Here is a 115,343-nt window from a genome sequence, read left to right on the forward strand (position 1 = left end):
AAGGCATTAAAATCGAGCATGCCTGTGATATGTCATGTGCCTGTACCACATGCCATGTGATTGTTCGTAAAGGTTTTGACAGCCTTGAGGAAATGAATGACGTTGAAGCAGACTTGCTTGACCGCGCATGGGGTCTGGAACCCGATTCCCGCCTGTCTTGTCAGGTTAAGATTGTTGATGAAGATTTAGAGATCGAAATCCCTAAATACACCATCAACCATGCTTCAGAAAATCATTAAACCTAAATAGTTTCCCGAAAATATGAAAAGCTAGAGTTGATCTCTAGCTTTTTTATTTAACCGAAAATTAGGGATCGATGCGCGGCTGCGCCCGCCATGGTGCCATCACCAACCGCCAAAGGCACTGAACTGCCTAAACGTGCAACATCACCACAGGCAAAAATACCTGCCACTGATGTTTCTTTCATTGTATTGGTTTTAATCGCCTCACCCATTGCATTCTGCTCAATTTCACAGCCGAGCTTGAATATCCAGTCTTGAGCAATCGTGCATTTTGTTGTTGCAAATATACCGTCCAATTGAATAACTGAGCCATCTGCCAACACAACATCACTCCGCCCTGTAATTTCTTGAATTGCTCTGTTTTCAATATGAACCCCTCTTGCCTTGAGTTGAACAAGCAACTCATCTGGTACGGGATAATCATTGATAAAGATGGTCGTCTTACCCCAATCTGGAAGCATCATTGCCATATGGGCTGAATGTTCTGAACTTGCGATAATCCCGATTTTACCCTGATTAAGTTCATAACCATGACAGTAAGGACAATGGAAAATGGTTTTTCCCCAGCGTTCAGCCAAACCCGAAATCTCAGGCAGTTGATCAGTAATTCCAGCCGCAATGATCAATCGCCTTGCCGTGACTGAACGAGTGGCATCAATACACACAGCAAAACCATCATTGACCCTTTCTATACGCTTTACACTTCCATCTTCCCACTGAACTGTTTTATAAGCCAATACCTGCTCTTTTGCGATTTGAGCAATTTCACTGGCTTTTGTACCATCCCGTGTTAAGAAACCATGTGAATATTCAGCAAAACGATTTCGTCTTTGTCCTGCATCAATAATAACCACATTTCTACGAGCCCTTGCCAATGGCATTGCCGCAGCCAGTCCTGCATAACTACCACCAATAATTGCAACATCGTACTGCATGAGAATCACCTATATGTAACTTTTAAAGTTACATTAATACTTTTCATTTTAATTTGCAACTTTTGATGTTACATTAAGGGTTACTTTTTACCATTTCACTTATTGATTTCATGCGCACCGACAGTAAACTTTCCCGAATGCTTCATGTGCTGTTACACATGGCCAGACAGAAAAAAACCTTTACCTCCGATGAAATTGCACAGATGCTTTCAACTAATCCAGTGGTGGTTAGACGTACCATGTCAGGTTTAAAAAAGGCAGGTTTTGTACACTCAGAAAAAGGTGCAGGTGGAGGTTGGCAATTGACAGCTGATCTGGAGAAAATTACCTTATGGGACATTTATCAGGCTGTGGGTGAACCTACGATTTTCGCCATTGGAAATGAAAGAGAGAATCCAGAATGTCTGGTTGAACAAGTGGTTAATGCGGCACTGGATCATGCAATTCAGGATGCTCAGAACATCCTGATTCGACAATTGAAAGCAACAACCCTCGCGTCTCTGGCTGCACAATTTGATCATTTATGTGAAATGCATTCACACTAGATAAGTGAATAACATATCACTTTTGGGAGGTTTATTATCTTACTTCATCATCCAGGGTCAGTTTTGGAATTCCCTGTGCATTGGTAATCTTCTGCTGCTTTTTAATTCGGTCTATCATTTTTTCTAAAATTTCAACCAATTCAGGATATTCATAATTTTGTACTTCCTCTAAATTAAGTACCAAATGAAAACCCTTATATTCAAAATCAAACCATTTTTGGGTATCTGATTTCTTGCCAGTGAATTTTTCCATCACCTGCCAGGTTTTTACAGGTCCCTGAATTCCTTTTAAGTAAATTGGTACTTTAGGCACACAAAGAAATTCATTTTTAATCAGCTGATGTGTGTCATCCGCAATCAGGATTTCATCCACTTCCGCAGCAGACTGTAAACGTGCCGCCAGGTTTACATCACGTCCCACAATGGTATAGGCCATACGATGCGAAGCACCATAGTTCCCAACGTGGCAATAACCTGTACTAATCCCCATGCGGATATGCAAGGCTGGATAGCCCATTTTCTTCCAGCGTTCACGCAAAAGTTTCATTTGCTGGCGCATGGAAATTGCCATTTCCAGACAGGATTTCGCATCCTGCTCCACACCCTGTGAGTTTGGATCACCAAAGAAAATGAGGATTGCATCTCCCATAAACTTATCCACAGTTGCCTCATACTGCTTGGCAATTTCAGTCATGTGGCTGAGATAATCATTGAGCAGGAAAGCTAGATCATCTGGAATAAGTGTTTCTGAGAGTTCAGTGAAACCTTGAATGTCTGAGAAGAAAACCGTTAATTTTTTACGTTTATATTCAATTTTTGCCTCAGCCTCACCCCGCATAATCGATTGCCATAACTGGAGTGGCGCATAACGACTAAGCTGGTTGGCAAATGCAATATAGCGTGTCATTTGATTATGGTAATGCTGGCGTTGCTGTCCCAGAATATTGAGACGACGATGCTGATAGTAGTTACCAATCACAATGAACATCATCAGGCCAAGCAAGCTCACAACGGTCAGTTCGGGATTGGTTGGCTCAAAGTATTCTTCCGCATCAAAGATAAAAAAAGTACAGAAATAAAAGACCAGCACACCAATCAGCCCAATCAGGCAACCAATTGGCAGGGAAATCTTGTTATTTAGGCCAACATACAATAAGGCAAATAAAATGGTAAACGTAGGGACAAGACTTAAATGTAGACCCGCAAGAACAATGGCAACAATAATGGCTTCACAGGCAAAGAGAACATTCTTTTCGGTGACTTTGTCATATTTATATTGCAGCCACTTTTCCAGTTTAGGACAGAACAGGAAATAGACCAATAATAAAGGGAGGATATAGAGTTGAAAGCTAGCACTGGTAGAGGTAAATGTATAGATGACCAAAATCAGCGACAAGATCGAATATCCCATCAATCGATGAAAGTAAGCGAACTGTCTAGGCTCTTTATCAATTAACCTATCTAGTGGCACTCCGTCCTCCTTTTCTTATTATAGAATACGGCTTTTATTCTATTTTCTTTCTGGCTCAGTCCATGCGCCAGTCAAATGGCATATCACCCTGACCGCGTAATGCAAGCATTAGGGTCTGGCGCATATGTGCCAATACATCATTGCTATAAGGCACAGCTGGTGTACCCCAAACAGGTTTAGGCCATGCCACATCATTCTGATAGCGCACGACATGGTGAAAATGCAGTTGTGGAACCACATTCCCCAGAGCGGCAACATTCATCTTATCCGCACGGAATACACGGGCGAGTTGGCTGGATAACCAGCTTGACTCACGTAGAAACTGTTCCTGATCTGCCTGGCTGAGTTCATATAGTTCTGTAATACCTGGTACACGTGGTACAAGGATCAACCAGGGAAATTGCATATCATTCATTAAACGACATGTTGAAAGCGGGAAGTCGCCTACAAAAAATGTATCTTGAGCAAGTTGTGGATGCAAACTAAACATATCTTTATAAATGATGCAGAATAATGATGATCAATACTATCACATCAGTTTTGATGTGAATATTATTAGTAACCTGTTTGATTACAAATAACAATGATTTTCCTCATTTATTGGCACAACATCCGATCAAAAAATGGTTATTTTTCACCGACAAACCTATATTCGCTTAATTAAACATCAATCTATTTTTCAACTAACTATGCAACTCACCCAGCAATTTATTCAGTAGCTCAACGATAAACTGGATACGTTTGTCATATTCAGCCAACTGCACCATGACTTTCAGGCGCTGACCACCTTCCATACGGTAATAGGTCGGGTTCTTCTGCATCAGTTGAATAATACTGATCGCCTGCACAGGCGTATCAGGCGCAAACTCAATGTAGCCGCCATTACTATTGATATCAATTTTGGTAATGCCCAACTGTTCTGCCCTCAAACGTATTTGATGAACGCTGAATAGTTGCTTGACAGGTTGCGGTGGAATCCCAAAACGGTCTATCAATTCCATGCGGATGTTATCGAGTTTCTCCTGGGTATCGGTATTACTGATACGTTTATAAAATAATAAACGTTGATGTACATCCCCCAGATAATCATCTGGAATCAGGGCTGGCATGTGCAGGTTGATTTCAGCCGTCAATGACAATGGCGCATCGAAGTTCGGTGTCTTGCCTTTCTGAATGGCTTTGGTGGCTTTTTCCAGCATTTCCATATACAGGCTATAACCAATCGCCTGCATCGAGCCACTTTGTTGCTCACCCAGTAATTCACCTGCGCCACGGATTTCCAGATCTTCGGTTGCCAACATAAAGCCAGCACCTAAAGTCGATGCACGTTGAATGGCATCAAGACGTTTTTCCGCATCACCTTTAAGATGTTTAATGGAAGGCACTAACAAATAAGCATAGGCCTGATGGTGTGAACGTCCGACACGGCCACGCAATTGATGCAACTGCGCTAAACCCAGTTTGTCTGCACGTTCAATAATAATGGTATTGGCATTTGGAACATCAATCCCTGTCTCAATAATGGTTGAACACACCAGAACGTTGTAATCTTTATGATAGAACTGCTGCATCACCTGTTCCAGCTCACGTTCACGCATTTGCCCATGTGCCACTCCCACTCGTGCTTCTGGCACTAAATGACGAATGCTTTCAGCTGCCCTTTCAATGGTTTCCACTTCATTATGCAGCAAATAGACCTGACCCCCACGCAGCAATTCACGCAGAATTGCTTCCTTGATGGAGTCATCCGTATGTTCCTGTACAAAGGTTTTAACAGCCAAACGACGCGCTGGTGGCGTTGCGATAATCGAGAGATCACGCATTCCAGAGAATGCCATATTTAAGGTACGTGGAATCGGTGTCGCAGTTAAGGTCAGCATATCCACATCGGCACGCAATGCCTTGATTCGTTCCTTATCCCGCACGCCAAAACGATGTTCTTCATCGACAATCATCAGTCCAAGGTTTTTAAATTGCACATTCTCTTGTAGGATTTTATGTGTACCAACGACGATATCGACTTTACCCTCGGCCAAATCCTCAATGGTTTTCAGATGCGCCTTATTACTGCCAAAACGGGACAATACTTCAATACGCACCGCAGTATCGGCAAAGCGATCTTTAAAGGATTCATAATGCTGCTGCGCCAATAAGGTGGTGGGCACCAGCACCGCCACCTGTTTACCATTTTGCACAGCGACAAAAGCAGCACGCATGGCAACTTCGGTTTTGCCAAAGCCCACATCACCACAGACCAGACGATCCATCGGTTTGGCGAGTTGCATATCATGTAAAGTCGCTTCAATCGCATTGGCTTGGTCTAGGGTTTCTTCATAAGCAAAGCCACTGGCAAATTGCATATAGCCTGTATGATCCATTTCAAATGCAAAGCCTGGCTTGGACTGACGACGTGCCTGAATATGCAGCAACTCAGCCGCAACATCATGGATTTGTTCCAGTGCTTTACGCTTGGCCTTGCTCCATGTATCTGTACCTAATTTATGTAGCGGTGCAAGGTCAGGATCACCACCGCTATAACGACTGATAAGGTGTAAATTGGTCACAGGCACATAAACTTTTGCACCATCGGCATAATCAAGCTGTAAAAACTCATGATCCTGCTGATCAATTTCCAGCGTCATCAAGCCTGCATAACGTCCAACACCGTGATCAATATGCACCACAGGCGCACCAATGCTCAACTCAGTTAAGCTACGGATTAAAAATTCTTCGGAAACTTCCTGTTGGCGTTTACGGCGGCGTTGTACCACACGATGTTCATACAACTGATTTTCAGAAATCACCGAAAGTTGATTCGTTAGCAACAAGCCCCGATCTAAAGGCGCGCTGGTAATGGCAACCTGTAACTGATCTTTCTGGAACTGGGCAAAACTGTCTACGGTTTGAATTTCACCTAATACCGCCCTCAAAGCATCTTTTAAAGTTTCACGGCGGCCTGCACTTTCCGCAACCAATAAAACTGGATGTCTAGCTTGATCAACATAATGTTTCACTGCCTCAAAAGGCTGTTGCTTTTTAGGATCAACTGCAAGTTTGGGTGGTTGTTCAGCAGCTAGATTGAGCACACCTGCTTTGGCTTCAAATGCTTCTGCTGAGGCTAAGATTCGTGGAAATTGATTTAATGCCTTTAACACATGATTTGGCATTAAAAATAATTCCTCAGGAGGAAGAATCGGTTGATCAATGTTATGACGACGATCCTCATAACGACGAACCACTTCTTTCCAGAAGTTGATGAGTTCATCTTCAACTTCATTATTTGTAATGACAACGCAATGCTTTGGTAAGTAGGTTGTGAGGATACTTTGCGCCTCCATTAGCTTTTTATCAAAGAATAATGGTAGGTAAAATTCCAGACCTGGGGTCGCAATGCCCTCTAGCACATCCTGATAAATGGGATTTTTCTTGGGATTGGCTGTCGGAAAACTTTCCGCATAACGATTTCTAAAAGTCGAACGCCCCTCTTTTAATGGAAACTCTTTGGCTGGTAAAACCGTAAAGTTTTTTAAGGATTCAGTGGTGCGCTGCGTTTCTGGATCAAAGAATTTCAGACTCTCAATTTCATCATCAAATAAGTCAATACGAATCGGTTGTTCTTGACCAGAGGCATAAATATCCATGATGCTGCCACGAACCGCAAATTCGCCGTGATCATAAACTGTATCGACCAAACGATAACCCGCTTGCACCAACTGTTTTTTCTGTGTCTCTAAATCAAGCTTTTGCCCCACTTTAATATCAAAGTGTTCGCCCACAACCCATGAATATGGTGCAACCCGTTGCGCCAGTGTACTTGCTGAAATCAGTAAAATGCCCTTTTGTGGCATATTGGAAAGAATTGCTAAACGCTCTGACACAATATCCTGATGTGGAGACAAACGATCATAGGGCAAAATTTCCCAATCAGGGAAAATGGTGGGCTTGATGCCATAAAATTCCAGTTCACTTTCCAGTTGGGCAAGATGCTGGTTATTCCTTGCCACAATCACATAGAGATTTGAGCTTTGCGTCGCAATTTCTTTAAATAATAATGCAGCAGATGACCCCAGCAATGAACCGATCCAGCGTTTTTCGCCTGCTTTGAATTGTTGTAGGTTTAATTGAGAGATTTCTTGTTGAAACATAGAGAAAATCGTGCAATTTAAAGGACAATTGACCTAGTTTAGCATGATGCTTTTTGTGTGGATATGAATCCAGAAAGAAGACTAACTGGATTTATCCTTTAATTTTTTCTCTAACTGTTGATCCATCAAACGAAATAAGGGGCGGGTTAAATTCATAACCGTAGTAGGTGCGGTATTCAGCAAGGTATTAGCAATTGCACCACTGGTACTGGTAATACGATAGGACTTTTGCTGTACTGCCTTGACGATCCATCCTGCCGCAGTAGACGTATCCAGCATTCGCATATGTTTATAAATCGTTGTTTTAGATGACATCGGTGTGCGTACCATTGGGAAATAGACAATACTCACATCCACTCCCTGATCACCTAATTCCATTTTTAAGGAACGGGAAAATGATTCCAGTGCCGATTTACTGGCTAAATACGCTGAAAATAACGGAATGGGAACTTGGGTGGACATGGTCGAGATATTAATCACATGCCCTCCACCATTTTCTAGAAAATGTGGCAATAAACCCAATGTCATACGGACGGCAGCAAAATAATTGATTTGCATGGTACGCTCAAAATCATGTAGCCGATCCAGTGCCTGAATAATTGGACGGCGTATCGAGCGAGCCGCATTATTTACCAGAACATCAACCCTTGTATGATCATTTAATATCTGCTCAATACAACTTTTTGCATCATCCTCCTGAGTAATATCCACAGGATAAATCCATGCTTGACCACCTTGTTGCTGAATTAGCTGCTGCACTCGTTCCAATTCATCTTTACGACGGGCGATTAAACACATTTTGGCACCCAATGCAGCCAGTTGAATGGCAGCCTGTTCGCCAATCCCACCCGACGCACCTGTCAGTACAATGGTTTTTCCCTGTAAATTTTTCATACTTTTTCCTATTCTCTATACTGTCCATATATAACCTATCTTGGTCTCATTGGTTTGACCTAAAATTATTTTCTATTTGCCACTTTGATCAATTTTAATTAAATACGCCTAAATCTCATAGCTCGTTTTTTGATGAACTTATTGAATTTTCCAGTTTTATATATTGTAATTTTAGTTCTTACTTAAGCTTTATAAATACAGAAAAGCATTCCTTGGAAAATCTAAGGAATGCTTTTCTTAATAGTTAGGATGCGAATTTGGCATCAGGAAAGAAACGTTCTTCAATCAGGTCATAACACCACTGGAAGATAAATGTATAAACCAGAATACACATGGTCAAACCAAAATCCAGAATCAGGGCATCAAGAAAGCTCATCTGCATCATATAGGCAATGATCGGAATGGTCACAAGCATCAAACCACCCTCAAAACCAACCGCATGCAAAATACGGACTGGAATAGTTCTTTGCCACTGATATTTATATTCTATTTTCTCGAAATAATGGTTAAAAATCATGTTCCAGACTACGGAAATAGCCGCCATAATCACACCTAGAATACCAGTCACTTCTAAAGGCATATTAAAAATAAAACTTAACGCAATTGCGATGATGACCAATAAAATCACTTCATAGCTCATCGCATGAACGAGTCTTCTCTTGGAGATCAACATTTCTATAACACTCTGTTGTTTGGATAATGTGCATTTTATTTTTATAATTTTGATTAATCCAATCAGGTTCTTTCACTTTCTTTGATAGATTAGTTTTGACAGATGAATATTAATCAAGAACAACTTCTCATGTTTCAAACCGTCATTGAAACGGGTTCATTTTCTGCCGCTGCCCGTAAACTCGGTAAGGTTCCCTCTGCGGTGAGTATGTCGATTGCCAATCTGGAAATCGACCTGAACCTGAATTTATTTGAACGGGTTGGACGTGAACCAGTGCCTACGGCCGAGGCAATGGTGCTGTATGAAAAAACCCAGCAACTGTTGATTGAAATGAATCAATGGAAACAACATGCCCATGCACTCAGTACTGGACTGGAATCCACATTAAATATTGTGGTGGTTTCTGAGCTACTGCACACCAACTGGACAGATTACATCACCCTGCTTGAGCAACACTTTCCCAGCCTCGTCCTGAATATTGTGTCTGCGCCACAGGAAGATGCCCTACAAATGCTGCTTGATCAGACTGCCCAGTTGGCACTGATGTTTGAACGGGAGCATTTAGATAGTCGTGAACAGTTTGTTGAATTAAAAAGAGAGGCTTTGGTTCCTGTTATTGCAAAAAATCACCCTCTTGCTCAACTTAAACAAGTTTCATTTGAGCAAATGGTGCAAACCCGACAGATTGTGGTGGCCAGCCGAGACCATACCATTAAACCTGAGTTGCTATTTTCCAAAGATTACTGGCGTACTGATAACCATCACTCTGCCTGTATGATGATTGTGCGGAACTTGGGTTGGGGGGTTTTACCACTGGAAATGTTTAATGAAAATCCTGAATTAAAGAAAAAGTTAAAAATCATGGAACTGTATGATTTCACCCCAAAATTTGAATATTATGTGGATTTGGTCTGGAGTCGTGAAAGCGACTTGGGTGCAGCAGCACGCTTCTTAATTGAGCATATTCGGACACAACGCCAACTCGAAAATAAATAATGAATGTATGAATCTTAATCTGAGATTAAAGCGATGCTTTGTTTTCACGAAGATTGTGCTATAACAGAAGTTACCAATAATACTGTTTAGCAAGAAATCTATAGCAATGACTGAATCTGCATTACATCAATTAAAGAATTTAACCACTGTTGTTGCTGATAGTAGTGATCTGGAAGCAATTGAAAAATTTCGCCCTTTGGATGCCACCACCAATCCATCACTGATCACGGCTGCTGCTGAACAACCAGAAAGTAAAGAACTGATTGAAGATGCCTATGCACAGGCAAAACAGGAAAATTATCAGGGTGATGAACTGATTGAACGCACCATTGATATTTTAACGGTGAAATTTGGTGTTGAAATTTTAAAGCTGATTGATGGCCGTGTATCAACTGAGGTGGATGCCTCTCTGTCTTATGATACCCAAGCCACCATTGCCAAAGCCCGTGAACTGTCCAGACTTTATCAGGGCTATGGTATTGAGCAGTCTCGTATCCTCATTAAAATTGCATCAACATGGGAAGGGATTCAGGCGGCTAAGGTTTTAGAAGCTGAGGGAATCCCATGTAACCTCACCTTGTTGTTTGGCCTACATCAAGCCCAAGCCTGTGCTGATGCCAAAGTCACGCTGATTTCCCCTTTTGTGGGCCGTATTCTGGATTGGTATAAAAAGGCTGAGGGCGTTGATCAATATCCAATTGAAAAAGACCCAGGCGTATTATCGGTTAAGAAAATCTATAACTACTACAAGCAACACGGCATTCCAACACAGGTGATGGGGGCAAGCTTCCGCAGTACCGCACAGGTTTTAGGTTTGGCAGGTTGTGATTTATTGACCATTGCGCCAAATTTATTGGCACAACTGGATCAGGATCAACAAACAGTTGCTGCCCAACTGAGCAGCGAAGCCGCACAACAGGCGGAAAAAATTGAACGCCCTACCCAGACCAAGGAAAGCTTTAAGGCTGAACTTGAGCAGGATTTAATGGCTTTCCAGTTACTGCAAAGCGGTATTGATGGCTTTATCAAGGCGCGTGACCAGCTCAGCCTACTATTGCGCCAATCATTTGGAATTGATGCTGAAATCAAGCCATAATTAGTCGATTTTTCACCTATAAAAAACCGATTTTTGTTACTATAGCAAAAATCGGTTTTTTAATGAGTTTATTGTGTTTGGTATAACAGATTTAACCACTTACATCATTGGTACAGTGTTGATCATCTTATTACCTGGCCCCAACTCATTATATGTCATGTCGATTGCATCACGTTATGGTATCCAAACAGGCTTTTGGGGAGCATTAGGCGTATTAACAGGTGATTCTATTTTAATTCTGCTCACTATTTTTGGAGCAGCTTCGCTTTTAAAAACCTTTCCTATTTTATTTGTCATTCTAAAAATAATTGGTGGTGCCTACTTGGCTTATTTAGGGTTTAAGCTGTTACAGGGTGCCTATCAAACATGGAACAAACCACAACAGCATACAGAAATGGCTGATTTACCTCAATTAGATCAAGTCCACCCCTACCGTACTGCACTGAGTATCAGTTTGCTTAATCCCAAAGCCATCCTGTTTTTTCTGTCTTTCTTTGTGCAGTTCGTCAAGCCAGACTATGCCTATCCTGCATTAAGTTTTTTAATTCTGGCGATTATTCTGCAATTGATTAGCTTTAGTTATTTAACCGCCTTGATCTTTTCGGGTATTAAATTGGCAGCTTTCTTTAAACATAACCTTAAACTGGCAGCAAGTGGTATTTTTCTGGTTGGCATCCTATTTTTTGGTTTTGGTCTTAAACTCGCAACTTCAACGCTGACTTAATGCCACGTTGGGTCGAATGATCAATTTATCCAATCATTTTAGAACTACGATTTAGCTGATATTAACGATATACTTTTCAACAAATTTTAATCAAGTATAGATGCATAGATGCAACGCCTTATTCAAGATTTTTCCATTCCTGCCGTATTTGCTGGTTTTATCACCTTTCTAATCGGGATTAGCGTTTCTGCTGTCTTGGTGATACAGGGTGCTCAATCTCTAGGGGCAAGTACTGCTCAAATCGGTTCATGGTTTTGGGCATTGGGGCTGGCAATTGGTCTATCAGGCTCAATCTTGTCATGGAAATATAAATATCCTGTGGCGACTGCATGGTCGACCCCTGGGATTGCACTGATTATCGCTTCTACAGGCCATTATGATCTTTATGAAGCCATTGGCGCTTTTCTGATTTGTGGGATTGCGATTGCAGTAGTCGGATTTTCAGGCATTTTTCAAAAATTATTGGCGCATATTCCGCAAAGCCTGACCTGTGCCATGCTGGCAGGTATCTTGCTAAAATTTGGCATCCAGATTTTTAGCAGTATGCAAACTCATCTGGGCTTTATCCTGAGTATGCTGCTGATTTATCTGGTCGCAAAAAGGCTGTTTCCGCGTTACAGCATCGTCCTCACCGTAATTTTAGGGGCGATCATTTGCCCCTTATTTGTTGAATTTCAATTTCACTCCATCACATGGTCTTTGGCACAACCTGTCTGGATGCAACCTGCATTTTCATGGTCTGCCTTACTTGGCCTGGCTTTACCGCTGTTTGTAATTAATATGACCTCACAGAACTTGCCAGGCATTGCCATGATCAAGAGTTATGGCTATCAACCGCATGTCAATCAACTGATCGGCTGGACGGGCATTGCGCATACCATCTTTGCACCGTTTGGCTGTTTTTCGATAAATCTGGCGGCGATTAGTGCGGCTGTCAGTCTGGATGATCAGGTTCACCCCGACCCAGACAAACGTTATATTGCAGGCATCAGTTGCGGTGTGTTCTATATTTTAATGGGCTTGTTTGCAGCAACACTGGTCAGTTTACTGATGTCATTTCCACAAATTTTTATTGTAGCACTGGCTGGAATTGCCTTGTTTGCAACCATTAGCCACAACGTTGCAATTGCCTTTGCAAATGTCGAAGAACGTGAAGCCGCCTTACTGACTTTTTTATGCAGTGCTTCTGGAGTGCAGTTCTGGGGGATTGGTTCAGCTTTTTGGGGATTGATCTTAGGTATTTTTGTTTTGATCCTATTCAGGTTGAAACTCAAAAATAAGCCTTAGTTTCCTAAGGCTTATTTAAGAAATGAATTGGTTAACCGCTATTTTTCCTCTAACTCTTTCTGCGCCTCTTCATCGTTTAAAATTCGCCCAGCCTGCTTAGGTCGGATTAATGGCGCAGTCGGACGTGGATGTGCATGGGTATATTGCAGACCAACACCTGCATAAACATCATCCGCAGCAATTTCTGTTTCAAAACGCTCATCATCACGCTCACGAATTTCATCAGTAATACGCTGTACCTCATCTTCATCGGCACCCAATTGTTGCAAAATCACGCCACCAAACTTGATTGCTGATTCAAAGGTTTCACGAATCATATAATCAACTTTTTGCTTGACTAGATAAAGTGAGTGTTCACGGTCATAAGAACGTACCAGCAGCTTGGCCAGTGGAAATTCATGCGTCACCAGCTCCACAATTCGATTGGTGGTTTCTTTACTATCGACACACACCACGATAGCCTGTGCCGTAGCCGCCCCCGATGCATGCAGAATATCCAGACGGCAACCATCACCATAATAGATTTTAAAACCAAATTTTTCCGCGTTTTGAATCATGTCAATGTCATTATCAATAATGGTGACATCGACACCTCTTGCCAGCAGCAATTGACTGGTCACCTGCCCAAAACGGCCAAAGCCGATCATCAGAATACTGCCACTGAGTCCATCGGCAACATTAACATTGTCTAAATTAACTTCATCCTTGGTTTGAGTAAATCGCTTGAATACAATCCCCAGAATAGGTGTCAACACCATTGAAAGTACGATAATTGCGGTCAAGTTCGACTTGATTGTACTATCAATCACCTGGGCACTGACAGCCGCAGCAAACAACACAAATGCAAATTCACCACCCTGCGCCATCAGCAATGCACGATCCAGCGCTTCGGTATGTGAGCTTTTGCTGACACGGGCAACGATATAAATCATCAATGCCTTGGCAAACATCATCGCCAACACACCACTTAGAATAAGCTGCCAGTTTTGGGCAACCACGGACAAGTCAAGCGACATGCCGACACCGAGGAAAAATAGGCCCAGTAATAGCCCACGAAACGGTTCAATATCCGCTTCAATCTGATGCCTAAATGTTGACTCAGACAACAAGACCCCTGCAAGAAAAGCACCCATCGCCATAGATAAACCACTGACCTGCATCAGCAATGCAGCACCCAGCACAACCAGTAATGCTGCTGCGGTCATGACTTCCCGCGCCTTTGCAGCCGCCAGCAATCGAAACAGAGGATTCAGCAACCAGTAACCTGCTGCAATCAATCCTGCAATTGCAATCAGGCCAATGCCGATATTTTGCAAACGTGCGGAGGTGGTTTCCACCACATGGTTGGGCGCCATAAATGCTACGATAGCCAATAAAGGTACAATCAATAAATCTTCAAACAATAAAATGGCAACAATCTTCTGTCCCTGTGGCTGGGCAATATCACCCCGATCTCCCAGTAACTGCATCACAATTGCTGTTGAAGTGAGTACAAAACCAGCCGCACCAATAAACGCCACCTGCCATGTGAAGCCAAATAATAGTCCCACACCTGTCAGTGCTGTCGCACAGGCTACAATCTGCAATGTCCCTAGGCCAAAGATTTCGCGTCTGAGTCCCCATAAATGTGAAGGCTGCATTTCCAGACCAATCACAAACAGGTACATGACAATCCCTAATTCTGCGATATGTAAAATTGATGCAGAATCGTGGAAAAAAGCAAAGCCAAATGGTCCAATGATCAAGCCTGCAATTAAGTAACCCAGTACCGAACCCAAACCTATTCGTTTAAAAATAGGGACTGCTATCACAGCCGCGGCCAATAAAACCACGGGTGCAATTAAGCTGATTGAATGTGCCTCTGAACTCATGTTGTTCTCATTTTTATCAATGCGATTTTATTCTATGTGAAAGCTTAAAAGACTTATATATCATTTATGAGACATAGCCTCTCAATTCATTTATTTTCATGCAGATAGAAACAAAAAAGCCGTCAACCATGACGACTTTTTTGTGTTCATCTTGAAAATCTAAAGTTATAGCTCACGGACAACTACACTTTTTGCGATTTTGTCATGCCAGCCTTGTTTTTTGCTATCGAATGCAATCCAGATAAAACCAAGAAAGAAAACAAGCGTAGATGGGAAATAACCAATATAACGAAGAACGGCTTGCCCAACCGTCAAGTTTTCGCCTGTTTTTTCATCCAGTACCTTTAAACGTAATAAACGTTTTCCAGGTGTTCCTGCAAATTTTACCCAACATACAATATAAAAAACTGCACCAATAATTTGACCAAGCCAATCTGACCATGTCCAGCCTGTAAAACCACTTGAAGCATTTGGTGCGATAATCATCATAATCGGAATTAAAGCAACGATCAGGATAATCGAGTCAATAATTGAAGCTAATAGACGTATCCAAAAACCTGCATATTCGTATGTATGTGACATTTTCCCCTCTCATTTTATTTCTATAAGAATCAATATGTATAAATGATATGCGCCTAAGCATATCATTTATACAGTATTTTGTTTTAATTCACGATCAAAAAATTCAACTGTACGTTGCCAAACCACCTTTGCTTCAGGTAAACCACGACTGACGCTGCGGAATCCGTGTGGCATGTTATAGGTATAGGCTTCAACCCGATCACCCAGTTCCTGAATCAATTTGTTGCGCTTGGTTGCTGGACAGAATGGATCAACGTTTGACCAATGCCCCTGCAAAATGCGAATGTCATCCAGAGATTCTTTTTTAGGTACACCTGCACCTTGAATTCCCAGTGAATGATGATAAACCACAGGTGCCAGCATATCCTCACGCTTTGCCATTTGAATAACATAACCACCCGTTAGGCATTGTCCCAACATACCCAGGCGACCATTCGAACGTGGATCAGCTTTTAATGCATCAAGTAACACATGAATTTCTTTATTCATATCACTATCGGCAGCATTGATTCGCCCAGCCTTACTGACCATTGCCCGAATACAATACTTGACTGCACCACCACTAAATAAATTGGGTACATAAACCAGATAGCCACGATTTGCCAAGTCCTGCGCATCTTCCCGATACACATCCAGTACGCCAAACAACTCATGCAACAATAAAATTGCAGGGACTTTTTCTGAAGTCTGTGCAGGCGCATACACTTCCACATCTATCTGGCGTGTTGGTAATGTGATTGTTTTTATTTCCATTTCAGCTATCCATTTTTTTAAATCGCTTTTATATTATTTTTGACAATATTAATTGTCAAATAAAAAAGGACATCCGAAGATATCCTGATCATCAATTTTCTAAACTTAGCCATATATGAGTTATAGATCTTTCATCCACATTAACTTGAAATTTTTACTGTTATTTATTTTGGGCTAATTTAGCCGCCATTGCTGTGGCACTCTGGCTGATGAGATTTTCGTAAGTTTGTTTAAATGCTTCCTCACTGTTTGGTGTTACATCGTAAGTTACTTTTTTACTATTATGCCCCCCAATACCACTGCCTGTAGCCAAAGAGAATAAACCACTGACCACTGCGGATGTGGCATTGCCTATTGCTTCTTTCTTTTTCGATTCAGCAGAAGTTGATTCTATAGACTGGAAAATATTCTGATTCGCTTCAAGATTATCTGAAAGGTACACCGCACCTGTATGACGCGGCCTACGACTGGTCGTAAAAGTTCTTGCACCTGCATCTGTCACAAACTGAAATGCTGTATCCTCAGCCACCAGCTCGGGTACATAATCAATTGATGATTTGGCATTTGAGGATAATGACGCTAAAACACCTGGTTTTCTACTATGCGGTTCAGCAAAGTTGGCTAAGTAATTGACATGCAATAAAGTCACGCCTAGTGCTTTTGCCAGCTCACCCTCTTTCATACCACGCCCCTGATTCTGGACATCAACACGTTGTTTAAAATCACCTCGTGCTGTACCACTGGAAAAATACGCTTTCTGACCTGTCGGGGCGAAAATCTTACTGATGGTGGTTTCGCCCTTAACCAACTCTTTGTCATTGAATTGGTATGGAGAATTTACCCCATATTTTTCTGCAAGTTTCTGATAATCAGGATTTGCTAATAATGCTGTTGGTTCTACAACTTCAAAACCTGCCTGTTTTAATGCGGTCACTGTATCAGCATATGCCTGATCAGTAATTACCTGCATCGTGGTATCGCTCACACCTGTGAGGGTCGCAACAATGGCGCTGCTACTCGAACCTGCCATTCCACCCGCAGTCGCCGTGGCAAAACGCTGGGTATAAAATTCCACCCCAAATTCGGCAATCACCACTTTATTATGACCCTTGATGGCATCAGCTTTATCACTACCCACTGAAGCCGCAGCAAAAACAGAGGAAGCAACCAAACTGGATGAAGCCAATAACAATGCAGACAATAAGGGTTTAAGATAAACAGTTTTCATTTGATATTCCCTATTCAAATCCAGGATTTTAAGTTTTCGATAAAACAGGACATTCGAAAATGCCCTATTCCTCTCAAATAAATGATTAGCTATGGTTTATCTCGTACACACAATAAGGCCATCAGATGTTGGTCCTGAATTTGCATAAACTTGAGTATTCACCTGAACAACCTGACCATTCGTGATGGAAACAGTGATACTTGGTCCACTCAATGTGCCATTGCTAACGGTTGTGTCGTTGGCAATAACCGTAAGGGATGGAGATTTAATATATAAAGTATCGCTTAACCCACCATCTAACTTCGCAGAAACAGTAAGGTTCTCACCTTTCTTGGTTGTCTGTTTGACCGTAATTGTGTCACTCGTTTTAGTAATCGTACATGCAGCATATGTTCCTGATGGTGATGCTGGAATGGTATCGGTAAAGTCAGAAATCGTACTTGCACCACAGTTTCCATACATACCATTGCCATTGTCCTTACTACATGCAGCAGTTTTATAACTCACCTGAGATGTGGTTGGTGTTGTCGGATTTGTTGTGTTGGTATCCTGATAAATCAAGGCGCCATTCTTAACTGTTAATGCCTGTGTTGTACCACTTACAGCCTCAAGCAATGCATTCTGGAAAGTCACCTGTGCTGTATTGCCATTCTTGGTGAATACCGCACCTGTACAGGCATAGGTTGTGCCCACACCACATGCCCAGGCATATTTATCATTTTCAAGCTGAATGCTCTTAACAGCTGTTCCTGAAATAGTCACTTTCACATTCTGCTTTTTATCGGCATTAAAGAATGTATAAATATCAGGTGACGTAATCACTGTTGTGCTGGCTTTACTAAAGCTACAGAAATCTTGTGGGGCATTTTTAAAGCCAAGCTTATCATCCGCGCCATTCGATTCACACAAATCAGATGTGCTTGGTTCTGTCGGTTGCGTTGGGTTTGTAGGCTGGGTCGGAGTCGTTGCCGTACCTTTATTGGAAACTAGTTTTACACCGCCCTCACCACCCGCCATACCCTGCGGTTCAACGGTTAAATAACCTGTTGCTGGATCATAACTGATATACAGTTCCACACCTGTTCCAGCAGCATTATAGAAAGTGAGTGCATTCGAATGAAAATCAGATAAGGTGTGTTGTCTATAGCTATAGGTAAAGGCTTGGGTTTTCCCCTGAATGGTTACATTACCCTCTTTGGTAATACCAACTTTATGTATGCTGCCAACAGGAAACTCTGTAGCTGCCCCACCGAAGCTACTTTCCACTTTTAAATAATAGTCATCTTTTTTCAGTGCATTTAAAAACTCTGTTGTATTGCTTGCAGATGCAGCCGTTAATGGACCTGAAACCTTTGGATCTGTTGTTGGATTGGCTGGTGCAGCATCAGGAAGTGCTGCCACATCTCCTGCTTTTACTTTTTCAATCAGGGCAGCGTAATCTTTAATTGTTGCTTGATTGGCAGCCAATGACGCTGCAAAGGCATCCAGAGCTTTATCAAATGCGTCATCAATCGCAAATTTGGTTGTTAATAAATCAAAGTTTTCTGGTAACTGATAACCATCTGCCTTGAGTTGTTTAGTTAAATTATCTACAGCAGTTTTCAATGTGGTTTCTAAAATCGGTTGATAGGTTTTGTACCAGTCACTTGGCGTTTGTGAGCTTGCCAAAGCCAGAGCAAGATCAGTAAATGGCGTAATATTGACATTACCCGCTTTTGCAGCATAACCATGCAAGGTTTGGGTATCTGATGCTTTCACTTCCAATGCACAAGGTAGTTTAGTGCTATCCACCTGCCCTGACCATTCCCCCTGTTCATTGGTTTTAACCTCATTTTTAAACCCACTGCCATCTTTACAACTCGCTGTGACACTGGCATTTTTAATCGCTGCCCCAACGGCTGCTGTTCCAGCTAAATCACTGTAGGTTATGGTCGGTGTTGGTGATACGTTACTTTGCTGATCATCGTCATCATGACATGCTGTCAGTAGCACACTGGCAGCAATACAAGCACTCAATAAACTTTTTTTTAACATACGAACCCCATTCGTTATTTCATCCCTTTCGTGATGACAGTAACGTTTTTAGGGTTTTCTGCGTATCCCCAGTTCAGGGGGATAGCCTAAAATCTATTTTGACTTCAAAAACTTGCTTACAATGTGAATATTCAATGAGTTGTGATACTTCTTCATACACGCTAAGGTATAGGCTGTATTTATATAATTATGAGTTATTGCCATGTCACCTCATCATGCATACCCACTTCCAGTCAGTGAACAGGATTATCTTGATGGCGAATTGCTGACTGATATTAAACATGAATATATTCATGGCGAAGTCTATGCAATGGCTGGGGCAAAAGCAGCGCATAACAGAATTACCCTCAACATTTCCTCTGCATTACACCAACACTTAAAGGGAAAAACCTGCCAGCCTTATAGCGGAGATATGAAAGTTAAAGTAGATGGCTGTTATTTCTATCCTGATGCACTGGTTGATTGTTCAGATTTAGCAGATGACAGTGTTTTTACAGAAACACCGACCATTATTGTTGAGGTATTGTCTAAATCCACTCGCCAGATCGATCGTGTTATCAAACGTGAAAAATATCTACAGATTCCGACCCTACAGGAATATATCCTGATTGAACAGGATATTGCCGAGATTGAAGTGGTACGTCGCAGCCAAAACTGGCAATCTCATTTCTACTATTTGGAAGATCACATTACACTGGACTCAATTGGTTTAACCATTTCAGTTGAAGATATTTATGACCGTGTCAAAAATGAAGATGTAGTGACATGGTTAGAGAAGAAAGCCCTAGCAGAACAAAACGTATCAAATTAAACCATATTGCTGTGCCAGCAATGCCGCTTCAGCACGGGAGGAGATATGCAACTTTTGATAAATTGTCTTGATATAACCATTTATGGTATGGCTGGATAATTTCAATTCGTAGGCAATTTCAGCGACCTGATGCCCCTTGGCAATATAAACAAGCACCTGTTTTTCCCGATTGGTTAAAGTCAGGGACTGTATGGCCTGTTGCTTTTGCTGGTTAAGCTGTTCATGTGTTTTAACATAATTAAGTAGTTTCTGCGTCATGCTTGGGGAAAAGGCATGGATTCCAGCAATCAGGTTTTTCAAATGCTGCTGAAATACAGTTGGTTCAAGGTCTTTCAGCAAGTACCCTTTTGCACCATGACAAATGGCCTCAAACAGATATTGGTCATCTTCAAAAATTGTCACCACCACACTCAGGGTATTGGCAGAATGTTGTGCCAGCCAGTCAATCACCTCTGTTCCCTTTCCATCAGGCAAGGAAAGGTCAATCAAGGCCAGATCATAATGTTGTGACAATAATGCCTGCTTTGCTTCCTTTACACTATAAACCTGCTGGATACGAATACCTGCAAAGGTTTCAAGCAACATCTGTTTGATCCATGCATTGACTTCCAGTATATCTTCTAAAATCAATGCCGTTCGAATCATCTTTATACCCATTTATATATTTACATCCATTACTTTTTGCCACAGTCGCTATAATGGAAAAATCAACTCTACCCTTAAACCTTTTGCCTCTGGCAGGCTGTGGAAATGCAGCGTTGCCGAAAGTTCAGTTGCACGTTCCCTCAGGTTTTTAAGCCCATTCCCCCCAGACTGGTTAGCTTCACCATCAAAACCAGTGCCATCATCACAAATGACTGAAACCAGTTGTGAGTCAGACAAGCTAATGTCAATGATTACACTCTGGGCATTGGCATACTTCATTATATTACTGATGATTTCCCGAAGCATAGAAATATAATGCCTGTATTGTGCATAACTCAAGGTAATGGGTGCATCTCCAAGCTTTTGTTGCCAGTTCAGTTCTATCCCACAACTTTGTAGGCGGGTCGCAACCTCATATTCAAATTCCTGCAAGATCACATTTAACTCAACCCCTGTACCTAATAGCCCATTAACGATGGTACGCATTTCAGCAATCGCCTGACGAATGGCCTGCTTGGCTTGATCCACATCTTTCTGGTAGAGACCCGATAATAGTTTCGCCCCCAGATCATCATGTAGATCACGGGCGATACGGTGTCTTTCCTCACGCACACCATTGTCATAGGCAACCCGACTCTCTACTGCCTGAGCTAAAAACGGTAATAGATTCTGGATCAGTTGCTGGTCATATTCACTAAACAAACGGCGGCCTTGCTGCGGATAGCTGAGACGCATTGCTGCCAACCCCGCAACCTGTGGGGTATACAGCACCAGTCCATTGTCTTCAATTTGGCTGTGACTTGCCTGTTCACTTATCTCAAGGTTTAATGGCTGAAACAGGTCATTCAACAAGGCTTTCCACTGTAGCTGTCGTTCCTGCTCATTCACCGCAAAGCTGACCTGCAAGATTCGCTCAAACAGTTCGCTGTCGGATAACTTTTTGCGTTGTAACAGGCGCGCCTGTAGCCAGCCACGGATAGGCAGCCAGACCAGACCACAAATCAGGATGGCCAGACTGAGTGACATAAGTGGACTGAGCACCATAACCAAAAGCGCATCCAGTAGCACCAGTAAAAAAGCCCCCAACAGATAAAACAGGATACGAAATATCCAACTTTCCAGCTCAAATAACCTATAACGTGCCACACCCTGTACCACTCCCACATAGATCAGCAGGAAAAATAGGAAAGCATAACCCTGTGACATGGCGGCATCTATATCCAAAAGGTTTGGCATACTCACCAGCAAAACAGGAATACCTGCACCCAGCATAAGAGACAAGCCAAACCAGCGTAAAGCAGCCTGTGCAACGGGATCATATTTTGTCTTACGATATTGCCACCAGCTCAGCAATAAAATAATGCTTAGCGCGATCAACAGTGGAACAAAGGCACCAATCGGAGGGCCAGAAAAGAATACCTTGAACATATCGCACAGCCACCAACAGAATGTACCGACAACAAACAGCAGTTGTAATCTGGGTGGAAGCAAACGGGCGGTAGGATAATTAGAAAACAGTAATACCAATACAATGCCAAACAATGCAGCACCTGTATGGTTAAGGTTGGACAACAGCTCAAATAAGGGTGCTGGCAAGGCAAGTATCCGAGTACTATAAATAGCAGCCGAGAATGCCGCTGCCATAATGCAGCAACCAGCAATAAACAGGATCAAGGTGGTATAGCGTTTGCGGCTCATGCCCCATACCCAGCCCCCAATTAAAAAACTGCTCAGCCCCACCAAAATTTGCACCCAGAACACCATAGGCAAACTATTCACAGGTCGTCTGGGTTTTACATCCAGCACGATACTATTTCCATTGGCAAACTGCATACTGATTTGTCGTTGGCGTAGCACACCTGCCAAATAATCCTGACGGGAAAAAAACTGCCTGCTTTGCTGATAGGTTTCCAGTTGGTCAGGATCCTCCATGACATCCTGCTCAACCAGTTCTATTCTGTTTCGGCCATCTGCACTGGCAATTGACTGGACGATCTGTCCCTGTTGAACACCTCCAAGCGGCATGCTGATGGTATCCACCACTATATGTTGTTTATCCAGTGCCAGCGTCAAACCAAACCAGGGTTGATAGAGTGCAGTCATCACTGCAAGCAGTGTCAGCATTATTCCAGTGAGTAGAATGCCCCACATCGCAACAAAAGGTGTTTTTATCATCTTGCCATATGCCCCACCTGTCCTATGCACACACATGGCAAGTATTTATATTGTTTAAAACAATGTATTAATTTTAGCTTGAATTCATAACATGACGGATTTTAATAAGCTATAACACACCTTAATACACCCGCTAAAATGCTTTATTTTGATTATGCTGAACTATTGAAACAATGTAATCTCATCCACGTCCGTTGTGTACAGAATCCATTTATATCCATTGATTCATAATGAAAAGGTCAACTCAACCCTTGAACCTTTTTTCTCTGGCAGGCTTTGGAAATGCAGCGTTGCCGAAAGTTCTGTTGCTCGCTCCCTCAGGTTTTTCAGCCCATTCCCCTCAGACTGGTTAGCTTCACCATCAAATCCAGCACCATCATCACAAATGACTGAAACCAGTTGTGAATCAACCAGGCTAATGTCAATGATTACTCTCTGGGCATTGGCATACTTCATTATATTACTGATGATTTCCCGAAGCATAGAAATATAATGCCTGTATTGTGCATAACTCAAGGTGATGGGTACATCTCCAAGCTTTTGTTGCCAATTCAGTTCTATCCCACAACTTTGCAGGCGGGTCGCAACCTCATGCTCAAACTCCTGCAAAATCACATTTAACTCAACACCCGTACCCAATAACCCATTGACAATGGTGCGCATTTCAGCAATCGCCTGACGAATGGCCTGCTTGGCTTGATCCACATCTTTCTGGTAGAGGCCTGATAATAATTTTGCCCCCAGATCATCATGTAAGTCACGGGCGATACGGTGTCTTTCCTCACGTACACCATTATCATAAGCAACCCGACTCTCTACTGCCTGAGCTAAAAACGGCAATAGATTCTGGATCAGTTGCTGGTCATATTCACTAAACAAGCGGCGGCCTTGCTGCGGATAGCTGAGACGCATCGCCGCCAGCCCTGCCACCTGTGGGGTATACAGCACCAGTCCGTTGTCTTCAATTTGGCTATGATTTGTCTGTTCACTTATTTCAAGGTTTAATGGCTGAAACAGGTCATTCAACAAGGCTTTCCACTGTAGCTGTCTTTCCTGTTCATTCACCGCAAAACTGACCTGCAAGATTCGTTCAAACAGTTCGCTGTCGGATAACTTTTTGCGTTGTAACAGGCGTGCCTGTAGCCAGCCACGGATAGGCAGCCAGACCAGACCACAAATCAGGATGGCCAGACTGAGTGACATGAGTGGGCTTAACATCATCACCAGAAAGGCATCCAGCAACACCAGTAAAATCGCTCCTGCCAGCCAGTACAGAATTCCGAACGCCCAACGGTCCAGACTAAATAACTGATAGCGTTTTAAGCCAATCGCAATACCAATCGTCACAAACATGAAGAAACCAAACGAATAGCCTTGCGACATATTAAGCTGGATGTCAAGTAGCTGGGTACTCTGAACCAAAAATACAAATGCGCCACTACTGACCAGAATCCATAAAGCAAACCAGCGCAATGCCACTTTTGCCCGTGGATCATGTCTGTTTGCCCGCCATTGCCAAACCATACATAAAATTGCGCTCAGCATTTGCAGGGTAACGGGTAAATCGCCCCCCATGCTTGGTTCAGGCAAAAGAAATAAGGTATCGAGCAACCACCAACCAGAGAAAAATATCGGTATTGCCCACAACCATTGGGTTCTAATCAACTGCTTTGGGTACACCAGGAATAGACTGATTAATGCACAGCCATATAGCAATGCGCCACCCGTATTGATTGCGACAAGTACCCGAAATAATTCAGCATTTAAAGCCAGATCACGGGTGCTATAGATGGCTGCGGAAAAGGCAAATACGGGATAGGCTGCATTAAGTAAGGCAAAAACACGGGGGGCGATTTCATTGGGACGCAATGCCCAAATCCAGCAGCCCAGTAAAAATCCAATCGAACTGACAGCAAGCTGAAACCAGAACTCAAAAGGTAAATCCCGAAGCGTTCGTTTAGGCTGAATATTGACAGGATATGGCGTTGAGCTTGAATGATCGCCTGACTGCAAAAATATTTGCTGATGCTGGCTCATCAGTTGATGAACTTGACTCTGCTTAATAAAAAATTGCTGCATCTCAGGATAGGTTGCAACAAAATGGGGGTCTTCAGTAAAGTCATTTGCATTGAGTAGTATTGGATTTTGTTCACCTGCTGCTGAAATCGCAACTGAATCCACATCCTGTAATATCAATCGCTCCCCGTCAAATACCGAAATTTTCTGGCGTTCTTTGACTTCAAAGCGTAAATGGCTACTGGGCTGATTTACCGCACAATAGATGACCGCAATAAGGGCCAACGACAACCCTAAAATGGCATAAAACAACCGATCCGCTGGTGTTTTGCGATGCAAAGCCATGTATCACCACAATATGAGTATCCTTTCTGTGAACTAATGATAATCCAGAACATATAAAAAAGGATGCTGTGACAGCATCCTTTCTGACGAAAACAGTGTGTTATTCAATGTTTAGCATACTGCTCAAGGTTTCAGACACATTCTTCGATTTCACTTTCGGCTGCAATGCTTTAAGCGCTTGCTGTACTTGACTGCGTTGTGGTTCAGCCAAAGTGTACCAGCGAGAAAGTACCTGTAATAAACGGGAGCCTAAAATTGGGTTTTTCTCATCCAGATAACCTGCCAGTTCAATAAAATGATCTACACCAAAACTCCACGTATTGACTGGATTATTTGATAAACCACCACTGACAGAACGGATACGGTTTGGTGTGCCCAAGTCATAATTGGCATGTTGTGTCAGATATTTGATGGTTTCCTCAGTTGCATTTGGATTTGAGGATTGAATGCTAAACCATTGATCCAGCGACAAGGCTTCATCTTTAAAACGATTATAAAAGTCATCCAAAGCATCTTGAGCCTGTGGTGCATCATTCCAGACCAGCACACGCAATGCTCCCAAACGTTCAGACATATTGCCCGTGTTTTGATACTGCGCATAAGCCAAATCAAATACCGATTCATCACCCTGACGTGCCAGCATATTTAGCATGATATTTTTAAGCGCCCGCACACCCATCGCCAAAGAGAACTCTTTTTGCATCTCTGGATCTAAAGATAGATAGGTGTCTTTCCAGAATGAACCCAACTCACGAGCCAACCTATCTAGCACTGCTTCACGTTTCTCACGAATAAGCGCAGGTTCATAATCCTGGTCAATACGGCTACCCAAGTAGTTTTCACTTGGTACATCAAACAGGCGTGAGGCAAGCAAAGGATCTTTATTGACCAATTCAGGCAAGGTATTTTTAATCGCCTGAATATAGGCATCGACCTTATGGTCTTGCATTAAGATGCGTTCCAGCAAGGTTTGTGTGGCTTGCCACTGGTTAAAACCGTTGGTTTCGTGCTGAATCAGGAAAGCAAGATCATCATCTGAATAGTCAAACACCAGATTGACGGGTGCAGAGAAATTACGCAATAACGATGCAACAGGTTGTGTAGTCACGCCTGTAAATTCAATACTCGCCTCATCCTGATCAAATAGATACATCCCATCCTTGACATCATTGACGAAGAGATCAGGGCTATGCAAAGTATATTGCTCGCCAGTATTGGCATTGAATAATGCTAGAGCCACAGGAATTGGAACGGCTTTTAAATTTGGATATTTAGGATGTGCTTTTAGGCTTTGTTTGAAGCTAAGACGATAGGTCTGTGCAGCCGCATCATATTCACCTTTGGCTTCCAGCTTTGGTGTACCTGGCTGGTTATACCAGATCAGGAAATTAGTTAAATCGACACCTGAACCTGCGCTTAATGCAGCAACCCAGTCTTCCACCGTCACCGCCTGACCATCATGACGACGGAAATATTCATCCGTTCCTTTACGGTATTTTTCCTTGCCCAGCAAGGTCGCCATCATGCGGTTAATTTCCGCACCTTTCTCATAAACCGTTGCCGTATAGAAGTTATTAATTTCAACAAAATGGTCTGGGCGTGGCGGATGCGACAGTGGACCTGCATCTTCAGGAAATTGATGCGACTTCAACACCGCCACATCATCAATACGCTGGACTGCTGCCGACTGTAAATCCTCAGAGAAAGACTGGTCACGGAAAACTGTCAAACCTTCCTTTAGACACAACTGGAACCAGTCACGGCAGGTAATACGGTTGCCTGTCCAGTTATGGAAATATTCATGGGCAATCACTGACTGCACCCGCATAATGGCTGCATCAGTGGTGTATTCCTCATCGGCAAGCACACATGAGGTATTGAAGATATTTAAGCCTTTATTCTCCATTGCACCCATATTGAACTGGCTCACTGCCACGATCATATAGTTGTCGAGATCATAAGGACGGCCATAATGTTCTTCATCCCAACGCATCGAATGTTTGAGGGCTTCCATTGCGATATGACATTTTGGAATATCTTTTTCAATCGCATAGATTTCCAAGGCAACATCACGACTTTCCGAAGTGGTATAACGATCTTTGAGTACCGCCAGATCACCAATCACACATGCAAATAAATAGCTTGGCTTTTTGGTCGGGTCTTGCCAGATGGCAAAATGGCGCTCCTCTCCCACTTCACCTGTTTCCAGCAAGTTCCCATTGGCTAGCAAGACTGGATATTTTTTGTCAGCTTCGACACGGGTGGTAAACTCCGCCAACACATCTGGACGGTCTGGATAGAATGTAATTTTACGGAAGCCCTCAGGCTCATTCTGCGTGACAAACAAGTCACCTGCCTTATACAAACCCTCAAGCTGGGTATTTGATTCAGGATGAATAATCACTTTGGTTTGCACAATGACCTGATCTGGTGCATCGGTGATCACCAATTGTTCACTGTCCAGTTGATATTGACCAGCATTCAACAACTGTCCATTCATTTGAATGGATTGTAGCTCCAGATCACGACCCAACAATACCAGTTCACCCGCTGCCTGACGTTTCATAACCAGTGTTGAATCAACAATGGTGTGATCATCATAGACCTGAATGTCCAAATGAATCGACTCAACCAGAAAAGCGGGCTTTTGATAGTCTTTTAAATAAATGGTTTGATCTGCCTGTACAGGAGGTTGTGCCGCAATATTCATCAGTATTCCTTATCTTTAGTCATGTCTTTTAGATGGTCTTGTTGGCAAGACTCGTAATGACTTGATCATACGCCAACTGATACAACCTGTCTTTAAGACCCAGTATGAGTTTTAACAATTTTATTGGGCTGAACTCCGTCATTTTCAAATCAAATTGAGTCAATGTGCTGATCGTTTAGACAAAATTACAACATAGTTTTCCATTCTTAAATAAAAACTACAGAAGTAATTGCCTTTCATCGCTCAACTTACATTTTTTCCCAGACTTTTACATTTTGTGCACGGTTATTGCTTAATGATATATGCCAATGTAGGTATATAAAATAACAAGCGAGGGTTACTGTTATGGAATTAAAAGCACATCTGTATCGTCTAGAAAATATTAAGGCAATCCATGATCTTGCTGCTGCGGGCATTGATCATCATGTGATTTCAGTATTCTTATCAGCGGAGGGTATTGATCTTAGCGCCCTGGAAGTTACCAATATCGTGAATACCTATGATGCGCTTGGAAAAGAAAAAGTACCAAGCAAAAAAGTGCAGGCACTGATTGCCGCGAAAAAAATCGGTCAGGAGGACGAAAATCTACCGTGCCCTGTTTAGTTTAGTCAATAAAAAACCTCGAACCCATTTGGATTCGAGGTTTTATTTTTAAATAAAATTAAGGATTTCCACTGTCTGTACGAATCCAAACCTGAGTACGGCCCAATGCGGAAATACCTACATATCCACGCATACGTAAACGTTTACCGTCAGTACTTAAGTTCGCCTTGCCCTTATAGATTTTGCCGCTTTTTGCCTCTAACACCTTTCCGTCAACATAAGCATTTGGCTTATCGGGATCTTCCCTAAATCCAGACAGAATTTCCAAACCCAGAATTGGCTGATTGGTATAAGGCGGAGGACATTTTGTACAATGAGTTAACGCAGCTCCACCAGGAACAGGATAACGATAAGCAATTTTACCGTGGTAACGACCATCAGCACCTTTCTTGATTTCTACAATTGATAGTTGTTCACCAGTTCGGTCATCAATACTTTTCCAGAAACCTTCAATTGATGCAGCAAAACCAGTCACGCTGGCAAACGCAATAGTCAAACCCACGATTCCTTTCATGAGTACACGATTTAACATATTATCTCCGTTAACTTTAAATGACACTTCGTACTTATTAGACTTGATTTAAAATTTTATTCATTAAATCAAGTTTATCTTACCCTATACCATCAGGTTTTTTTATAGTTAAATCAGCTTAAATACGACTTAATATTTAGACTCATATTTAAGGGTTTGCACTGTCTGTACGAAGCCAGACCACGGTGCGGCCCAATGCAGAAACCCCCATATAACCACGCATGCGCAGGCGTTTACCCTCACCACTCACCACAGCCTTACCTTTATAAATTCGTCCAGATGTAGGTTCCAACACTCGACCATCAATATAAGCATCTGCTTTATCTGGATCTTCCCTAAATCCAGACAAAATCTCCAAACCCAGAATGGGTTTATTTGTATTAGGCGCTGGACATTTGGTGCAGTTGGTTAGTGCAATACCATGTGAGTTTGGATAGCGATAAACGATTTTTCCATGATAACGACCATCGTTTCCTTTACGGATTTCAACAATTGACAGTTGTTCACCTGTACGTTCTTCAATACTTTTCCAGTAACCCTCGATAGAGGCTGCAAAAGTTGTTAGGCTTGCACAAGCAATAGAGAATCCCACGATGCCTTTTATGAGCATACGATTTAGCATAGTAACCCCGTCATTTAAAAAGAAACACATTTATCTTTATAGAACCAATTTTATATAACTTATCACATTTTTAAATCAACTAACTTTGACGCCCCAGTTCGAAGTTTTATGGATTTGCATGTTCCGTTCGAATCCAGACCACAGTACGCCCCAAAACAGAGATTCCCATATAACCACGCATACGCAGACGTTTACCATCACTTGTCACCACGGCCTTGCCTTTATAGACACGGCCACTGGTGGGTTCCATGATTTTACCGTCAATATAGGCATTTGGGTTGTTGGGATCGTCTTTCAGCTCAGATAAAATCTCCAGCCCCAAAATCGGTTGGTTGGTATAGGGTGCGGGACATTTAACACAATGGGTCAATGCCACACCATGAGGGTTTGGGTAACGGTAAACGATTTTTCCATGATATAGCCCATCGTTTCCTTTGCGGATTTCAACAATTGACAGTTGCTCTCCAGTACGATCATCCACACTTTTCCAATAGCCCTCAATTGGTGTTGCATAAATAGCAATACTTGAGAAAAGTAGTGTCGCGCCCACAAAACATTTTTTTAATAAATTTTTGTGCATAAAAGCCCCCACTGGCGCAGATATAAATAATATATGCACCTAAACCGTTAAAAATTAATGGCTAAAAATGCTTAGGGATTTGGGCTGTCCGTTCTAATCCAGACCTGGGTACGTCCCAGGGCGGAAATCCCCATGTAGCCACGCATACGCATACGTTTGCCATCAGCACTGAGTTGTGCCTTACCTTTATAGATATTGCCTGTTTTGGGTTCCAGAACACGACCATCAATATACTGGTTTGGGTTCTTTGGATCTTCTTTTAATCCCCAGGCAATCTGGAGACCTAGGATGGGTTTATTTTTAAAAGGTTCAGGGCACTTGACACAGTTGGTCAGTGTGGCTCCCCCATTTAGGATGGGATAACGATAGACAATGGTTCCTGTATAAGTACCATCAGGTTTCTTTTTAACTTCGACAATTGAAAGCTGCTCGCCTGTACGGTCATCAATGCTTTTCCAATACCCTTCGGGTGTTGCAGCAAAACCACCTGTTGAGAGCACCGCCAAAGAAATTCCCATGATTCCATTCATGAGTGAGTTTTTTTGCATAAAACGCTCCATAATGCAAAATAGTTCCGTCTTATATATATTTATTCTAATGTGTATAGACAGTCAACACGATCAATGGATATTTGACTGTCTAAAACGAGCGTAAATTTTAACTAATTCACATATTTAAAAATAAACGATTAAGGTGACGCACTATCAGTTCTAATCCAAACCACTGAACGGCCAAGTAAAGAAACTCCGATATAGCCTCTTAATTTTAAACGTTTCCCATCTGCACTCAGATGTGCTTTCCCTTTATAAATTTTGCCAGTACCTGGATCAAGCAACTTCCCATTTATATAATTACTAGGATCTTTAGAATCCTGCGTAATGCCTGTCATAATCTCCAAGCCTAAACGGGGTTTATTGGTATAAGGAGGTGGACATTTTACGCACAATTCATTGCCTGAACCCCCTCTAACATTTGGATATACATAAACTGTTTTGCCCCGAAAGGTTCCATCCGCAGCTTTTTTAATTTCTATAATTGCAAGTTGCTCACTCGTACGATCATCAATACTCTTCCAGTAACCCTCTATTGAAGCTGAAAAGATAGTGGTTGATAACAGAGATAAAGAAATTCCCACGATTCCATTCATGAATAGTTTTTTTTGCATATGAAACTCCATAATACAGAATAGATCTACCGTATATATTTATTCCAATATCTATAGACAATCAACCAACTAAGGGATTTTTAACTGTCTAAAAATGAAATGAAATTTATACCAAATCCTATATTTGAAAATAAATAATCAAGGTATCGCGCTGTCTGTTCTAATCCAAACCACTGTACGGCCTAAAGCTGAAATCCCAACATAACCACGCATAAAGAGACGCTTGCCATCTGGGCTTAGGCGTGCTTTACCCTTGTAAGTTTTACCTGTTTTGCTTTCAAGGATATGTCCCTCTATATAGTTGTTGGGACGTTTCGGGTCTTCCACCAACCCAGTCAATACTTCAAGTCCCATACGTGGTTTATTGGTATAGGGAGCTGGACAATTCATACAGTGTGTCACCACAACGCCCTGGGCACTTGGAAAAATATGAACAATCTTGCCACGGTAGGTATTGTCAGAAGCCTTTCTAATTTCAATAATCGTCAGTTGCTCACCCGTTCGATCATCAATACTGCGCCAATATCCCTCAATCGAAGCAGCATAAGAAACAATGCTAATAAAACAACCTATTAACCCCAAAACACATTTCTTCAATAATTGGTGACTCATCTTTTCCCCTTTCTGCTCTTTTAAAATAGCATTGAGTGATTACTCTAATCGGCGCGGGAATTTACCATATTTAAAAAAATATCAACGTTATAAAGTTAACTTTTAGCTACAGTTCAGTCTATCAGGTCTCATTTTGGAACTACTTTTTAACGATACAAACTTTGCATCATTGTCTTGGTCCAGCATGTATAATCTTTTTTTTTATAAGTATGGGTTAGACATCAATGGAGTTACAGATTCTACAAAAACAGTTAGATGAAAGTAGCCATTGTCCACTGTGCCATGCTTCCATGTACTGGATTGAGGCGGAACAATACACACATGAACTGCAATTTCATGAATGTAGCCACTGCCAGCATCGCGTTTTTAAACAGGACAGCAACCTAAATTGTCATTGTGCCTCCTGTACAGCACAGCGCAAGAAACAGACCCAACAAACGCGATTGCAGGAACAGCGTAAAAACAAGGTAAAAGATGAAGTCATTTACAGCCTTGATCAGCTGAGTTTTCTCAACAAGTTATTCCTGCTTAGCCTACTGGATCAGTATGCGCGTGAAGATGTCCAGCATGATGAACTCATTCATTGGAAAAATTCCAAATATCACGAAATTACGCCGAATTACCTATTTCAGAACCATCTTGTTCAGGAACTGCTGAAAGCAGGCATTTTAAAACCGCAGGATTCAGGCATTGAGACTGAGCATTATTACTTGAATGTTCGTCTTGATGGTTATGCTGACCCAAGTCTTTTTAGCATCACACAGCAACTTCGTCACTGGTTTTATGAAAACCTGAGTTTGGGTATTCCATTCCAGACCACGGATGAAGTGAAAGATAGTCTTTACCTTGTTCTATATCAGGAAATTGTTCAGTTTATGCAGTTTTACTGCCGTACCTGGGGCATCCAGATTGCAGGGAATCGACATTTTCAGAGTTTCTGTTATCGCTTGATGGAAAACCTTGCAGTGGGACAGATTTACTATTTAATCCAGACTGCACTGGAATATCTGTACAAACAAAAGGCATTGCAGCCCCGAAATGACAAGTTTATCAACACCAACCTGCTCAAAAAGACGCTGGAACAGTATCGGGAACGTGCCTTGACTGAACGCTGGGAAACCTCCACCTTACCAAGACCACATAATATTCCATTTAGTAAAATGAGCGAGATTCTGCTGTTTAAGTTTCTTGGTTATGATGAGCGTATTTTCATACAACCTGTGTGGAAATCATGGCGTAAAATCGAACCACGCCTCAGTTTTTATTCTGTAAAACGTTGCATGTATTGTGGTTCAAATGATCTGGTGGTGGATTATGATGCCAAGGATTATGTCTCGCTGATCTGTCGCCATTGCAAGCATCAAGACCACTATTTCACACGTTAAAGCTTTTAAGGATTTGTGATGTCATCAAAACAACAACTGATTGAACAGATTATTCAGGCGTGGCATGAACTACAGCGACAAACGCCTTTGGTTCAGTGCATGACCAATAGTGTTGCCAATAATTATGTGGCCAATATCCTGCTGGCGGCTGGCGCGTCCCCTGCCATGATTGACAACCCATTTGAGGCGGACAGTTTTACGCAAATCAGTTCAGCCTTAAGTATCAATGTCGGAACACCGACGACTGAACAAACTCAGGCCATGCTGATTTCGGCACAAACAGCGCAACAACATCAAGTGCCGTGGGTGCTTGATCCAGTGGGTTATGGTGCGGTTTTAAAATGGCGGAGTGAAACGGTTGACCAGCTTCTACAATTTCAACCGACCATTATTCGGGGCAATGCCTCTGAAATCAGCACACTTGCAGGCAGCCAGGTACAATCAAAAGGTGTGGACAGCACTCTCGATAGTCAGGATGTCTATGCCCAGGCAAAAAACCTGTTACAACATGCTGAATGTATTGCAATCTCAGGTGAATCGGACTACCTCATTTCCAGACAGCTTGATACCGTGATTAAGGTGAATGGCGGGAGTTATTTACAGCCTAAAATCACTGCAACAGGCTGTGCCTTGGGAGCACTAACGGCGGCATATAGTGCCGTCAGTTCCCCACTCATTGCAGCACTTGCCTCACATACCCATTTCGCAATTGCGGGAAAGCTTGCCTATGATCAGGCACAAACCGTAGGCAGCTTTAACGTCATGTTTATGGATTATGTGCACATGCTTGATGAAAACCTGATTCAGCAATATGTGGATATTGAAATATTGGAATAAGGCCCTGCCATACAAACAGCGCCTTAAGCTTATTTCAACAGCAGATAAATATCCGTGATCAGGTCACATTCGTCCACATCATGGATAAAGTTGTGATAATGGAAAAATACGGGAAAATCGCCAGCTTCCAGTTCCGATTGCGGTAACCAGTCGCGATATAAATGATAGACACTGTCTTTTATATTGTCATGACTGCCTAGATGGCGTATCAACGCATATTTTCCTTTAGGGATGATACCTGACTTAACCCCGTATTGATTTTCAGGCACATCTGTATTGATTGTACCTGCGATATCAAAACGGAATTCTGCGCTTGGCGTTTGTTCAGGGTCCGAGAATGGAATGCCGTAGGTTTTACTTTTCAAGATTGGAGATAAGCCTGTTTCCTTGCGCCACGCAATAAACTGGGCTGCGGTTTCAAAAACACGTTCTGGCGCGCCTAGGTGCGAGATAAATGCGATTTGCTCTTCTAGTCTTTCAACAATGTTCACGTTCATATTGAGTTCTCTCTGAGGTAGGGAAAAAACAAACCTTTGGTGCCAGGATTGCCAGTCTGGCTGTTCCCTAAACGCACTTGGAGTTTGATCAAATGAACGTTTGAATGCTCGGCTAAATGCTTCAGGACTATCAAAACCTGCCTCTAGGGCAATATCAATAATCTTGGTATCAGTTGAGAAAGCGAGTTGGTAGGAAGCCCGTTTAAGACGTGACATCTGAATAAACCTCATCACATTCACACCAGTATTTGCCAGAAAAATACGGTGAAAATGAAACTTGGACAATGTGGCAACCCGACTTAAAGTTTCCACATCAAGTTCATCGTCCAAATGCTGCTGGATATATTCACATACCCTTTGCAATTTCTGGTCATATAGCATCATACATTTAACTTATAAGCGTTCATTTGATAGAGGCTAATTTGCCAGATTCAGATTTTTCAAACTTGATCAGGATTGCGCTTTTAACTCCTCACCTAAATTTCTGCCTTAAAATAATATTCTTTTGGCACATCCAGTATTTCTATACAAATCAGATATACCATTTTCCTGCCCCTATTCAATAAACAACAAGGCTAAACGCACTTGATCATAAGCCATACGTGGACTGGTTGCCTCTACAATTGGACGCAGCTTGATTGAGCCATCTTCAGTGAAATGTTCAGGATTTTGGCGCTTTTGCAATTTCTTATAGATTTTGCGCACCTCTTCCACTACTTCATCGCCAGGATGGGCCACTGAAATATCCAGATTCTGTTCTTTGTGCAAACGTGCCAAATGATTGATGATGGTTGCAGGGGTCAATCCTCTTTCACTGGCAATATCTTCAATATCATAACCCTCTTCAAACAGTGCCTTGGTTTCATCCAGAGTTGCGGTGGCATAACTTTGCTTTCCACCCTTGCTGAGTTTTTTCTCATTACGGCTAATTTCAGTCGGATTTAACGTACCACCACAATGACGGATAAATGCATTTTGCTGTGTGGTTAAATCAACGTTTTCAAAATTGACTTCGGCTTCAGTAGAAAGTTCCTGAAAACGGCGATCCGCCTTAATGGCCAGACTATCCAACTCTAAAGCCTGATCATTAAAACCCAGTAGTTTTAAACCATTCAGGGACTTTAACCGCGACAAGGCCACATAGCCCTGACCTTTTTCAAAGGTATGGGTCAGGTTGATTTCTGCGGCTTCCAGTGTCATGCCCTGACTTTTATGGATGGTGATTGCCCAGGCCAAACGCAAGGGAATCTGCTGAAAACTGGCAATCACCTTACCTGCCTCATTTTCAATCGACCAAGTTTCTGGCTCAACCAATAAGGTTGTGCCATCAGTCAATTTTACTTTAGGCAAAATACCATTCTGATCATCTTCCTCAAAACCAATCACTTCTCCCAAACTGCCATTGATATAGCCCAAATCAAAGTTGTTTTTCACAAACATTACTTTGGCATGCTTTTTTAGGGTCAGTTCTTCAGGCGCGCGTACCGAAGATTTCAATGTTTCAATCAGCTTTTCATTACCATCCAGCACCGCATTAAACTGATGGCTTTCATTGTCAATCTCATTCAAATGTTGATAGTTGATATTATCGACATCCATATTATGGGTATATAAACGGGTAAAGGTTTCACCAATATCGTGCTGGCGTGATTGCTGTAGCGCTCGGATATGGTCAGTTTGAATACTCTGCGCCCGAATCGCATTTAAAATCTGGTTGAGGATTTCATCATCCTGACGGTGTTGTTCAGTCAAATAACACACCCGAAATTTCGCCTCCACCCAGGCCTCAGACATAAAGCAGAATTTATCCCGATTGGCTTCACCATTACGCCCGACTGGTGGCAACTGGAAAAAATCGCCAGCGACAATGACCTGAATACCGCCAAACGCCTCATCACTCTCTTTAAAGTATTTTAATACCTGATTGACCAGATTCAGTTGTTTGGCATGCAGCATTGAGATTTCATCAATGATGAGAACCTGCGCATTTTCCAGATGCTCTTTTAAATATTTGCGCTCTTTCATACGCTTGAGATCATCATCACTCAAACTGTCTTTAATTCCAATACCCGCCCAAGTATGAATGGTCATGCCATTCATGTGGGTTGCAGCAATCCCTGTAGATGCAGTAATCGCAACAGGCACCTTACGTGCCTTTAGATAATTGATGTATTGATTAAGCGTATAGGTTTTTCCTGCACCTGCTGAACCCGTTAAAAAAACATTTTCTCCAGCTTTTAGTAGTTTCAGTGCAGTCTCTTGTTTCATAATTTCATCAGGTAAAAGTAGCAGCCCATAGCTTACCGATTTTTTCTCAAAAATAAAAACCTAAACCGACCTGGAAAACCGCTCATATCTCAGATTGCCATTGACATCCAGATGTTTTCATTTAATGTGTTGATGAATGAATTTAGACTTTATATCAAAAATGAATACTTTAAATTTTTATACTTATCAACCAGATATCCTAGGGGATGGTTATCAGCAACTGACCCTGAACTTTGCTGATGATTATGATGGGAAAGTTGTTGCCACATTGGTTCGAAAAAAAGCTGCTCAAGCAACCAAAAAGGCTGTGTTGTACGTTCATGGCTTTACAGATTATTTCTTTCAAAAAGAAATGGCTGAACAGTTCAACCAGCATGGCTATGACTTCTACGCACTTGACCTTAGAAAATATGGGCGTTCCAAACTCCCCCATCAGACCCTGTATTATGTGCGGGATTTACGTGAATATGATGCTGAAATCAGCAAGTCACTGGAGATTATCGGTCAGGAAAACCATAATCAGGTTTTGCTTGCTGGACATTCAACAGGTGGGTTGATCACAACCTTATATGCAGCACATTATCCTGACCATCGTCTGGTTAAGGCGTTATGGGCAAATAGTCCATTTTATGATTTCTTTAAGAGTATCATTGAGAAAAAAGTGGGGATTCCATTGCTGAGTGAGTTTGGCAAGCGTTTCCCAAATGCCAAGTTTCCAAGTGGCCTAAACCCGTGGTATGTACCAAGTTTGCATAAAAAATTTCATGGTGAATGGGAATTCAATCTGGAATGGAAACCTGAATCCATGCCATTTGTACAATTGTGCTTTGTTCATGCCATCCATGAAGCGCAAAAAGAAATCCATAAAGGCATTACACTGAATATTCCAACCCTGATCATGCATTCACATCAATCCAAATACCCTAAAAAATGGGGAGTTGATGCCCAGCAAAGCGATGTCATTCTTGATGTCAAAGACATGACCAATAATGCAAAAAAAATGAAAGGTGATATACAAACCTTATCAGTACACAACGGCTTGCATGATCTGGTACTTTCAGCCCCAGCAGTACGGGAAAAAGTCTACCAAGACTTATTTGCCTGGCTTGAGCAAAAGATGCCTTAACTCACTTCCAATATAGTGACCTTATAAACCATGAATACAATAGCAGCTTCATTACCTAAAACAGTTTATGCAATTCAACATCTTGCCTTTGAGGATTTAGGTTCTCTGGAAGATGCTTTTTATCAACTTGGTTTCCGCGTCCGTTATTTCGAGGCGGGTGTTGACGATCTTAGCCCAGCCCTCAATTATGAGGGTTTAACCATCATCCTCGGTGGTCCGATTGGTGTTTATGAAACTGAGGACTACCCTTTCCTGATTGATGAGATTGAGTTGCTTAAACAGCGTTTGGCAGCCAATAAACCCACGATTGGTATTTGTCTGGGGGCGCAGTTAATTGCACATGCACTGGGAGCCAAAGTCTATGCTGGACACCAAAAAGAGATTGGCTGGGGCAAACTGGACATTCAGCCTGTTGCTGAAAATATTCTGGCAGCGCTTGAAGATACCCATGTGCTGCACTGGCATGGCGACACATTCGACTTACCAGATCATGCGACCTTATTAGCAAGTTCAGATGTTTATCCTCATCAAGCCTTTGCTGTTGGAAAGCAGATTTTAGCCTTGCAGTTTCATCTGGAAGTCAGTCAACACAGCTTTGAGAAATGGTTAATTGGTCATACTTGCGAAATACGTCATGCCAATTTGTCTATTCCTCAGTTAAGACAGGATAATCTGCTTTATGCAGCCCAATTGGAACATCAGGCACAAAAAATTATCCAGCGTTTTCTAGAAAATCTTAGCCAATAAAGTAAAGTGATGGAAATCAAAAAGCCTAGATGATCTAGGCTTTTTGATTTTTAGAATGATACGTCCTGGATTATTCACCTGCTAAAGAACATTCAAAGTTCGCTTTGTCTACTGAACAACGTGCTTTCTTCAAAACAGACATCATGCCCGCATCGTAGATCCCACGTTGTGTTAGTTCAATACGACCATCACGCATCATTTTTTGGTATTTCAGTTTATCTTCAGGCGTTAAGTCCATTTTATATTTTGCAGGGATTTCAGATTCCAGACGTTTAATGGTTGCAAATGTTTTTGGAAGCTGTTTTACAAACCATTCACGGGATTTTTGACCAAAGCCTGCTGGAAACTTCTCAGGGCGCAATACAAGGTTTGCTGTCACTTGCAGGACAGGGAAATTATACATCACACCGTTCGTACCCAGCCCCTTACTTAACTCTAATGGTTTGTAGGCATAGGCTGGCGCACCAATCATATCAACCTGACCATTATTAAACTTGGCGGCAAAGTTTGAAATGTCAGAAAGTACGGCTTGAGCACCCACACGTTGTACAATCAGTTTCTGTGCATCGTCATAGCCCAAGACAGCAAACTTTTTACCTGCTGCTTTTTCAATTGAGTTGATGCTTTTATCACGAACGAAAATATAAGCTGAGCCTAGTGGTGAAATGCCCGCTACTTCATATTTGTTACCACCAAGATTGGTGGTCATTTTGGCGGCGTTACGTGCATCTGAAACGAAAGTGATTGCGCGCTTTGCAATCTCATCACTTGGAACACCACCTAATGAGTCAATAGAACCCACATATTTATTATATGGACGTGCACGCATGGATGTCATTGCAACCGCATCGCACTTGGCTGCCTTAAAGTCATTATCAGCAACAGCTTCATCTGTAATTGCCATTAAATTGACATCAGCACCCCAGCCTTTTGCTGCCAATGCCCAGTCCTGCATCATTTTATAGGCCTCACCAGACTTTCCCAAGATGTCAAAAACACAGACATCCACTTTTGCCTGAGCAGAAATCGACATTCCCATAAGAGAAGTCGTTACGATGGCTAGTGCAACTTTTTTCATATTTTCTTCCTTTCACAAACCTTATGTTTGTTTTCTTCATTGGGCACTGAATGTGCCTTTCTACTCATAACGATTATCCAAATCATCGTTATTTATTTTTTGCCGCATTATAAAGAAACTTTTTATAATTACAGTAGGATCAGTCAATTATTTAAGTGCCTGAACAATAGGTTAGCTATTCCCCACTTAAAGAACACTCAAAATTTGTTCGTTCAACTGTACAACGGGCACGTTTTAGAACTCCCATCATCACGGGGTCATAAACTCCCAATTTAGTCAGTTTGATTCGTCCATCTCTCAACATTTGTTGATAACGGCGTTTATCTTCAGCAGAAAGCCCCTGCTTATATTTGGCAGGAATTTCTGCTTCCAGACGCGCAACGGTGGCAAAGTTTTTGGGAAGTTGCTTAATCGCCCAGTCACGTGACTTCAATCCAAAATTAGCAGGGAATTTGTCTGGGCGAATAATGATGTCGCCCGTTAAATTGATAACAGGAAAATTAAACATGGCACCATTTGCCCCTAGACCTTTTGCAATTTCCAATGGTTTATAGGCATAGGCTGGTGCAGCAATCACGTCCACCTGGTTATTATTAAATTTCTTGGCAAAATCTGAAATTTCAGAAGGGACACCGACCAGTTCCAGACGTTCCACAATCATTTTCTGGGCCTGGTCATAGTGTAAATAGGCAAACCGTTTACCTTTGCCTTTTTCAATGGTATTGATATTTTTATCGTGTACAAACACATAGGCCAAACCAATTTGAGCGATAACAGCAACCTCAAATTCATCCCCCTCTACCTTTGTCACCATACGATGCTTATTGCGGGGGTCTAGTACATAGGTAATGGCTTTTTGCGCAATCGAATTGCTGGTGATTGCACCCAAGGCATCAATTGATCCCGCAAACTTATTGTATTTACGGGCACGCATTGATGTCATGGAAACACCATCGCATTTTCCGTCTTCAAAATCATTTTGTGCCTTGGCTTCATCCTGATATGGAATCAGGTTTAGATCAGCATTCCAGGACTTTGCGGCCAATGCCCACTCTTCGACCATCTTATACGACTCACCAGCCTTACCCAGTAAATCGAATACACAAATATCGACTTTCGCATATGTTGTCGTTGAGAAAACTGTCATTAAGGCTGCAATCAAAATTCCGTTTTTCATTACGAATCCTAGTGTTATTCTTAATCTATTCAACCCCATAGAAAAACATAAACTGTTTTAAAACGTGGTCTATTTACTTAGGGGATTGGTGAAGCTATTTTTAAATATAAAAAAATGTTGTAATAGTTCTTATCAAGCCATTTTAGTATCATTTTCCGACATCGCATTTTTATGACATTCAATAAAGAATTAGAAAAAACTGTTCCTGGCACCTATATCGCCCTGATCTTGGATGTTGTATCCCGTTGGGATATTTCTGCAGATGAATTATTAAAAGACTCAGGTTTCCACGCAGAGCAGCTGGTACAACCCTTATGGCGTGCAGATGCCAAGATTGTCATGGGCATCCTAAAGCGGGCACTTGAACTTACACAGGTTCCAACTTTAGAGTTTGGTTTTTATTTAGGCATGCAAATGACCATTACCTGTCATGGGTTAATGGGAATGGCTGCCATGCTGGCTGAAAATGTCAAACAGGCACTCAATGTTGCCCAGGAATTCATTTCACTCCAATCCAGTATACATACCATTAAACTGGAAATTGTGGATGATCATGCGCTTATCACATTTGAACAAACTGAAGCTTATTATCTGGATGAAGTCATCCAAATTGCTTTATTGCTTGGGTTTGCACAAATGGGGAAAAGTATTTCTGGACATACCCTAACAGGCTTTGCTGATGTCCAATTTAATAAACCTGACTATTTTGATAAATTACTTCCCTTAATTCCTGGCGAAGTAAGATTTAATCGCCCTGTTACCTGCCTAGAATTTAAAAAAGAAATTTTAGATATTCCCCTACTTCATTCAGATGCAATTGCAGGACGTTTCGCAAGAGAAGAATGTAAATACCAATTACGTAAGCTTTTAAAACAAAACAGCTTTATCAGTACAATACAAGATCTAATTTACGATGAGGCGATGGGAATCAGCCCTTTATCAGATATCTTGGAAAAAATACAAATCTCTGAGCGTGCTTTACAAAGGAAATTAGAAAGTGAAAATACCAGTTTTAGAGAATTAGTAGATAAAGTAAGGTGTGAAAAAGCAACGCAATTACTTAAAAATCCAAATTTATCACTTGAACATATCGCAAACCATCTTGGTTATACCAATACCAAAAACTTCTCACGTGCATTTAAACGCTGGACAGGAAAGTCGCCAAGACGTTATTGAGTTTAATAGCTAGCCCTGAATAAATAAAAAGTCATAAGCGTCAAAAAAGCTTACTGGTGAATGCTCGAATCACCAGTAAGAAAGATAAACCTTGCATTGTGCGCCATACCCAAACTTATTTATTAGCCTGCGTTGACTGTTGCATCTGTGCCGTATTCTGCTTTTGCTGTGATGGCATATAATCTGGTTCATTACTGACCGCAAGAAAGAAGAAAACCAGGAATAAACAGCCAAGTAAAATACTAATCCCAACAGTAAGGTATGGGAATTTTGCTTGCTCTTGAGACATATCGTCTGCTCCTATTTAAATACTAAAATTCAATGCTGCATTATCTACATCATGGATAAAGCCCTGTAACTGGCACCATTTTGAATACGAGTTTGCATATATTCAGCATAGACCGACAACTTTTCAAAAATGTGTTCTGAATAAAACATATCCTCAATTAAATGAGCGGCCTGTTTTTGGCTAAACTGGCCAATCTGTGCCACCAGTTGCGCATTCAGGTTCGAAAACAAAGTACAAATAACTTTATGAAACTCATCTTTGTTTTTAAACAATAATTTTCGGGTATTAATCAATTTATGATTAACACTACGTTCTGCTGTATCACAGCAAATCACGTCAATTTTTATCTGCAAATAATCCTGCAAGATTTGAATTTGATCCTGATTTACAGGTAAATGTGTAATCAAAAAAAGATGGGAAATATCTGTTCGACAGAGGGCTTTGACCAAAGTTCGAAACAGAAAATCAGCTTCTTTTTTAGGCTGTTCAACCAAATCCACATAAAGCTTTAGGCTTTGGAGCACTTCTTCAATTTTTAAATTGACACTTTTCTCAGCCTGATAATATTGATTGAGGAGCGCCAGAACAGAGGTTGAAATCGGTGTTGTATAAATCACGGGCTGATTTAAATTGGCAATAATAAATGGGGCAAACAAATACCCAAGATTATTGTCATTTTCCTCTATTTTTGCTTGCACAATATAAGCGACTTTCTCTTTAGAAAAGTCTCTTAATACCTTGCCTCGTAACAAGGTTGCTTCGAGATTTACATAGTCAAGATGTAGCTGTTCTTGTACTGCTTGCGAAACCTCGCCATCCTGAAAAAGCTGGGTTATCGCATTAAGTTCTTTAGTTACAAACATCGCCCTACACACCTTTCAGCCAAACCATTGTCTTTTGATTGATCTGTACGTTTTGTACACTATTTAACAAGCCGTACCGTTCTTGGTGTTATTTTGTAGAAGATATCAATCGCTGAATAGCTACAGAGGCTGCCTAAAAAAATATAACAGATGTTTTATTTCTGCTTTATCTGTTATAAAAAAATCATAAGAATGTGTATCTACTCCTAGACACCATAACAGCAGATGATGAATAGGACTGAAAATGGTTCTGCATAAGAATTGAGCACACCGACTCTAATCTTATTTTTTAACCATTTAAGAACTGCTCTTTCACATTTTCCTAGCGACTGCTTTTGCTGGTCTGTTATAGGAGAGGATATATGGATCTCGGTCTCACTGCTTTAGAATTAGCCCGAATACAGTTTGCGTTTACTGTTTCATTTCACATTATCTTTCCCGCCACCTCAATTGGCCTCGCCTGTTTCCTTGCCATGCTGGAATGGAAATGGCTTCGTACTCAAAACCCGATTTATAAAGATCTGTTTAAATTCTGGATCAAAATCTTTGCCGTTGCCTTTGGGATGGGTGTGGTATCTGGGGTAGTGATGAGCTACCAGTTTGGTACCAACTGGAGTGAATTTTCCCGTATTGCGGGAAGTGTGACTGGCCCCTTACTGACTTATGAAGTGCTCAGTGCATTCTTCTTGGAAGCGGGCTTCTTGGGCATCATGCTGTTTGGTTGGGGACGAGTCAGCCCCAAAGCCCATTTCTTTGCCACCTTGATGGTCGCCATCGGCACTTGTATCTCCATGTTCTGGATTCTCTCCTCCAACAGTTGGATGCAGACCCCGCAAGGTTTTAGCATTGAAAACGGTATTATTATCCCAACCGATTGGTGGGCGATTGTATTTAATCCCTCTTTCCCTTATCGCTTTACACATATGGCAACCGCTGCATTTTTAGTGTCCTCCTTACTGGTGGTGGGTACTGCTGCATGGCATCTGATTAAAGGCCGTCGTGATGAACTGGTCAAAAAATCATTTTCGATGGGGCTTTGGATGGTGCTGGTCACCTCGTGCTTGCAAGTGGTGATTGGGGATCATCATGGTTTGAATACTTTGCAACATCAACCAGCAAAACTAGCTGCCATCGAGGGTCATTGGGAAACCAATCACAATGAGTCCATGCCACTCTTGTTATTTGCCATTCCTGATATGAACAGTGAAGAAAACCGCTATGAAATCGGCATCCCTCATCTTGGCAGTCTGATCCTGACCCACTCCATAGATGGCAAAGTGACAGGTCTAAAAGATTTCGCACCTGAAGATCGCCCAAATGCCACCATTGTATTCTGGAGTTTCCGTGTCATGGTCGGGCTTGGCATGTTAATGGTGTTGCTCTCTTTCGTTGCTTTATGGCTGCGTAAAAAAGGCAAGCTTTATGGTTCATCTTGGTTTCATAAATTCGCTTTTGTCATGGGACCTACAGGCTATATCGCCTTACTGGCGGGATGGGTCACCACCGAAGTTGGCCGTCAACCTTGGGTAATTTATGGGGTGATGCGCACCAAAGATGGTTTGTCACATACGGTAACTGCTGATCAGGTCGGGATCAGCTTGATCATTTTCGTGATGGTCTATGCCATCGTATTTGGTAGCGGTATTTACTATATGCTGAAACTACTGAAAAAAGGTCCTGAATTTATTGAAGCGATTGATCTTGAGCCAGCAGGCCATGGGCATTTCAAAACACCAATGCGTCCTTTAAGTGCAGTCGATGAAAGCATTGATCAACAAAACCCAAATAAGGAGAAACACCATGATTGACTTATCTCTGATTTGGGTGGGCATTATCGGTCTTGGTGTCCTGATCTATGTCATTCTGGATGGTTTTGATCTCGGGATCGGGATTCTGTTTCCGTTCATCAAAAGCCGTGAAGAACGTGATGTGATGATGAATACCGTCGCACCTGTCTGGGATGGCAATGAAACATGGATGGTACTCGGTGGTGCAGGTTTATTCGCTGCCTTTCCATTGGTGTATTCAACTGTACTATCTGCGTTGTATATGCCGATTACCTTGATGGTGATCGCCTTGATTTTTCGTGGAGTTGCCTTTGAGTTTCGTTTTAAAGCCAATCGCACCAAGCATTTGTGGGATCAGGCTTTTATCTGGGGTTCAATTCTGTCCAGCTTCCTGCAAGGCGTGATTTTAGGTGCTTATATTCAAGGCATCCAAACCACCAATGGGATTTTCTCAGGTTCAGGTTTAGATTGGTTCACTCCTTTCGCCTTATTTACGGGGCTGGGTGTGGTTGCCATGTATGCGGCTCTCGGTTGTGGCTGGCTGATTATGAAAACCGACCATGAACTACGAGATCAAATGTATGCACTGATGCCTAAGCTGATCATTTTGCTATTTGTAGTCTTTGCAGGTGTCAGTTTCTATACCCCACTGACCCATCCTGAAATTGCAGCGCGTTGGTTTGCTTTGCCAAATCTGCTGTATTTTAGCCCTGTACCAGTTTTGGTACTGCTATTTACATTCTTGATTTTAAAAGCATGTAAAGAGCGTCAGGACTTTAAACCTTTTATCTATACCTTAGCACTCGTGTTCTTGGCCTTTACTGGTTTTGTGATCAGCCTCTGGCCGAATATCATTCCGCCATCGGTCACGATTTGGGAAGCCACAGCACCGCATTCTAGTCAGAAATTTGCATTGGTTGGTGCAGTAATTCTCATCCCAATCATTATCGCCTATACCATCCTGTCGTACTGGGTGTTTAGAGATAAAGTACGGGTCGGAGATACGGGTTATCACTAAGGAGCTGCTTTGCATGAAAATTAAATCTCTGCATTTAAGCCAAACGCAATGGTTTATAATCTTATGGTTAGTTGGTTTTTTTGCACTCGCCATCATTGCAGGTCTCTTTAGACTGCTATTGATGTTTGCTTATTAAAAAAGAGATGGAGCAGCTTGCATAAAAGCTGTTCCATCAAGATGGATTCACTTTACTTTATGTATAAATCAGAACAATTAGCGCACAACCTGAAACTTCTCATTGAAAATGGATCATGGCAGCCGCACAGCAAACTTCCTTCTTTACGTGAGCAAGTGCAACGATCAGGGTTTAGCTTAATTACCGTGATGAACGCTTACCAAGAACTGGAAGCGCAAGGATTGATTTATTCAAAAGAAAAGTCAGGTTATTTTGTCGCTGAGCAAAATAATATCCAGATTCCGCAAGCCTATTCAGTTGTCTCTTTAAATCCGAAAATTGAAATTAACTCACTCGTTTTTAAATATCTCAAATCAATTCAATCTCCCAAAGTCAGCCCCTTAGGTTCTGCCTTTCCAGACAGTCAGTTGCTGTATCCCCCAAAACTGATTCAGATCATGGGACAACTTTCCCGCAATCGCCATAGTTATGATCAAACCACCAACCTACCACCTGGGAATTTAGCACTCAGAAAACTCATTGCTCAACGCTATTGTATGCAAGGGATTCCAACCGATGCAGATGACATTGTCATTACATCAGGTGGCTTAGAAGCGTTGAATCTTTCCCTGCAAGCGATTACTCAGCCGGGCGATTATATTTTATTACAGCAAACCATCTTCTATGGCGCATGGCAGGCAGCTGAACGTTTGGGACTCAAGGTGATTACCCTCTCAGAACATCCACAACATGGCTTTGATATCGAAGCTTTTGAACAAGTCATTAAAAACTATCCAATCAAAGTGTGCTGGTTTATGTTGAATGCACATAACCCGATTGGCTTTACCGTCAGCGATGATATCAAATATAAAATTGCCAAGCTGTTGCATGAACATCAAATTCATTTGATCGAAGATGATGTTTATGAAGAACTGTTTTATGGCAATCAAAAACCGCTACCAATGAAGTATTTTGATCAGCAAAATTTGGTCTTGCACTGCTCTTCTTTTTCCAAAACCTTGGGTTCAGGGTTCCGTATGGGATGGGTCTATGCTGGCAAATTTTCCGAACATATTCAGCATCTACAGTTGATGAGCACCATTTCAGCCAATGCGCTGATCCAGAATGCACTGGTGGAATTCCTCTCTCATCATCATTACGAAAAGCATCTGAGAACGCTTAGACGGTCTTTGGAAAAGAATAAAAAACAATTCTTTCAATATCTCAAACAACATCTACCGAAAGACTGTAAGGTATATAACTATCCAAGTGGCTATTTTCTTTGGATTCAGTTACCAGACAAAGTTAGTAGTATGCAAATCTATGAACAGCTGATTCAACAACAGGTCGGTGTTGCGCCAAGCCCTTTATTTAATGTGTTGCCCTCACATCAACATTTTATTCGTATGAATTGTTCCTTTGAATGGACAGAACAGATTCAGCATTCGTTAGAACGCTTTATTGAAACGGTTCAGTTGGCGATGTCGGATGAATCAGCCTTGGACAAATAGCTTTTCCGATACTGACTCGGTGTTTCCCCAAACATTTTTTTAAACGCGCGAATAAAATTTGTGGCTTCTTCATACCCCACCAGAGCTGCAACATCTTGAATACTATATTGTGGTTGTTGCAGTAACTTTTTGGCTTGACTAAAACGTACCTCAGCCAAAATCTGTAAAAAAGTAGTTCCTTGTGCCTGTAAATGTCGCTTGATGGTTCGTTCAGACATATTCAACCGCTGTGCAATCAGCGCTAATGTCGGATAAGTATTGCCAGCTTTATACAACAACTCAGAACGAATACTTTTCTGCAGGTCTCGCGCCGATTCTTTGAGTAATTTCAATTTGTCATTTTCGCAATACAATAATGCCTGCTGGAATGCGACTTGATCAGCATTAGGATTTTTACAATGCAGATATTGCTTGGGAAAACGCAGGCCATTACGTTGCTGGTTAAAATGAATCTTGATCTGAGATAAATCGATACGTTTATAATTCTGTGCATCGGCCCAATCGACAAAGACCTCACAACGTTCAACAATTTTTTCAGAAAACAAAGCTAAAAAATGAATTGCGCCAAATAGCAAACTCTCAATCAGAAAGTGTCGTAATTGATCAGATTGCTGTTCATTGCCAAATTTAACAGGATGTACACCATCCAAATAGACATAGACAAAGTCTTTATCTATGTACGATTCAGGGGTGAAGTTCTGGATTCGTGTACAGAAATATTGTTGGCACAGCGTTAATGCAGTTTCAATATCCGTACAGCTCAGAAATGCAAAGCCTAAGGCTCCATGTGAAGTGGGACGTAATTTAAAACCATATTCAATCCCAAGCCGTGGATTATCGGTCAACCTTAAAGCATTCACCACAAGCTTCGACCATTGATGTGCACTCATTTTGGCATCAGCTTGTTTCATTTCTGTCAGCACTAATCCTGTGCCAGATAAAACTTTTTCAATATCAATGGCATAATCATGCACTATTTCTAATAATAGATGTGCATAAGAAACCGATATGGTTTCCTGAAACAATCCAAAAGGATCTCGCATCGCACATCCACTGTCCTAAAATGATCATCAATATGGCATAGTCACACCTATTGTGCGAGTGTTTTATCCGAAATAATGACTGCAATCAATCAACCATCGCAGAATGAGGAAGCGCTTCAATGACCACCATGACGCTTGATCAACAGCAGTCTATTTATGTTCTCACCTTAACCAATGGCAATCAGGACAATGTCTTAAACCAAGATGTGCTGAATGAATATATCGAGATCTTTGATGAAATCGAGCGCCATTCGCATAATGCTTGCCTAGTCATTCAAAGCGACCATCCTAAAACGTTTTGCAATGGCTTAGACCTCGCTTGGTTAATGCAGCAATCCATGCAAGATAAAAAAGCTTTTACCACGCAACTTGAAAATATGCTGCTGCGCTTAGCGTTGCTTAACCTCCCTGTCATTGCGGCAATTAATGGCAATGCTTATGCAGGTGGTGCAATCTTGGCATCTGCATGTGACTTCCGCTTGATGCGGGCAGACAAAGGACGCTTTTGCTTTCCCGAAGTCAAACTCACTATTCCTTTCACTGACTGTATTGCAGAGATTGTGCAGCTCATTCCCAATCAACATGCGATTTGGGAGATGTCATTAACGGGTAAATCTATGACTGGACTCGAATGTTTAGACGCACATGTGGTTCATCAGATTCATCCTGCCGAATCATTAAATGCTGAAGTCTTTAAGTTTGCTGAAGAGATGTCACAAAAGCATCGTCTAACCTACGCCGTGATCAAACGTCAGTTGCGCCATCGCATTGTTGAGATTGCAAAACAACGACAGTTATACAATCCAGAAAAATTTGCACATCCTTTTATGATTTAACGACATATTGATAAAAATTAAATATAGGACATCTACATGAGTAATATGCAAGGAAAAACCATTTTTATTACTGGCGGCAGCCGAGGAATTGGCAGAGCCATTGCGCTGAAAGCAGCTCAAGCTGGGGCAAATGTTGTCATTGCGGCAAAAACTGAAGTGGAAACAGCCAAATTAACAGGCACGATTTATAGCGTCGCCGAAGAGATTGAAGCTGCTGGTGGCAAAGCACTGCCCTTACTTTTAGATGTACGAGATGAACAGCAAATCCATGCTGCCATGCAACAAGCAGCCAAGAACTTTGGTGGTATTGATGTACTGATTAATAATGCGGGGGCAATTGCGCTCACAGGAGTCGAAGCCACCTCATTAAAACAATATGACCTGATCCAAACCATTAACCACCGTGCAACCTTTATTTGTGCGCAGGCAGCCTTACCTTATCTCAAACAAGCAAAAGATCCGCATATTTTAAGCTTATCGCCACCTGTGAATATGTCACCAAAATGGTTAGGCATGCTCTCACCCTATGCCTTATCTAAGTATGGTATGACCATTCTGACGCTAGGTATGGCAGAAGAATTTCGTCACTATGGCATTTCCTGTAATACCCTATGGCCTGAAACTTATATCGCCACAGCAGCCGTTTCAAAAAACCTAGGTGAGGAAAATACGCAACAACTCAGCCGTAAACCTGAGATTATGGCAGATGCAGCTTTTGCGATTTATAGTACGGCGAAAGGTGAACTGACAGGACAAAGCCTAACCGATGAACAAGCGTTGGCGCGTATTGGTATCACTGATTTCACTCAGTATGCCTGTGTCAGTGGCAATACCCAACTACAAAAAGACTTCTTTCTGGATTGATTTGGGTGCAACATCATTTTTAACAACCTACTCAAATAGTTGAACTGAACCATTTAGTTCCATTCTATTTATCAAGGTTGAAAGCAGCAGAAAAGCTGTCTTTCAATCTTGAAAACGGTAAATTTCATATAAGTCTCCAATTTTTTTAACTGTACATATCCACCAGCAAGGTTAGGAACCAGCACCATTCATAAACAGATAAAATTTGAGCAATCACATTCCAACCACAAATATATTCATCTTAGCTTTTGATTTATAAGCATATAAAAATAAAAAATTATTTTTCCAATTTAACCCAAATAATCAGGTAGCCATACGGTTTGCCAAAATATTAAGCATGTCATTATAAGTTTGCATGCTAAACTATGCCTTGGTTTGAAAAAGGATCGTCTTTACTATGCAGTTTGTTCATCTCGGTATACATACAGAATTCTCGATTACCGAATCGATTGTTCGCATACCCGATTTGGTCAAAGTTGCTGTTGCAGAAGAAATGCCTGCGCTTGCCATCACCGATTTGTCCAACCTGCACGCAGCGGTAAAATTTTACGGCGCATGTCTGGGTAAAGGCATCAAGCCCATTATGGGCAGTGTCATTCGCCTGAATGATGCTGAACATCGCGCAACCTTGCTTGCCATGAGTAACAAGGGATGGCGGAATTTAACTGAGATTGTGTCGCGTGGTTTTATTGAGGGACAACAACTCAGCACGCCCTGCATACAGAAAGAATGGATACTGGAACAGGCGCAAGACCTGATCATTCTGCTGGGTCAACATAGCGATGTTGGCAAAATGCTCTGCTCATCCAACCCACAGAAAGCTGAACCGTTACTGGAAGCGTGGATTGAGAAATTTGGCGACCGTGTCTATTTAGCCCTAACCCGTACCGAACGTTTTGGCGAAGAGGATTTTATCCTACAGGCTGCAAAACTTGCCGCAAAATATCAAATTGGTGTGGTGGCACACAACGATGTGCATTTTATTGAGCAGGACGATTTTGAGGCGCATGAAGCCCGCGTATGCATTGCCGATGGTTATGTCCTGGGTGATGACAAACGGCCCAAACCCTACAGCCCTGAACAATATTTTAAAACGGCCGAGCAAATGTCTGAACTGTTTTCAGACATTCCTAGTGCCATTGAAAACACCTATGAGATTGCAAAACGCTGCAATGTCAGCTTACAGTTGGGCACTTATTTCCTACCCGACTTCCCGATTCCGGATGGCTATACCATCGACACCTATTTTGAGCATTTGTCGCGTACAGGTCTGGAAGAACGCCTAAATCATCTTTACCCAGTTGAAAAACGTGGTGAAGACTGGGCAGAGGTTCGCCAGCCCTACGATGAGCGAATCAAGTATGAAGTCGACATTATCCTGAAAATGGGATTCCCAGGTTACTTCCTGATCGTCATGGACTTTATCCAGTGGGCAAAAAATAATGGCGTACCTGTGGGGCCTGGCCGTGGTTCAGGTGCAGGTTCACTTGTTGCTTATAGCTTAAAGATTACCGACCTTGACCCACTGCGTTATGACCTGCTATTTGAACGTTTCCTTAACCCAGAACGTGTCTCCATGCCCGATTTTGACGTGGATTTCTGCATTGCAGGCCGTGACCGTGTGATTGAGTATGTTGCACAAAATTATGGTCGTGAAGCGGTTTCACAGATTGCAACATTCGGTACTATGGCAGCCAAAGGTGCGATTCGTGATGTTGCCCGTGTACTGGGCAAGTCTTATGGTCTGGCGGACCGTATTTCCAAAATGGTGCCAACCAAACCGCTGGGTGTGGATTTAAAGCAGGCGATTGAAATGGAGCCGCAGCTCAAGGATATCGTCACCAATCCATCCAATCCCGATCATGATGATGCCGCCGAAATCTGGGAAATGGCGCTCAAGCTTGAGGGCATTACCCGTAACACAGGCAAGCATGCGGGCGGTGTAGTCATTGCGCCAGGTAAAATTACTGATTATTCCGCAGTGCTGTGTGATGCTGATGGCACCAACCGCGTCGCCCAATACGATAAAGATGACGTTGAAGCAGCAGGTCTGGTCAAGTTTGACTTTTTGGGTCTGCGTAACCTGACCGTTATTGAAGATGCCGTTCAGAATATTAATAAACGAATCAAGTCGGATACCCCACTCGACATTGCCAATGTTGAACTGGATGATAAAGATGCCTATCTGGTCTTTGCCGAGGCAAACACCACTGCGGTATTCCAGTTTGAATCTGTTGGCATGAAAAAGATGCTCAAGGAAGCCAGACCAAGCAAGTTTGAAGAGATTATCGCGTTCGTTTCCCTGTACCGTCCTGGCCCGATGGACCTGATTCCAGACTTTATCCACCGTATGCATGGTGGCGAGTTTGAATATCTGCATCCTTTGCTTGAGGGTGTATTGGAACCCACCTATGGCATCATGGTGTATCAGGAACAGGTAATGCAGGCGGCACAGTTCTGTGCAGGCTATACGCTGGGCGGCGCGGACCTGCTGCGTCGCGCCATGGGTAAGAAAAAACCTGAGGAGATGGTCAAGCAGCGTCAAATCTTTATTACAGGCGCCGCCGAAAAAAATATTGATGAGGCAACAGCGAACCATATCTTTGACTATATGGAAAAGTTTGCTGGCTATGGTTTTAACAAATCACACGCCGCAGCCTATGCACTGGTTGCCTATCATACCGCATGGTTAAAGGCACATTACCCTGCCGAATTTATGGCGGCGGTATTGTCATCGGAAATGCAGAACACCGACAGCATTGTATTCCTGATTGATGACTGCCGTAACAATAAACTCGACGTATTGCCGCCCTCCGTCAATATGTCACTATACCATTTCCATGCCAGTGATGAACGCACCATTGTTTATGGTTTGGGTGCGATCAAGGGCGTGGGTGAACAGGCAATGCAGTCAGTGATTGATTCACGGATCAAGGAAGGTCCATATAGGGACCTGTTTGATTTCTGCCATCGTATTGACCTGAAAAAAATCAATAAACGCACACTTGAAGCCCTAATCCGTGCAGGTGCGCTGGATTGTCTAGGTATTGAACGTTCAAGTTTGATGGCACAACTTCCAGAAGCGGTTCAGGCCGCTGAACAGGCGCGCAGCAACCGCGAAACGGGGATTATGGACCTGTTTGGTGAAGTTGAGGAAGTTCAGCGCAAGCCAGCCAAACCTGTCAAACCGTGGTCAGATGAAGTCCGTTTAAAGGGTGAAAAAGATACGCTGGGCCTGTATTTAACAGGTCACCCGATTGATACCTATCGCCAGGAATTAAAGCAGTTCGTTTCAGTCAAACTGAATGAACTGACCCCAACACGACGTGGTGTAACCACTGTTTTTGCAGGTTTGGTGCTGGATATTGCAAACTTCCCGAACCGTATCATGATTACCCTGGATGATGGGACATCGCGTGTTGAAGTCAGTTGCAACCACGAACGTTTCCAGCGCTATAAAGACATTATCAAACTGGAACAGGTGGTGGTGATTGAAGGGGAAATTTATGAACGTGAGGGCTTTGACCGCCCGATGGCACGTTTAAGCAAGGCATTTAACCTGAATGAAATACGGCAAAAACGGGCACAGAACATCCAGATTCGCCTAGCACATGACCTGATGGGCAAATCTTTGGCAAAAGACCTGCAAGGCATGCTTTTACCTTACTGCAACATCGATATGTGTCAGCATATTGGGGTGCAAATCCAGCTTGAGCAAAGTTTTGCAAGCGCTGAACTGCTGCTGGGCGCACAATGGAAAGTTGCCCCACTTGACGAGCTACTCGCCAAACTGCGTGACTATTTCGGCAAGGATGCGATTTACATCGAATATCAGGTCAAGTCTAAAGCTGCCAAAGTGGTTGAGACGCCAAAAGTTGCGGCTGTCCCTCCACCTCCTGACAATATGTCAATGGATGAGGCTTTAGACCTCTATCAAGCCGAAGTCTCCCAATATTCTTAATTTTGGATAATCTATGAACCTGTTTGACCAAAATCATGTGTCCAAACATTTGGATCATGTGCGTATTGTGATGGTGAATACCACGCTACCCGCCAATATCGGCAGTGCCTTACGTGCCATGAAAACCATGGGACTTTCCAAACTTGTGCTTGTTGCACCAAAGACATATCCGCATCCTGACATTGATGCCCTTGCTGCTGGCGCACAGGATTTAATTGAGCAGATTGAAATTGTGGAAACACTGGAGCAGGCCATTCAGGACTGTCATCTGGTTTTTGGAACCAGTGCCCGTAGCCGAACCATTCCCTGGCCGCTGCTCGATGTTCGCCCTGCGGCAAAAGAGGCGTTGCAGGCAGCCAGCCAACAACAAAATATCGCGATTGTGTTTGGCCGTGAAGATCGTGGGCTCACCAATGAAGAGTTGGCCCTTGCCAATTACCACCTGACCATTCCAGTCAATCCTGAGTATGGTGTGTTAAATGTGGCTCAGGCCATTCAGGTGGTGTGCTATGAATTGCGTATGGCTGCACTTGAGCAAAATGCGCCAGTTACGGCAACACCTGATGATCACATGCAGCTCAAGCAACAACAAAGCATGCAGTGGGATGAGCCTTTGGTCACACAGCGGCAAATGGAAGAATTCTACCCCCACCTGGAAAAAATGCTGACTGAAATCGAGTTTTTAGACCCAAGTAATCCCCGTTTACTGCCGTTACGCTTGCGCCGTTTATTCGGAAGGATACAATTAGATCGTATGGAATATCATTTGTTACGCGGAATCTTTAGCCGCGTACAGGCTTTAGCCAATGGTTCATGGAAAAAAACAACGGAGGATCATTCCAATGATTAAACAGCTTAAAGAAGACATTCAGGCTGTATTTGCACGTGATCCTGCTGCACGCAATACGCTGGAAGTCCTCACCACCTATCCTGGGATTCATGCATTGATCATGCATCGTATGGCCCATGAACTCTGGAAGAAAGAATACAAGGGCACTGCCCGTCTGCTTTCCTCTTTTAGCCGGTTTGCCACGGGCATTGAAATTCACCCAGGTGCAAAAATTGGCAAACGTTTTTTCATCGATCATGGCATGGGTGTGGTGATTGGTGAAACTGCTGAAATTGGTGATGATGTCACCCTTTATCATGGTGTTACGCTTGGTGGCACAACATGGAATAAAGGCAAGCGCCACCCTACGCTTGAAGATGGCGTGGTGGTCGGTGCAGGCGCCAAAATTCTTGGACCATTTACCGTTCATAAAGGGGCAAAAGTCGGTTCAAATGCGGTTGTGACCAAGGAAGTTCCTGAGGGAGTAACCGCCGTTGGCAACCCTGCACGATACATCTTCAAGGATAAAACCCAGATTGAGCAGGATGAGGCACGCCGCCGTGATTATGCGGAAAGCATCGGCTTCCAGCCTTATGCGACCACGCAGGATCAGTCAGACCCAATTTTAGAAGGTATTCGTGTTTTACTGGATCGTATGCAGCAAAATGAAAAGCGCATGAACACCCTTTGCCAGCGCCTCTCTCTACTGGACCCAACATTTAAGGGACAAAACCAGAAGACACAGCCATTTAGCAAAGAGGAACTCAAAATCATTGAAGAAGTTAGGCGTGAATGTGAAGCCCAAACCAAAACATCTGCCACATAATCAAGAGATGGGTATCAATAGACCTTATCTATAAAGAAATGTAACAAGCTTCTCGTTGCAAGTTGGTTTTGCTTTTCCTAGACTGGTAAAACCAACGACCCACCTAGTTAATTCACTAAAATTAATGGATGTAAAGCATGAATTTTAAGCCTTTGGCATTACTTGTACTTTCAACTTCTGTTTTAACTGCATGTGGTACCCCACCCCTTGTAAAAAAAGAAGTAGCGGCACCCCAGCCTTTTGTTTTTAAAGAGCCAGATCCAACACCCCCTTTTTATGCTTTAAATCCAGTTAATTATGATGCACCACCAAGTTTTGAACTTGCAATTAAAGATGCAACAACACAGCCTGTGACCAAAATGGTGGTAAGCCTGCAAAATGACCCATCAAAATCAACCACACTTGAAGTGAATAAACTGATCGTTCCAACCATCGACAGCAAACAGCGCAGCATGAAATATGCCGTGCTTGCAGGCGATAATGAAGTGGATGTGACTGAGATTGATGATTTCCTACAACTGGTTGAGGGTAAGGCACGTCACTATCCACCACGTTTCCCTGAGCGTCAGGAACGTAAGGGTTATGAAACCAAACTTAAGGAAATCACACAGAAACTTGATGCCTTGGCTGAACAACCAAATGCATCACTGGATGTATTAACCCGTGCCTTTAAAGCCAGTGTGATGGCACGTAATATGGACCTCGGAACAGCATATACCACCAAATCCCTCAATTACGCACAACGTATTTTGGCAATCAGCCCAAATGACCCTGAAACCAATTTCTGGTTTGGGTTTGGCTTGTCTGAGGGTGGCGGTCAACGTGAGGCAATTCCATATTTAGACAAGGCCATTAAAGGTGGTGTACAGGAAGCCTATCTTTCTGCCGCAAACAACTTTCTTTGGCTAGAACAAAAGAAAAATGCTATCCAAACCCTAAAGAACTATAAAGTTAAATATCCAGATGAAGCTGAAGTGGCTGACCGCCTTATTAGCGAAGTGGAATCTGGTAAACGCTGGAATGTGTGGCAAGTGCTGAACTGATCCAGATTTTTTGTAAAAATAGACTGCCCTAAGCAGTCTATTTTTTTATACCGATTGAAAAAGCAGCCGTTTTTCGTATTATAGCTCTAATCTTCGCACTTAATTTGCTGAATTCCGATGCTAGCATTTACTCCAAATTGTCGCCTATTTGTTATTACCCTGCTGAGCACAATGGTCATGAGCGGTTGTCAGGTGGTCAGCCTTAAACAGCAGGCGATTGATGTCACCATTGCCAATGAACGTAACAGCATTTTAACCCAGAAAAAATTAAGTGAAGCCAGCCTCAATGTCCTGTCCATGTCGGGCAAGGAAGCCAAAGTCTGTTCACAGACACCGAATGAATGTATTGCCGACCTGCATAAAATTCCGCAAATACTGGATGAACAGTTGCTCTCAACAGCAAGTGAACTTTATCTGGCCAAATCCATGGCACTTTCAGATTCATCTGAATGTAAAATAAGTAAGCTGGCCAAACATAAGTCTGAAGATGACCAAAAAATTATCCAGAAAAATTATGAGAACTGTCTAGACCAACAACTGGAAAATCTGGATAAAAGTATCCGCTATAGTTATGCCTATTTATTTAAAACCTCCCGAAAGCCACAGGAACGGATTTTTGATAACCGACAGGTTCAGATTCGGGATTTCTACAATCAGGCGCTGACCCAATTGGTGAATGTGCATAGTCTAAGAAATCCCACCACCAATATCACCCCAACCATTAAGATTGGTAAAAGCACCTATACCCTTGATATTCAGTCCTATCAACGGTTACAGGACATGAAGCTTGAGAAGTTCATTTCAAGCTATAACATGAATTTCTCAGGTTTAAAGGCCATTAACCGACGTGACGGTTTCGGCTCTGACTTTGTTGCGGTATTTCCTTCTGGAGATGCGCCACAGCATGACAATAAATATATTCTTGACCCTTTAACCTATCATTATCCGAAAGGCACCAATCCAAACATTCACAAGGCACGTTATCTGGCGGCAACCATTATTGCACAGCCGAAAAAACCAACCGCTTCAGTGAATGATGTTTTAACCAGCCCTGAATTTGAAATTAAGGTCTATGACCCCTATAGCATTGACAAGGTCAATATCGCAGGCCAACCTTATTCATTGGCCGCCAATTTTTCCGCACCCTATGGTTTATGGCTGGCCGAAAATAATCTGGGTGCGGCGGCATACTTAACCCTGATTGACCGTGACCAGCATTTAACCATGCCGCATCTCTACATGCTGGAACCCTACAATCCCAACAAGAAGATCATTGTACTGGTGCATGGTCTGGCCAGTAGCCCTGAAGCATGGATTGCCGTGACCAACGACATTATGGGGGATGCTGTACTACGCGAGCATTATCAGGTGTGGCAGGTGTTTTATTCAACCAACATGCCGATTCTGGAAAGCCGTTTCCAGATCTATGCCCTGCTCAAGCAAGCCTTTTCCACCGTCAATCCTAAAGATGCGGCTGCGAAAGACGCTGTTTTGGTTGGACATAGTATGGGCGGAATTATTAGTCGTCTACTGGTCAGTGATGCCGACATTTCCAAACAGGCCCTGGCGATGATGAACAATCGCCAACAGACCCGTTTGAGAAAGCATCCCGTGATTGGTGAACGGTTGAAAATGGAACCGATCACCAACTTTGACCGTGCCATTTTCCTGGCTGCACCACATCGCGGAACAGACTATGCAGATCGCTGGTTTACCCTGGCTGCACGTAAGATTATTCGCCTGCCTGCAACATTCCTTACCACACTGGCAGATACCTTGACCAGCGATGATGTTGACCTGAAAGATTTCGTAAAAACCCTAACCAATGACGTGATTCAGAATGGTCCAAGTGACTTGAGCAAAAAGTCCAAGTTCATGGAATTGACTGCCAACATTCCACCAGAAAAAGGTTTGGTGTTTCATTCAATTATGGGCAACATCACCAAGAGTGACGACCCTAATGTAATTACTGACGGGATTGTGCCTTATAAAAGCGCCCATTTAGATGGTGCTGTTTCTGAAAAAATCATTCATGGCGGCCACTCCATTCAGGAAACGCCAGAAGCAATTCTGGAATTACGACGGATCCTGCGCCAGCATCTTGTTGATCATGGTTTATATAAACCTTAACCCAATCCAATAAGCCCAAATCCTGTTTGGGCTTATTATTAAGTTTTGCTAAATCATACATCCTAAAGATCAGATATGTTTAGGACTGATTTAACATTGAATTAATAAGATGTCACCAGAATCCCATATTTGGCATTAAGAAACATCCCAACCCGAATAATGTCTACACCTGCCGCATGGGTGACAGACAACTCCTGAGTATGGGCATCAAAATGAAACGAATCAAAAATTTCTTGATGATGCATCAACCATATCAGGGTATCCGTGACACTTTCATCGACAGTATATGTTTCCGACTTAAAATCCTTATCCATAATGCCATTCTGATGATTTCAACTGAAACCAACATCATAGCGGATACATCATACAAAATCAGCTTGATAAAAAAGCACTTGGCCGTAGCCAAGTGTATATGAGAGATGGATTTTTCTTAAGCCGCCTGTGGACTTACAATACTCTGGCCTGCTTTCAGGCTGGCAATCGCTTTAGGGTTAAATTCAAGCGCCAGTACGTGATTATCCAAGTGGACATGATAAGCGCGAATCAAGGCTTGCTGCCCCTCATCTGTGTCAAGCACATATTCATCAGCGATATTTAAAATACCCTCCAAATTGGTGGTGCTTGAGGCACGGTCATGGCTAAACAGGTCATAAATGGTTTGCAGATTGAAACTGGTCTGCTGTTCTGTAGGATGATTTTTAAGGTAACTCTCCAAGAATAATACCAGCTTATGCGCAAAGAAATAGTAGTTCGGTTTATGGGTATAAAGCATATTCATTGAAAGCTCCTCTCGGTGTTTTTTTCATCAACTCATGATTAAAAACTAAGGATTCAATCTTAAAAATTTCTTAAAAGAAGTTTGGTCTTTTTGTTAAGCGTTCAAGCCTTTTTATTGTTTATCTCAAACGTTTACATAGTGCTTACATAAATTTAGGCATTAAAAAACCACTTAGGATTAGTACACCTAAGTGGTTGTTTTATATGGTGGGCCCACACAGACTTGAACTGTGGACCAACGGATTATGAGTCCGCTGCTCTAACCAACTGAGCTATAGGCCCCTATAAAGTTTTAATCATATTTCTTATGATTAAGGCTGCCTGATCTTAGCTAAATTTAACTTAAATTACAAGCAGATGATTTTATCAAGTCGCTAAAAAACGAACTAAAACCAAAAACTGCGCTGATTCTATCTGATCTCTGCGTCTTGAGTAAAGATAATATCTGCATATTTTGATCAATTAAGAAACATCCAAATTTCTTTTTAGTGTGGAATTTTAGGATATGTATTTTCTAAAAAACTCGTATTACACTGCTGCCATTCATTTGTCATGTATTTCTGCCATGAAAAAACTCTTAGGAAAATCCATTTTTAAAGCAACAGGTTGGACATATAACGTCGATCCAGCCATTTTAGAAAAAAAACAGGTCATCATTGGCTTTGAGCACACCTCAAATCTGGACACCATCCTGTCACTTGCACTATTTGAAATTTTAGAGCTTAAAATCCATACCCTGATCAAAAAAGAGCTGTTTAAAGGCCCTCTCAAACCGATTCTGGAAAAACTTGGTGGCATCCCTGTTGACCGCAAGGCCAGCAAAGATATTGTCACGCAAATGGTTGAGCTGTTTAATCAAAATGATCGTTTCAACCTTGTGATTGCACCTGAGGCAACACGCGCCAAAGATGGTGAAGAACGCAAGCCAATCCGTACTGGTTTCTGGCATATTGCCAAGGCGGCAAATGTACCCATCATCCTGATGTACGCCAATGCCAAAACCAAGCAAGGCGGTATTCTAGGTAAAATTTATCCAACCGACTTGCAGCAGGATTTAGAAAAAATCAAAACCTTGTACGCCGAATATGGCATTGATGTGAAAATTCAATAACGTTTGTTCTGTTCACGTTAAGATCATCAGGCCGATTTTAAATTTGGAATATCAAATACGGTTGTTTTCAACAAAACCATCGCTATGCTAATATTCCTGCACTTTTTTAAGTTTTAATTTTTTGGAGTTATTTCCATGGCAGGTCATTCTAAATGGGCCAACACAAAGCATCGTAAAGCAAAACAAGATGCCAGCCGTGCTAAAGTCTTTACTAAATATATTCGTGAAATCGTTACAGCAGCGAAACTAGGCGGTGGCGATCCAGCCAGTAATCCCCGTCTGCGTGCGGTGATTGAAAAAGCACTTTCAGTGAATATGACGCGTGATGCAATCAACCGAGCTGTTCAGCGTGGTGCAGGTGGCGAGGATAATGAAGATTTAAACGAAGTCACTTATGAAGGTTATGGTGTTGGTGGTGTTGCCGTTCTGGTTGAAACCATGACAGACAACTTAAACCGTACTGTGCCAGACGTTCGTCATTGCTTCTCAAAAAATAATGGTAACCTAGGTACATCGGGTTCAGTGGCTTATTTATTTACCAAACGCGGTGAAATTAGCTTTGAAGATGTGTCTTTAGAAGACAAAATCATGGATGTGGCACTGGAAGCTGGTGCAGAAGACATTGAAGTTTCTGAAGATGGAATTTTGGTTATTACCACGCCAGAAAGTTTTGGTGATGTACAAGATGCCTTGAATGCTGCGGGTTTAAAGTCCGACAATGCAGAAGTGGTCATGAGCCCATCAACCAAAGCTGAAATCACAGATATTGATCAAGCCAAGCAAATCATGAAAATGATTGATATGTTTGAAGATCTGGATGATGTTCAAAACGTCTATACCAACGTTGAATTCTCTGAAGATGTTCTAGCTCAACTCGATGCTTAATCCACTCAGATGAACAAAAAATGCATCTTTTTAGATGCATTTTTTATAGCTTGTTCAAAAGCTTATAGCAGTTAAATACGTTATATTCCTTAATCACAAAGCTTGAATGCAGTGCAACCACGCTGTCAATCTTGCCAATACGGCGTAACAGGATTTCACTGTAGTCATCCATATTGCGAGCCACCAGTTCCAGAATAAAATCTGCGCTCTGCCCCGTTACCAAAAAGGCATTGGTCACTTCTGGAATATCTTCAATTTCCTGCAAAAACTTGTCAAACGTTTCACTGTCATGCTTGCTCAAGGAAACCTGCAACAGGATATGCAGGCTAAAGCCGAGTTTATTAAAATTGATTTCTCGTTTGAGCTGTCCCATCACCTGAGACTCAATCAGGTTTTTGATACGGCGATGAACAGAACTGACAGATAGGTTGATACGCTCTGACAGTTCATTCAGGTTGACATCCTCATGGGTCAAAATTTCAAGAATCTGTTTATCAAAACGATCTAATTCCATCTTCAACTCTTTCAATTCGAAACTATACCCATTATAGAAATTTAACCCCATTTAGAAAGTTAAATTTTAAATATTCTCAACCAGCATTATAAATGACACGACATTTTCCTAAAATGACATTCAATATAGACAGATACCTCAATATATTTTGAATCACTGTCGTAAAGCTTAGGCCTAAACTTAGGATTATACTTAATGAAATTTCCCTTCCCAGAAAAAATCCATGCTCCAGCAGCCATCAATAACTTAATTGACCGTTCAGGATTACACCATAGCTACCCATTTAATCCAGAGACAGAAGTTCATATTCCAAAAGGAAAATATACCTGTGTACATTATGGTTCGATGTTTCCGAACCTGCCTGCCCCTTTCAATTTTTTAAATTTACTCACCGTCATTGGTCAACCGAAAATTAAACTTTTTAGAAATCATCATCTCATCAAAACCACGGATATTGATACCGCCAACGTCCTCATTGGCACAGCCGTAGGCACAGCAGATCATTTTAATGGATATAGTGTCCAGAATGACTGTGAATTGAGCGCAGATGGTTCATCACTACGTTTTGGCAATGACCTATTGCTTGATGGGAAATATCCCAATTTCCATGCCAAACGTGAGGGCCATGACTTTAACTTTGAGCTAAATATCAAGGCAACGGATAAAGTTGCAAATTTTGCTGAATTGTTTGGTGGGGTATATGATCATTGGTCATTACTTTGCCAATATCAGGGTTATCTCGAATATCAAGGTAAAAAAACGGATATTCAGGGTTTATGTACTTATGAATATGCACGGGGTGTAAATATTAATCTCCCAATGCGTTATTTTACCTATCATATTATAAATATTGATGAGCGTACCCAGATTTTATTAGTTGAGATTATTGGGTCATTCAATCTGGTGATGCAGCAACGGGTATATGTTCGCTCGCTGGATGATTATGGTGATATTTATTCAGATGGTTTTAAACTGAATGTGCATGAGTTTTATCCAGAACGTTCCATTACACCCAATGGCCTAAGCATGCGTTTACCCCATCAGTTTTCATGGCAGGTGAACAATCATTCAGGTCAACCACTCATTACCATTGAGGGGACATCCAACCATGATTTTCAATATGGTATGGCAGGCGGTTATGCGGGAAGCTATCAATATACAGGAACTTTTCAGGGCAAAGCCATTACGGGAACAGGCTATATTGAGTATCTAGACATTCGCTAGGCACGATTGAAATGGAAATGATCTTATTTGTTTTTAAGATCATCTCCAAATTATACTTATAAACCACGCCAATCGACACGGGCATTACGCTCAGTGGCATAAATACGCTGCACATATTGTCCCAGTGGTAAATCCAGTAAATAGTCGTGATATTGCTTTAATTCACCTGAGAACTGCTCAATATCATCGTTTTCCAGTTCCCACGGTGTTCCTTTGATCACCAGCAAGGGTGCAAGGATTGAACATACGGAAATATCAGCCAAACCAAGACGATCCCCCACCAAATAACGCCCCTGATTATCAACCAGACGCTGATTTAAATCGGCAATCAACTCTGTCATACGAATCTTGGATTGGGCGACTTTTTCAGGATTGAGCTTATAGTTGGTGGAAACCATGCTCTTAAGTATCGGTTTGGAAATCTTCTCAAACTGGCGTAAATAGCCTTGCTCGCCCATCATGATTTCAAGTGGATGATCCCCGATTAAAAGCGCCTGTGCCAGTGACCAGCGGCGTACATGGATACCCAGCTCATTTGCCAGCTTATCAATTTGCAGCGCCTGATCACGCAATTGCTCATCACGTCTTAACAGTGCATGTTCTGGATAGGTCGCATCCAGATATAAGGCGATTTGGGTCGAATCGGCAATCCAGCGCTTATCATCTTTCAGCATTGGCAATAGATATTGCCCAGACTTGAGATAGGTAAATGCACGATGAAAACCAGGAATTAAATTATGTGCCACATAGTCCAATTCCTTATGATCCAACAACCAGCGAGCTTTTTCACAATAGTGAGATAAAGGAAATTGGTATAAAACCCGCATAGACTCTCCAACTTTATTTTTCTATTCGTTCAAACATAAGGTTTGCCATACTTTAGAAGTAAAAGCGAATCAATACAATGTCCTTTTTTCCCTATCTCCTGTAATTTGGGCGAGATCGACTTTTCATTCCAGCCATGACCTGACTTTGTCATGGCTTTCATGTAAAATCAGCAGCAATTTTTTAAATAACACATTTGTGAGTGGTTTCATGGGTTTTAATTGCGGTATTGTTGGTCTGCCAAACGTAGGTAAATCTACATTATTTAATGCATTAACAAAGGCGGCCATTGCTGCTGAAAACTTTCCGTTCTGTACCATTGAACCCAATACAGGGATTGTTCCTGTACCAGATGCGCGTCTGGACAAACTTGCGGCGATTGTAAATCCACAGCGTATTCTACCAACCACGATGGAATTTGTTGATATTGCGGGTCTGGTTGCGGGCGCATCCAAGGGTGAAGGTCTAGGTAACCAGTTCCTTGCCAACATCCGTGAAACTGATGCAATTGCGCATGTGGTACGTTGCTTTGAAGATGAAAACGTGATTCATGTGAATGGTAAAATTGACCCGTTGGATGACATTGCCACCATCAATACCGAACTTGCACTGGCTGACCTTGATACCGTTGCAAAAGCATTGTTACGCTTAACCAAAGCAGCAAAAGGTGGTGATAAAGAAGCACTTGCAACCAAAGCAGCTTTGGAAAAAATTCAGCCTTTACTGGATGAAGGTAAGCCAGCACGTGCGGCAGACCTTTCTGATGATGAGCGTAAGGCAGTCCGTGGTTTTGGTTTAATGACACTCAAACCAACCATGTATATTGCCAACGTGGCAGAAGATGGTTTTGAAAACAATCCACATCTTGAAGCAGTACAAAAATTGGCTGCTGAGGAAAATGCGATTGTGGTACCGCTTTGCAACCAGATCGAAGCTGAAATTTCATTACTGGAAGATGAAGACCGCGCTGAATTTCTGGAAGCGATGGGAATGGAAGAGCCAGGCCTAAATGTGGTGATCCGTGCGGGTTATAAATTACTCGGCCTACAAACCTACTTCACTGCGGGTGTGCAGGAAGTTCGTGCCTGGACCGTTAAAGTGGGTGCCACAGCGCCACAGGCGGCGGGTGTGATTCACACTGACTTTGAAAAAGGCTTTATCCGTGCTGAATGTATTGCCTATGATGACTTCATTCAATACAACGGTGAGAACGGCGCGAAAGAAGCGGGTAAATGGCGTCTGGAAGGGAAAACCTATATTGTTCAGGATGGCGACGTATTGCACTTCCGTTTTAATGTGTAATCATTTATAACGATGTAATGGAAAAGACCTTAGAACGATTATTCGCACGAAATACCAAGCTACGACGTTTATTGATTTTACTCATACTCGTGGTATTGGGCATCATTGACCTTGCAACAGGTTATGAATACTCGTTCTCTGTGTTTTATCTACTGCCGATTTCTATTGCCGCATGGTATGACCAATATAAAACCACTGTCATCACCATCCTACTTTCAGCAATCACCTGGTTAATTGCTGACAGCAATGCAGGCCATCCCTATTCAAATAGCATTATTCCTTTCTGGAATGCCCTAGTCCGTTTGGGCTTCTTTTCAATTGTCGCTTTCTTGCTGATCAATGTGCGTAAAAACTGGCAGGAAATGAAAAATCTGGCAATGAAAGATCAGCTCACTTCTCTGGACAATAGTCGCGCCTTTGATATTGAATACCGTATTCTGCGAAAGTTGAATTTCCGCAAACAAACGTGTTTTGCAGTTGGCATCATTGACCTTGATGGCTTCAAGGCAGTCAATGACACTCATGGACATCATCGTGGTGATGAGGTTCTGCTCCAGTTTTCACAGGTTCTCAAAAAAGCCTGCCGCTCCTCTGACATTATTGCCCGTTTGGGTGGTGATGAGTTTGCGATTATTTTACTGGATATTGATGAAACACAGGCACATCACTGTGACCAGCGTATTAGAGCATTATTTCAGGAAAGTGGTTTAAAACAAAAATACGGCGTGGACTTTAGTATGGGTTTGGCCATCCTAGCTGAACTACCTGAGAATCTTGAGGATGCAACCAAGATTGCAGATCAGCTCATGTATCAGTCAAAGTCTTTGGGTAAATCTCAAACGACTGTTCAAAGTTTTATGAATACTGAACCAGCATTTTAAGCTGGACAGAAACAATGATTATTTGACGGCACAATAAATAAATTTCTTGTAAGATAATAAAATTCTAGACTTCATATAGGACCACTTCATGCAAGCCATTATTCTGGATACTGAGACACATACACTGAATGGTTTGCCAATCGAAATCGCCTATGCGCCGATTAAAATTGAAAGTGGAAAATTAAGTCTGGATAAGAGCCAAATCTTTGATCAGCTTTATCAGGTCAATCAACCCATTTCCTATGCGGCAATGGCGGTACACCATATTCTGGAATCAGATTTGGTCGATCAGCCTAATTACCATGAATTCCAGCTACCAGGACAGACACGCTATATTATTGGGCATAATGTGGATTATGATGTTGCTGCAATCGCACGCTGTGGAGTTGATACATCCAAACTTAAACCAATCTGCACCCTTGCCCTTGCCCGCCATGTTTGGGAAGATGCGGAAGCACACAATATTTCAGCCCTGATTTATTTAATTTCAAAAGGCAGTGACAAGGCGCGGGAAATGCTCAAGGGCGCCCACCGAGCCGATGCCGATATTATCCTGACCGCCAATATCCTGATGCACATCATTCACCGCCTCAATATTCAGGATATTGAACAACTTTATATTGCTTCAGAAGAAGCCCGTATTCCAAAGAGCATCACTTTCGGCAAACACAAGGGTACTGCCATTCAAGACCTGCCTGCCGATTATATTCAATGGTTGCTGCGTCAGGATGATCTTGACCTTTATTTACGCAAGGCACTGGAAACCCAGTTAGCCAAATAATTGATAAAGCGTCACGCTGTTAGATTATTTTCCACTTACTCCAAACAAGACAATGATATTTAATAAATTGTTAACATTATTGTCATTTATTAACCTTATCTTAATCTCCATCTAGGTCTTGGCTGGGGGAGATTCAGAAATGTCATACTTTTTTAAAACAGAACTTGGGCAGAGTGCATTACAACTACGCAATATTGAGTTGACCGCACGTCAACGCCGTTTGTTGCTATTGATTGACCACGAAGATTTTCAGGACCTGAATCATGACTATAAACAAAGAATTGCACCAACAGAACTGGTGCAACAACTGATTGATATGGGTTTATTGGCACAGCAAGCCACACAGCTCCCAGTAAAAAATGAAATAAAAGAAGATTTAAGTGTTCAAGTCAACGAAGTGAACAGTTCAGAAACATCCGCTATAAAAGAAGTATCTGAAATCAATACTGCTCCTGTCCAGCAGATTCAACCAGAAAGTATTTCACTGGAAAAACTCGCATTTGTTGAAATTCAGCAAGTGATGATTCAGACCTTGACCACCTATTGTGGCTTAATGGCACGTCCACTGGTACAAAAAATTCAGTCTATTAAAACGCTACAACAACTCAAAGCATGTCAAATGCAATGGATTACCTCATTACAGGAATCCCGTATTCCCCCAACCCAACTGAATCAAACGCTAAAACTGATTAATTATTCAGTTCAGCATTTATCGTGCTGATTTTGTAAAAATGGCTGAATAAAAGCAGAAATCGTTGTTTTAATAAACAATAAACTACGTTAAGCAAAGTTATATACTTTACCTATATGCTTTTTTTGCCTATGATGTGGCTCCAATATACGCTCGTAGCTCAACTGGATAGAGTACAGGTCTCCGAAGCCTGTGGCGTGGGTTCGAGTCCCGCCGAGCGTACCATTTTCTTAAGATACTTTCCTTTGTGTAATCGTTCTGTTTTTAACACGCCATAAACCTGTTTTTCCACTTGGTTTATTCTTTTATATCGCTCAAAATACGCATTCTATTAAATAACGTGAGACGTTCATGACTGATGCTTTGGTGTTGAGCGATTTGTCCAAATCTTATCGTAATGGTTTTCAGGCGTTAAAAGGCATTGATTTAACTGTGCCTGAGGGTGAATTTTATGCACTACTGGGACCCAATGGTGCAGGTAAATCAACCACAATCAGTATCATCAGTTCCTTAACCAAAAAGACATCGGGTTCAGTTGAAATCTTTGGGCATAACCTTGATACCCACCCCTCACATGCCAAACAATGTCTTGGTGTCGTCCCACAAGAGTTTAACTTTGGTCAGTTTGAAAAAACCTTTGATATTTTGGTGACCCAAGCAGGTTATTACGGTATTCCGAAAAAACTGGCTGAACAACGTGCCGAACATTATTTAGAAAAACTGGGGTTATGGGAAAAACGTAATATCCAGTCACGCATGCTGTCTGGCGGAATGAAACGCCGCCTGATGATCGCCCGTGCCATGATGCACGAACCAAAACTCTTGATTCTGGACGAACCAACTGCGGGTGTAGATATTGAGCTGCGCCGTTCCATGTGGGATTTCCTCATTGAAATGAATGAGAAAGGGACTTCAATTATCCTGACCACCCATTATCTGGAAGAAGCGGAGATGCTGTGCCGTCGCATTGCCATCATTGACCGTGGTGTGATTAAGGAAGATACCAGCATGAAAGGTTTCCTCAATCAGTTGAATGAAGAGTCCTTTATTTTTGACTTGGCGCAACCGATTGAGCATTTACAACTCGATATTATCGGTTTCAAGTTTAACCTGGTTGACCCTGTGACTTTGGAAGTGACCATGGACAAGGCGCATAACATGAATGACCTGTTCCTGATCCTGCAATCACAGAATATTCAGGTCAACAGTATGCGGAATAAATCCAATCGTCTGGAAGAATTGTTCGTGAAAATGGTCGAGAAGAATCTTGCGGGAGCGAATCAATGAACTTCAATCAGCTTAAAACCGCACTCTGGACTTTAGTTGTTAAAGAAATTCGTCGTTTTATGCGGATTTGGCCACAAACCTTGCTGCCACCCGCGATTACCATGAGTTTATACTTTGTGATTTTCGGTAACCTGGTCGGCTCACGTATTGGTGAAATGGGTGGCTTTAGCTACATGCAGTTTATTGTGCCTGGCCTGATCATGATGGCGGTGATTACCAATAGCTATGCCAACGTTTCATCAAGTTTCTTTAGTGCCAAATTTCAAAAGAGTATTGAAGAACTGATCATGAGCCCTGTGCCCTTACACCTGATTCTTTGGGGTTATGTGATTGGGGGTGTCAGCCGTGGTGTGCTGGTTGGCTTGATTGTGACCTTAATGAGCCTGTTCTTTACTCATCTGGAAATTTACAATTTATTTGTGACGGTCTATACCGTCATCATTACTTCGTTGTTGTTTTCGCTTGGTGGCTTTATCAATGCCGTTTATGCCAAGTCATTTGATGATATTTCGATTATCCCGACTTTTGTATTGACCCCACTCACCTATCTGGGTGGTGTGTTCTATGCGATTAGCGCGTTAAGCCCATTTTGGCAAAACCTGTCTTTAATCAATCCAATTGTATATATGGTCAATGCGTTCCGTTACGGCATTTTAGGACACAGTGATGTCAATGTATCCTTTTCATTGAGCATTGTGACGCTGTGCTGCGTTGCCCTCTATGCAATTGCCTATCATTTATTAGCTCGTGGTTCAGGAATGCGTGAATGAGTGTTGAACTTTCTTTGTTGGGCAAAGATACCCAATACCCAACTCAATATCAGCCAGAAGTTTTATTTCCAATTGCCCGTGCTGATTCCCGTCAACAATATGCACATATTGACGGCATTACCCAAGGTAAAGACTGGTGGCATGTCTTTGAAATCTCGTGGTTAAACCAGCTCGGTTTACCACAGGTGGCGATTGGCCGCATCACCCTGCCTGCCAGTTCCCCCAACCTGATTGAATCGAAGTCGCTCAAGCTATATTTCAACAGCCTGAACTTTACCCAGTTTCAGTCAAGAGAAGCATTTGTTGAAACAGTGGAACGCGACTTGTCCCAGGCTGCTGGCGCAAAGATTGAGCTACAACTGTTTCAGGTCGATGATTTAGCCATTTCCAAACCAACAGGCATCTGTATTGATGAGCTGATTCCTGAACGGTTGTCTGAACATCCAGACTCAAGCTTGCTGCAATTCGACTCAACCATTCAGGATAATGTTGAAATCGAACTGTATTCACATCTTTTAAGAAGTAACTGCCCTGTGACAGGCCAACCTGACTGGGGTACGGTTTTTATTCGTCTGCAAGGCAAAAGACCTTGTTATCGCAGTATGTTAGCCTATATTATCTCGTACCGTCAGCATAATGGTTTCCATGAGCAATGTGTTGAGCAAATATTTGCGGATATTTGGCAACTGCTTCAACCAGAAAAGCTGATGGTTTATGCAACCTATACACGCCGCGGGGGACTGGATATTAACCCATGCCGTGTATCGGATTTGTCATGGATGCCCGAGCCAATTCGTCTGGCACGACAATAAAACGAATAAATTTGATATAGAGGACGTTCTTCAATGACCAGTTATTTCGGTATTCTTCCATCAGCAGGTTTGAGTCAGGATATTAAACTTGCACAAGCCAATCGTGACAGTAAAGAACCACAATATCCGTTGCGTGATAAAATTTCTTTACAGTTGACTGATGAATTATTAGACAACATGCTGATTAAGTTGGTTCAAAAATTTCCACCAAGTGATAAGCGTGATACCACTGAAAACCTTGCTGTCAAGATCCGTGGCATTGTTGAAACTTTACTCAAGCAGCTGTTAGGTAAAGCATCAAACGAGCAGGTTCTTGAATCATTGGTATTTATGGAAAAAAGCCTATTTACTGATAATGACGGTCAACAACGTATTGGTACGGTTCTACCTGATACATTGGTCACCGACATGAAGAAAAGCTTTGCAGAAGTGGCTGCTGGAAATGGACAGGCACAACGTGATGCCTTAACCCAGCAATTTAAAACCTTTGCTGATGCATTAATTCACCACTTCATGACTGAGTTTAACAAAACCCTGGGTCTAGGCATGGTGAAACGTGGTGTTGCCAGCGTTGCAACCAGTGGTGTGGAAACAGCCGTTCATATTGTGATTAAGAAACTCATCCCTAGCTTAAGCCAGGCAGAACTGGAAGTATTTGCAAAACATTTTGATCAGTTATTGGTTCAAAAATAATTCATCAAATGATAAAAAAGCGACGGTCAAAAAACCGTCGCTTTTTATTGGGCGTATGCAATACATCCCTACCCATCTATTAGATTGATTTATAGCATTTTATGGTATAAACCCTATGAACAAATATATTGCCATTTCATTCTATAGATTGAATGCTTATAAATGTCACATTTTCTAAATTTGCACGCTCTAAATCCGCATTTATGTTAGCATTCGCCAAGCATTGATTTCCCGATCTACACTCGCATGGCACCTAGTTCCCAGTACAAATTTCTACGTCAAGCGCCGCGTGACGGCTTGAGCACAGCAACCCAGTTATCCCGTTGGCAACAACTGCATATCGACCCCTGGCTTTGCCTGTTTCTTGTGCTGAATGCCCTGCTTGGATTGACCGTTTTATATAGTGCTTCTGCTCAGGATGTCGGCTTGGTCAGCAAGCAGGCCATGAGCTTTGGCATTGGTTTTGTGGTCATGTTCAGCCTGGCACAGATTCCACCCAAGGTTTATCAGGCATTCTCACCCTACTTTTATGTCTTTGGTGTGCTGTCGCTGCTTGCAGTGGTGATTTTTGGTGAGGTGCGTATGGGGGCACAGCGCTGGATTGATATTCCTGGTTTCGGTAGCGTCCAGCCCAGCGAATTTATGAAAATTGGCATGCCGATGATGATTGCATGGTTTCTGTCGCGCAAGGCATTGCCACCCAGCTTTTCCCAGGTGATTCTCTCTCTGGTCTTGATTGTCATTCCATTTTTGCTGATTGCTGAGCAGCCCGACTTGGGAACTTCATTGCTGGTTCTTGCCAGCGGGATCTTCGTCCTGTTTCTAAGTGGCCTGTCATGGCGACTGATTGCAGCGGCGGCAGGTGCTGTGGCCGTAATTATCCCAATCGCATGGGAGTTTTTACTGCATGACTATCAGCGTCAGCGAGTACTTACCCTGCTAGACCCTGAAGCGGACGCTTTAGGGACAGGCTGGAACATCATCCAGTCCAAGACAGCGATTGGATCAGGTGGGTTCTCAGGCAAGGGGTTTCTGGAAGGAACACAATCCCATCTGCACTTTCTACCAGAAGGACATACCGACTTTATTATTGCGGCCTATTCCGAAGAGTTTGGCCTGATTGGGGTCAGCCTACTGATTCTGCTCTATTGCGCCATTATTTTTAGGACGTTCCAGATAGGCCTGCAAAGCTTCCATAACTATGGTCGCCTGGTCGCGGGCGCATTTGGTTTGTCCTTTTTTGTTTATGTATTTGTAAACGCTGGCATGGTCAGTGGTATTTTACCTGTAGTGGGTGTGCCTTTGCCGTTTATGAGCTATGGTGGCACTGCAATTATTACCCTTATGTCAACATTTGGACTGGTGATGTCTATTCATACACATCGATAATGAGGAACGATATAAACATTATGTTTCATCAAACTTTAAATAAAACTTTTAAACTTGTTACCTTGAGTGCCAGCCTGTTTTTGAGTAGTAACTGGGCGCAGGCAAATGAATTTTACACTCATCCCAATTATTTTGCGTTTAAACAAAAGACCATGACCACTTATGGCCTAAGCAGTGAGCAAGTTGATGCTGCCATGAGTGGGGCACGCAACCTGCCCAACATCCTGAATATCATGACCCGTCCTGGTGAAAGCAAGCCCTGGTATGAATATCGCTCCATGTTTCTGGTTGAGGGCACCATTCAACGTGGCGCTCGCTTTAAAAGCCAGTATGAGGATGCCCTGAATCGCGCAGAACAGCAGTTTGGTGTGCCTAAGTCGGTCATTCTGGGAATCTTAGGCGTAGAAACGGGTTATGGTGCCAATAAAGGCTCTTTCATCACACGGGATGCGCTTGCAACACTGGCCTTTGGCTACCCACGTCGGGCAGACTATTTTGGTGATGAACTGGCGGCACTGATTGCATGGACATATAAGGAAGGCTACCCAACCAATAGCATTGTCGGTTCATATGCGGGTGCAATCGGCTATCCACAATTCATGCCAAGCAACATTCAAAAGTTAGGCGTTGACTATGATGGAAATGGCCATATTGATCTAAGGAATTCAGCCGTTGATGCAATCGGTTCAATTGCAAACTATTTGGCACAACATGGCTGGCAACGGGATCGTCCAATCGGCTTCCCCGCCCGCTATCTTGGCAACAATCCAGACAGCATTATTGCCAAGGACTTAACCCAGCCAACTCCTTACGGAGAGCTGAAAAGACTGGGTATTGCGCCTATTGACCCTTTGGTAAAAATTGATGATCTTGACCTTGTGAATATCATTCAATTACAAGACCAGTTTGGACCAATTTACTATATTACCTACCCTAATTTTCAGGTCATCACCACCTACAATAAAAGCCGAATGTATGCGACGGCTGTATGGTTATTAGGCACTGAAGTGGCTAGCCGATAGGCTAGCTTTTTTACAACATTATGAAAAGTCAATAAAAAAATTATTAAAAAAGTACATAGAACAGACAAAATAAATATTTTGTTACAAAATTGATTATTTTTTAATCTAAAACTGTAAGTTTTTGCCCTTTTTGTAACTATTTATCGTTAAAGACTAGACACTCTTTGTAATGGATGAATATTATCCACCCAATGCAAGAAAGTGAATAATTAGACATGTGCACTATATTTTGGGTTTTTAACGAAATAAAAAAGCATGTTCTCTAGGAGTTTATACAATGCAGTTTTCGCTAAAATATATTCTAGCGCTGACGGCAGGCTTAAGTTTAAGCCCGTTACATGCTGAAATGGTACAGTCTTCATCATTAACCAATGATGTTGAGGGTTCTAATTTGGCTGCCCGCGTACTCAGCAAAGATTCTCAAAATTTTAATTCTCGTTTTTCCAACGTTAATAGTCTTTCAATCACTGAGCGTTCAGGTGACCAGATCCGTCGCCAAACAATTGCTGCAAAAATTGATATCCCTGAAGAAGAGCCTTCAGTGATTGAGAAACTGAATACTGTTGCTTCAAACACTGTGCGTAAATTCAGCCAGTCAGGTGTAGCATCATGGTATGGTCGTCAATTTCATGGTCGTAAAACTGCAAGCGGTGAAACATTCGATATGAATGGTTTGACTGCTGCACACCGTAGCCTGCCTTTGAACTGTTACATCCGTGTAACGAATAAGGACAATGGCAAGAGCGTGGTTGTTAAGGTAAATGACCGCGGTCCTTTCCATGGTAACCGTGTACTCGATTTATCTTACGGTGCAGCGAAACAGATTGGTCTTGCCAATGCGGGTACTGCCAATGTAAATATTGAACGTGTTGATGGGCCTAATTCTTAATTCAGGTTCATCAATTCGATAAAAAGCCACCTTGTGTGGCTTTTTATGTTTTAGGTTTCCAAAACTTTTATTTTCTTTAATTAGAGACATCATTTCCTTACCATTCCCAAGAATCATTTTGACCCTCTCGCTTTTCTTCGGTATATTCAAAAAAACATAGTCCCATAGCAAGGAGAGCGCTGTGAAATCCATTACCGAATGGTTTGATGAATATAGTGACAGCCATCAAGACCAAACCAATAAAAAAATTCACTGGGTCTGCGTTCCAGCCATTCTTTTTTCAATCATTGGGATTCTTGCTCACTTTAGCACGCTACTCACCGCCCTGCTGCTTGTACTGACCCTGGTCTTTTATGCACGTCTGGATATTGTGCTGGCTGTGGCAATGGCCGCGCTATTGGCAGTCATGGCATGGCTGATTGTGATTCTGCCTGTAGGGGTAGGTTTTTATATTGGCGTTTTTGTGGTTGCCTGGATTGGACAGTTTTATGGGCACAAAGTTGAGGGCAAAAAGCCATCATTCTTCAAGGATCTGCAATTCCTCCTGATTGGCCCAGTATGGTGCATGGATGCTTATCTGGCTAAAGTCCTACCTAAATGGAAATCTCGTCAAAAATTAGCGCTTACAAGCTGATTTAGCGCATATTAGATTCATCAGGATTCAAGGAAGATGTCATTGATACATTCTTCCTTGATATTTTAGCCATCCATCAAGATGTTTTCCTTGTGGATCATGGTGGGTCCAGTGAATCACACCACCTTTTTGGTTATACTCATATTCACCATAAAACTCAAGCTTATCACCTTTTTTAAGCCCCTCAATTTTTGGTGCCAAATCAATGTTGTGGGCAATCAATACAGTCAATCCGTTCTCAAGTTGTAAAATCATTTTTTGATGTCTTGAACCCTGATTGTCATCAGGCAAAATTGCTTTTATTGTTCCCTGGGCTTGAACCTGAATATTACTTCGTTGCTGTTGATATGCCTGCATGATCTTCTGTTGATCATCTATGACTAAATTGGTAGAACGTGGCAGAGCTGAGCCATTGGTTGTATTTTGTTTTTGCTTGAAATCCAATCCCAAATAAGCAGCAATAAGAAAAACGATCACGATGATAATTAAATTATTCTTCTGAGTTTTCATATCCACCTTTTTATCAAACACACCATAGCAAAATGCCAATCATATTGATTGGCATTTTGATCATACAATGTCTATGTCGCTTAGAATAGACGATTCATACCATTTAACGCAGCCACACGGTAGGCTTCCGCCATGGTTGGATAGTTAAATGTCGTTTCAACAAAATACTTCAGGGTATTGTCTGGGCTATGCATGACCACCTGCCCAATGTGGATAATCTCTGCTGCATTGTTACCAAAGCAGTGAATACCCAAGACTTCCAAAGTATCGCGGTGGAATAGAATTTTTAACTCACCAACAGTATCACCCGTAATCTGTGCACGGGCCAAATGACGGAAAGATGCCTGCCCAACTTCATAAGGTACTTTCTCATCGGTAAGCTGTTGTTCAGTCTTACCAATCGATGAAATTTCTGGAATGGTATAAATTCCTGTCGGGACATCCTTGATCGGCTTGACGTTCTTCTCACCGACCATATTTGCACCCGCACAGCGTCCCTGGTCGTATGCAGCCGATGCCAACGATGGCCAGCCAATTACATCACCCGCAGCATAGATGTTATCAACTTCGGTTTGATATTGGTCATTGACCATAAGTTGACCGCGACTATTTGGAACAAGACCTACATTTTCCAAGCCAAGGCCATCGGTATTTCCTGAACGACCGTTACACCACAGGATTGCATCCGCCTTGATTTTTTTGCCACTGAGCAAATGCATTACCACATGGTCATCAAAGGTTTCTAAACGATCAATTTGCTCATTATGGCGAATCAGGACACCTTGCTCACGCAAGTGGTAAGACAATGCATCGGCGATTTCATCATCCAGATAGCTTAAAAGTTTATGCTGGGTATTGATCAAGTCAACCTTATGGTCCAGCCCAATGAAAATGGAGGCATATTCACAGCCAATCACCCCTGCACCATAGATAATGATTTTATGGATCGCATAATCCAGATCAAGGATCTTATCTGAATCAAACACACGGGGATGGTTAAAGTCTAACTCTTTCGGTTGATATGGACGGCTGCCTGTTGCGATCACGATCTGTTTACAGATGATGCTATCCTTAATGCCATCCTGACCAAAAATCAGAACCGTGTTTTTATCCTGAATATAGGCACGGCCATGAAAGACCTCAATTTTGTTGCGGTCATAAAAACGGGTATGTGTATCGACTTGCTGCTGAATCACTTTATGCGCATTACGCAACACCTGTTTCATGGTGAACTGTTTCCATTCACCCACTTTTTGAAACATTGGATCACGTTGATAACGGATAATACTGGAAACGGTTTGACGTAATGCTTTACTTGGAATTGTTCCCACATGTGCACAGTTACCACCGAGTTGATCACGAACATCAACAATTGCAACACGTTTACCTGCTTTTGCAAGCTTCATTGCCGCGCCTTCACCCGCAGGGCCAGAACCGAGAACAACTGCATCAAACTTCACAATATTCCCACCAATGACCTCTTTCTTACGTGGCATTCAAAGCTCCTTTCATTCTTGCTGTTACTTCTAAATATATGATCTAGGGTCTGTTGACATTTCACAGATGCTTGCGACAGAGGACATTTTTTAGATGGTACAAGGCATGACTTACGAAATTTAGTGATTCTAAATGAGTAAGGCATAACGCAGTAGCTGCAAAAAATGTCCCTGTCCCGTAGGGTTATGGCTAAAACTTCCCTAAACTGCGTTATGAAACTTGACAAGGGGATCGCCATTGCCTGCGTTTCATGCCTTATTTATGTCGTTTTAGCCTATAACGCAATGCATGGCTGAAATGTCAACAGACCCTAATATGCGGCGAATTAATGTATTTCTCAACCATATATTTTAAATATTGACATTTTCAAAATGAATACCTGTTTCCACTACAAACTTGACTATAATAATGCAGTCTTGATCGGTTCAATAATTAAGGGAAAAGTGAAATATGTCTGAACACCGTAAACCTGAACAGGGTATAAAACTTCGTGGCGCAGAAAAAGTCGCAAGAATTCCTGTAAAAGTGATTCCTACGGTTGAAGTACCTCGTAAACCAGACTGGATTCGTGTCAAGATGACCGCACCAGAAGAGGTTCAGCGTATTAAAACCACCTTGCGCGCACAAAAACTGCACACTGTTTGCGAAGAGGCAGCCTGCCCTAACCTGCCTGAATGTTTTGGTGGTGGGACAGCAACCTTTATGATCATGGGGGACATCTGTACACGTCGCTGCCCATTCTGTGACGTTGCACATGGTCGTCCAAACGCACTTGACCCTGATGAACCACGCCACATGGCTGAAACCATTTCTAACTTAGGTCTTAAGTATGCAGTGATTACTTCTGTAGACCGTGATGATCTATTAGATGGTGGTGCTCAACACTTTGTGGATTGTATTAAAGAAGCTCGCGCACTCAGTCCAAAAACTTTATTAGAAATTTTAGTTCCTGATTTCCGTGGTCGTATGGATATTGCCTTACGCATCATGACAGAATGCCCACCCGATGTTTTCAATCATAATATCGAGACTGTTCCTCGCTTATATAAAGCAATGCGTCCAGGTTCTGACTATCAACATTCTTTAAATCTTTTAAAAATGTTTAAAGAATACTGCCCTGATATACCAACTAAATGTGGTTTGATGGTTGGTATTGGAGAGACAGAAGAAGAAGTGATTGCTTTACTAGATGACCTTCGTGCACACGACGTAGATTACGTGACCATTGGTCAATATCTACAGCCATCAAAGCAGCATGCACCGATTGATCGCTTTGTAACGCCGGAGGAATTCGAGCGTTACGCTGAACATGGTCGAAAATTAGGTTTTAGAAATATCTGGTCAGCGCCAATGGTTCGTTCGAGCTATTTCGCAGATCGTCAATATCACGGCGAACCTGTTCCTGCGGTACGTCGTAAAGTCGATCCAGCGAAAAAAATTGCAGTTCAAACTGTCGAAGCGTAAGCAATAAATATATCGAAATCGAGAGAGTTTTAAAATTCTCTCGATTTTTTTTGGGTTTTAAACATTATATTTTTTTATAACAATTACTTTAATAATTTAGAGTTTCTTAGCTGCCGTGAAGTTGGTGTGAATAATTACAACTCAAAACTCAAATACGAAAAAATCACTTAAAAACACTAATTTACTTTCGACCTTGCCCCACTTAATCTAACAAAAGTAAATATAAGATTTTTAAATTATTCATTTAAAAATAAAAGTCGAAATCTTTTTCTAAGGCTAGACCCATTACAGCAATCCAATAACAAGAAGCTCGCAGTTAATAAATAACAGGGAATACTTCTCAAAAGCTTCTTATAACCCAAATATGTATCAGGATAAACGACTATGAATAAACGAGCATTAACTTTGACCGCAGCAACTCTGGGTAGCCTAATATTATTGGGTTGTAATAATGATTCTAACAACGATACAGAAACTACAAATACTAATACAGGTGACACATTAATCTTAACAAACAACGGTATGATCAGTTCAATAGACCGAATGATGCCAAATAAAATCGTGTCAAATCTTAAAATTACAGGTCTACAAACAGATGATGAGCTCGTTGGAATAGATTATCGTCCGAAAGATGGGAAACTTTATGCGGTGGGATTATTAGGTAATATCTACACTTTGAATCCTGCAACTGGTTCAGCCACTTTTATAAAAAAATTAATGGCTGACCCTACTGATACGACTGATGGAAATGCAGCATTTACTAAGATTTTAGGCGATGCAAATCTGATTACTGTGAACTTCAATCCAGTTGCAGATCGTTTGAGGGTTATTACAAATACGGGACAAAACCTTCGAATTAATGTGGATACTGGTGCCACGATTACAGATGGCTCTATCAAATTATCAGAAAGCAACCCTACCATTGTCGCTGGCGCGTATACCAATGCATTTGCAGGAACCGGATCAACCAAACTCTATAGCATTGATCAAAATAGTGATCGAATTTATATCCAAAATGCGAATGCTGGAACATTAGGAGTTTCTGCTGCGTTGGGAACAGATATAAACATTAACGGCGGTGGTGGATTTGACATAGATCCTGTAACTAACGTCGGTTTCGCAGCGCTAAAACTCAATACTGGTGCTTATAAATTCTTTCAACTCAATCTAGCAAATGTTGGAACAAGCAATGATGCCATTTTTGCATCTAGTGACCTAAATAGTAACTTTAATAGCATGGGAATTCGCGGTATTGCACTAAAAAGAGCAAGTGATGCCACTGCTCAAGCTTATGGATTGACGGCCAATAATAAATTATTGAACTTTGCTTTGAATAATCCAAATGCGGTTATGGAAAAAACCATTACAGGCTTACTCGTTGATGAGAAATTTATTGGAATTGATTACAGACTCAGAACCACTACGACCAATTCTGGAAAACTTTATGGTCTTACCAATAAAGCAAACTTGTATACTATAAATACAGATACAGGAATGGCTAACCTGATCACTTCACTTAAACCTGCGATGGGTAGTAGTTTCACAACATTAGATGGAACAAGTTTTGCCGTTGACTTTAACCCTACTGCAGATAGACTAAGAGTGATCAGTGATTCTGGACAAAATCTAAGAATTAACGTAGATACAGGTGAAACATCTAAGGATATGAATATTGGCGGAATTGCTGATGCTAAAGTCACTGCAGCAGCATATACCAATAGTTTTGCAACACCAGTTTCAACGCTTGCTACTGAACTATTTGATTTAAATCAAACAGGTAATACCTTAACCAAGCAAAATCCTCCAAACAATGGCACTTTAAATCTCATTGGCAACTTAGGAATCAACCTAGGTATGGATAATGGTTTTGATATTGCGGGTGGTGATAATGGCTTAGCTTTAGCAGCAGTCTCAGGTGCTTCTGGACCTTCAGTGTTATATCGCATAGATCTAAACAGTGATACTACAATTACAACTCCAAGAGCACGTTTAGCAATTAATGTGGATGGAACACCTAATCTAAATGCCTCGACCATAGGGAGTAATAGCACTCCACCTGTAATCGATTTAGCAATCTTATTCAAATAGATAATAAAAAACCGCATCAAATGATGCGGTTTTTTAAATTCAGATAATCAAGCAATATGCTTTTGTACAATAATTGAACCTACAGAATAACCCGCACCAAATGAAGAGATCACAGCATATTCGCCATTATTCACTTGCTCACCTGTACGGTGCATCGCAATAATTACACCTGCTGAAGATGTATTGGCAAACTCATCTAAAATAATAGGTGCGCGTTCTAAATCAGCTTCTTTACCTACAACGAGTTTTAAAATGAGTTCATTCATATTCGCATTGGCTTGATGTAACCAGAAACGTTTAACTTGCTCAGGAGTTAATTCAAGTTTTTCTAACTGTGCAGTAATGATTTTTGCAACCAATGGGCAAACTTCTTTAAAGACTTTACGACCATCTTGGCGGAACAATTTGTCATCAACCACAGCATCTTCACTGCGGTTTAAGAAACCAAAGTTATTACGAATGTTATTTGAGAATTGAGTAAACAAATGAATATCTAAGATCTCATAGCCTGATTTAGTTTCAGTCTCTTCGATAATTGAAGCCGTTGCAACATCACCGAAAATGAAATGTGCATCACGGGTACGGTAGTCTAAATGACCTGAGGTAATTTCAACATTGAGTAATAATACACGGCGTGCACCACATTTCACTGCATCATAGGCTTGCTTCAAACCAAATGTTGCAGCAGAACAAGCTACATTCATGTCATAAGCATAACCTTGGATACCCAAAGCTGACTGAATTTCAATTGCAACCGCCGGGTAGGCACGTTGCATATTTGAACAAGCTAAGATGACAACATCGATGTCTTCTGCGGTAACACCTGCATTTTCCATCGCTTGTTTTGCAGCAATTACACCCCACTCCGCTTGAAGTGAAAGTTCATCATTACTACGCTCTTGTAAACGTGGACGTAAGCGTTTTGGATCAAGAATACCCGATTTTTCAACTACATAACGGCGTTGAATACCCGATGCTTTTTCAATAAATTCAGGGCTTGAGCCACGTAAGGCTTCAATTTCGCCTGCTTCAATCTGAACAGCATGATCTTGATTATATTGTTCTACATAAGCATTTAAACTTTCAACCAACTCTTCATTGGAAATAGATTCGGTCGGGTGGAATAAACCTGTACCTGTTATACGGATGCCCATGTAAAACTCCTGTAAAGAATGGTTCTAGCTTTCATCATCGCTCAGTTTAACCGATTGCTAAACGATCCCATAGTTTTTGTAATCTAGTTGGTGAAATAGGCAGCTTTGTTTTCATCGGCTGAGAAAACAAGGAAATTCTGAGTTCTTCCAACATCAAATACAATTCTTTGATTCTAGGATCATTTTTAAATTTAAATACTTTGTCCATCCATGGATCGACATCATCAATTGCAGCAAGGTCACGTTGTAGATTATTGGGCAATCGGTCTAAACGCAATAGCAACGCCTTCAAATAACGCGGGTATTCCTGCCAAATCTCGGCAGGTCGGCTATAAACAAAGTCTGCCAATGACATTAAATCAAGTTGGTCTTCAATGTCATCCACACTTCGACCAAAGATATTCTGGTCCAATACCAGTAACTCACGGCGAATTTTCTGCCATTGGGTAAAGATTTCCGTGATATCAGTTAAGACCTGCTGGCCATTACCCAAGAAATGCTTTTTGGTGTCCATTAATAATTTTTGGAATTCATCCGCATTTTTAGGCAATTCTTGAATCGAAACCTGCAAAGTTGCATAAACCAGCATTTGCTCCAGTCTCGCCCGTTCGCCTAAAGGCGAATAGGCCAAAGCCAGTGGCTTGGAAATCTGTTTTTTCAATTGGCGGATTAAATCGCCCAACTGCATATGCACAAGGCGAATAATCCCTTCACGATGCTGCTTAATCGCCTCATCCTGATCATTAAATATTTGAATGACCACACCCGACTCATCTTTGGCATCCAACTCAGCAAAGACTTTTGTGGGAACGAGCGCTTGATATTGCTTGACAATAACACCCGTGACTTTCTGCGATGCCTCAAATACAAAACTTTCTGGAAAAGTCTGGAATTCACCCTTTTGCTGTTTCACAGGGCGATGGGTTTCAACCCGACAACGTGCCTTTAACTCATCCAGATCACGCCCTTGCGCAATCAGTTTTCCTTTTTCATCCACTACCTTAATAAAAGGTATTAGATATTGATCAATACGTTCAAAAGAAAAATCTTTCTCTGTAATCTGTTCGCCACGTAAGGCAAAGGCCAAGTAACTAAATAAATGTTCGCGCAAATGCACTGCATCAATGCCCTGCATCAGCTTTTTCGCAGTATCAGGAATCGGCACCAGATTACGGCGTTTATCTTTTGGCAACGCCTTGAGTAAAGCTTCAATTAAATCCTGACGCCAACCTGGAATACCCCATGACCATTGCTTCTCATCGACCTGTGGCAAAGCCTGCACTGGGATTTTAACTGTTGCTCCATCTTCATCATGGCTTGGATCAAAACGATAACTTGCAGCCAAACGCAATTGCCCATTATGTAAATAGTCAGGAAATTGTTGAGTGGTTGGTCGATCATTCATCCACAGTGCATCATCCTCAACAAACAGATAACGCGGATTTTCTGTTTCTACCGTTGCTCGCCAATCCTCAAAACTACGGCGGCTGGCAATTTCCTCAGGCACTTTCTCTGAATAAAACTGGTAAATGGTTTCTTCATCGACCACCAAGTCACGGCGACGCAACTTATCCTCAACCCGTTCAACTTCTTCAAGTTTCAGTAAGTTATGCTTTAAAAATGGTGGCGTAACACCTAAATTGCCTGTAGTCAGTGCGTCACGTAAGAAGATTTCATGCGCCGCTGGTTGATCCACCTTTTCAAAGTTGATTAAACGCTTTGGCTCAATGATTAAACCAAACAGAGAAATCTGTGCATAAGCATTCACAATACCCGCTTTTTTCGACCAGTGCGGTTCAAAATAGTGATACTTCAATAAATCACGTGCCGCCAGCAAAATCCATTCAGGATCAATTTTCGCCAAGGTTCTCAAATACACTTGTGAGGTTTCTACCATCTCAAAAGCCATCACCCAGGCGGTATTGGTCTTATGCAGCGTACTGGCTGGGAACACTTTGGCTTTCTGCTGGCGTACTGCCATAAAGGTGTTACGTTCATCGGTTTTATTAGCAATAAATGAAAGTAAACCTGTTAATAATGCACGATGCAAGTTTTCATAATTGGCACCTTTCTCATTAAAACTAAGTTTTAAACCCTCTGCCAACTCCACCAATTGCTGATGGGTCTGCTTCCACTCACGCAAACGCAACCAACTTAAGAAATGCTGACGGGCAAATTGACGGCGCTTGTTCTCCGACTGCGTATCTGGACTAGTCTGTAAGGTATTCCAAAGCTTTAAATAGAATAAAAAGTCTGAGTCCGCTTCTTTGAATAAAGCATGTTTTTGATCGGCCTGCATTTGTTTATCGGCAGGACGCTCACGTGGGTCTTGAATCGCCAAGGCACTGACAATAATTAGGGTCTCTTTGAGCACGCCAAAATGTGCCCCGCCAATAATCATACGTGCCAAACGCGGGTCAATTGGCATACGTGCCATCATCTGACCGACTTTGGTCAGTTCATTCTTGCGCTCGCTGAGTGCGCCTAATTCAATCAACAGTTTACGGCCATCATTAACCAGACGAAAATCTGGTGGCTCGATAAAATCAAAATCTTCCAGATTGCCCAGGCCAAGACTTTGCATTTGCAAAATCACGGAAGCCAAGTTGGTTCGCTTAATCTCAGGCTCAGTAAACTCAGGACGGCTTAAAAAGTCCTCTTCGCTGTATAAACGAATACATACACCTGCCGCAATACGACCACAACGCCCTTTACGCTGGTTGGCGGCTGCCTGTGAAATGGCTTCAATCGGTAAACGCTGAACTCGTGAACGGTAGTTATAACGGGAGATACGGGCAAAACCGCTATCAATGACATAGCGAATATTCGGAACTGTCAGTGCTGTTTCCGCCACATTGGTCGCAATAATAATGCGTCGTCCTTTCCCACTCGGGCTAAAAATCTTTTGCTGTTCAGCCAGTGCCAAACGTGCATATAAAGGCAATACTTCGGTATGACGTGGACCTTGTTTTTGTAAGGTTTCCTGTAGCTCTCGAATTTCCTGCTCGGTACTGGCAAAAATCAAAATATCCGCATGTTCAGGATGACCCTTTTCTTCGGCATCAGCAAAGCACTCTTCTACAGCCTGAACGACTGCACGGGGTAGATTTTCTTCAAAATCATCAAACTCATCATCATCACTGCCAACAATACTCAGCTCAGAAATAGGACGATAGCGGACTTCTACAGGAAAACTACGCCCTTCCACCTCAAAGATTGGTGCGTCATTAAAGTATTGACTAAAGCGGTTTACATCTAGCGTTGCTGAAGTGACGATAACTTTTAAATCAGGACGCTTGGGTAAAAGTTGCTTGAGATAGCCCATGATAAAATCAATATTGAGTGAGCGTTCATGTGCCTCATCAATAATGATAGTATCGTATTTTGAAAGAAATCGGTCATTGGTCAGCTCAGCCAACAAGATACCATCAGTCATTAAACGGACAATTGAGTCTTGCGAACCCTGTTCATTAAAACGGATTTTAAAGCCGATGGATTCACCCAGTTTCTCGCTGACCTCTTCAGCAATACGCTGCGAAACACTACGCGCAGCCAGACGACGTGGCTGAGTATGCCCAATCATGCCCGTAAGACCACGACCTGCAAGCATGGCAATCTGCGGTAGCTGAGTCGTTTTACCCGAACCTGTTTCACCCGCCACAATAATGACCTGATGCTTTTGAATCGCGTCAATCAAGCGATCTGCATACTGGGTAACAGGTAAATCCTGATTGAGCTTGATCTTGGGGAGACGGGCAAGACGTTGCTTGACTTTGTGGTTAGACTGTTCAAACAGTTTTTCGATTTCTGCTGGTTGTGTTTTTTTATCTTTGCGCAGTCGATTTAAACGGTGACGGTCACGTGCCATAACCCATTGATCTACATTTAAATGACTCTGCACTGAACAGCTTTCCTAGAAAATAAACTAATCGGCTATTTTACGCCTTAAAGCCTTGCTATGCAAAGCAACCACATTTGGTTCTTTTCAAAAACATGCACTATTCAATTGATACACAGGGGTACTTTTGCATTTTCTTATTTTTAAACCAAGCAAAACATAGGTAAAAATCTAAGTGTATATCTTGGTTTTTTATATATTTTTAGATTTTTTCAATTTTACCCTTGAATTTTAACAGCATAGACTGCATGTTGTTAGGCACATTAGTTTTTTAGATATTTTGTCATGTTGGCTTCATATCCATGCTGTCAAATGGAGAAATATCTTTGGGTGAAAGTCGAACTTTATTGAGTTATTCAATTTTCCGATTTTAGTCATGTAAAAATACTATTTCCCCAATAACTAAAAATTATTTATTCTAGACCTCGTAAACAAGTAAGGCATTAGCCTCTCAATAAAACCTCAATCATGGAGACAATGATGAGCTTAATTAATACTGAAGTTAAACCATTTAAAGCTGATGCATTCCGTAACGGTGAATTCATTCAAGTCACTGACGCTGATCTTAAAGGAAAATGGTCTGTTCTTATTTTCATGCCTGCCGCATTTACATTCAACTGTCCAACAGAAGTTGAAGATGCTGCTGAAAACTATGCAGAATTCCAAAAAGCTGGTGCAGAAGTTTATATCGTAACAACTGACACTCACTTCTCTCATAAAGTATGGCACGAGACTTCTCCTGCTGTAGGCAAAGCTCAATTCCCATTAATTGGCGATCCTACTCACCAATTAACACGTGCTTTTGATGTGCATATTGAAGAAGCTGGTTTAGCTTTACGTGGTACGTTCATCATTAACCCAGAAGGCGTAATCAAAACTGCTGAAATTCATGACAATGCCATTGCTCGTGATGTATCAGAAACTTTACGTAAGCTTAAGGCTGCTCAATTCGTAGCAAGCCACCCAGGCGAAGTTTGCCCAGCAAAATGGAAAGAAGGTGAAGCGACACTTGCTCCATCTATCGACTTAGTTGGTAAAATCTAATTCTTTAGATTGAGCAACCTCGTCAGAAGCCACTCTTTTTAGGGTGGTTTCTTTTTATCTGCCTTTATATAAATTTCTCACTCCTCCTCCCTCAGCTTGATAGCAAAATTTTTACAATTCTTATACTTATAAATTTATAGCCAAAATCATTTATGAATTGTCAGCGTGCCCAAGTTGGAGTACTGTCAAATCATGAGGCAAAAGAGTTTCTTATATGGACATGGGGCTGTTGACGTTCCATCTATGCATTGCGTTATAGGCTAAAACAACGCAAACGAGGCATGAAACGCAGGGAATGGTAATCCCCTTGTCAAGTTTCATAACGAAGTTTGGGGCGGTTTTAGCCATAACCCTGCGGGACAGGGACATTTTTTGCCGTTACTGCGTTATGTCTTGCTTACTTAGAGTGACTAAGTTTCGCAAAACATGCCTTGTATCGTCTAAAAAATTTCCTCTGTCGCAAACATGGATGAAATGTCAACAGCCCCAAAGATCAAATCAACAATGAGGGCAAATCTATGGAAAAAACTGTTGTTGTAACCTCTTGGAAATACGATGTTTCTTCACGTTATTTAAAAATATTTTACAATAACGGCTCAGGCGAGCTTTATCATCCCGTTCCCGAATTTATCTACGATAATTTACTTCGGTGTACTGATAAAACCGCCTTTGTACATAAATATCTCGAGTTTGATCTCCATTTTAAGCGACTCTGTATTACAGCCTCCCAATAAAAATCAGCCCGATTGGGCTGATTTTTTGTCATTTTAAGCGGCTTCAATCTGCCCAGCATATTTCTCAAACATTTTTTCTTTCGCCTCTGGATGAATATTCATCTTATTTAAATCACCTTTATAGTGTTCCACCACTCGATCATCCATGATTTTTGACCACCAAGATGGAATAAATGCTGGCAAAATCAAGGCACCATAACCTGCGGGCAACTGTGGTGCATTTTCAAAATGGCGCAGTGTCTGGAAGCTACGCGTTGGATTGGCATGATGATCAGAATGGCGTTGTAACTGATACAGGAACAAGTTGGTCACCACATTATTATTGTTCCAGCTATGTTCTGGCAAGGTGCGCTCATATTGACCATTGGCTTTCTTTTCACGTTTCAATCCATAGTGTTCAATATAGTTGACCGATTCAAACAAGGTGATTGCATAAGCGGCCTGGGTCATCTGGAATGGCACTGAACGCATGCCAAATTTTGCCAACATGGCTGCATGGTAAACGGCCGACATTGCCCAGCCATGAATCAGCTCATTTTCCTTACAGAAGAATGGTCGCTTTTTACGTTCCAAACGGCTCTTTTCAATTTCAATGGCGGACTTGAAGCTACCAATTACGGTACGTGGCAGGAATTTCCAGAATGTTTCACCTAATCGGGATGAGGCTGGATCTTCTGGAGTCGCAACACGACGGTGATGACCATAGGGATGTTCAATACGGAAATGATTATAACCTGAAGGTGCCAATGCCAAATGTGACAGATACTGTTCAAGCTTTCCTGTTTTATGGCTCAACTCATGTGCGGTATTAATGCCAATACCATTCACCATCCCCACAGTCGTTCCAAGTAGAACCTGATCGGCAACAGAGGTATTTTTACGGCTTGCCAAATAGGTTCCATAAATATTTGCTGCATACTGTAATGGGATATACAGTTTCACAATACGCGCATAATACGGATCTGCCTCTAGGCCAGCGATTGCATCAACAGGTGGATTTTCCGTATCTTCACCAATGAATTTGTCTAGTGTCGGAATCACACCATGTAAAAATAATGGACCCAATCCAGCAAAAAATTTCTTGGTTTTCTTTGGGCCAAATTGATAGCCCGCCAGCCCACTCATTGCAATTGCGGGTACAGCCAAACCCAGTAACCACAAATGACGTTTTTTATCCGTGAATGTTGCTGCCTGTTCTACATCGAGTTGAGTATGCATATTCATTAGAAGTTCCTCAATCAAACACAAAATGTCTTGCTTGAACTGATTGTGTTCTTTTGATGCGGATCTATATTATCATTTTAAGACTTGCTATTATCATTTTAAGACTTTACTGGTTTTTTATTGTGCAGAAGCAGCAAATTCCTGTCATTCCATCACGTTATTATTTACGGCTGATTGAAATTTTAATCGGTACACATCAGTACGACCCTCATTTGCTGACAAGCTTAAGGGATGAGCTCGCAAAAACGGAACTTTTATCCATCCAGCAAATTGAACAATTCATCACGGTTGGTTTAAGTCTTCCCAATACACAGGACCTTGCCTTTGAACTGGGTAAAAATTTAAAGCTCAGCTCACACAGTCTGGTGGGATATGCCTTAATGACCAGCCCAAATCTGGAACATGCCTTAAGACTGATTGCACAGTATTTTAGGCTGATCATGCCCAGCTTTAAGCTCACCATTCAGTTTCCAACCAATTCACAAAAGGTTGAACTGTTATTTGAACCGATCTTGCAGATGAATAAACAGTGCCTTGCCTTTCATGTTGAAGCCATCGCAGTGGCCTTTTACTACAGCCTACTGGAACTGGCTGGACAGCAACTGCAACGCTATCAGGTTTATTTAAGCATTCCTGAACCTGTGTATCAGGAACGTTATCTACATTTAGTCAAAGCCAACTTTCATTTTAACTATACGTGGATGTCTGGTATCCGTGTCGTGATTGATCAGCAGCAATTGGCACTGCCCTTGCCCTTGGCAGATGCACACAGCTTAAAGGTGGTTGAGCAACGCTGTCAGGAACAAATCCAGAAAATTTACCATCAGGGCGAAATTGTTGAATGGGTCAGCATGATGCTGCGACAGGCCAATCAAGTGCCGACCTTAACCGAATGCGCCAAGGTTCTAAATATTTCAACTAAAACCTTGCAACGCTATTTACAGCAACAGGGCATCGAGTTTCAGGCATTAAAACAACAGATTAGCATTGAACGCGCTATCGACCTGTTAAAAAATTCAAGTTTTACCATCACCCATATCGCGTATGAGTTGGGTTATTCCAACCCTGCAAACTTCACCCGTGCATTTAATAAAGTGATGGAATGTAGTCCACAGCACTATCGTCTGTCCCGATCCAAAACCCAACAGGCAGATTAAGTCTCTTGAATTAATTTAAAACGTGGAATCACCTGTCCATCCTCAAGCTCAACTGCTTCGCTAAACATGCTGAGTGGACGTACCCATATGGAATAATCTCCATATAAGCATTGATACACCACCAGTTCTTCTTCAGTTTCACTATGGCGGGCTACATGAAATACCTGATAAAGCTGTCCTTTGTAGTGTTGATAGATACCACGCTGTAATGTCACGCTATTTTCCTTTAGGTTATGCTGTGAAATGATTGCAGTTATATAACAATTTTGAATATATTCAAATTTTTACGTAGAAAAATCTTTAAAATGCTTATATTCCATTTTAAATTCAAAAATCCGATTAAACTCATAAAAACATACTGTTTTACCTATTAAATGGTTTTGCGTACTATAGCCTCATGAAATGAATTTAGCTGATTGAACTGCTGAGAATTTGGAGATTTGCATGTTAGACCAAAATATTAAAACCCAGTTAAAAGCCTACCTTGAACGTTTAGAAAGTCCAATCGAGTTGGTTGCCGCTTTGGATGAGTCAGACAAAGCTGCAAAAATCAAAGAGCTTGTGACTGAGATTGCGGAACTTTCCGACCAGGTTACGGCGCGTTTTGACGGTTCAAACGCTCGCCGTCCTAGCTTCGGTGTGGCCAAGGCAGGTGAACAGCCACGTGTGTTCTTTGCTGGCCTACCGATGGGGCATGAGTTTACTTCCCTGATCTTGGCATTGTTGCAGGTGTCTGGCTATGCACCAAAAGTCTCTGATGAAGTATTGAATCAAATCAAGGGTTTAAACTTAAAGGCTAACTTTGATGTGTTTGTGTCTTTAAGCTGCCATAACTGTCCTGATGTGGTGCAGGCACTGAACCTGATTGCAATCAACAATCCAAACACCACCGCCACCATGATTGATGGTTCTTTCTTTCAGGATGAAGTAGAGGAACGCAAAATCCTGGCGGTGCCAATGGTGTTTCAGGACAATGAGCATATCGGTCAGGGTCGTATGACACTGGAAGAGATTGTTGCCAAGCTGGACACCAACTCAGCCGAGAAAGATGCAGCCAAACTCAATGCCAAAGAAGCATTTGATGTGCTGGTAATTGGTGGTGGCCCTGCGGGTGGTACAGCTGCAATCTATGCGGCACGTAAGGGCATCAAGACTGGTATCGTGGCTGAACGCTTTGGTGGTCAGGTCATGGACACCATGGATATTGAAAACTTCACCACGGTACAAAAAACCGTAGGTCCAAAGTTTGCCCAGGACATGGAAGCGCATGTACGTGAATATGGCGTGGACATCATGAACCTGCAACGGGTCAGCAAGATCACAGGTGCGGATCAAACTGCCAATGGTCTGGTTGAGGTTGAGCTGGAAAATGGTGCCAAGCTTGAATCAAAAACCATCATTCTGTCCACAGGTGCGCGCTGGAGAGAGATGAATGTGCCAGGTGAGGCTGAATACCGTACCCGTGGTGTTGCGTACTGTCCGCACTGTGATGGTCCACTGTTCAAGGGCAAGCGTGTTGCGGTGATTGGTGGTGGTAACTCAGGTGTTGAGGCTGCGATTGACCTTGCAGGGATTGTTGAGCATGTGACTTTGGTCGAGTTTGATACCAAACTTCGTGCCGACCAAGTATTGCAGGACAAGCTAAACAGCCTGCCAAACACCACCGTGATCCTGAATGCACTAAGCACAGAGGTTGTTGGTGATGGTTCACAGGTAACGGCATTGAAATACAGGGACCGTGCCACTGGTGTAGAACATACAGTAGAGCTTGCAGGGATTTTCGTACAGATTGGCCTGTTGCCAAACACCGATTTCCTGAAGAACAGTGCGGTTGAGCTGAGCAACCGTGGTGAGGTTGTGATCAATGACCGTAACGAAACCAGTGTCAAGGGTGTGTTTGCTGCGGGTGACTGTACCACCGTGCCTTACAAGCAAATCATCATTGCCACGGGTGAGGGAGCCAAGGCATCACTGTCCGCCTTTGACTATATGATTCGCTCTGGTGTGTAAACCCCTCTGAAAAACTTGTGCACGCATTTACATTTTTCATATGTAAGTGCGTGTTTTTACAAGTTATCAACAAATTTTCAACTTTATTCGTCAACGTTTTTATGTTTATATTTTGGCTATCCATATCGTATTGGATGCCACAACGAAAAGGAACAAACAATGAATAAATTACTTGTTGCATTAGGTCTCGCTGCTACTGTTGCACTTGTAGGCTGTAATAAAGATAAAGCGCCTGAAACAGGTGCAACTACGGGTGAACATTTAGAGCATGCAGCTGAACAGGCTGGTGCTGACATCAAAGACGCAACAGCAACAGCGACTGACAATGTTGCAACTGCGGTTGATAATGCGGGTGATCAAATTGATGCTGCTGCTGATCATACTGCAAGTGCGACTGCTGAAGCTGCTGCAAAGACTGAGGCTGCTGCCCGTGATGCAACCGCAAAAGTTGCTGGTGCGGTAGAGTCAGGCGCTGCTGATGTGAAAGAAAAAGCTCAACAATAAGATTTGTTGATGTAAAAAAGCCTCTGGTCACAGAGGCTTTTTTATGCGTATAGTGGAATTAAGCCAATAAGCCTTCATCACGCATGGCAATTTGTACAGACTGACGCTCAGCGACCTTGTTGCGCAAAGCAACAATATTTGGATATGGGGTTAAGTCATGTTCGATATGATTTGACCAGTTTGTAATTACAAACAAATAGGCATCTGCTGGGCCAAAATTATCATCCACCAGATAATCACACTCTGATTCAGCCAAATAGTTGTCAATGTATTTCAATAAACGATCAACTTCAGCATAGGCTTTGTTTTTTTCATCATCGGTCAATTTGCCAGTGAAAAACACCGCATAGGCATCATGGAGTTCTGAGTTAAGGTAACCCAGCCATTCAAGTACCTTTGCACGCCCCATGCCTGATGGAGGGATCAAGTCCTGTTTTGGATCGTGCTGTGCCAAAAACGGTAAAATGGCCACATTTTCAGTTAAGATCAAACCTGGGTTGATTTCCAATGCAGGAACATAACCTTTTGGATTGATTTCGTAATAGTCTGCACCTTTTGAAGTTTTATGTGTTTTTAAATCTACCCGTTCTAAATCAAAATCTACATTTATTTCATTTAAAATAATATGGGCTGCCAATGAGCAGGCACCTGGTGAATAATACAACTTCATGTTTGATCCTTGTTATCTAACATTAATGTTTTAAAATGCTTCATCCAAACTTTCAAGCTTTGTTTGTTACTGATTTGCAAAAAAGTATGTTTTTGCACTTTTCAAGCATTTTAAGTTGCCATTGATGTCCTGTTTATAAAAATTCTATCTCGATGTTAAGCGCTAAAGATGACGATACCATGTCAAAATCTCACTAAAAATTTGACTTGATCAACTGAACACTTACAATACGGCATTTCTATATTTATATCTCCAGAATCATGTCAAACGATCAGTTAGAAACGCAAATTACGGAACTCGACAATTTACCTGAGCACCGTGAGATTGTGACGTTTATGCGTCGTTCAGCCCCACTCAATACCTCACAACGCACTGCGCTCGAAGATTATCGTGACTTAATTCTGGAATATCCTGTTGGCGACCTCCGTCATCACTTTGAACAGCCAGAGCGTCCGCTCACTGTGGAAATTGGTTTTGGAATGGGTCGCTCACTGGTGCTTATGGCAAAGGCCAATCCTGAACGTAATTTTGTCGGTATTGAGGTGCACGTTCCTGGTATCGCACAATGTGTTTATGAAGCAGGTATGGCGGGATTAAAGAATTTACGGGTACTGGATGCAGATGCAATTCAGGTACTTCGTGAAATGCCTGACAATAGCATTAACTGCGTACAACTTTATTTCCCTGACCCATGGCAGAAAAAACGTCACTTCAAGCGTCGTTTTGTGATTCATGAGCGCATGCAGTTGGTTGAACAAAAGCTGGAGATGGGTGGTACTTTCCACGCGGCAACCGATTGGGAACCCTATGCGGAATGGATGCTGGATGTGCTGGATAATCGCCCGAATCTGGAAAATTTGGCAGGTAAAGGTCAAAGCTACCCTCGCCCTGACTGGCGACCAGTCACCAAGTTCGAGCGCCGTGGCATCGAGTCGGGTCATAAAATTAATGATTTCCTGTTTAAGAAAATTCATTAAATAACGCCCTTAAAATCTTATCTCTGTTCTCATAAGTCATTGGGCGTATACAATACCCCTACCCATCTATCAAATTGATTTGTAGGGGTTGATTGTAAAGATCCTATCACACAGTATAACGTTTGCTTAATCCCCATTCTGCTAGAATACGACGATACAGGGTTGAGGAACGATCTGCCTCAAAATGGGCTTCAAAACTGATATCGAGTGGCAATTCTTCTGGTTTCTGCGCTTCCACCATCTCCTGATCTTCGGCAAAAATTTGCGCATTAAAGTCATAGACCGCCTGTAAGTCTCCTGTGGTATCAAAATTACGGGTCAACGGCACGAACAAACGGGTTTTGTTATGCGATACAGGACAACAGGCATTTAGGATTTTCAATATACCCTCATTGGGGAAATACACAGTAAGAATGGCTGAAAATGGTGGATAAATATCAAATACCCGTTTCCATAAAAAACCCTCTGGTGCTAAATGCTGCATCCCATGCGGATAGTTACTTACATTGCTAACATATTCAGTATTTAAACCATAAGTTGTTCTTTCAGTTTTATATTTGGGAACTATAGGATTGTCACGATCTGCAAAAGCCTGATGATGTACCCATGCAAAATGCGCCACATCAATAAAACCCTCAAGTTGACGACCACTCGACCCTGCAATATCTACATACGGCGGTAAAATCGCCTGATGCTCATCACTTTGCCATGTATCCAATACAGGAATATTGGCAAGACTTTCATCTCGTCCCAAAATACTTGTCCAAACCAAACCATATTTTAAAATCACAGGAAATTTGGTCAGGGAAAAACGATCTGAAATTTTGGTCAAATCAGGTTGTGCAGGAATTTTGGTGCATTTCCCCTCTGCATTGAAATGTAAACCATGATAGGGACAAATAATGGTTTCACCCTCAACCCAACCTTTACTCAGTGGTACACCTCGATGCGGACAAATATCACGAACTAAATGAATGTCACCGCTTTCGGTTTTATAAATCGCCATATTCAGATCAAGTAAAGTGACTTGATGTGGCTTGCTGCTGACATCTTCAATACGGGCGACTGGATACCAATGTTGCGCTAATATTTCCCAATCCTGATCATCAAATTGGCTATGACATGGCTTATTTGGAACGTTAATTAATGGGATTGCATTCATGTTTGGCTCACAATTTTATACGCTAGATCATTGATCTTTTTCTATATGCAGTGTGGAGCACATCTTTTTTTTCGTCTATTAGAATGATTTATATGAATCATTCTAAAAATTAGAACACTTGATGGTTTTTATTGTTATTCTCTTTATCTGCCTCCTAAAAGTAAGGCTGACAAGTTTAACCTCTCCCTAACCCTCTCCTAAAAGGAGAGGGAAATTTGGTATGTTTCTTATGAATCTTCCTTTTTCTCGTTTTGCTGAATATTTTGTGGTGGTTGCCAAAACAGGCAGCCTGAGAAAAGCAGCCGATCAACTTTTTATTTCTGTTTCGGCAGTGCATCGTCAGATTATGCTGGCAGAGGAACAACTTGGCGTAGCCTTGTTTGAACGTTTGCCTAGCGGTCTAAAATTGACGTTGGCAGGTGAATTACTGTATGCCGATTTGCTGAGTTGGCAGAAAGAGTTTCAACTCACCCAAAAACGTTTAAATGAAATTCAGGGCTTGCAACGGGGTTCGATTGATTTCGGCATGATTTCAGCACTGAGCGAAAGTTTTGTCAGTGCTGTGATTCAGTCGATTCATCAACAATATTCATGGATTAATTTTAATATTCGAGTATTGGACAGTGAAAGCGTTGCTGATCTGGTCATCAAAGCTGAACTGGACTTTGGTTTGATTCTAAATCCTAAACATCAGCATCAACTGCATATCAGTGCCTTTATCGAAATGCCGCTTGGTTTCGTGATTCCAAAACAAAATCCTTTGGCTCACAAGGATAAAATTTATTTTTCCGATACAATTGAATTTAATCATATTATTCCAGCCGCCCCCTTAATTATTCATGATCATGTCACTGCTTTATATAAGAAGCATGATTTTAATCCACTGCATAAAATCGAATGTAATGATATTCGGATGATGATTTCATTGCTGAGACAAAATCTTGGGATTGGTATTATGAGTTATTTGGATGTCTATCCTTTGATTGAAAGTGGTGAGTTTGAATTTAGAACAATCAATGAACAAGGGCTGCATCCAATTACGCTGGCGTTATGTGTTGCACCAAAACGGCAACTTTCCCGAATTTCTCAAATCATGATGAATCAAATCGTTGAAGAAATGGAGGCACTAAAATTGCGCATGAGTAAAAATTTTCATTAAAAAATTGAATAAACGCACCAAGATAAAGCATATAAATACATGATTTTATTACAATTAATGATTGACACTTTAAGATAACATCAAGTAATTTGATGTGAAGTTTCACATTTTAATTATTCAGGCATTGATATGGTTGGGCCAACTAAAGAGATTGATTTAACAACAGCTTATCCTCGAGATATGGTCGGTTATGGCAATCATCCACCACATGCACAATGGCCCAATCAAGCCAAAATTGCGGTGCAATTCGTGCTGAACTATGAGGAAGGTGGTGAAAAGCATATCCTGCATGGAGATGAAGGCTCAGAACAATTTCTGTCTGAAATTAGCGGTGTGGACAGTTATGCAGCCCGACATCTGTCTATGGATTCGCTGTATGAATATGGTTCACGAGTAGGCTTTTGGCGCATTCAACAAGAGTTTGCCAAGCGTCATTTACCGATGACAATTTTTGCGGTAGCGATGGCATTACAGCGTAATCCTTTGGTGGTCGAAGCCATTAAAGAATATGAATATGATGTGGTGTCGCATGGTTTACGCTGGATTCATTATCAAAATGTCGATATTGAGACTGAAAAAGCACATATGGCAGAAGCCATGCAGATTTTAAAGGATTTATTTGGACAATATCCTACAGGTTGGTACACAGGACGAGACAGTCCCAATACCCGTCAATTACTGGCTGACTATGATCATGTGCAGTATGACAGTGATTATTATGGGGATGATGTGCCTTTTTGGACAACCCTCTCAAAAGAAAATGGTGAAACTCGTCCGCATCTGATTATTCCCTATACCTTAGATACCAATGATATGAAGTTTGCGTCACCGACAGGCTTTAACCGCAGCGAGGATTTTTTTGAGTATCTAAAAGATGCTTTTGATGTGCTGTATGCCGAAGGTGCAACTTCACCCAAAATGCTTTCGATTGGGATGCACTGTCGAATTTTGGGTCGCCCTGCTCGTTTTAAAGCCTTACAAAAATTTCTGGATTATGTGCAAAATCATGATCGGGTCTGGATTTGTACTCGTCAGCAAATTGCAGAGCATTGGATGAAATATCATCCTGATCAGGGTATATAATTATATAACTCACATAAATTTTTCTAACCATTTTGTATATTTACATAAAACTTTTAACCATTATTTACTATCTTGGTTGGCGGCATGGATGCCGCCGTTGAGCTGTGGCATCAAGGATGTGCCATCAGCTCAACAAAGGGGTTTTGTTACTTTTGCCCAGTCAAAAGTAAGGCTAAAACCTCTACAAAAATAATTTGTCTATAAATAAATTAAGAGGTAATGCCAACTTATAAAATTTATAAATAAAGCCATAGAAATTGATAAAAATTAATTTTTCAATAATCTTAGGCTATTTTACTCATTTGCATACTTCGCTGTTGCAACACTTTGACTGATTGTTTGGCTTGCCAAGCCAACTCCTGCATATCCAGATCAGGAATCTGGTCATTTTCCATCACCATTTTCCCTGCAATAAACATCACTTTGATTTTTGCTCGTCCAGCACTGGCAATCGGCGCAATCGCAACATCATGTAAGCCGAAATAGCGTGGGTCATCCAATTGATAAATCACCAGATCCGCCTGTTGTCCTACCTCTAGCGTACCAACTTGATCCAAGCCTAAACTTTTTGCACCGCCAGCCGTTCCCCAACGGATAATATCTTCAATGGTGGCAGCATCTCCGCCACCCTCAAATAACCCGCCCTCATATTGCGGTTTTGCCAACATCCCTTTTCTGGCACGTTGTAGTAACCATGCCACATGGGTTTCGGACAACATATCGGCTGCTTCATTGGATGCTGCGCCATCAACACCAATCGAAATGGTCATGCCTGCCTGTTCTAATGTGACTAAATCTGCAATGCCACTGCCTAGACGTGCATTACTCTGTGGGCAATGCGCAATGCCTGTTTGAGTTTGTCCTAAAATGTGAATTTCTTCAGGTAATAACTTGACTAAATGTGCAAACCAGACATCACTTCCAACCCAATCATGTTCAGCACAGAACTGCACAGGCGTCATATTAAATTTAGCTTTGGCTGCATCCAAATAATCCACCGTTTCAGACAAATGGCTATGCATACCGATACCGAGCTGTCGAGCAATTTTGGCAGTTTCCCGAAACTGTTGTGGGGTGGTTGAATGTAAACTGGAAGTCGGTGCCATCACGATTTTACGCAATGCGGCTGAATCTGCTTGATGATATTTACCGACTAGACGCTCAATATCTGCCATGTAATCTTCAAACTTCTCAGGGCGTAAAGCTTGTGGCAATTCACTTTCCAAACCACGAGTCAAAGTTGCGCCACCCCGACACAGTACAAAACGCATGCCCAGTTTTTCAGCTTCATCAAATAATATCGCAGAACCATCAAACGGCATCTGCGGCCAATATAGATAGTGGTGATCTGCGACTGTGGCACAGCCTGAACGCAACAATTCAATTAAACCAATCCGCACCGCAATCCGAAAAGTCTGCTCATCAAATGCACCACGAAAACGATAAGGCGTACTGGCAAGCCATGCAGTCAGGCTTTGATTTAACCCCTGTGGCTCACCTTTTAGCAAGGACTGGAACAAATGATGATGGGTATTCACCCAAGCTGGATAAATGATACAATCTTTGGCATCTACAATTTGTTCATTGGCGTGTGCTGTCAGTTGTCCTAACTCAGTAATTTTGCCATCTTGAATACGAATATCAGTTGCTGAACTACGTGCAGCATCACCTGATAAGCCTGTCAAAACAGCATCGGCATTTTTAATTAAATAAGAATGGTGATTGATCATACTTGTTCACTCTCATGCCATTGGCTTAGAAATACACGGCTTAATAATGACATCAACACAAACAATCCCAGACCTGTACAGGTAATCAAAAATAGTGCCGCAAACATTAAGGGTAAATCCAGTTGAAAGCCTGCCTGTAAAATTTGATACGCCAAGCCTGCACTTGTTCCGCCCGCACCTGCCACAAATTCAGACACCACCGCACCAATCAATGCCAAACCACAGGAAATTCTTAAACCACCAAAGAAATACGGCAAGGCATTCGGTACACGTAAACGCATCAGGATTTGCCAGCGACTGGCTTTATTAATTTGAAATAAATTCAGCAAGCCTTTATTGACACTGCGCAGCCCCAAAGTGGTATTGGTCAAAATTGGGAAAACAGCAACCAACATGGCACAAATCACCAATGCCAAAGTGGTATTTTGAATCCAGATAATCACCAACGGCGCAATTGCTACAATGGGCGTGACCTGAAATAAAATCGCATAGGGCATAAAACAGGCTTCAATGAGTCGACTTTGTACAAATAAAAATGCCACCAAAGTTCCAATCACCACCGCACAGGCAAATGCCAATAACGTGATTTTTAAAGTTACCCACAAACTTCCAAGTAATAGACCCGACTGATTCACCATTGCCATGACAATATCACTGGGTTTTGGAATCACATAAATCGGGACATTAAGTTGCTGAAAACTGAGTTGCCAAATCAAAAGCAGTAGAATGCCGAATGTTACAGGCGCAGCAATACGTTGTACGGCAGGATTTTGAATTAAAGGTTTAATCATGAGCATGCCCTCCGCTTGCTTCAGCCAATACGTGAGAAAGATGTGAACATTGTTTAATAAAGACTTCTGAGGTGCGGAATGCTTCATCTCGCTGATAAGGTCCATCAATTTCCATATCAGCCACCACACGACCAGGGCGTGCGCCCATCACAATCACACGAGAAGATAAATACACCGCTTCATAAATGCTGTGCGTGACAAACACCACTGTTAGGTCACGTTCAGACCAAAGCTTGCGAATATCACTATCTAGTTTATGGCGAGTAAATTCATCCAGTGCACCAAACGGTTCATCCATCAACAATAGATCAGGTTCTGTCACCAAAGCCCGTGCCAAAGAAGCACGCATTTGCATGCCACCTGATAATTCACGTGGATAAGCTTTATTAAATTTATCCAAACCAACTGCTTTTAAGGCATCCAATACTTTTGGGGTACTCACCGATTTGGCAATCCCCTGTAAATCCAAAGGCAGGCGCACGTTATCTTCAATATTTGCCCACGGCATTAAGGTTGCTTCCTGAAACACCATTGCCATTTTGCATTGTGACTGAATGTCAGCTTTTCCATTCCAACGCACCTGACCCGCAGATGGCTGTTCCAGATCAGCAAACATTTTCAATAAGGTACTTTTGCCACAACCTGATGGTCCAAGTAATGACACAATCTCACCACGAGCAATATTTAAATCCAGTCGTTGTAAGGCATTAGTGCCATTGGGATAGGTTTTTTCTACACCTCTGACCATCAGCATCGGTGTAATAAAATTTGAGGATTCCTTAAGTGGAGTCTCGATTGATAAAGCTGAATTCATGCGGTTTCCCCTTTAGACAGATGCCCTATTTTCTAACCAGAAGATGCAATGACTTATTTCTTCACAGGATTAAACTGTGTGGTATAAGCCGATTTCCAATTGGTTTTCGCATCGAGCAAACCTGAGTTCACCATAAAGTCTCGTGTGGCTTTCCAGCGTGCATCAGTCATCACCCCAATACCTTTGGTTTTAGCATCGCCACCATCAATCAGTTGTAACTTTTTCATTTGACTGACCGCAAATGCCAGTAGCTCATCATTCATGTTTGGATTTTCTTTTTTAATGATGGCATTACCTAGACGTGGATCAGCTAGATAATTTTTCCAACCCTCCATTGAGGCTTGTACAAAACGCTTGACCACATCAGGTTTATTTTGCAGCACATCATTACGAGTCACTAAAATGCCACCGTAGGCAGGATAGCCTGCATCGGCAAATAGGAAGAAATTGCTCGATGGTTCAGCCTTTTTCGCCTGAAATACTTCTGAAGTGGCATAAGCTTGTTGTGCAACATTTTTGCCTGCTAAAAACGGCTGCATATTAAAGGTATAAGGACGTGCTTGTGATACATCTAGCTTATATTTGCCTTTTAACCACGGCCACCAACTTGCCTGTCCACTGGTAGACACTAGAATGGTTTTGCCTTTTAAATCAGCCAGTGATTTAACATCACTATGCGTTAAAATCCCTTGTGGGTCGAACTGAAACGGTGCTGCCACAGCTTTGATTGGGAAATTACTTTCAATGCCTTTGAGTACCTGTAAATCATAATTGATAATAATGTCAGCACGTTTAGAAAGTAACAGCGTCATATTATTGACTTGTGGTCCACCGATTTTAATATCGACATCCAGACCATATTTTTTATAGATACCCTGCGCCAAAGCCTGATAATATCCGCCCTGCTCAGCTTGCGCATACCATGTGGTTTGTAACACCAATTTATCAGCAGCATGTGTAAAGGAACTGAATAATAACGCACCAGCAATCGCGGTTAATCGTGCTTTGCCTACATAGTGTTGAATTTTCATAAATAAGACCCCTAAATATGTGTGAACTCATATCGCTATTCTTTTAGGGGCAATAAAGCAAATGTATATCTACAGGTTTTCACATACACATTTTCTCTCAAGACCAAATAAATTGACCTTGTCCCCAAAAGAGGAACAGCGAACGCTGTAGAGCAATGTCCCATGTGTTATACACACTAACCGCTTATACTCAGGAATAATTCAGCAAACAACGTGCCAACATTTATTTAATGATATTTTTCATTAAGTTAAAAAATATAGATTTATCTTAAAAAATAATTAGGCCAATAAAAAAACAGTATTTTTCTTATTTTGAACATGATAAAAATTTACTCACCTTAATATTGCACCATTTTAAATCAGCCATGGAACTAAAACGATTCATTCTGATTGCAAATGACTTTTATGTTGAGAGAATAATAGGTTAATTGACCAAAAACCTATGATTTAAATAGCAATTCTTTATATTACAGGAATTGGCATCAAAAATGCTTAATATTATTTTGTCAGAGTAGAAGCGTTCAGCATCAAAACAATTTAGATTAATATCGGGCAGATTGCCAGCTGCCCCTACAAGCCATAAATTTGCAAATTTTTATGATAATTTTGTAGGGTATGATGGTAATCATACCGAGTTTAAATCGTTATTATTTGATGTGGGTCATTGCTCAGGAATCAGCTTACTTTTTATTTATTTAGAGAGTATGGCTCTTTTTTGAAAAAATGACCCAGTCTCTTTCAATCTATTTGATTGGGTCATGGTTTATCCAGAAATAGAGGTTGAAATATGAATAGCGCAAACATGACCAAACTCGCTGAAAATAACTACAGCTTGGAAGAACTGCAAAAAGAATCCCGTATGGGTGCTTTCGGTCAGGAAACTTTTGAACGTGAAGTTCGGGTGATTGACCTGTCTGATTTTGAACAACGTAAATATGAAATTGCCGATCAACTCTGGTCTGCTGCAACCGATATTGGTTTTTTTCAGGTTTCAAATCATGGCATTGATTTAGGTCAAATCCAAAATACCTTTGATATGACGCAACAATTTTTTAAGCTACCTGAACAGGTTAAAGCACAATATCCTTTAAATCGCAATGCAGGCTGGGAAAGCAAGGCACAGATTCGCCCATCCACCAGTACGCCCGACCAGAAAGAATCCTATCAGATTACCCGTCCTCGTATGACTGGACTGTATCCAACTGAACAGGAACTTCCTGATTTTAAAAATACCATGCTGAATTTTGAACATGCCTGCTGGCAAGTCGGCATGAAAATTCTTTCCTGTTTTGCCTATAAACTGGGTTTTACTGATGATTTCTTCACACTTGCGCATGATCCAGATCAGGAAACTTATCAAAGTACCTTGCGCATGTTGCATTACTATGCGGTTGATCCTGCACTCAAAGATCAACTCGGTTTATGGCGTGCAGGCGCACATACTGATTTTGATTGTTTAACCCTGCTGTTCCAACGTAACGGTCAAGGCGGTTTACAGGTCTGCCCAGGCAAGGACATGGAACAACAGCAATGGACAAGTATCGAACCTCGTGATGATGTAATTACCTGTAATATTGGTGATATGCTGATGCGTTGGAGTGATGATCAATTACCATCCAATTTCCATCGGGTTAAAAATCCTGAAACCGATGAATATCAAGGTGCTCGTTATAGTCTGGCATTTTTCTGTCAAGCCAATGAAGATGTGCTGATTGAAAGCCCGAATAAAAAATATCCTGCGATTACCGCAAAGGAATATTTAAAGCAAAGGATTAGTGCAAATTTTGAGGGGAAATATTAATTTGCTTGTAGGGGAGGATGACAATCGTCCCTCCCTTAAAAGACAGTCTTTTTATTAAATTAAAACATCATCAGACAATCTCATAACGGTGCGATTACTCTCACCTACTTCTATCTATCATTCACAATCATAAAATGATTGGACAATTGGTACATATCACAATTCTGTCCACCGCCAATCCGATCAATCACTAAAAAATCACTATTTGCTTCCAGTGTAAGTAGTGGATGATGCCATACGCCCTGATGATAATTTACACCTTGTTTTCCATTGGATAAAAAAGCAAAAATCTGTTGTTCATCAGGCTGTGTATGATCCAATGGCAATGCCACCACAATCACAAATTTCTGTTGTTGCAAAGGAATAAATGACTGTGAACCGTATGGATGCCGCTCCAACATTTCAATCTGGAATGGAAGCTCTGTTGCAGCAAGATTATGAAAAATACTCATCCCAACTGCCACATTGTCACCTGATACCTGTGCCAAAGACAGCGCATGATAACGCTCAGTCAATCCATTATTAATCGGAAAACAATCCCGATTTTCTTTTTCGATGACATCACCAAAAGGCGCAAAACTTTCCTGCGTTAATGGCTGAATCTGGATATTTTTTTCATACATTAAATCTAATCTCAATTTAAAGGCTGACTAACTAAAAATATATGCCTTAACGGAGTCATACCGAGTTCTCATCCAATTTCAGGATAAGCCTGCGGCTCGCCTTACTTTGGTTTCGCCCAAAGTAAGCAAAGGCATTGTCATCCGCAAAACTCGTTGACTACCGTCAGTTAACTTAATGAATCGCAGAAACAATAATTTATCAATGAAGTCCTGTCTCGAACAATTGCGGATGACGTTTCCGAGTATCATATCTCCTATCAAACTCACAGGTTATTTAATAATTTTCCCCATAACCGAATCCGACTAATTCCTCCATCAGGAATCATATTGACCCGAATATAATTGACTTTTTGATGCTCAAGAATTTCAGCGATATATTCATGTACGTTATCCATACTCAAAGGTTGCTGTTCCAGTAAAAATGACCAAAACATACTTTGCGGAATTAATTGTGCATCAGTGGCATTTTCTACATAAGCCGCCTGAATCGAACAAAATGCAGGATAATTGCCCTTAAAATAAGCAGTATCGACTTCTATTTTTTCTACCTGACCTGTTTGCCCCAAAGCAATAATACACCAGTCAAAACCAGGTGCCCGACGACGTTTGGTTTCCCAACCATCGCCCATATTTAAACCACGATCAGGATTGAGCAAGTTATTGGGATGTCCAAAATGTGCATCACTAAATGCCACGATACGACCACCATTTTTTAGACCAATCAGGTCAAGCTGCTTCGTGGTATCGACATGCTCCAACACCACATTGCCATAGACTCTTAAACGAGCAATGCCGCCATCAGGAAAAATATTCAGGCGAATATGGGTAATTTTCTGGGGCATACAATCAAAAAAATGATGATTGTCTGGAGAAAGCACTGAATTTTCTAATAATTGAATCCATTCTGCATTTTCCAAATTTTCATCAGCGGCATAACAGCCCTCAATGGATGCCGAAGCAGGATAATTGCCTGTAAAAAATGAGGTATCAATATCAAAACCAGTCACATTGCCTGTCACACCTAAACGCACGATACACCAGTCATAGCCAGCTTCACGTTTGCGGCGACTTTCCCAGCCATCCATCCATTTGCCATGATCATCATATTTGCCCTCGATAAATTTTGCTGGCTCGCTTTGCAGCATTCTTTCCGCTTTGGCAAAAAACTCATCTGAACATGACACAATCGCTGCACCAATTCGGGCATCCGCCAGATTGGTCAATGCCTGTAAATGACTCGGTAAAGGGATGGTTTTGGCAATATGCACTGTCATTGGTCAATCCTGAATATTTCATTTCTATAGTTTATGCAAAATCCAGTCCAACTGGTCTGACCTGTTATAAAAAATCTGCTCATTTTTAATTTCAATCACTCCCAAAAGAGCAATTTTGTGTAAAATCAAGCTTCATTTAATTCAGGATATGTGGCTCATGAACCCACAGGCAATGCTCAATGGAAAATCATCTCAGGTGACTGAGCAAGCTGTGGAAGTGATTCATCAACGTATTCAACAAGGCAGTTATGCAGTGGGTTCAGCCTTGCCCTCACAACGTGATCTGGCGATTCAGCTTGGCATCAGCCGAGCTTCTTTACGTGAAGCACTGACTCGGCTTGCAGCTTTAGGTTTACTGGAAATTAAGGCAGGTAAAGGCGTCTATGTGATTTCACAGCATAGTCAGGCAGCCGAACAATGGGAGGGAGAACATCGGGTTTCTTTAAAGGATTTTTATCAACTGCGTTATGTACTGGAAAGTTTTTGTGCACTATTAGCCTGTGAGTATTTGACTGAAAATGATAAAACCATGCTCCAACAGTATTACGATACCCTTTCCACAGCGATTAAAGAACAGAATTGGCAAGTAGCCTCTGAAGCGGATTATGCCTTTCATCAACGTATTATTGACCTTAGCCATAATCAATCTATTATTCAAACACTTAGAATACATACCGAATGGATTAAAAAAAGCCAGATACTCCCTTTTGTACAACCCAATCTTGCCTTTAAAACCATTCAGGAACATGAATCCATTTTAAATGCCTTATTTAAACAAGATGGTATCGCTGCGGAAAAAGCCATGCAGGCACATATTATCGGGGCTGCACAACGTGCAGGTGTATATTTTTCTCGCCATGAACAAAAATAGATCACGCACCAATTTACCTCACTCCATGAACCACATCAAAGCACCCTTTCCCATTCTGCTTTTTAATAAAGCAAAATAACTGGTATGACCAGTAAAACCAGTTTCTAAAAATTGGCACAATTCTCGCTTAATACTCTATAGAAATTTTTATTTGTTGAAAAATATTTAGGGTCTAAAATGATGAATATTGCGATTGTAGGTGCAGGTATGGGCGGGTTAACTGCTGGTATTGCTTTAAAAAAATTTGGTCATCAAGTTACGATCTATGAACAGGCGGCTGAAATCCTACCTGTGGGCGCAGCCATTTCGTTGTGGTCGAATGGGGTCAAATGCCTAAACTATTTGGGCTTAACTGATCAAATTCAGGCATTGGGTGGACAGATGGAATCCCTTGCCTATGTTGATGGACTCAATCAGCAAACCATGACCCAATTTAGTCTGACACCTTTATATAAAGAAGTGGGACAACGTGCCTACCCTGTCGCCAGAGCTGATCTACAACAACTACTCATGCAGCAATTTGGTTTGGAAAATATCAAACTCGGCATGAAAATGGTTGAAATCGAATCTACAGAAGAGGAAGTTACCCTATATTTTGAAGATGGTACTCAGGTCACAGCCGATGTGCTGATTGGTGCTGATGGTACACACTCCATTACCCGTAAATTTGTACTCGGTTATCAGGTGGAGCGTCGCTATGCAGGCTATGTCAACTGGAATGGTCTGGTTGAAATTGATGAAGACATTGCCCCTGCACAGCAATGGACAACCTATATCGGTGAGGGAAAACGGGTTTCCCTGATGCCTGTCGCACAAAACCGCTTTTATTTCTTCTTTGATGTGCCATTAGAAGCAGGACTAGCCAATCAACGTGATGATTACAAGGCAAAATTAAAACAGTATTTTCAGGGTTGGTGTGAGCCTGTACAAAAACTGATTAATGCACTGGATGAACAAAAAACTAATCGTGTTGAAATTCATGATATTGAACCATTTATGAATTTTTATAAAGGTCGAGTGGTGTTATTGGGCGATGCAGCGCATAGCACCACGCCTGATATTGGACAAGGTGGCTGTCAGGCAATGGAAGATGCGATTTACCTTGCCCGTGCCTTGCAAATCAATACTTTTGGTTTGGAAGATGCACTGGAACGTTATCAAAATAAACGCAATGACCGCACCAAAGAAATGGTTTTACGTGCCAGAAAACGTTGTGATGTGACCCACATGAAAGATCCTCAAGTCACTGAAGAATGGTATCAATCTCTCTATCAGGAACAGGGCAACCATATTATGCAAGGTATTATTAGTAATATTGTGGGCAATCCACTGGATTAATTTTCTGGATTTTTAACATTTTCCCTCTTATTTTGAGGGATTTTTTATCTCTACACTTATTCAAGTAGCGTTTTTAAATAAGCAAATTAATATATTGATTCTTTTATCTTTAAAATTAATTAAAAAATGCATATTTCCACCTGAAAATATGCATCCTTAAAAAGCGAATTAAAACTTATAGCTTAATGTAAAACGGTTCTGCAAGAAGTCCTTTTCATAACGTGGAGATGTTTGAATACCAAAGAAATTACTAACGCTAAACCCCTTGAATGCGCCTGTAAAATTATAAATACTAAATATCATATATTCTGACTGATTACGACTATCCAAATGTTCCGCTTCCTTTAAATCCATAAATGAATATCGAGCGCCTGCAATCACCTGATCAGACACTTTGCCCTCTAACGAAGCCATAAAGGCGTTGCCAGCTCCAAGGTCTTGGGTACTGGTAAAAAATGGCTGAGCAAAGATTTCACCTGATGAGGTTTTAGTGGCATAAGGCGTTAAAAGCGCACCATTTAAATAACTGCCATGATCAGGTTTAATATAGTTATATGCCACTTTAAACGTTGCAGTTGGTAACACTTTCAATGCAGCCTGAGCCCCAAAAATCTGGCTATTGACCTCACCTGCCAATGCCTTGCCCTGATCTTTACCCGAAATATATTGCAGTGAAAGCTCAGGCGCATAATTGAGTTTTGCAAATGCCAAATCAGCCTGAGTGTAAATGAGACGCGTATAGTTATCATAATTCTGATACCAAAGTTGCGCCTTTAATTTTTTGTCACCTGCCAGCGCTATACTCTTCCCAGCCCCAAAAGACCACACGCCATCTGTTTCAATTTTCTCATTCTGACGCGAGGTTTTAGTAAATTCATCTTCACCATAGCTTTTATATTTATTCACTTTGGTTAGACGCAGGAAATCCATGTTGTTTTCAATCTGGACATCAGCCGCCTGATACAAATACATGAGTACGCGACGATCTGCATAGTCTCCCATAAACGGTAAATTCAGGCGCTGGTTACCCACCGTCACTTTTGCCAGATCATTTTTCCATATCACATAAGCTTCCGCTAAACCATCACGATCATTCTGTAATTCAGGGACTTCTGGTTTTTGGTCTTTATCATCCAGACGACGCTGTAAGTCATACCCTACTCCAGCCTGTACCCCATAAAAAGGCGCTGTCTCATATTTAACATAACCTCCTGCTGTGACCGTATCCTGATTTAGGTTATTAACAAAATAACCATTATTTAAGGAATAATAGGTTGTCTTTACCACCCCATGCACACTACCACAGCTCAAAGTCTGCCCCAATGACTGCACAGAATTATCCTTAATTTGGCAATCCTGATCTAAATTAAATAGTCCATTTAAACTGGTATCTGCTGCCCAACCTTGCATTGCAGCGGTCATCGCCATGATTAAGGCTGCAGATTTCAGTGTAAAGTTTTTCATAAATTTCCCCTTGGATGACATTTAAAAATCAGCTTAGGCAATTGCGAAACAAATGCTGACGACCTTGAAATTCTGTTTTCGCTTTTTTAGGGCAAAAAACTCTCCTAGGCCTATGCAAAAAATGAATAAGCGACTTTTAAATGTGATGTTTAAAAAATGTAAATCGGTTAGAAGATCAAATCATTGATCTGTGAGATTAATGCCCTGAATTTAACGGAAGCGGGCCAACCTCTGCTGAACTTTTACTAAACGGTAAATGGTTAAAGATGATATTCAGTAAAATTGCTGTGATACAGGCAGAACTGATCCCTGAATGCAATAAGGTTTTTACCCAGGTCGGAAACTGTGCATAAAACTCCTGATTGACGATTGGAATCATGCCAATTGCAAGCGAAGTCGCCACAATAATCAGATTTTTATGGTCGTTATAATCCACTTTGGCCAAGGTACGAATTCCACTCGCCGCGACTGTACCAAACAACACGATGCCTGCCCCACCCAGAACTGGCATTGGAATGGAAGCCACCAAACGCCCAACAACTGGCAATAAACCTAAAACAACCAGAATTCCCCCTGCGGTTGCTACTACAAAGCGGCTTTTAATACCTGTAATCGCCACCAACCCAACATTTTGGGCAAAAGCGGTTTGCATAAATGATCCAAAAATCGGTGCAACAGCACTGGATAACATGTCAGCACGCAAACCATCGCCAATCCGTTTTGAATCCACTTTCGTTCCCACAATTTCACCAATCGCAATAATGTCTGCCGTGGTTTCAGTCATGATCACCAAAGTTACAATGACCATTGAAAGAATGGCAGAAAGCTCAAATACAGGAGCACCAAAGTGAAAAAAGCTTGGCATGGCAAAAACAGGCCCTGTGGCAACTTTGGAAAAATCGGCAAAACCTGCAAAATAAGCAAGTATGGTTCCCAGTACAATCGCAATCAGAATCGCAAGACGGCGTAGCACCTGACTACGCAACATGCTAAAGATGATGACAATTGCCAAAGTCATCACAGCCAGTCCAACATTGGCAGGATCACCCCAGTTTTCAGCTTTGGGATTACCCCCCATAATCCAGCGAATAGCCACAGGTGTCAGTGAAATGCCAATCATGGTAATCACACAGCCTGTTACCACTGGCGGGAAAAATCGGATAATCTTGGCAAAGAAAGGGGTAAGCAATAAACCAATGAAAGAGGCCACCATCACCGCACCAAATGCAGAAGCCAGTCCACCGCCTGTACTGACAATCGCCAAAATCGTTGCAACACCAGCAAATGATACGCCCTGAACAATGGGTAGTTTTGCACCAAAATGCTTAAAGCCTATAGTTTGCAATACCGTTGCAATTCCCCCTATAAATAATGCCGCAGCAACCAGCAAACCAATTTCTGATGCTTCCAGACCTGCCGCAGCCCCAATGATCAAGGGCGGTGCGATAATTCCACCATACATGGTCAATACATGCTGTAAACCATAAACCGCATTTTTACGCATACCTAAATATTGATGTTCTGCTGATACATCTGTATCGCGTTCAGTGTGTATGTTGTCTTGATGCATCGGTGTATTCCTCAAATTAAATTCATCATTTCCACATCGGTTAATTTCTGTTTAACTGCCACGATAAGTTGAGTACGAAAAAGGACTGATTAATAAAGGTACGTGATAATGCTGTTGAACATCCGCTACCTTAAAATCAATGCACACACTTGGATAAAAGCTTTCGATATTTAAAGCCTGAAAATAATCAGCAACCTCAAAAACCAACTGATATTTACCCTCTATAAATGAGTTAATTTTAAATGCCTGAATACGCCCATCAGCATCAGTCAATTGCTGATCCAGCAAAACAGATTCGTGAGCTGTATTTTGAAATAACTTCACCAATACATTTGGGGCTGGTTGACCCAGTGAGGCATTTAAAATATGAGTGCTGATACCCGCCATTATTGAATCTCCTGTTTTAAGCGAATCAGGGCAATTTCAGCCAGTTGCTGTTTCACTTCCTGTTGCTCTTGTTCGATGGTATTTTTTAAACGGCGTTGCAATTCAGCCAGAATTTCCATACCTGTGCGCCCTGCTGCACGAATCAGGAAAATATGTCCAAATTTGTGCTCATACTCCAGATTGCCCTGATATAGCGCCTGTTGCAGCACTGTGTCTGGCTCAACTTGTCCTTGTTCCTGTTGTGAAAACTGCTGTTCCTTTTGAGATAAATTCGCTGCCGCCTTTTTCTCACCAATACGGGGATGCTGCGCCAAAGCCTCTGCAATTTCATGCCACTGCCACGTTTGTGCCTGCGCGTTAGCTGCTTGATAGAGTTCATCGATTGCAGCATAAGGCCGTTGTTGTACAAGTTTTGCAATCCAACTGGGAATATGGACACAGGGCTGCAAAACCAGATTTGCCTCACCTAGGTTCAATTGATTAAATTGCTCTATATCCATGCATGCTCCAATTTATTGCATTGTCTGACTGGTCTGACCAGATAACATAAATAAAGCAATGAATATGCCAATCTAATAAATTGGGTTAAAAATGAATTTTTTGAATTTTAGAAAACAATAGGAGTGCTTAATAGAATTAAGCACCTGTGTATTTTGATTTAACCAGATAAAACTGAAGCGAATTAAGAAGTGAACACGCTTCGTTAGCAAGAATCTTTTCACCGCAATAGGATGAAATGATTGATATATTTTTATTCTCTTGGCATTGTAAAAATGGCTGAACTCAATCAGCCAAATCGTCCAGAAAATCAAAGGTAGGTACAAAGAACAGGCTACCTGAAACGGCGGTACTAAAATCGAGTAAACGATCAATGTGACCATTTTCCTTGCCGAGAAACATATTTTCCAGCATGGTCTTGGTAATGTTAAATGAACGTGAATAACCGATAAAGAATGTGCCATATTCCCCCTCGGTTGGATTGGAGAATGGCATATTGGCCCTTAGAATTTTTAACTCGTTGCCCTCTGCATCATGCGCCTTACTCACTACATTATGCGCATTTTGGGGCTTCACATCATCACCCAGTTCAACATCATCATATTTCTTTCGACCAATCACTTTTTCCTGCTCTTCAGTGGTCAGGCTTTTCCACATCTCCATGTTATGCAGGTATTTCTGGATAAAGACATAGCTACCACCAAGAAACTCGGCATCTTCCTGTCCGACATAGGCAATGTCCTTGGCAATTTCATGTTCAGGGTTTTCCGTACCATCCACAAAACCAAGAATGGCACGGCCATCAAAGTATCTAAAGCCCTTGGTCTCGCTGATTGGATAGGTATGTTCCTTTAACTGCTCATGCAGAATGGAAGCCAGTTCATAGCAAATCGCCATTTGGTTGGCGCGGATATGAAAAAACAGGTCCCCTGCGGTTGCAACCGCTGTATGTCGATGTCCCTTGAGTTCCTGAAACGGCACAAGCTCCTTAGGCTTATTCATTTCGGGAAATAAAAGGTCCCAGGCATGCGAACCAATCCCCACAGAAGCACTAAAGTTCCCCTGCGGAAAACGGTTGGTCAGGCTACGTACCAAAGCGGAGAAATTGGCCAGAAAGTCAATAATTTCTGAATGATCAGGATTGGTATTGATGCCCAGCACAATAAACAGGGCATTCTCACCTGAAAGATTATTGATCACAGGTTGTGGTCTTAAAGATATATTCATAATTTTTCGGAATGGATGAGTTCAGTTACCTTATCCTACACATATCATCTTGTTTTAGGTATCAGCTCAACAACAAATGTTTAAGATTTATTCAGTATATAAAACAAAACCATCGCCACGGCAGAAACTTGCCAAAGTGAGATTGACCTTTTTTGCCATCTCAATTGCCATACTGGTTGGTGCAGAAATCGTTGCCAATAATGCAATATTGCATTGCGCACATTTTCGAATTAGTTCATAACTGGCGCGGCTGGTCATCACCACAAAACCGTCCGCGACATTGAGTTTTTGCTCAGCCAGATAACCCAGCAATTTATCCAGGGCATTGTGCCGTCCCACATCTTCAAACAGGGCAATGATCTGCCCTTTCACCACCCAGGCTGCGGCATGCGCGCCACCTGTCAGCTCGGTAATTTTTTGCCTAACTTTTAACTGGGCAATGGCATGGGGAATCTGGTTCAGCCATGTTGAGGAAACAACAGTACTAACGGTAGGCAAGTTCGTATAAAGCTGTTTAAGACTTTCGATACCACATAGACCACAGCCCGTTCGCCCCACCATCATCCGACGATGTTCTTTTAACGCCATAAATGCCCGTGATGAAATGGTCATCTCAACCTGAACGCCCAACTCATCCTGATGAACTTCCAGTGAATAAAGCTCAGTTAAACTGTGCAGAATACCCTCAGAAAGGCTAAAGCCCTTGGCAAACACTTCAATATCTGCGGGGGTTGCCATCATCACCGCATGGGAAATTCCGTTATAGATCAATGCAACTGGATATTCTTGAACGATATAATCCAGCTCATTTTCCGACACATTGCGATGAAAACGATGCACCTGCATCGTTTCATAACCCACACCCTGCACTGCTGCCATGTATGCCCTCTACCTGAATATCAGTTTGTATGATGAACAATGTCATTAGCATGTTCTGGATCAACCGCAATGGCTAGATTAAAATGCTCAGGTGCCTGTCCCGCATGCAAGATGACAGGAACACTTTTGGATGCTGGAATTTTGGCATATTTATCATGGCTACTTAATGCCACCAGTGGATTGGTTTCAGGATAATATGCCGCCAGACTACCGCGTGGAATGTTATAAGGCACAATACGGAAACTATGCACAATCCGCTTGACTCCATCCGAGAATACACTCTCAATATCAACCCATTGATCCGCCTCAAAACCCGCTTCATCAATATCAGCCTGATTCATAAACAAGACTCGACGCTGTCCAAATACGCCCCGATAACGGTCATCTAAACCATACAAAGTGGTGTTGTACTGATCATGTGAGCGTGTGGTCATCAAGGTGTAGACTTGCTGTTCACTATAGGCCGCCGCGTATTGATTTTCCTTATCCTCATAAACCTCCGCTAATGGCGTAATCAAGAATTGT

104 protein-coding genes and 2 tRNA genes (2 of these 106 cut by a window edge) are annotated in these 115,343 nt (G+C 41.8%); 52 read left to right on the forward strand and 54 right to left on the reverse strand.

The annotated features are described in order from the left end of the window. A protein-coding gene (fdx, locus tag N5J47_RS00670; protein ID WP_279958840.1) for an ISC system 2Fe-2S type ferredoxin crosses the window boundary here: on the forward strand, window positions 1-239 show its 3' portion. 100 nt of this gene lie to the left of the window's left edge; 239 of the gene's 339 nt are visible here — the last part of the coding sequence; its start codon lies off the left edge, out of view; the stop codon is at window positions 237-239. 56 nt (window positions 240-295) lie between these two features. Here the strand turns inward: fdx and N5J47_RS00675 are convergent, their stop codons facing one another. Continuing rightward, window positions 296-1,177 (reverse strand): NAD(P)/FAD-dependent oxidoreductase, encoded by an 882-nt coding sequence (locus N5J47_RS00675; RefSeq protein WP_279958841.1) that lies wholly within the window; start codon window positions 1,175-1,177, stop codon window positions 296-298. Window positions 1,178-1,287: 110 nt separating this feature from the next. Here N5J47_RS00675 and N5J47_RS00680 point away from each other — a divergent pair, with 110 nt between their 5' ends. Then, the gene (locus tag N5J47_RS00680; protein WP_279958842.1) at window positions 1,288-1,722 is read left to right on the forward strand and encodes an Rrf2 family transcriptional regulator; all 435 of its coding nucleotides are present in this window, start codon (window positions 1,288-1,290) and stop codon (window positions 1,720-1,722) included. A 34-nt stretch (window positions 1,723-1,756) separates the two neighbouring features. Here the strand turns inward: N5J47_RS00680 and N5J47_RS00685 are convergent, their stop codons facing one another. From N5J47_RS00685 to aceI, 5 genes are all read right to left on the reverse strand, one after another. After that, window positions 1,757-3,193 carry an adenylate/guanylate cyclase domain-containing protein gene (locus N5J47_RS00685; protein ID WP_279958843.1) on the reverse strand — a complete coding sequence of 479 codons (1,437 nt, stop codon included), beginning with the start codon at window positions 3,191-3,193 and terminating at the stop codon, window positions 1,757-1,759. 55 nt (window positions 3,194-3,248) lie between these two features. Beyond that, window positions 3,249-3,683, reverse strand: a complete 435-nt coding sequence (locus N5J47_RS00690; protein ID WP_004759860.1) for an HIT domain-containing protein — start codon at window positions 3,681-3,683, stop codon at window positions 3,249-3,251. Between the two features lie 193 nt (window positions 3,684-3,876). Further along, window positions 3,877-7,338, reverse strand: coding sequence for a transcription-repair coupling factor (mfd, locus tag N5J47_RS00695; protein WP_279958844.1), 3,462 nt, complete (start codon window positions 7,336-7,338; stop codon window positions 3,877-3,879). A gap of 81 nt (window positions 7,339-7,419) precedes the next feature. Then, on the reverse strand, window positions 7,420-8,232 hold the full coding sequence (locus N5J47_RS00700) for an SDR family NAD(P)-dependent oxidoreductase (RefSeq protein ID WP_279958845.1): 813 nt from the start codon (window positions 8,230-8,232) through the stop codon (window positions 7,420-7,422). A 244-nt stretch (window positions 8,233-8,476) separates the two neighbouring features. Next, complete coding sequence (aceI, locus tag N5J47_RS00705) at window positions 8,477-8,905, reverse strand: chlorhexidine efflux PACE transporter AceI (RefSeq protein WP_279958846.1); 429 nt, start codon at window positions 8,903-8,905, stop codon at window positions 8,477-8,479. A 102-nt stretch (window positions 8,906-9,007) separates the two neighbouring features. On the opposite strand from aceI, the gene N5J47_RS00710 reads away from it, so the two are divergent. From N5J47_RS00710 to N5J47_RS00725, 4 genes are all read left to right on the forward strand, one after another. Then, a complete protein-coding gene (locus N5J47_RS00710) occupies window positions 9,008-9,901 on the forward strand; it encodes a LysR family transcriptional regulator (RefSeq protein ID WP_279958847.1) in 894 nt (297 codons plus the stop codon). A gap of 106 nt (window positions 9,902-10,007) precedes the next feature. Next, window positions 10,008-10,997 (forward strand): transaldolase, encoded by a 990-nt coding sequence (tal, locus tag N5J47_RS00715; protein ID WP_279958848.1) that lies wholly within the window; start codon window positions 10,008-10,010, stop codon window positions 10,995-10,997. 73 nt (window positions 10,998-11,070) lie between these two features. Continuing rightward, window positions 11,071-11,721, forward strand: coding sequence for a leucine efflux protein LeuE (gene leuE, locus N5J47_RS00720; protein ID WP_279958849.1), 651 nt, complete (start codon window positions 11,071-11,073; stop codon window positions 11,719-11,721). A 108-nt stretch (window positions 11,722-11,829) separates the two neighbouring features. Beyond that, on the forward strand, window positions 11,830-13,008 hold the full coding sequence (locus N5J47_RS00725; protein ID WP_279958850.1) for a benzoate/H(+) symporter BenE family transporter: 1,179 nt from the start codon (window positions 11,830-11,832) through the stop codon (window positions 13,006-13,008). Between the two features lie 38 nt (window positions 13,009-13,046). On the opposite strand, the gene N5J47_RS00730 is transcribed toward N5J47_RS00725, so the two are convergent. From N5J47_RS00730 to N5J47_RS00750, 5 genes are all read right to left on the reverse strand, one after another. Next, window positions 13,047-14,879, reverse strand: coding sequence for a monovalent cation:proton antiporter-2 (CPA2) family protein (locus N5J47_RS00730; protein ID WP_279958851.1), 1,833 nt, complete (start codon window positions 14,877-14,879; stop codon window positions 13,047-13,049). A gap of 165 nt (window positions 14,880-15,044) precedes the next feature. Next, window positions 15,045-15,461 (reverse strand): RDD family protein, encoded by a 417-nt coding sequence (locus tag N5J47_RS00735; RefSeq protein WP_279958852.1) that lies wholly within the window; start codon window positions 15,459-15,461, stop codon window positions 15,045-15,047. A gap of 66 nt (window positions 15,462-15,527) precedes the next feature. Further along, entirely contained in the window at window positions 15,528-16,214 is a 687-nt protein-coding gene (locus N5J47_RS00740) for a dienelactone hydrolase family protein (RefSeq protein WP_279958853.1), read from the reverse strand. Window positions 16,215-16,374: 160 nt separating this feature from the next. After that, window positions 16,375-17,442 carry a hypothetical protein gene (locus N5J47_RS00745; protein WP_279958854.1) on the reverse strand — a complete coding sequence of 356 codons (1,068 nt, stop codon included), beginning with the start codon at window positions 17,440-17,442 and terminating at the stop codon, window positions 16,375-16,377. Between the two features lie 96 nt (window positions 17,443-17,538). Continuing rightward, window positions 17,539-19,476, reverse strand: a complete 1,938-nt coding sequence (locus tag N5J47_RS00750) for a hypothetical protein (protein ID WP_279958855.1) — start codon at window positions 19,474-19,476, stop codon at window positions 17,539-17,541. A 202-nt stretch (window positions 19,477-19,678) separates the two neighbouring features. Between N5J47_RS00750 and N5J47_RS00755 the strand changes: the two genes are divergently transcribed. Then, window positions 19,679-20,287 (forward strand): Uma2 family endonuclease, encoded by a 609-nt coding sequence (locus tag N5J47_RS00755; protein ID WP_279958856.1) that lies wholly within the window; start codon window positions 19,679-19,681, stop codon window positions 20,285-20,287. On the opposite strand, the gene N5J47_RS00760 is transcribed toward N5J47_RS00755, so the two are convergent. From N5J47_RS00760 to pepN, 4 genes are all read right to left on the reverse strand, one after another. Then, on the reverse strand, window positions 20,279-20,932 hold the full coding sequence (locus N5J47_RS00760) for a response regulator transcription factor (protein WP_279958857.1): 654 nt from the start codon (window positions 20,930-20,932) through the stop codon (window positions 20,279-20,281). The genes N5J47_RS00755 and N5J47_RS00760 overlap by 9 nt on opposite strands. 48 nt (window positions 20,933-20,980) lie before the next feature. After that, a complete protein-coding gene (locus N5J47_RS00765) occupies window positions 20,981-23,107 on the reverse strand; it encodes a two-component sensor histidine kinase (protein WP_279958858.1) in 2,127 nt (708 codons plus the stop codon). A gap of 225 nt (window positions 23,108-23,332) precedes the next feature. Next, window positions 23,333-25,468: a two-component sensor histidine kinase gene (locus N5J47_RS00770; RefSeq protein WP_279958859.1), complete on the reverse strand. Its 2,136-nt coding sequence runs from the start codon at window positions 25,466-25,468 to the stop codon at window positions 23,333-23,335. Between the two features lie 100 nt (window positions 25,469-25,568). Beyond that, window positions 25,569-28,178 carry an aminopeptidase N gene (gene pepN / locus N5J47_RS00775; RefSeq protein WP_279958860.1) on the reverse strand — a complete coding sequence of 870 codons (2,610 nt, stop codon included), beginning with the start codon at window positions 28,176-28,178 and terminating at the stop codon, window positions 25,569-25,571. 345 nt (window positions 28,179-28,523) lie between these two features. Here pepN and N5J47_RS00780 point away from each other — a divergent pair, with 345 nt between their 5' ends. Further along, window positions 28,524-28,781 (forward strand): hypothetical protein, encoded by a 258-nt coding sequence (locus N5J47_RS00780; protein WP_267979763.1) that lies wholly within the window; start codon window positions 28,524-28,526, stop codon window positions 28,779-28,781. A 58-nt stretch (window positions 28,782-28,839) separates the two neighbouring features. Here N5J47_RS00780 and N5J47_RS00785 read toward each other — a convergent pair whose 3' ends face one another. From N5J47_RS00785 to N5J47_RS00810, 6 genes are all read right to left on the reverse strand, one after another. Continuing rightward, the gene (locus N5J47_RS00785; protein ID WP_279958861.1) at window positions 28,840-29,313 is read right to left on the reverse strand and encodes a DUF2147 domain-containing protein; all 474 of its coding nucleotides are present in this window, start codon (window positions 29,311-29,313) and stop codon (window positions 28,840-28,842) included. A 148-nt stretch (window positions 29,314-29,461) separates the two neighbouring features. Continuing rightward, complete coding sequence (locus N5J47_RS00790) at window positions 29,462-29,935, reverse strand: DUF2147 domain-containing protein (protein ID WP_279958862.1); 474 nt, start codon at window positions 29,933-29,935, stop codon at window positions 29,462-29,464. Between the two features lie 106 nt (window positions 29,936-30,041). Next, entirely contained in the window at window positions 30,042-30,515 is a 474-nt protein-coding gene (locus N5J47_RS00795) for a DUF2147 domain-containing protein (protein ID WP_279958863.1), read from the reverse strand. 71 nt (window positions 30,516-30,586) lie between these two features. Further along, window positions 30,587-31,063: a DUF2147 domain-containing protein gene (locus N5J47_RS00800; RefSeq protein ID WP_279958864.1), complete on the reverse strand. Its 477-nt coding sequence runs from the start codon at window positions 31,061-31,063 to the stop codon at window positions 30,587-30,589. A 140-nt stretch (window positions 31,064-31,203) separates the two neighbouring features. Beyond that, window positions 31,204-31,680 carry a DUF2147 domain-containing protein gene (locus tag N5J47_RS00805; RefSeq protein ID WP_267979768.1) on the reverse strand — a complete coding sequence of 159 codons (477 nt, stop codon included), beginning with the start codon at window positions 31,678-31,680 and terminating at the stop codon, window positions 31,204-31,206. 138 nt (window positions 31,681-31,818) lie between these two features. Further along, window positions 31,819-32,292 carry a DUF2147 domain-containing protein gene (locus tag N5J47_RS00810; RefSeq protein ID WP_279958865.1) on the reverse strand — a complete coding sequence of 158 codons (474 nt, stop codon included), beginning with the start codon at window positions 32,290-32,292 and terminating at the stop codon, window positions 31,819-31,821. Between the two features lie 224 nt (window positions 32,293-32,516). Here N5J47_RS00810 and N5J47_RS00815 point away from each other — a divergent pair, with 224 nt between their 5' ends. Both N5J47_RS00815 and thiM read left to right on the forward strand, forming a co-directional pair. After that, the gene (locus N5J47_RS00815; protein ID WP_279958866.1) at window positions 32,517-33,677 is read left to right on the forward strand and encodes a hypothetical protein; all 1,161 of its coding nucleotides are present in this window, start codon (window positions 32,517-32,519) and stop codon (window positions 33,675-33,677) included. Window positions 33,678-33,695: 18 nt separating this feature from the next. Next, window positions 33,696-34,514 carry a hydroxyethylthiazole kinase gene (thiM, locus tag N5J47_RS00820; RefSeq protein ID WP_279958867.1) on the forward strand — a complete coding sequence of 273 codons (819 nt, stop codon included), beginning with the start codon at window positions 33,696-33,698 and terminating at the stop codon, window positions 34,512-34,514. Between the two features lie 29 nt (window positions 34,515-34,543). Here thiM and N5J47_RS00825 read toward each other — a convergent pair whose 3' ends face one another. Beyond that, window positions 34,544-35,395, reverse strand: coding sequence for an AraC family transcriptional regulator (locus tag N5J47_RS00825; protein ID WP_279958868.1), 852 nt, complete (start codon window positions 35,393-35,395; stop codon window positions 34,544-34,546). A gap of 171 nt (window positions 35,396-35,566) precedes the next feature. Beyond that, window positions 35,567-37,279 (reverse strand): AAA family ATPase, encoded by a 1,713-nt coding sequence (locus tag N5J47_RS00830; protein WP_267979773.1) that lies wholly within the window; start codon window positions 37,277-37,279, stop codon window positions 35,567-35,569. Between the two features lie 160 nt (window positions 37,280-37,439). Between N5J47_RS00830 and N5J47_RS00835 the strand changes: the two genes are divergently transcribed. Together N5J47_RS00835 and N5J47_RS00840 are read left to right on the forward strand one after the other, a co-directional pair. Then, window positions 37,440-38,405: an alpha/beta hydrolase gene (locus tag N5J47_RS00835; RefSeq protein ID WP_279958869.1), complete on the forward strand. Its 966-nt coding sequence runs from the start codon at window positions 37,440-37,442 to the stop codon at window positions 38,403-38,405. A 30-nt stretch (window positions 38,406-38,435) separates the two neighbouring features. Continuing rightward, window positions 38,436-39,152 (forward strand): glutamine amidotransferase, encoded by a 717-nt coding sequence (locus N5J47_RS00840; protein WP_279958870.1) that lies wholly within the window; start codon window positions 38,436-38,438, stop codon window positions 39,150-39,152. Between the two features lie 70 nt (window positions 39,153-39,222). On the opposite strand, the gene N5J47_RS00845 is transcribed toward N5J47_RS00840, so the two are convergent. Beyond that, window positions 39,223-40,230 (reverse strand): putative solute-binding protein, encoded by a 1,008-nt coding sequence (locus N5J47_RS00845; RefSeq protein ID WP_279958871.1) that lies wholly within the window; start codon window positions 40,228-40,230, stop codon window positions 39,223-39,225. A 175-nt stretch (window positions 40,231-40,405) separates the two neighbouring features. After that, window positions 40,406-41,407 (reverse strand): putative solute-binding protein, encoded by a 1,002-nt coding sequence (locus N5J47_RS00850; RefSeq protein WP_279958872.1) that lies wholly within the window; start codon window positions 41,405-41,407, stop codon window positions 40,406-40,408. 171 nt (window positions 41,408-41,578) lie between these two features. Here N5J47_RS00850 and N5J47_RS00855 point away from each other — a divergent pair, with 171 nt between their 5' ends. Further along, the gene (locus N5J47_RS00855) at window positions 41,579-42,583 is read left to right on the forward strand and encodes an AraC family transcriptional regulator (protein WP_279958873.1); all 1,005 of its coding nucleotides are present in this window, start codon (window positions 41,579-41,581) and stop codon (window positions 42,581-42,583) included. 115 nt (window positions 42,584-42,698) lie between these two features. Here the strand turns inward: N5J47_RS00855 and N5J47_RS00860 are convergent, their stop codons facing one another. Both N5J47_RS00860 and N5J47_RS00865 read right to left on the reverse strand, forming a co-directional pair. Then, on the reverse strand, window positions 42,699-42,872 hold the full coding sequence (locus N5J47_RS00860; protein WP_267979778.1) for a hypothetical protein: 174 nt from the start codon (window positions 42,870-42,872) through the stop codon (window positions 42,699-42,701). A gap of 44 nt (window positions 42,873-42,916) precedes the next feature. Continuing rightward, on the reverse strand, window positions 42,917-43,735 hold the full coding sequence (locus tag N5J47_RS00865) for a hypothetical protein (RefSeq protein WP_279958874.1): 819 nt from the start codon (window positions 43,733-43,735) through the stop codon (window positions 42,917-42,919). A 362-nt stretch (window positions 43,736-44,097) separates the two neighbouring features. On the opposite strand from N5J47_RS00865, the gene N5J47_RS00870 reads away from it, so the two are divergent. From N5J47_RS00870 to N5J47_RS00880, 3 genes are all read left to right on the forward strand, one after another. Then, window positions 44,098-45,543, forward strand: coding sequence for a cytochrome ubiquinol oxidase subunit I (locus tag N5J47_RS00870; RefSeq protein ID WP_279958875.1), 1,446 nt, complete (start codon window positions 44,098-44,100; stop codon window positions 45,541-45,543). Beyond that, window positions 45,536-46,540: a cytochrome d ubiquinol oxidase subunit II gene (gene cydB, locus N5J47_RS00875; protein ID WP_279958876.1), complete on the forward strand. Its 1,005-nt coding sequence runs from the start codon at window positions 45,536-45,538 to the stop codon at window positions 46,538-46,540. The genes N5J47_RS00870 and cydB overlap by 8 nt, the downstream gene beginning before the upstream one ends. Before the next feature lie 195 nt (window positions 46,541-46,735). Next, a complete protein-coding gene (locus N5J47_RS00880; RefSeq protein ID WP_279958877.1) occupies window positions 46,736-48,166 on the forward strand; it encodes a PLP-dependent aminotransferase family protein in 1,431 nt (476 codons plus the stop codon). Here the strand turns inward: N5J47_RS00880 and N5J47_RS00885 are convergent. Beyond that, the gene (locus N5J47_RS00885; RefSeq protein ID WP_279958878.1) at window positions 48,127-49,209 is read right to left on the reverse strand and encodes an AraC family transcriptional regulator; all 1,083 of its coding nucleotides are present in this window, start codon (window positions 49,207-49,209) and stop codon (window positions 48,127-48,129) included. The genes N5J47_RS00880 and N5J47_RS00885 overlap by 40 nt on opposite strands. Window positions 49,210-49,328: 119 nt before the next feature. On the opposite strand from N5J47_RS00885, the gene N5J47_RS00890 reads away from it, so the two are divergent. From N5J47_RS00890 to N5J47_RS00920, 7 genes are all read left to right on the forward strand, one after another. After that, window positions 49,329-50,045: an enoyl-CoA hydratase/isomerase family protein gene (locus N5J47_RS00890; protein WP_279958879.1), complete on the forward strand. Its 717-nt coding sequence runs from the start codon at window positions 49,329-49,331 to the stop codon at window positions 50,043-50,045. A 36-nt stretch (window positions 50,046-50,081) separates the two neighbouring features. Further along, complete coding sequence (locus N5J47_RS00895) at window positions 50,082-50,909, forward strand: NAD(P)-dependent oxidoreductase (RefSeq protein ID WP_279958880.1); 828 nt, start codon at window positions 50,082-50,084, stop codon at window positions 50,907-50,909. A 397-nt stretch (window positions 50,910-51,306) separates the two neighbouring features. Continuing rightward, window positions 51,307-54,870 (forward strand): DNA polymerase III subunit alpha, encoded by a 3,564-nt coding sequence (gene dnaE / locus N5J47_RS00900; RefSeq protein WP_279958881.1) that lies wholly within the window; start codon window positions 51,307-51,309, stop codon window positions 54,868-54,870. Between the two features lie 13 nt (window positions 54,871-54,883). Beyond that, a complete protein-coding gene (locus N5J47_RS00905) occupies window positions 54,884-55,720 on the forward strand; it encodes an RNA methyltransferase (RefSeq protein WP_279958882.1) in 837 nt (278 codons plus the stop codon). Continuing rightward, window positions 55,713-56,525: a serine O-acetyltransferase gene (cysE, locus tag N5J47_RS00910; protein WP_267979788.1), complete on the forward strand. Its 813-nt coding sequence runs from the start codon at window positions 55,713-55,715 to the stop codon at window positions 56,523-56,525. The genes N5J47_RS00905 and cysE overlap by 8 nt, the downstream gene beginning before the upstream one ends. A gap of 137 nt (window positions 56,526-56,662) precedes the next feature. Beyond that, on the forward strand, window positions 56,663-57,568 hold the full coding sequence (locus tag N5J47_RS00915) for a hypothetical protein (protein WP_279958883.1): 906 nt from the start codon (window positions 56,663-56,665) through the stop codon (window positions 57,566-57,568). A gap of 117 nt (window positions 57,569-57,685) precedes the next feature. Further along, on the forward strand, window positions 57,686-59,698 hold the full coding sequence (locus tag N5J47_RS00920; protein ID WP_279958884.1) for an alpha/beta fold hydrolase: 2,013 nt from the start codon (window positions 57,686-57,688) through the stop codon (window positions 59,696-59,698). Window positions 59,699-59,799: 101 nt separating this feature from the next. Here the strand turns inward: N5J47_RS00920 and N5J47_RS00925 are convergent, their stop codons facing one another. From N5J47_RS00925 to N5J47_RS00935, 3 genes are all read right to left on the reverse strand, one after another. Continuing rightward, complete coding sequence (locus N5J47_RS00925; protein WP_279958885.1) at window positions 59,800-60,012, reverse strand: hypothetical protein; 213 nt, start codon at window positions 60,010-60,012, stop codon at window positions 59,800-59,802. Window positions 60,013-60,128: 116 nt separating this feature from the next. Further along, entirely contained in the window at window positions 60,129-60,476 is a 348-nt protein-coding gene (locus N5J47_RS00930; RefSeq protein ID WP_279958886.1) for a hypothetical protein, read from the reverse strand. Between the two features lie 204 nt (window positions 60,477-60,680). Continuing rightward, a tRNA-Ile gene (locus N5J47_RS00935) sits at window positions 60,681-60,757 on the reverse strand. A gap of 283 nt (window positions 60,758-61,040) precedes the next feature. Between N5J47_RS00935 and N5J47_RS00940 the strand changes: the two genes are divergently transcribed. Together N5J47_RS00940 and N5J47_RS00945 are read left to right on the forward strand one after the other, a co-directional pair. Further along, on the forward strand, window positions 61,041-61,586 hold the full coding sequence (locus N5J47_RS00940; protein ID WP_279958887.1) for a 1-acyl-sn-glycerol-3-phosphate acyltransferase: 546 nt from the start codon (window positions 61,041-61,043) through the stop codon (window positions 61,584-61,586). 135 nt (window positions 61,587-61,721) lie between these two features. Then, on the forward strand, window positions 61,722-62,471 hold the full coding sequence (locus N5J47_RS00945) for a YebC/PmpR family DNA-binding transcriptional regulator (RefSeq protein WP_004679662.1): 750 nt from the start codon (window positions 61,722-61,724) through the stop codon (window positions 62,469-62,471). A 43-nt stretch (window positions 62,472-62,514) separates the two neighbouring features. Here N5J47_RS00945 and N5J47_RS00950 read toward each other — a convergent pair whose 3' ends face one another. Further along, window positions 62,515-62,985, reverse strand: coding sequence for an Lrp/AsnC family transcriptional regulator (locus tag N5J47_RS00950; protein WP_004661600.1), 471 nt, complete (start codon window positions 62,983-62,985; stop codon window positions 62,515-62,517). Window positions 62,986-63,180: 195 nt separating this feature from the next. Here N5J47_RS00950 and N5J47_RS00955 point away from each other — a divergent pair, with 195 nt between their 5' ends. Then, window positions 63,181-64,209 carry a DUF6670 family protein gene (locus N5J47_RS00955; protein WP_279958889.1) on the forward strand — a complete coding sequence of 343 codons (1,029 nt, stop codon included), beginning with the start codon at window positions 63,181-63,183 and terminating at the stop codon, window positions 64,207-64,209. 56 nt (window positions 64,210-64,265) lie between these two features. Here N5J47_RS00955 and N5J47_RS00960 read toward each other — a convergent pair whose 3' ends face one another. Continuing rightward, window positions 64,266-65,036 carry a glutathione S-transferase family protein gene (locus tag N5J47_RS00960; RefSeq protein WP_279958890.1) on the reverse strand — a complete coding sequence of 257 codons (771 nt, stop codon included), beginning with the start codon at window positions 65,034-65,036 and terminating at the stop codon, window positions 64,266-64,268. Window positions 65,037-65,244: 208 nt separating this feature from the next. Here N5J47_RS00960 and ychF point away from each other — a divergent pair, with 208 nt between their 5' ends. The 13 genes from ychF (at window position 65,245) to N5J47_RS01025 (ending at window position 76,185) form a co-directional block, all read left to right on the forward strand. Then, the gene (ychF, locus tag N5J47_RS00965; RefSeq protein WP_279958891.1) at window positions 65,245-66,336 is read left to right on the forward strand and encodes a redox-regulated ATPase YchF; all 1,092 of its coding nucleotides are present in this window, start codon (window positions 65,245-65,247) and stop codon (window positions 66,334-66,336) included. Window positions 66,337-66,353: 17 nt separating this feature from the next. After that, the gene (locus N5J47_RS00970) at window positions 66,354-67,217 is read left to right on the forward strand and encodes a GGDEF domain-containing protein (RefSeq protein WP_279958892.1); all 864 of its coding nucleotides are present in this window, start codon (window positions 66,354-66,356) and stop codon (window positions 67,215-67,217) included. Window positions 67,218-67,305: 88 nt separating this feature from the next. Then, window positions 67,306-67,998, forward strand: coding sequence for a 3'-5' exonuclease (locus N5J47_RS00975; RefSeq protein WP_279958893.1), 693 nt, complete (start codon window positions 67,306-67,308; stop codon window positions 67,996-67,998). 139 nt (window positions 67,999-68,137) lie between these two features. After that, window positions 68,138-68,719 (forward strand): hypothetical protein, encoded by a 582-nt coding sequence (locus N5J47_RS00980; RefSeq protein WP_279958894.1) that lies wholly within the window; start codon window positions 68,138-68,140, stop codon window positions 68,717-68,719. 119 nt (window positions 68,720-68,838) lie between these two features. Next, window positions 68,839-68,914 (forward strand) — tRNA-Arg (locus N5J47_RS00985). 126 nt (window positions 68,915-69,040) lie between these two features. Next, window positions 69,041-69,976, forward strand: coding sequence for an ABC transporter ATP-binding protein (locus N5J47_RS00990; RefSeq protein ID WP_279958895.1), 936 nt, complete (start codon window positions 69,041-69,043; stop codon window positions 69,974-69,976). Then, window positions 69,973-70,746: an ABC transporter permease gene (locus N5J47_RS00995; RefSeq protein ID WP_004679673.1), complete on the forward strand. Its 774-nt coding sequence runs from the start codon at window positions 69,973-69,975 to the stop codon at window positions 70,744-70,746. The genes N5J47_RS00990 and N5J47_RS00995 overlap by 4 nt, the downstream gene beginning before the upstream one ends. Then, complete coding sequence (queF, locus tag N5J47_RS01000; RefSeq protein ID WP_267979803.1) at window positions 70,743-71,558, forward strand: NADPH-dependent 7-cyano-7-deazaguanine reductase QueF; 816 nt, start codon at window positions 70,743-70,745, stop codon at window positions 71,556-71,558. The genes N5J47_RS00995 and queF overlap by 4 nt, the downstream gene beginning before the upstream one ends. Before the next feature lie 33 nt (window positions 71,559-71,591). Then, window positions 71,592-72,251, forward strand: a complete 660-nt coding sequence (locus tag N5J47_RS01005) for a hypothetical protein (RefSeq protein WP_267979804.1) — start codon at window positions 71,592-71,594, stop codon at window positions 72,249-72,251. Between the two features lie 246 nt (window positions 72,252-72,497). Next, window positions 72,498-73,640 (forward strand): rod shape-determining protein RodA, encoded by a 1,143-nt coding sequence (gene rodA, locus N5J47_RS01010; protein ID WP_267979805.1) that lies wholly within the window; start codon window positions 72,498-72,500, stop codon window positions 73,638-73,640. A gap of 20 nt (window positions 73,641-73,660) precedes the next feature. Beyond that, window positions 73,661-74,662, forward strand: coding sequence for a lytic murein transglycosylase B (mltB, locus tag N5J47_RS01015; RefSeq protein WP_279958896.1), 1,002 nt, complete (start codon window positions 73,661-73,663; stop codon window positions 74,660-74,662). Between the two features lie 277 nt (window positions 74,663-74,939). Next, the gene (locus N5J47_RS01020) at window positions 74,940-75,551 is read left to right on the forward strand and encodes a septal ring lytic transglycosylase RlpA family protein (protein WP_267979807.1); all 612 of its coding nucleotides are present in this window, start codon (window positions 74,940-74,942) and stop codon (window positions 75,549-75,551) included. A 181-nt stretch (window positions 75,552-75,732) separates the two neighbouring features. Beyond that, window positions 75,733-76,185, forward strand: coding sequence for an Mpo1-like protein (locus N5J47_RS01025; protein ID WP_004682320.1), 453 nt, complete (start codon window positions 75,733-75,735; stop codon window positions 76,183-76,185). Window positions 76,186-76,224: 39 nt separating this feature from the next. On the opposite strand, the gene N5J47_RS01030 is transcribed toward N5J47_RS01025, so the two are convergent. Continuing rightward, on the reverse strand, window positions 76,225-76,695 hold the full coding sequence (locus N5J47_RS01030; RefSeq protein WP_279958897.1) for a DUF3465 domain-containing protein: 471 nt from the start codon (window positions 76,693-76,695) through the stop codon (window positions 76,225-76,227). Window positions 76,696-76,775: 80 nt separating this feature from the next. After that, entirely contained in the window at window positions 76,776-78,191 is a 1,416-nt protein-coding gene (sthA, locus tag N5J47_RS01035) for a Si-specific NAD(P)(+) transhydrogenase (protein WP_004679686.1), read from the reverse strand. Between the two features lie 451 nt (window positions 78,192-78,642). Between sthA and lipA the strand changes: the two genes are divergently transcribed. Together lipA and N5J47_RS01045 are read left to right on the forward strand one after the other, a co-directional pair. Then, complete coding sequence (gene lipA / locus N5J47_RS01040; RefSeq protein WP_279958898.1) at window positions 78,643-79,656, forward strand: lipoyl synthase; 1,014 nt, start codon at window positions 78,643-78,645, stop codon at window positions 79,654-79,656. Between the two features lie 384 nt (window positions 79,657-80,040). Then, window positions 80,041-81,744, forward strand: coding sequence for a DUF4394 domain-containing protein (locus tag N5J47_RS01045; protein ID WP_279958899.1), 1,704 nt, complete (start codon window positions 80,041-80,043; stop codon window positions 81,742-81,744). Between the two features lie 47 nt (window positions 81,745-81,791). Here N5J47_RS01045 and N5J47_RS01050 read toward each other — a convergent pair whose 3' ends face one another. After that, a complete protein-coding gene (locus N5J47_RS01050) occupies window positions 81,792-82,898 on the reverse strand; it encodes a beta-ketoacyl-ACP synthase III (protein WP_279958900.1) in 1,107 nt (368 codons plus the stop codon). 46 nt (window positions 82,899-82,944) lie between these two features. After that, window positions 82,945-86,799: an ATP-dependent RNA helicase HrpA gene (hrpA, locus tag N5J47_RS01055; RefSeq protein ID WP_279958901.1), complete on the reverse strand. Its 3,855-nt coding sequence runs from the start codon at window positions 86,797-86,799 to the stop codon at window positions 82,945-82,947. Between the two features lie 477 nt (window positions 86,800-87,276). On the opposite strand from hrpA, the gene ahpC reads away from it, so the two are divergent. Further along, entirely contained in the window at window positions 87,277-87,840 is a 564-nt protein-coding gene (ahpC, locus tag N5J47_RS01060; protein ID WP_267979812.1) for an alkyl hydroperoxide reductase subunit C, read from the forward strand. Between the two features lie 518 nt (window positions 87,841-88,358). Next, on the forward strand, window positions 88,359-88,574 hold the full coding sequence (locus N5J47_RS01065; protein WP_267979814.1) for a KTSC domain-containing protein: 216 nt from the start codon (window positions 88,359-88,361) through the stop codon (window positions 88,572-88,574). A 33-nt stretch (window positions 88,575-88,607) separates the two neighbouring features. Here the strand turns inward: N5J47_RS01065 and N5J47_RS01070 are convergent, their stop codons facing one another. Continuing rightward, window positions 88,608-89,798, reverse strand: coding sequence for an alkane 1-monooxygenase (locus N5J47_RS01070; RefSeq protein ID WP_279958902.1), 1,191 nt, complete (start codon window positions 89,796-89,798; stop codon window positions 88,608-88,610). A gap of 122 nt (window positions 89,799-89,920) precedes the next feature. Between N5J47_RS01070 and N5J47_RS01075 the strand changes: the two genes are divergently transcribed. After that, window positions 89,921-90,955, forward strand: coding sequence for an AraC family transcriptional regulator (locus tag N5J47_RS01075; RefSeq protein WP_279958903.1), 1,035 nt, complete (start codon window positions 89,921-89,923; stop codon window positions 90,953-90,955). Here N5J47_RS01075 and N5J47_RS01080 read toward each other — a convergent pair. Then, on the reverse strand, window positions 90,952-91,170 hold the full coding sequence (locus N5J47_RS01080; RefSeq protein ID WP_279958904.1) for a DUF1653 domain-containing protein: 219 nt from the start codon (window positions 91,168-91,170) through the stop codon (window positions 90,952-90,954). The genes N5J47_RS01075 and N5J47_RS01080 overlap by 4 nt on opposite strands. 229 nt (window positions 91,171-91,399) lie before the next feature. Between N5J47_RS01080 and ahpF the strand changes: the two genes are divergently transcribed. Together ahpF and N5J47_RS01090 are read left to right on the forward strand one after the other, a co-directional pair. Further along, window positions 91,400-92,965 (forward strand): alkyl hydroperoxide reductase subunit F, encoded by a 1,566-nt coding sequence (gene ahpF / locus N5J47_RS01085; RefSeq protein WP_279958905.1) that lies wholly within the window; start codon window positions 91,400-91,402, stop codon window positions 92,963-92,965. Window positions 92,966-93,124: 159 nt separating this feature from the next. Continuing rightward, window positions 93,125-93,469, forward strand: coding sequence for a hypothetical protein (locus N5J47_RS01090; RefSeq protein ID WP_267979819.1), 345 nt, complete (start codon window positions 93,125-93,127; stop codon window positions 93,467-93,469). A gap of 58 nt (window positions 93,470-93,527) precedes the next feature. On the opposite strand, the gene N5J47_RS01095 is transcribed toward N5J47_RS01090, so the two are convergent. Next, window positions 93,528-94,139: a glutathione binding-like protein gene (locus tag N5J47_RS01095; RefSeq protein WP_267979820.1), complete on the reverse strand. Its 612-nt coding sequence runs from the start codon at window positions 94,137-94,139 to the stop codon at window positions 93,528-93,530. A gap of 260 nt (window positions 94,140-94,399) precedes the next feature. On the opposite strand from N5J47_RS01095, the gene trmB reads away from it, so the two are divergent. Continuing rightward, window positions 94,400-95,116 (forward strand): tRNA (guanosine(46)-N7)-methyltransferase TrmB, encoded by a 717-nt coding sequence (gene trmB / locus N5J47_RS01100; RefSeq protein WP_279958906.1) that lies wholly within the window; start codon window positions 94,400-94,402, stop codon window positions 95,114-95,116. 106 nt (window positions 95,117-95,222) lie between these two features. On the opposite strand, the gene N5J47_RS01105 is transcribed toward trmB, so the two are convergent. Beyond that, on the reverse strand, window positions 95,223-96,278 hold the full coding sequence (locus N5J47_RS01105) for an aromatic ring-hydroxylating dioxygenase subunit alpha (RefSeq protein WP_279958907.1): 1,056 nt from the start codon (window positions 96,276-96,278) through the stop codon (window positions 95,223-95,225). 229 nt (window positions 96,279-96,507) lie between these two features. Here N5J47_RS01105 and N5J47_RS01110 point away from each other — a divergent pair, with 229 nt between their 5' ends. Together N5J47_RS01110 and puuE are read left to right on the forward strand one after the other, a co-directional pair. Next, window positions 96,508-97,437, forward strand: coding sequence for a LysR family transcriptional regulator (locus N5J47_RS01110; protein ID WP_279958908.1), 930 nt, complete (start codon window positions 96,508-96,510; stop codon window positions 97,435-97,437). Window positions 97,438-97,566: 129 nt separating this feature from the next. Next, window positions 97,567-98,520: an allantoinase PuuE gene (gene puuE / locus N5J47_RS01115; RefSeq protein ID WP_279958909.1), complete on the forward strand. Its 954-nt coding sequence runs from the start codon at window positions 97,567-97,569 to the stop codon at window positions 98,518-98,520. A gap of 284 nt (window positions 98,521-98,804) precedes the next feature. On the opposite strand, the gene N5J47_RS01120 is transcribed toward puuE, so the two are convergent. Genes N5J47_RS01120 through N5J47_RS01135 form a run of 4 tightly spaced genes read right to left on the reverse strand, consistent with a single transcriptional unit; the run spans window position 98,805 to window position 102,886 of the window. After that, window positions 98,805-100,250, reverse strand: coding sequence for an amidohydrolase family protein (locus tag N5J47_RS01120; protein WP_279958910.1), 1,446 nt, complete (start codon window positions 100,248-100,250; stop codon window positions 98,805-98,807). Continuing rightward, on the reverse strand, window positions 100,247-101,041 hold the full coding sequence (locus N5J47_RS01125; protein WP_279958911.1) for an ABC transporter permease: 795 nt from the start codon (window positions 101,039-101,041) through the stop codon (window positions 100,247-100,249). The genes N5J47_RS01120 and N5J47_RS01125 overlap by 4 nt, the downstream gene beginning before the upstream one ends. After that, window positions 101,034-101,855 carry an ABC transporter ATP-binding protein gene (locus tag N5J47_RS01130; protein WP_279958912.1) on the reverse strand — a complete coding sequence of 274 codons (822 nt, stop codon included), beginning with the start codon at window positions 101,853-101,855 and terminating at the stop codon, window positions 101,034-101,036. The genes N5J47_RS01125 and N5J47_RS01130 overlap by 8 nt, the downstream gene beginning before the upstream one ends. Window positions 101,856-101,908: 53 nt before the next feature. Continuing rightward, complete coding sequence (locus tag N5J47_RS01135; protein WP_279958913.1) at window positions 101,909-102,886, reverse strand: ABC transporter substrate-binding protein; 978 nt, start codon at window positions 102,884-102,886, stop codon at window positions 101,909-101,911. 787 nt (window positions 102,887-103,673) lie between these two features. Between N5J47_RS01135 and N5J47_RS01140 the strand changes: the two genes are divergently transcribed. Then, a complete protein-coding gene (locus tag N5J47_RS01140) occupies window positions 103,674-104,687 on the forward strand; it encodes a 2OG-Fe(II) oxygenase family protein (RefSeq protein WP_279958914.1) in 1,014 nt (337 codons plus the stop codon). Between the two features lie 110 nt (window positions 104,688-104,797). On the opposite strand, the gene N5J47_RS01145 is transcribed toward N5J47_RS01140, so the two are convergent. Together N5J47_RS01145 and alc are read right to left on the reverse strand one after the other, a co-directional pair. Continuing rightward, window positions 104,798-105,310, reverse strand: coding sequence for an ureidoglycolate lyase (locus tag N5J47_RS01145; RefSeq protein WP_279958915.1), 513 nt, complete (start codon window positions 105,308-105,310; stop codon window positions 104,798-104,800). A 263-nt stretch (window positions 105,311-105,573) separates the two neighbouring features. Further along, the gene (gene alc / locus N5J47_RS01150; RefSeq protein ID WP_279958916.1) at window positions 105,574-106,584 is read right to left on the reverse strand and encodes an allantoicase; all 1,011 of its coding nucleotides are present in this window, start codon (window positions 106,582-106,584) and stop codon (window positions 105,574-105,576) included. 157 nt (window positions 106,585-106,741) lie between these two features. Between alc and N5J47_RS01155 the strand changes: the two genes are divergently transcribed. Next, window positions 106,742-107,455, forward strand: a complete 714-nt coding sequence (locus tag N5J47_RS01155; RefSeq protein ID WP_279958917.1) for a FadR/GntR family transcriptional regulator — start codon at window positions 106,742-106,744, stop codon at window positions 107,453-107,455. 180 nt (window positions 107,456-107,635) lie between these two features. Beyond that, the gene (gene hpxO / locus N5J47_RS01160; RefSeq protein WP_279958918.1) at window positions 107,636-108,793 is read left to right on the forward strand and encodes an FAD-dependent urate hydroxylase HpxO; all 1,158 of its coding nucleotides are present in this window, start codon (window positions 107,636-107,638) and stop codon (window positions 108,791-108,793) included. A 168-nt stretch (window positions 108,794-108,961) separates the two neighbouring features. Here hpxO and N5J47_RS01165 read toward each other — a convergent pair whose 3' ends face one another. The 7 genes from N5J47_RS01165 to N5J47_RS01195 form a co-directional block, all read right to left on the reverse strand. Beyond that, the gene (locus tag N5J47_RS01165; protein WP_279958919.1) at window positions 108,962-110,257 is read right to left on the reverse strand and encodes a hypothetical protein; all 1,296 of its coding nucleotides are present in this window, start codon (window positions 110,255-110,257) and stop codon (window positions 108,962-108,964) included. A 196-nt stretch (window positions 110,258-110,453) separates the two neighbouring features. After that, window positions 110,454-111,827 (reverse strand): nucleobase:cation symporter-2 family protein, encoded by a 1,374-nt coding sequence (locus N5J47_RS01170; protein ID WP_279958920.1) that lies wholly within the window; start codon window positions 111,825-111,827, stop codon window positions 110,454-110,456. A 51-nt stretch (window positions 111,828-111,878) separates the two neighbouring features. After that, window positions 111,879-112,214 carry a hydroxyisourate hydrolase gene (uraH, locus tag N5J47_RS01175; RefSeq protein ID WP_267979838.1) on the reverse strand — a complete coding sequence of 112 codons (336 nt, stop codon included), beginning with the start codon at window positions 112,212-112,214 and terminating at the stop codon, window positions 111,879-111,881. Continuing rightward, window positions 112,214-112,714 (reverse strand): 2-oxo-4-hydroxy-4-carboxy-5-ureidoimidazoline decarboxylase, encoded by a 501-nt coding sequence (gene uraD / locus N5J47_RS01180; protein WP_279958921.1) that lies wholly within the window; start codon window positions 112,712-112,714, stop codon window positions 112,214-112,216. Before uraD ends, uraH begins: the two co-directional genes overlap by 1 nt. A gap of 283 nt (window positions 112,715-112,997) precedes the next feature. Continuing rightward, window positions 112,998-113,939 carry a Dyp-type peroxidase gene (locus N5J47_RS01185; RefSeq protein WP_279958922.1) on the reverse strand — a complete coding sequence of 314 codons (942 nt, stop codon included), beginning with the start codon at window positions 113,937-113,939 and terminating at the stop codon, window positions 112,998-113,000. Window positions 113,940-114,026: 87 nt separating this feature from the next. After that, window positions 114,027-114,818, reverse strand: coding sequence for a formate dehydrogenase accessory sulfurtransferase FdhD (gene fdhD, locus N5J47_RS01190; RefSeq protein ID WP_279958923.1), 792 nt, complete (start codon window positions 114,816-114,818; stop codon window positions 114,027-114,029). Between the two features lie 20 nt (window positions 114,819-114,838). Beyond that, a protein-coding gene (locus N5J47_RS01195; protein WP_279958925.1) for an FdhF/YdeP family oxidoreductase crosses the window boundary here: on the reverse strand, window positions 114,839-115,343 show its 3' end. Its footprint extends 1,907 nt past the window's final position; only the last 505 of its 2,412 coding nucleotides appear in the window; the start codon falls outside the window, past its right edge; it ends in the stop codon at window positions 114,839-114,841.

Source organism: Acinetobacter sp. GD03645, assembly GCF_029845285.1.
In the GTDB taxonomy this organism is placed as follows: domain Bacteria; phylum Pseudomonadota; class Gammaproteobacteria; order Pseudomonadales; family Moraxellaceae; genus Acinetobacter; species Acinetobacter corruptisaponis.

Excerpts from the sequence above, each read along its gene's own strand:
- fdhD (WP_279958923.1), bottom strand. The coding sequence starts at position 114,818 with ATGGCAGCAGTGCAGGGTGTGGGTTATGAAACGATGCAGGTGCATCGT.
- N5J47_RS00790 (WP_279958862.1), bottom strand. The coding sequence starts at position 29,935 with ATGCTAAATCGTATGCTCATAAAAGGCATCGTGGGATTCTCTATTGCT.
- puuE (WP_279958909.1), top strand. The coding sequence starts at position 97,567 with ATGGTTGGGCCAACTAAAGAGATTGATTTAACAACAGCTTATCCTCGA.
- N5J47_RS00795 (WP_279958863.1), bottom strand. The coding sequence starts at position 30,515 with ATGCACAAAAATTTATTAAAAAAATGTTTTGTGGGCGCGACACTACTT.
- N5J47_RS00865 (WP_279958874.1), bottom strand. The coding sequence starts at position 43,735 with ATGTTTGTAACTAAAGAACTTAATGCGATAACCCAGCTTTTTCAGGAT.
- rodA (WP_267979805.1), top strand. The coding sequence starts at position 72,498 with ATGGCACCTAGTTCCCAGTACAAATTTCTACGTCAAGCGCCGCGTGAC.
- mltB (WP_279958896.1), top strand. The coding sequence starts at position 73,661 with ATGTTTCATCAAACTTTAAATAAAACTTTTAAACTTGTTACCTTGAGT.
- lipA (WP_279958898.1), top strand. The coding sequence starts at position 78,643 with ATGTCTGAACACCGTAAACCTGAACAGGGTATAAAACTTCGTGGCGCA.
- N5J47_RS00845 (WP_279958871.1), bottom strand. The coding sequence starts at position 40,230 with ATGAAAAAAGTTGCACTAGCCATCGTAACGACTTCTCTTATGGGAATG.
- uraD (WP_279958921.1), bottom strand. The coding sequence starts at position 112,714 with ATGGATATAGAGCAATTTAATCAATTGAACCTAGGTGAGGCAAATCTG.
- ychF (WP_279958891.1), top strand. The coding sequence starts at position 65,245 with ATGGGTTTTAATTGCGGTATTGTTGGTCTGCCAAACGTAGGTAAATCT.
- N5J47_RS00750 (WP_279958855.1), bottom strand. The coding sequence starts at position 19,476 with ATGTTAAAAAAAAGTTTATTGAGTGCTTGTATTGCTGCCAGTGTGCTA.
- dnaE (WP_279958881.1), top strand. The coding sequence starts at position 51,307 with ATGCAGTTTGTTCATCTCGGTATACATACAGAATTCTCGATTACCGAA.
- N5J47_RS00815 (WP_279958866.1), top strand. The coding sequence starts at position 32,517 with ATGGAGTTACAGATTCTACAAAAACAGTTAGATGAAAGTAGCCATTGT.
- N5J47_RS01155 (WP_279958917.1), top strand. The coding sequence starts at position 106,742 with ATGAACCCACAGGCAATGCTCAATGGAAAATCATCTCAGGTGACTGAG.
- N5J47_RS00710 (WP_279958847.1), top strand. The coding sequence starts at position 9,008 with ATGAATATTAATCAAGAACAACTTCTCATGTTTCAAACCGTCATTGAA.
- N5J47_RS00805 (WP_267979768.1), bottom strand. The coding sequence starts at position 31,680 with ATGCAAAAAAAACTATTCATGAATGGAATCGTGGGAATTTCTTTATCT.
- N5J47_RS00975 (WP_279958893.1), top strand. The coding sequence starts at position 67,306 with ATGCAAGCCATTATTCTGGATACTGAGACACATACACTGAATGGTTTG.
- N5J47_RS00700 (WP_279958845.1), bottom strand. The coding sequence starts at position 8,232 with ATGAAAAATTTACAGGGAAAAACCATTGTACTGACAGGTGCGTCGGGT.
- N5J47_RS00810 (WP_279958865.1), bottom strand. The coding sequence starts at position 32,292 with ATGAGTCACCAATTATTGAAGAAATGTGTTTTGGGGTTAATAGGTTGT.
- sthA (WP_004679686.1), bottom strand. The coding sequence starts at position 78,191 with ATGCCACGTAAGAAAGAGGTCATTGGTGGGAATATTGTGAAGTTTGAT.
- hpxO (WP_279958918.1), top strand. The coding sequence starts at position 107,636 with ATGAATATTGCGATTGTAGGTGCAGGTATGGGCGGGTTAACTGCTGGT.
- N5J47_RS00955 (WP_279958889.1), top strand. The coding sequence starts at position 63,181 with ATGAAATTTCCCTTCCCAGAAAAAATCCATGCTCCAGCAGCCATCAAT.
- N5J47_RS00770 (WP_279958859.1), bottom strand. The coding sequence starts at position 25,468 with ATGGCTTTGCATCGCAAAACACCAGCGGATCGGTTGTTTTATGCCATT.
- N5J47_RS00675 (WP_279958841.1), bottom strand. The coding sequence starts at position 1,177 with ATGCAGTACGATGTTGCAATTATTGGTGGTAGTTATGCAGGACTGGCT.
- N5J47_RS01005 (WP_267979804.1), top strand. The coding sequence starts at position 71,592 with ATGACCAGTTATTTCGGTATTCTTCCATCAGCAGGTTTGAGTCAGGAT.
- N5J47_RS00680 (WP_279958842.1), top strand. The coding sequence starts at position 1,288 with ATGCGCACCGACAGTAAACTTTCCCGAATGCTTCATGTGCTGTTACAC.
- N5J47_RS01095 (WP_267979820.1), bottom strand. The coding sequence starts at position 94,139 with ATGAAGTTGTATTATTCACCAGGTGCCTGCTCATTGGCAGCCCATATT.
- N5J47_RS00850 (WP_279958872.1), bottom strand. The coding sequence starts at position 41,407 with ATGAAAAACGGAATTTTGATTGCAGCCTTAATGACAGTTTTCTCAACG.
- N5J47_RS01065 (WP_267979814.1), top strand. The coding sequence starts at position 88,359 with ATGGAAAAAACTGTTGTTGTAACCTCTTGGAAATACGATGTTTCTTCA.
- N5J47_RS01045 (WP_279958899.1), top strand. The coding sequence starts at position 80,041 with ATGAATAAACGAGCATTAACTTTGACCGCAGCAACTCTGGGTAGCCTA.
- N5J47_RS00760 (WP_279958857.1), bottom strand. The coding sequence starts at position 20,932 with ATGATTCGAACGGCATTGATTTTAGAAGATATACTGGAAGTCAATGCA.
- N5J47_RS00725 (WP_279958850.1), top strand. The coding sequence starts at position 11,830 with ATGCAACGCCTTATTCAAGATTTTTCCATTCCTGCCGTATTTGCTGGT.
- N5J47_RS00990 (WP_279958895.1), top strand. The coding sequence starts at position 69,041 with ATGACTGATGCTTTGGTGTTGAGCGATTTGTCCAAATCTTATCGTAAT.
- N5J47_RS00905 (WP_279958882.1), top strand. The coding sequence starts at position 54,884 with ATGAACCTGTTTGACCAAAATCATGTGTCCAAACATTTGGATCATGTG.
- mfd (WP_279958844.1), bottom strand. The coding sequence starts at position 7,338 with ATGTTTCAACAAGAAATCTCTCAATTAAACCTACAACAATTCAAAGCA.
- N5J47_RS00895 (WP_279958880.1), top strand. The coding sequence starts at position 50,082 with ATGAGTAATATGCAAGGAAAAACCATTTTTATTACTGGCGGCAGCCGA.
- uraH (WP_267979838.1), bottom strand. The coding sequence starts at position 112,214 with ATGGCGGGTATCAGCACTCATATTTTAAATGCCTCACTGGGTCAACCA.
- N5J47_RS00835 (WP_279958869.1), top strand. The coding sequence starts at position 37,440 with ATGAATACTTTAAATTTTTATACTTATCAACCAGATATCCTAGGGGAT.
- N5J47_RS01170 (WP_279958920.1), bottom strand. The coding sequence starts at position 111,827 with ATGCATCAAGACAACATACACACTGAACGCGATACAGATGTATCAGCA.
- N5J47_RS00735 (WP_279958852.1), bottom strand. The coding sequence starts at position 15,461 with ATGTCACATACATACGAATATGCAGGTTTTTGGATACGTCTATTAGCT.
- N5J47_RS00885 (WP_279958878.1), bottom strand. The coding sequence starts at position 49,209 with ATGCGAGATCCTTTTGGATTGTTTCAGGAAACCATATCGGTTTCTTAT.
- N5J47_RS00745 (WP_279958854.1), bottom strand. The coding sequence starts at position 17,442 with ATGAAAACTGTTTATCTTAAACCCTTATTGTCTGCATTGTTATTGGCT.
- N5J47_RS01105 (WP_279958907.1), bottom strand. The coding sequence starts at position 96,278 with ATGAATGCAATCCCATTAATTAACGTTCCAAATAAGCCATGTCATAGC.
- alc (WP_279958916.1), bottom strand. The coding sequence starts at position 106,584 with ATGACAGTGCATATTGCCAAAACCATCCCTTTACCGAGTCATTTACAG.
- tal (WP_279958848.1), top strand. The coding sequence starts at position 10,008 with ATGACTGAATCTGCATTACATCAATTAAAGAATTTAACCACTGTTGTT.
- cysE (WP_267979788.1), top strand. The coding sequence starts at position 55,713 with ATGATTAAACAGCTTAAAGAAGACATTCAGGCTGTATTTGCACGTGAT.
- N5J47_RS00870 (WP_279958875.1), top strand. The coding sequence starts at position 44,098 with ATGGATCTCGGTCTCACTGCTTTAGAATTAGCCCGAATACAGTTTGCG.
- N5J47_RS01020 (WP_267979807.1), top strand. The coding sequence starts at position 74,940 with ATGCAGTTTTCGCTAAAATATATTCTAGCGCTGACGGCAGGCTTAAGT.
- N5J47_RS01130 (WP_279958912.1), bottom strand. The coding sequence starts at position 101,855 with ATGAATTCAGCTTTATCAATCGAGACTCCACTTAAGGAATCCTCAAAT.
- N5J47_RS01135 (WP_279958913.1), bottom strand. The coding sequence starts at position 102,886 with ATGAAAATTCAACACTATGTAGGCAAAGCACGATTAACCGCGATTGCT.
- N5J47_RS00780 (WP_267979763.1), top strand. The coding sequence starts at position 28,524 with ATGGAATTAAAAGCACATCTGTATCGTCTAGAAAATATTAAGGCAATC.
- cydB (WP_279958876.1), top strand. The coding sequence starts at position 45,536 with ATGATTGACTTATCTCTGATTTGGGTGGGCATTATCGGTCTTGGTGTC.
- N5J47_RS00840 (WP_279958870.1), top strand. The coding sequence starts at position 38,436 with ATGAATACAATAGCAGCTTCATTACCTAAAACAGTTTATGCAATTCAA.
- N5J47_RS01165 (WP_279958919.1), bottom strand. The coding sequence starts at position 110,257 with ATGAAAAACTTTACACTGAAATCTGCAGCCTTAATCATGGCGATGACC.
- N5J47_RS00855 (WP_279958873.1), top strand. The coding sequence starts at position 41,579 with ATGACATTCAATAAAGAATTAGAAAAAACTGTTCCTGGCACCTATATC.
- N5J47_RS00860 (WP_267979778.1), bottom strand. The coding sequence starts at position 42,872 with ATGTCTCAAGAGCAAGCAAAATTCCCATACCTTACTGTTGGGATTAGT.
- N5J47_RS01070 (WP_279958902.1), bottom strand. The coding sequence starts at position 89,798 with ATGAATATGCATACTCAACTCGATGTAGAACAGGCAGCAACATTCACG.
- N5J47_RS00930 (WP_279958886.1), bottom strand. The coding sequence starts at position 60,476 with ATGAATATGCTTTATACCCATAAACCGAACTACTATTTCTTTGCGCAT.
- N5J47_RS01145 (WP_279958915.1), bottom strand. The coding sequence starts at position 105,310 with ATGTATGAAAAAAATATCCAGATTCAGCCATTAACGCAGGAAAGTTTT.
- N5J47_RS00920 (WP_279958884.1), top strand. The coding sequence starts at position 57,686 with ATGCTAGCATTTACTCCAAATTGTCGCCTATTTGTTATTACCCTGCTG.
- N5J47_RS00925 (WP_279958885.1), bottom strand. The coding sequence starts at position 60,012 with ATGGATAAGGATTTTAAGTCGGAAACATATACTGTCGATGAAAGTGTC.
- N5J47_RS01110 (WP_279958908.1), top strand. The coding sequence starts at position 96,508 with ATGAATCTTCCTTTTTCTCGTTTTGCTGAATATTTTGTGGTGGTTGCC.
- queF (WP_267979803.1), top strand. The coding sequence starts at position 70,743 with ATGAGTGTTGAACTTTCTTTGTTGGGCAAAGATACCCAATACCCAACT.
- N5J47_RS00740 (WP_279958853.1), bottom strand. The coding sequence starts at position 16,214 with ATGGAAATAAAAACAATCACATTACCAACACGCCAGATAGATGTGGAA.
- N5J47_RS00945 (WP_004679662.1), top strand. The coding sequence starts at position 61,722 with ATGGCAGGTCATTCTAAATGGGCCAACACAAAGCATCGTAAAGCAAAA.
- aceI (WP_279958846.1), bottom strand. The coding sequence starts at position 8,905 with ATGTTGATCTCCAAGAGAAGACTCGTTCATGCGATGAGCTATGAAGTG.
- N5J47_RS00995 (WP_004679673.1), top strand. The coding sequence starts at position 69,973 with ATGAACTTCAATCAGCTTAAAACCGCACTCTGGACTTTAGTTGTTAAA.
- N5J47_RS00830 (WP_267979773.1), bottom strand. The coding sequence starts at position 37,279 with ATGAAACAAGAGACTGCACTGAAACTACTAAAAGCTGGAGAAAATGTT.
- N5J47_RS01090 (WP_267979819.1), top strand. The coding sequence starts at position 93,125 with ATGAATAAATTACTTGTTGCATTAGGTCTCGCTGCTACTGTTGCACTT.
- trmB (WP_279958906.1), top strand. The coding sequence starts at position 94,400 with ATGTCAAACGATCAGTTAGAAACGCAAATTACGGAACTCGACAATTTA.
- N5J47_RS01125 (WP_279958911.1), bottom strand. The coding sequence starts at position 101,041 with ATGATTAAACCTTTAATTCAAAATCCTGCCGTACAACGTATTGCTGCG.
- N5J47_RS01030 (WP_279958897.1), bottom strand. The coding sequence starts at position 76,695 with ATGAAAACTCAGAAGAATAATTTAATTATCATCGTGATCGTTTTTCTT.
- N5J47_RS00970 (WP_279958892.1), top strand. The coding sequence starts at position 66,354 with ATGGAAAAGACCTTAGAACGATTATTCGCACGAAATACCAAGCTACGA.
- N5J47_RS01185 (WP_279958922.1), bottom strand. The coding sequence starts at position 113,939 with ATGAATATATCTTTAAGACCACAACCTGTGATCAATAATCTTTCAGGT.
- N5J47_RS00915 (WP_279958883.1), top strand. The coding sequence starts at position 56,663 with ATGAATTTTAAGCCTTTGGCATTACTTGTACTTTCAACTTCTGTTTTA.
- N5J47_RS00890 (WP_279958879.1), top strand. The coding sequence starts at position 49,329 with ATGACCACCATGACGCTTGATCAACAGCAGTCTATTTATGTTCTCACC.
- N5J47_RS00960 (WP_279958890.1), bottom strand. The coding sequence starts at position 65,036 with ATGCGGGTTTTATACCAATTTCCTTTATCTCACTATTGTGAAAAAGCT.
- N5J47_RS00950 (WP_004661600.1), bottom strand. The coding sequence starts at position 62,985 with ATGGAATTAGATCGTTTTGATAAACAGATTCTTGAAATTTTGACCCAT.
- N5J47_RS00825 (WP_279958868.1), bottom strand. The coding sequence starts at position 35,395 with ATGATGCTATATGACCAGAAATTGCAAAGGGTATGTGAATATATCCAG.
- thiM (WP_279958867.1), top strand. The coding sequence starts at position 33,696 with ATGTCATCAAAACAACAACTGATTGAACAGATTATTCAGGCGTGGCAT.
- N5J47_RS00755 (WP_279958856.1), top strand. The coding sequence starts at position 19,679 with ATGTCACCTCATCATGCATACCCACTTCCAGTCAGTGAACAGGATTAT.
- N5J47_RS00940 (WP_279958887.1), top strand. The coding sequence starts at position 61,041 with ATGAAAAAACTCTTAGGAAAATCCATTTTTAAAGCAACAGGTTGGACA.
- N5J47_RS01120 (WP_279958910.1), bottom strand. The coding sequence starts at position 100,250 with ATGATCAATCACCATTCTTATTTAATTAAAAATGCCGATGCTGTTTTG.
- N5J47_RS00800 (WP_279958864.1), bottom strand. The coding sequence starts at position 31,063 with ATGCAAAAAAACTCACTCATGAATGGAATCATGGGAATTTCTTTGGCG.
- N5J47_RS00690 (WP_004759860.1), bottom strand. The coding sequence starts at position 3,683 with ATGTTTAGTTTGCATCCACAACTTGCTCAAGATACATTTTTTGTAGGC.
- N5J47_RS00785 (WP_279958861.1), bottom strand. The coding sequence starts at position 29,313 with ATGTTAAATCGTGTACTCATGAAAGGAATCGTGGGTTTGACTATTGCG.
- ahpF (WP_279958905.1), top strand. The coding sequence starts at position 91,400 with ATGTTAGACCAAAATATTAAAACCCAGTTAAAAGCCTACCTTGAACGT.
- N5J47_RS00980 (WP_279958894.1), top strand. The coding sequence starts at position 68,138 with ATGTCATACTTTTTTAAAACAGAACTTGGGCAGAGTGCATTACAACTA.
- N5J47_RS00765 (WP_279958858.1), bottom strand. The coding sequence starts at position 23,107 with ATGATAAAAACACCTTTTGTTGCGATGTGGGGCATTCTACTCACTGGA.
- ahpC (WP_267979812.1), top strand. The coding sequence starts at position 87,277 with ATGAGCTTAATTAATACTGAAGTTAAACCATTTAAAGCTGATGCATTC.
- N5J47_RS01050 (WP_279958900.1), bottom strand. The coding sequence starts at position 82,898 with ATGGGCATCCGTATAACAGGTACAGGTTTATTCCACCCGACCGAATCT.
- pepN (WP_279958860.1), bottom strand. The coding sequence starts at position 28,178 with ATGAATATTGCGGCACAACCTCCTGTACAGGCAGATCAAACCATTTAT.
- N5J47_RS01140 (WP_279958914.1), top strand. The coding sequence starts at position 103,674 with ATGAATAGCGCAAACATGACCAAACTCGCTGAAAATAACTACAGCTTG.
- N5J47_RS00730 (WP_279958851.1), bottom strand. The coding sequence starts at position 14,879 with ATGAGTTCAGAGGCACATTCAATCAGCTTAATTGCACCCGTGGTTTTA.
- N5J47_RS00880 (WP_279958877.1), top strand. The coding sequence starts at position 46,736 with ATGTATAAATCAGAACAATTAGCGCACAACCTGAAACTTCTCATTGAA.